The sequence below is a fragment of the Paenarthrobacter nitroguajacolicus genome (assembly GCF_029952445.1).
Lineage (GTDB): Bacteria > Actinomycetota > Actinomycetes > Actinomycetales > Micrococcaceae > Arthrobacter > Arthrobacter nitroguajacolicus_B.
The window spans coordinates 1-107,833 of sequence record NZ_JAQPPK010000018.1; the positions used below are offsets into that span (position 1 = coordinate 1).

The 107,833-nt window shown below is 61.1% G+C and carries 97 protein-coding genes and 1 pseudogene; 62 read left to right on the top strand and 36 right to left on the bottom strand.

Annotated features, from left to right (window positions below; genetic code table 11):
• Positions 1-118: 118 nt before the first annotated feature.
• Together PJL15_RS14080 and PJL15_RS14085 are read right to left on the bottom strand one after the other, a co-directional pair.
• Positions 119-847, bottom strand: coding sequence for a CPBP family intramembrane glutamic endopeptidase (locus PJL15_RS14080; protein WP_281451769.1), 729 nt, complete (start codon positions 845-847; stop codon positions 119-121).
• 76 nt (positions 848-923) lie between these two features.
• Complete coding sequence (locus PJL15_RS14085) at positions 924-2,174, bottom strand: Nramp family divalent metal transporter (RefSeq protein ID WP_281451770.1); 1,251 nt, start codon at positions 2,172-2,174, stop codon at positions 924-926.
• A 244-nt stretch (positions 2,175-2,418) separates the two neighbouring features.
• Here PJL15_RS14085 and PJL15_RS14090 point away from each other — a divergent pair, with 244 nt between their 5' ends.
• Positions 2,419-4,089: an ABC-F family ATP-binding cassette domain-containing protein gene (locus tag PJL15_RS14090; RefSeq protein WP_281451771.1), complete on the top strand. Its 1,671-nt coding sequence runs from the start codon at positions 2,419-2,421 to the stop codon at positions 4,087-4,089.
• Between the two features lie 292 nt (positions 4,090-4,381).
• Positions 4,382-5,845: an amino acid permease gene (locus PJL15_RS14095; RefSeq protein WP_281451772.1), complete on the top strand. Its 1,464-nt coding sequence runs from the start codon at positions 4,382-4,384 to the stop codon at positions 5,843-5,845.
• A 92-nt stretch (positions 5,846-5,937) separates the two neighbouring features.
• Here PJL15_RS14095 and PJL15_RS14100 read toward each other — a convergent pair whose 3' ends face one another.
• Complete coding sequence (locus tag PJL15_RS14100; RefSeq protein ID WP_281451773.1) at positions 5,938-6,663, bottom strand: dienelactone hydrolase family protein; 726 nt, start codon at positions 6,661-6,663, stop codon at positions 5,938-5,940.
• A gap of 69 nt (positions 6,664-6,732) precedes the next feature.
• Here PJL15_RS14100 and PJL15_RS14105 point away from each other — a divergent pair, with 69 nt between their 5' ends.
• The 9 genes from PJL15_RS14105 (at position 6,733) to paaZ (ending at position 15,252) form a co-directional block, all read left to right on the top strand.
• Positions 6,733-6,858, top strand: a complete 126-nt coding sequence (locus PJL15_RS14105) for a hypothetical protein (RefSeq protein ID WP_281451774.1) — start codon at positions 6,733-6,735, stop codon at positions 6,856-6,858.
• Positions 6,858-7,514: a pentapeptide repeat-containing protein gene (locus PJL15_RS14110; protein WP_281451775.1), complete on the top strand. Its 657-nt coding sequence runs from the start codon at positions 6,858-6,860 to the stop codon at positions 7,512-7,514. Before PJL15_RS14105 ends, PJL15_RS14110 begins: the two co-directional genes overlap by 1 nt.
• Before the next feature lie 130 nt (positions 7,515-7,644).
• Entirely contained in the window at positions 7,645-8,871 is a 1,227-nt protein-coding gene (locus tag PJL15_RS14115) for a thiolase family protein (protein WP_281451776.1), read from the top strand.
• Positions 8,871-9,665, top strand: coding sequence for an enoyl-CoA hydratase/isomerase family protein (locus PJL15_RS14120; RefSeq protein WP_281451777.1), 795 nt, complete (start codon positions 8,871-8,873; stop codon positions 9,663-9,665). Before PJL15_RS14115 ends, PJL15_RS14120 begins: the two co-directional genes overlap by 1 nt.
• On the top strand, positions 9,662-10,525 hold the full coding sequence (locus PJL15_RS14125) for a 3-hydroxyacyl-CoA dehydrogenase family protein (protein WP_281451778.1): 864 nt from the start codon (positions 9,662-9,664) through the stop codon (positions 10,523-10,525). The genes PJL15_RS14120 and PJL15_RS14125 overlap by 4 nt, the downstream gene beginning before the upstream one ends.
• A 26-nt stretch (positions 10,526-10,551) precedes the next feature.
• Positions 10,552-11,148: a GNAT family N-acetyltransferase gene (locus PJL15_RS14130; protein ID WP_281451779.1), complete on the top strand. Its 597-nt coding sequence runs from the start codon at positions 10,552-10,554 to the stop codon at positions 11,146-11,148.
• A 110-nt stretch (positions 11,149-11,258) separates the two neighbouring features.
• Positions 11,259-11,999, top strand: a complete 741-nt coding sequence (locus PJL15_RS14135; RefSeq protein ID WP_281451780.1) for a tyrosine-protein phosphatase — start codon at positions 11,259-11,261, stop codon at positions 11,997-11,999.
• Positions 11,996-13,012: a glycosyltransferase family 2 protein gene (locus tag PJL15_RS14140; RefSeq protein ID WP_281451781.1), complete on the top strand. Its 1,017-nt coding sequence runs from the start codon at positions 11,996-11,998 to the stop codon at positions 13,010-13,012. The genes PJL15_RS14135 and PJL15_RS14140 overlap by 4 nt, the downstream gene beginning before the upstream one ends.
• A gap of 140 nt (positions 13,013-13,152) precedes the next feature.
• Positions 13,153-15,252 (top strand): phenylacetic acid degradation bifunctional protein PaaZ, encoded by a 2,100-nt coding sequence (gene paaZ, locus PJL15_RS14145; RefSeq protein ID WP_281451782.1) that lies wholly within the window; start codon positions 13,153-13,155, stop codon positions 15,250-15,252.
• A gap of 579 nt (positions 15,253-15,831) precedes the next feature.
• Here the strand turns inward: paaZ and PJL15_RS14150 are convergent.
• From PJL15_RS14150 to PJL15_RS14160, 3 genes are read right to left on the bottom strand one after another with little or no spacing between them, the layout of a single operon-like run.
• Complete coding sequence (locus tag PJL15_RS14150; protein WP_281451783.1) at positions 15,832-16,434, bottom strand: TetR/AcrR family transcriptional regulator; 603 nt, start codon at positions 16,432-16,434, stop codon at positions 15,832-15,834.
• 36 nt (positions 16,435-16,470) lie between these two features.
• Positions 16,471-17,814: a phenylacetate--CoA ligase PaaK gene (gene paaK / locus PJL15_RS14155; protein WP_281451784.1), complete on the bottom strand. Its 1,344-nt coding sequence runs from the start codon at positions 17,812-17,814 to the stop codon at positions 16,471-16,473.
• Between the two features lie 7 nt (positions 17,815-17,821).
• On the bottom strand, positions 17,822-18,301 hold the full coding sequence (locus PJL15_RS14160) for a hotdog fold thioesterase (protein WP_281451785.1): 480 nt from the start codon (positions 18,299-18,301) through the stop codon (positions 17,822-17,824).
• Between the two features lie 108 nt (positions 18,302-18,409).
• Here PJL15_RS14160 and PJL15_RS14165 point away from each other — a divergent pair, with 108 nt between their 5' ends.
• Positions 18,410-18,988 carry a GNAT family N-acetyltransferase gene (locus tag PJL15_RS14165; RefSeq protein WP_281451786.1) on the top strand — a complete coding sequence of 193 codons (579 nt, stop codon included), beginning with the start codon at positions 18,410-18,412 and terminating at the stop codon, positions 18,986-18,988.
• On the opposite strand, the gene PJL15_RS14170 is transcribed toward PJL15_RS14165, so the two are convergent.
• Together PJL15_RS14170 and PJL15_RS14175 are read right to left on the bottom strand one after the other, a co-directional pair.
• Complete coding sequence (locus tag PJL15_RS14170; RefSeq protein ID WP_432443824.1) at positions 18,981-20,537, bottom strand: putative bifunctional diguanylate cyclase/phosphodiesterase; 1,557 nt, start codon at positions 20,535-20,537, stop codon at positions 18,981-18,983. The two genes, PJL15_RS14165 and PJL15_RS14170, sit on opposite strands and share 8 nt — an antisense overlap.
• Positions 20,537-21,589, bottom strand: coding sequence for a hypothetical protein (locus PJL15_RS14175; protein ID WP_281451787.1), 1,053 nt, complete (start codon positions 21,587-21,589; stop codon positions 20,537-20,539). The genes PJL15_RS14170 and PJL15_RS14175 overlap by 1 nt, the downstream gene beginning before the upstream one ends.
• A gap of 106 nt (positions 21,590-21,695) precedes the next feature.
• On the opposite strand from PJL15_RS14175, the gene PJL15_RS14180 reads away from it, so the two are divergent.
• Positions 21,696-21,866 (top strand): hypothetical protein, encoded by a 171-nt coding sequence (locus PJL15_RS14180; RefSeq protein ID WP_261609183.1) that lies wholly within the window; start codon positions 21,696-21,698, stop codon positions 21,864-21,866.
• Positions 21,867-22,024: 158 nt separating this feature from the next.
• On the opposite strand, the gene PJL15_RS14185 is transcribed toward PJL15_RS14180, so the two are convergent.
• The gene (locus PJL15_RS14185; protein WP_281451788.1) at positions 22,025-23,665 is read right to left on the bottom strand and encodes an ATP-binding protein; all 1,641 of its coding nucleotides are present in this window, start codon (positions 23,663-23,665) and stop codon (positions 22,025-22,027) included.
• 204 nt (positions 23,666-23,869) lie between these two features.
• Between PJL15_RS14185 and PJL15_RS14190 the strand changes: the two genes are divergently transcribed.
• Positions 23,870-24,253, top strand: coding sequence for an STAS/SEC14 domain-containing protein (locus PJL15_RS14190; RefSeq protein ID WP_281451789.1), 384 nt, complete (start codon positions 23,870-23,872; stop codon positions 24,251-24,253).
• A gap of 19 nt (positions 24,254-24,272) precedes the next feature.
• Entirely contained in the window at positions 24,273-25,076 is an 804-nt protein-coding gene (locus tag PJL15_RS14195; RefSeq protein ID WP_281451790.1) for a class I SAM-dependent methyltransferase, read from the top strand.
• Positions 25,077-25,156: 80 nt separating this feature from the next.
• Here PJL15_RS14195 and PJL15_RS14200 read toward each other — a convergent pair whose 3' ends face one another.
• Positions 25,157-27,376, bottom strand: coding sequence for a S9 family peptidase (locus PJL15_RS14200; protein WP_281451791.1), 2,220 nt, complete (start codon positions 27,374-27,376; stop codon positions 25,157-25,159).
• A gap of 197 nt (positions 27,377-27,573) precedes the next feature.
• Here PJL15_RS14200 and PJL15_RS14205 point away from each other — a divergent pair, with 197 nt between their 5' ends.
• The 8 genes and pseudogenes from PJL15_RS14205 (at position 27,574) to PJL15_RS14235 (ending at position 36,410) form a co-directional block, all read left to right on the top strand.
• Positions 27,574-28,365, top strand: a complete 792-nt coding sequence (locus PJL15_RS14205) for a glycosyltransferase (RefSeq protein WP_281451792.1) — start codon at positions 27,574-27,576, stop codon at positions 28,363-28,365.
• Complete coding sequence (locus tag PJL15_RS14210; RefSeq protein WP_281451793.1) at positions 28,362-29,804, top strand: glycosyltransferase family 4 protein; 1,443 nt, start codon at positions 28,362-28,364, stop codon at positions 29,802-29,804. The genes PJL15_RS14205 and PJL15_RS14210 overlap by 4 nt, the downstream gene beginning before the upstream one ends.
• On the top strand, positions 29,794-31,428 hold the full coding sequence (locus PJL15_RS14215; RefSeq protein WP_281451794.1) for a lipopolysaccharide biosynthesis protein: 1,635 nt from the start codon (positions 29,794-29,796) through the stop codon (positions 31,426-31,428). The genes PJL15_RS14210 and PJL15_RS14215 overlap by 11 nt, the downstream gene beginning before the upstream one ends.
• Before the next feature lie 35 nt (positions 31,429-31,463).
• On the top strand, positions 31,464-32,573 hold the full coding sequence (locus PJL15_RS14220; RefSeq protein WP_281451859.1) for a glycosyltransferase family 4 protein: 1,110 nt from the start codon (positions 31,464-31,466) through the stop codon (positions 32,571-32,573).
• A complete protein-coding gene (locus tag PJL15_RS14225; RefSeq protein ID WP_281451795.1) occupies positions 32,574-33,380 on the top strand; it encodes a PIG-L deacetylase family protein in 807 nt (268 codons plus the stop codon).
• Between the two features lie 351 nt (positions 33,381-33,731).
• Positions 33,732-34,997: an ArnT family glycosyltransferase gene (locus PJL15_RS14230; RefSeq protein ID WP_432443825.1), complete on the top strand. Its 1,266-nt coding sequence runs from the start codon at positions 33,732-33,734 to the stop codon at positions 34,995-34,997.
• Between the two features lie 445 nt (positions 34,998-35,442).
• Positions 35,443-35,712: pseudogene (locus tag PJL15_RS22725) on the top strand (glycosyl hydrolase family 28-related protein); the annotation flags it as partial.
• A gap of 377 nt (positions 35,713-36,089) precedes the next feature.
• Positions 36,090-36,410 (top strand): hypothetical protein, encoded by a 321-nt coding sequence (locus PJL15_RS14235; protein WP_281451796.1) that lies wholly within the window; start codon positions 36,090-36,092, stop codon positions 36,408-36,410.
• Between the two features lie 5 nt (positions 36,411-36,415).
• Here PJL15_RS14235 and PJL15_RS14240 read toward each other — a convergent pair whose 3' ends face one another.
• Positions 36,416-37,330, bottom strand: coding sequence for a GGDEF domain-containing response regulator (locus tag PJL15_RS14240; RefSeq protein ID WP_281451797.1), 915 nt, complete (start codon positions 37,328-37,330; stop codon positions 36,416-36,418).
• On the bottom strand, positions 37,327-40,785 hold the full coding sequence (locus tag PJL15_RS14245) for a hybrid sensor histidine kinase/response regulator (RefSeq protein WP_281451798.1): 3,459 nt from the start codon (positions 40,783-40,785) through the stop codon (positions 37,327-37,329). Before PJL15_RS14245 ends, PJL15_RS14240 begins: the two co-directional genes overlap by 4 nt.
• A 435-nt stretch (positions 40,786-41,220) precedes the next feature.
• Here PJL15_RS14245 and PJL15_RS14250 point away from each other — a divergent pair, with 435 nt between their 5' ends.
• Entirely contained in the window at positions 41,221-42,225 is a 1,005-nt protein-coding gene (locus PJL15_RS14250; RefSeq protein WP_281451799.1) for a LysM peptidoglycan-binding domain-containing protein, read from the top strand.
• A 17-nt stretch (positions 42,226-42,242) separates the two neighbouring features.
• On the opposite strand, the gene PJL15_RS14255 is transcribed toward PJL15_RS14250, so the two are convergent.
• Positions 42,243-42,839, bottom strand: coding sequence for a low molecular weight phosphatase family protein (locus tag PJL15_RS14255; protein WP_281451800.1), 597 nt, complete (start codon positions 42,837-42,839; stop codon positions 42,243-42,245).
• Between the two features lie 200 nt (positions 42,840-43,039).
• On the opposite strand from PJL15_RS14255, the gene paaA reads away from it, so the two are divergent.
• The 6 genes from paaA to PJL15_RS14285 are packed head-to-tail and all read left to right on the top strand — an operon-like array spanning position 43,040 to position 47,962.
• Positions 43,040-44,035: a 1,2-phenylacetyl-CoA epoxidase subunit PaaA gene (gene paaA / locus PJL15_RS14260; protein WP_281451801.1), complete on the top strand. Its 996-nt coding sequence runs from the start codon at positions 43,040-43,042 to the stop codon at positions 44,033-44,035.
• Positions 44,035-44,478, top strand: a complete 444-nt coding sequence (gene paaB / locus PJL15_RS14265) for a 1,2-phenylacetyl-CoA epoxidase subunit PaaB (RefSeq protein ID WP_281451802.1) — start codon at positions 44,035-44,037, stop codon at positions 44,476-44,478. Before paaA ends, paaB begins: the two co-directional genes overlap by 1 nt.
• Entirely contained in the window at positions 44,475-45,392 is a 918-nt protein-coding gene (paaC, locus tag PJL15_RS14270) for a 1,2-phenylacetyl-CoA epoxidase subunit PaaC (protein WP_281451803.1), read from the top strand. The genes paaB and paaC overlap by 4 nt, the downstream gene beginning before the upstream one ends.
• Before the next feature lie 5 nt (positions 45,393-45,397).
• Positions 45,398-45,958, top strand: coding sequence for a 1,2-phenylacetyl-CoA epoxidase subunit PaaD (paaD, locus tag PJL15_RS14275; RefSeq protein WP_281451804.1), 561 nt, complete (start codon positions 45,398-45,400; stop codon positions 45,956-45,958).
• Between the two features lie 10 nt (positions 45,959-45,968).
• Positions 45,969-47,174, top strand: a complete 1,206-nt coding sequence (gene paaE, locus PJL15_RS14280) for a 1,2-phenylacetyl-CoA epoxidase subunit PaaE (protein WP_281451805.1) — start codon at positions 45,969-45,971, stop codon at positions 47,172-47,174.
• Positions 47,175-47,182: 8 nt separating this feature from the next.
• Entirely contained in the window at positions 47,183-47,962 is a 780-nt protein-coding gene (locus tag PJL15_RS14285) for an enoyl-CoA hydratase/isomerase family protein (protein WP_281451806.1), read from the top strand.
• Positions 47,963-47,980: 18 nt separating this feature from the next.
• Here the strand turns inward: PJL15_RS14285 and PJL15_RS14290 are convergent, their stop codons facing one another.
• Positions 47,981-49,480: a PQQ-binding-like beta-propeller repeat protein gene (locus tag PJL15_RS14290; protein ID WP_281451807.1), complete on the bottom strand. Its 1,500-nt coding sequence runs from the start codon at positions 49,478-49,480 to the stop codon at positions 47,981-47,983.
• Positions 49,481-49,945: 465 nt separating this feature from the next.
• On the opposite strand from PJL15_RS14290, the gene PJL15_RS14295 reads away from it, so the two are divergent.
• Both PJL15_RS14295 and PJL15_RS14300 read left to right on the top strand, forming a co-directional pair.
• Complete coding sequence (locus PJL15_RS14295; protein WP_281451808.1) at positions 49,946-50,800, top strand: SDR family oxidoreductase; 855 nt, start codon at positions 49,946-49,948, stop codon at positions 50,798-50,800.
• Positions 50,797-51,180, top strand: a complete 384-nt coding sequence (locus PJL15_RS14300; protein WP_281451809.1) for a MerR family transcriptional regulator — start codon at positions 50,797-50,799, stop codon at positions 51,178-51,180. The genes PJL15_RS14295 and PJL15_RS14300 overlap by 4 nt, the downstream gene beginning before the upstream one ends.
• Before the next feature lie 49 nt (positions 51,181-51,229).
• Here the strand turns inward: PJL15_RS14300 and PJL15_RS14305 are convergent, their stop codons facing one another.
• Positions 51,230-51,412, bottom strand: coding sequence for a hypothetical protein (locus tag PJL15_RS14305; RefSeq protein WP_281451810.1), 183 nt, complete (start codon positions 51,410-51,412; stop codon positions 51,230-51,232).
• Between the two features lie 67 nt (positions 51,413-51,479).
• Positions 51,480-51,731, bottom strand: a complete 252-nt coding sequence (locus PJL15_RS14310; protein ID WP_281451811.1) for a hypothetical protein — start codon at positions 51,729-51,731, stop codon at positions 51,480-51,482.
• A gap of 123 nt (positions 51,732-51,854) precedes the next feature.
• Between PJL15_RS14310 and PJL15_RS14315 the strand changes: the two genes are divergently transcribed.
• Entirely contained in the window at positions 51,855-53,318 is a 1,464-nt protein-coding gene (locus PJL15_RS14315) for a protein adenylyltransferase SelO (protein WP_281451812.1), read from the top strand.
• An 83-nt stretch (positions 53,319-53,401) separates the two neighbouring features.
• Here PJL15_RS14315 and PJL15_RS14320 read toward each other — a convergent pair whose 3' ends face one another.
• Together PJL15_RS14320 and PJL15_RS14325 are read right to left on the bottom strand one after the other, a co-directional pair.
• Positions 53,402-53,581, bottom strand: a complete 180-nt coding sequence (locus tag PJL15_RS14320; protein WP_281451813.1) for a hypothetical protein — start codon at positions 53,579-53,581, stop codon at positions 53,402-53,404.
• 151 nt (positions 53,582-53,732) lie between these two features.
• On the bottom strand, positions 53,733-54,140 hold the full coding sequence (locus tag PJL15_RS14325) for a MarR family winged helix-turn-helix transcriptional regulator (protein ID WP_281451814.1): 408 nt from the start codon (positions 54,138-54,140) through the stop codon (positions 53,733-53,735).
• 112 nt (positions 54,141-54,252) lie between these two features.
• On the opposite strand from PJL15_RS14325, the gene PJL15_RS14330 reads away from it, so the two are divergent.
• Together PJL15_RS14330 and PJL15_RS14335 are read left to right on the top strand one after the other, a co-directional pair.
• Positions 54,253-54,879, top strand: a complete 627-nt coding sequence (locus PJL15_RS14330) for a hypothetical protein (RefSeq protein ID WP_281451815.1) — start codon at positions 54,253-54,255, stop codon at positions 54,877-54,879.
• Positions 54,880-55,130: 251 nt separating this feature from the next.
• The gene (locus tag PJL15_RS14335; RefSeq protein WP_281451816.1) at positions 55,131-55,778 is read left to right on the top strand and encodes a hypothetical protein; all 648 of its coding nucleotides are present in this window, start codon (positions 55,131-55,133) and stop codon (positions 55,776-55,778) included.
• 15 nt (positions 55,779-55,793) lie between these two features.
• Here the strand turns inward: PJL15_RS14335 and PJL15_RS14340 are convergent, their stop codons facing one another.
• Together PJL15_RS14340 and PJL15_RS14345 are read right to left on the bottom strand one after the other, a co-directional pair.
• The gene (locus PJL15_RS14340; protein ID WP_281451817.1) at positions 55,794-56,255 is read right to left on the bottom strand and encodes a hypothetical protein; all 462 of its coding nucleotides are present in this window, start codon (positions 56,253-56,255) and stop codon (positions 55,794-55,796) included.
• A gap of 164 nt (positions 56,256-56,419) precedes the next feature.
• Entirely contained in the window at positions 56,420-57,001 is a 582-nt protein-coding gene (locus tag PJL15_RS14345) for a DUF1349 domain-containing protein (protein ID WP_281451818.1), read from the bottom strand.
• Between the two features lie 200 nt (positions 57,002-57,201).
• Between PJL15_RS14345 and PJL15_RS14350 the strand changes: the two genes are divergently transcribed.
• Positions 57,202-57,600, top strand: a complete 399-nt coding sequence (locus tag PJL15_RS14350; RefSeq protein WP_281451819.1) for an STAS/SEC14 domain-containing protein — start codon at positions 57,202-57,204, stop codon at positions 57,598-57,600.
• Between the two features lie 17 nt (positions 57,601-57,617).
• On the opposite strand, the gene PJL15_RS14355 is transcribed toward PJL15_RS14350, so the two are convergent.
• Positions 57,618-58,394 (bottom strand): AraC family transcriptional regulator, encoded by a 777-nt coding sequence (locus PJL15_RS14355; RefSeq protein WP_281451820.1) that lies wholly within the window; start codon positions 58,392-58,394, stop codon positions 57,618-57,620.
• Positions 58,395-58,444: 50 nt separating this feature from the next.
• Between PJL15_RS14355 and PJL15_RS14360 the strand changes: the two genes are divergently transcribed.
• Complete coding sequence (locus tag PJL15_RS14360; protein ID WP_281451821.1) at positions 58,445-58,903, top strand: DUF2000 family protein; 459 nt, start codon at positions 58,445-58,447, stop codon at positions 58,901-58,903.
• Between the two features lie 58 nt (positions 58,904-58,961).
• On the opposite strand, the gene PJL15_RS14365 is transcribed toward PJL15_RS14360, so the two are convergent.
• Positions 58,962-59,699: a GAF and ANTAR domain-containing protein gene (locus tag PJL15_RS14365; protein WP_281451822.1), complete on the bottom strand. Its 738-nt coding sequence runs from the start codon at positions 59,697-59,699 to the stop codon at positions 58,962-58,964.
• Between the two features lie 77 nt (positions 59,700-59,776).
• A complete protein-coding gene (locus PJL15_RS14370; protein WP_281451823.1) occupies positions 59,777-60,976 on the bottom strand; it encodes a glycoside hydrolase family 26 protein in 1,200 nt (399 codons plus the stop codon).
• Positions 60,977-61,049: 73 nt separating this feature from the next.
• Between PJL15_RS14370 and PJL15_RS14375 the strand changes: the two genes are divergently transcribed.
• From PJL15_RS14375 to PJL15_RS14405, 7 genes are all read left to right on the top strand, one after another.
• Positions 61,050-61,505 (top strand): SRPBCC domain-containing protein, encoded by a 456-nt coding sequence (locus PJL15_RS14375; protein ID WP_281451824.1) that lies wholly within the window; start codon positions 61,050-61,052, stop codon positions 61,503-61,505.
• Between the two features lie 142 nt (positions 61,506-61,647).
• On the top strand, positions 61,648-63,045 hold the full coding sequence (locus tag PJL15_RS14380; RefSeq protein ID WP_281451825.1) for a TrkH family potassium uptake protein: 1,398 nt from the start codon (positions 61,648-61,650) through the stop codon (positions 63,043-63,045).
• Positions 63,046-63,232: 187 nt separating this feature from the next.
• On the top strand, positions 63,233-64,141 hold the full coding sequence (locus tag PJL15_RS14385; RefSeq protein ID WP_281451826.1) for an ABC transporter ATP-binding protein: 909 nt from the start codon (positions 63,233-63,235) through the stop codon (positions 64,139-64,141).
• Positions 64,141-65,763, top strand: a complete 1,623-nt coding sequence (locus PJL15_RS14390) for an ABC transporter permease (RefSeq protein WP_281451827.1) — start codon at positions 64,141-64,143, stop codon at positions 65,761-65,763. Before PJL15_RS14385 ends, PJL15_RS14390 begins: the two co-directional genes overlap by 1 nt.
• A gap of 168 nt (positions 65,764-65,931) precedes the next feature.
• A complete protein-coding gene (locus PJL15_RS14395; RefSeq protein WP_281451828.1) occupies positions 65,932-66,867 on the top strand; it encodes an alpha/beta hydrolase in 936 nt (311 codons plus the stop codon).
• A gap of 83 nt (positions 66,868-66,950) precedes the next feature.
• Positions 66,951-67,754, top strand: a complete 804-nt coding sequence (locus PJL15_RS14400) for a hypothetical protein (RefSeq protein WP_281451829.1) — start codon at positions 66,951-66,953, stop codon at positions 67,752-67,754.
• Between the two features lie 89 nt (positions 67,755-67,843).
• A complete protein-coding gene (locus PJL15_RS14405) occupies positions 67,844-68,617 on the top strand; it encodes an alpha/beta fold hydrolase (protein ID WP_281451830.1) in 774 nt (257 codons plus the stop codon).
• Positions 68,618-69,189: 572 nt separating this feature from the next.
• Here the strand turns inward: PJL15_RS14405 and PJL15_RS14410 are convergent.
• From PJL15_RS14410 to gmd, 7 genes are all read right to left on the bottom strand, one after another.
• Entirely contained in the window at positions 69,190-69,621 is a 432-nt protein-coding gene (locus PJL15_RS14410) for a VanZ family protein (protein WP_281451831.1), read from the bottom strand.
• Positions 69,622-69,901: 280 nt separating this feature from the next.
• Positions 69,902-70,522: an LPXTG cell wall anchor domain-containing protein gene (locus PJL15_RS14415; protein WP_281451832.1), complete on the bottom strand. Its 621-nt coding sequence runs from the start codon at positions 70,520-70,522 to the stop codon at positions 69,902-69,904.
• 174 nt (positions 70,523-70,696) lie between these two features.
• Entirely contained in the window at positions 70,697-72,550 is a 1,854-nt protein-coding gene (locus tag PJL15_RS14420) for a DUF4012 domain-containing protein (protein ID WP_281451833.1), read from the bottom strand.
• Positions 72,551-72,553: 3 nt separating this feature from the next.
• Complete coding sequence (locus PJL15_RS14425) at positions 72,554-73,867, bottom strand: UDP-glucose dehydrogenase family protein (protein WP_281451834.1); 1,314 nt, start codon at positions 73,865-73,867, stop codon at positions 72,554-72,556.
• A gap of 39 nt (positions 73,868-73,906) precedes the next feature.
• The gene (locus PJL15_RS14430) at positions 73,907-75,343 is read right to left on the bottom strand and encodes a sugar transferase (protein WP_281451835.1); all 1,437 of its coding nucleotides are present in this window, start codon (positions 75,341-75,343) and stop codon (positions 73,907-73,909) included.
• A gap of 43 nt (positions 75,344-75,386) precedes the next feature.
• The gene (locus PJL15_RS14435) at positions 75,387-76,361 is read right to left on the bottom strand and encodes a GDP-L-fucose synthase family protein (RefSeq protein ID WP_281451836.1); all 975 of its coding nucleotides are present in this window, start codon (positions 76,359-76,361) and stop codon (positions 75,387-75,389) included.
• Positions 76,361-77,389: a GDP-mannose 4,6-dehydratase gene (gmd, locus tag PJL15_RS14440; RefSeq protein ID WP_281451837.1), complete on the bottom strand. Its 1,029-nt coding sequence runs from the start codon at positions 77,387-77,389 to the stop codon at positions 76,361-76,363. The genes PJL15_RS14435 and gmd overlap by 1 nt, the downstream gene beginning before the upstream one ends.
• A gap of 259 nt (positions 77,390-77,648) precedes the next feature.
• Here gmd and PJL15_RS14445 point away from each other — a divergent pair, with 259 nt between their 5' ends.
• The 9 genes from PJL15_RS14445 to PJL15_RS14480 all read left to right on the top strand — a co-directional run bounded on the left by PJL15_RS14445 (position 77,649) and on the right by PJL15_RS14480 (position 86,787).
• Complete coding sequence (locus PJL15_RS14445) at positions 77,649-78,521, top strand: glycosyltransferase family 2 protein (protein WP_281451861.1); 873 nt, start codon at positions 77,649-77,651, stop codon at positions 78,519-78,521.
• Between the two features lie 47 nt (positions 78,522-78,568).
• Complete coding sequence (locus PJL15_RS14450) at positions 78,569-79,903, top strand: flippase (RefSeq protein ID WP_281451838.1); 1,335 nt, start codon at positions 78,569-78,571, stop codon at positions 79,901-79,903.
• 188 nt (positions 79,904-80,091) lie between these two features.
• Positions 80,092-80,952, top strand: a complete 861-nt coding sequence (locus tag PJL15_RS14455) for a nitroreductase family protein (RefSeq protein WP_281451839.1) — start codon at positions 80,092-80,094, stop codon at positions 80,950-80,952.
• Positions 80,949-82,085: a polysaccharide pyruvyl transferase family protein gene (locus PJL15_RS14460; RefSeq protein WP_281451840.1), complete on the top strand. Its 1,137-nt coding sequence runs from the start codon at positions 80,949-80,951 to the stop codon at positions 82,083-82,085. Before PJL15_RS14455 ends, PJL15_RS14460 begins: the two co-directional genes overlap by 4 nt.
• Entirely contained in the window at positions 82,082-82,594 is a 513-nt protein-coding gene (locus PJL15_RS14465) for a serine O-acetyltransferase (RefSeq protein ID WP_281451841.1), read from the top strand. Before PJL15_RS14460 ends, PJL15_RS14465 begins: the two co-directional genes overlap by 4 nt.
• 46 nt (positions 82,595-82,640) lie before the next feature.
• Positions 82,641-83,495 (top strand): glycosyltransferase family 2 protein, encoded by an 855-nt coding sequence (locus PJL15_RS22730; RefSeq protein WP_432443826.1) that lies wholly within the window; start codon positions 82,641-82,643, stop codon positions 83,493-83,495.
• Between the two features lie 64 nt (positions 83,496-83,559).
• Entirely contained in the window at positions 83,560-84,363 is an 804-nt protein-coding gene (locus PJL15_RS14475) for a WecB/TagA/CpsF family glycosyltransferase (protein WP_281451843.1), read from the top strand.
• A gap of 533 nt (positions 84,364-84,896) precedes the next feature.
• Positions 84,897-85,490: a glycosyltransferase gene (locus PJL15_RS22735; protein WP_432443827.1), complete on the top strand. Its 594-nt coding sequence runs from the start codon at positions 84,897-84,899 to the stop codon at positions 85,488-85,490.
• Positions 85,491-85,497: 7 nt separating this feature from the next.
• Positions 85,498-86,787: an O-antigen ligase family protein gene (locus PJL15_RS14480; protein WP_281451844.1), complete on the top strand. Its 1,290-nt coding sequence runs from the start codon at positions 85,498-85,500 to the stop codon at positions 86,785-86,787.
• Between the two features lie 836 nt (positions 86,788-87,623).
• Here PJL15_RS14480 and PJL15_RS14485 read toward each other — a convergent pair.
• From PJL15_RS14485 to PJL15_RS14505, 5 genes are all read right to left on the bottom strand, one after another.
• Positions 87,624-88,334, bottom strand: a complete 711-nt coding sequence (locus tag PJL15_RS14485) for an SGNH/GDSL hydrolase family protein (RefSeq protein WP_281451845.1) — start codon at positions 88,332-88,334, stop codon at positions 87,624-87,626.
• 748 nt (positions 88,335-89,082) lie between these two features.
• Positions 89,083-90,465, bottom strand: coding sequence for a polysaccharide biosynthesis tyrosine autokinase (locus PJL15_RS14490; RefSeq protein WP_281451846.1), 1,383 nt, complete (start codon positions 90,463-90,465; stop codon positions 89,083-89,085).
• Between the two features lie 363 nt (positions 90,466-90,828).
• Positions 90,829-91,971: a non-hydrolyzing UDP-N-acetylglucosamine 2-epimerase gene (wecB, locus tag PJL15_RS14495; protein ID WP_281451847.1), complete on the bottom strand. Its 1,143-nt coding sequence runs from the start codon at positions 91,969-91,971 to the stop codon at positions 90,829-90,831.
• A 97-nt stretch (positions 91,972-92,068) separates the two neighbouring features.
• A complete protein-coding gene (locus PJL15_RS14500; protein ID WP_281451848.1) occupies positions 92,069-92,617 on the bottom strand; it encodes a YdcF family protein in 549 nt (182 codons plus the stop codon).
• Positions 92,614-93,078 (bottom strand): Lrp/AsnC family transcriptional regulator, encoded by a 465-nt coding sequence (locus PJL15_RS14505; protein WP_189013948.1) that lies wholly within the window; start codon positions 93,076-93,078, stop codon positions 92,614-92,616. Before PJL15_RS14505 ends, PJL15_RS14500 begins: the two co-directional genes overlap by 4 nt.
• A 172-nt stretch (positions 93,079-93,250) precedes the next feature.
• On the opposite strand from PJL15_RS14505, the gene pdhA reads away from it, so the two are divergent.
• The 9 genes from pdhA (at position 93,251) to PJL15_RS14550 (ending at position 107,595) form a co-directional block, all read left to right on the top strand.
• A complete protein-coding gene (gene pdhA / locus PJL15_RS14510; RefSeq protein ID WP_281451849.1) occupies positions 93,251-94,444 on the top strand; it encodes a pyruvate dehydrogenase (acetyl-transferring) E1 component subunit alpha in 1,194 nt (397 codons plus the stop codon).
• Positions 94,441-95,526 carry an alpha-ketoacid dehydrogenase subunit beta gene (locus PJL15_RS14515; protein WP_039242626.1) on the top strand — a complete coding sequence of 362 codons (1,086 nt, stop codon included), beginning with the start codon at positions 94,441-94,443 and terminating at the stop codon, positions 95,524-95,526. The genes pdhA and PJL15_RS14515 overlap by 4 nt, the downstream gene beginning before the upstream one ends.
• A 2-nt stretch (positions 95,527-95,528) precedes the next feature.
• Positions 95,529-97,022 carry a dihydrolipoamide acetyltransferase family protein gene (locus PJL15_RS14520; RefSeq protein ID WP_281451850.1) on the top strand — a complete coding sequence of 498 codons (1,494 nt, stop codon included), beginning with the start codon at positions 95,529-95,531 and terminating at the stop codon, positions 97,020-97,022.
• A gap of 233 nt (positions 97,023-97,255) precedes the next feature.
• Positions 97,256-98,785, top strand: a complete 1,530-nt coding sequence (locus tag PJL15_RS14525; RefSeq protein ID WP_281451851.1) for a hypothetical protein — start codon at positions 97,256-97,258, stop codon at positions 98,783-98,785.
• A gap of 360 nt (positions 98,786-99,145) precedes the next feature.
• Positions 99,146-100,930, top strand: a complete 1,785-nt coding sequence (locus PJL15_RS14530) for a hypothetical protein (protein ID WP_281451852.1) — start codon at positions 99,146-99,148, stop codon at positions 100,928-100,930.
• Positions 100,931-101,195: 265 nt separating this feature from the next.
• Positions 101,196-103,367, top strand: coding sequence for a S8 family serine peptidase (locus PJL15_RS14535; RefSeq protein ID WP_281451853.1), 2,172 nt, complete (start codon positions 101,196-101,198; stop codon positions 103,365-103,367).
• Between the two features lie 84 nt (positions 103,368-103,451).
• Positions 103,452-104,342: an MBL fold metallo-hydrolase gene (locus tag PJL15_RS14540; RefSeq protein ID WP_281451854.1), complete on the top strand. Its 891-nt coding sequence runs from the start codon at positions 103,452-103,454 to the stop codon at positions 104,340-104,342.
• 227 nt (positions 104,343-104,569) lie between these two features.
• A complete protein-coding gene (locus tag PJL15_RS14545) occupies positions 104,570-105,553 on the top strand; it encodes a hypothetical protein (protein ID WP_281451855.1) in 984 nt (327 codons plus the stop codon).
• Between the two features lie 98 nt (positions 105,554-105,651).
• Positions 105,652-107,595, top strand: a complete 1,944-nt coding sequence (locus PJL15_RS14550; protein ID WP_281451856.1) for a beta strand repeat-containing protein — start codon at positions 105,652-105,654, stop codon at positions 107,593-107,595.
• A 14-nt stretch (positions 107,596-107,609) separates the two neighbouring features.
• On the opposite strand, the gene PJL15_RS14555 is transcribed toward PJL15_RS14550, so the two are convergent.
• Positions 107,610-107,833, bottom strand: a 224-nt coding sequence (locus PJL15_RS14555; RefSeq protein WP_281451857.1) for a hypothetical protein, incomplete at its 5' end; no start/stop codon positions are given.

The window sequence follows — 107,833 nt, forward strand, 5'->3', positions numbered from 1 at the left end:
TCCTGGGTGTGCAGCGGTTTCTTAGACAGCTCCACTCCACACCGGGAGGCCTTCGTCATCCCGGAAATCTCACGCCGTGTCCTCACACGGCCTCAACCAATCTCCCTGGGCAGTACACCTAGTTGGGGAGGAGTTCAGGGGGAATGGCGTAGATCAGGACAACGGCCATGAGGTTCTTCGCTGCGTGCACAAAGTAGGAGAACATCAGGTTCTTGCCGGTCCAGACGTAGACAGCCACCAGCACCGCGGCCATTCCCAAGTAGGGTGCCAGCGCCGACAGCACCAGGCCTTCGCGGCCCACCACATGGATGGAGGCGAAGACCGCCACGGAAATCACGCAGCAGATCCAGATGTTCACATACTGTGACAGCTTGCCGATCAGGAGATGGCGGAACAGGTACTCCTCAACAAACGGCCCCAGAACCACCAGCAATGGAACCATGAGCCAAGCGGGAACGTGTTGCAGCAGTCCCTGGATGCCCAGTTGGTTTTCGGAGCTCTGGGCCGTGCCGAATGCCGCCACGAGGACTGCGGTGAGGATCAGCATCACCACGATCGCCAGCGGAACCATGCCCAGGGTGAACCACGGCCGGGTTCCCAGGATCCTAAGGTCCCGCCCCGCCACCCGCCAGGCTGATGCCACGGCAAATATTCCGACGCCGGCATAGAAGATTGCGTTGACGGCATAGGAGGCGGTGGCCGGGTCGGGGAACAGTTGAAGCATCAGCCGCTGGACGGTGTCCCCGGCGAGCGTGAAGTACACGGTGAATCCGAGGTAGACGGCGACCGCGAGGGCGTCCAGGGCATTGAATCTGTACAAAGATGCCTTGGTGTGAAGAGTGCCCATGTGTCCAGCCTAGCTTTGCCGGGCCGATCAGCCCGAGTCCCATCGGCCTGGGCAGGCCCGGCCTGGGCGGGCAGTCTCAGGACTGGCCACTCACGGTCAGGACGATAAGGACGCAGTTCAACCCGACAATCAAGGTGGCACTGGCCCAGCCTGCAATTTTCAGGGCCAGTGAGTCCGCGTGGATGCCCATCACCTCACGCTTGCCGGTCAGGCGGATCAGCGGAATCAGCGCGAACGGGATGCCGAAGCTGAGCAATACCTGGCTGAGGACCAGGGCCAGGGTCGGCTCGATGCCCGCGCCCAGAACGATCAGGGCCGGGATGAGGGTGATCACCCGGCGGGTGAGCAGCGGAATGCGTACCTTGAGGAGACCGCCCATGATGGTGGCGCCGGCGTAACAACCCACGGAAGTGGATGCCAGCCCGGATGCCAACAGGCCGATGGCAAAGACCACCCCGATGGCCGGGCCCAAGGCCGAGGTCACCGCTGCGTGGGCGCCGGCGATAGTGTCCGTTCCTTCGATGCCGCGCAGGCTTGAAGCGGCGAGCAGCAGCATCGAGATGTTGACCACTCCGGCCAGCAGGAGGGCGCCGACAACGTCCGTACGGGTTGCGCGGATCAGCTTTGTCCGGATGCCCGGGTCCGGCGAGAATCCATGGCGGTCGCGGGCAAGGGCGGAATGCAGGTAGATCGCATGGGGCATCACTGTTGCCCCGAGCATGCTTGCCGCCAGCAGGATGGTGTCAGTGCCTTCGAAACGCGGAACCAATCCACCCAGGGCGCTCGCGGCGTCCGGGGGATTGACGAAAAGGCCGGAGACGAAGCCCACGGCGATGATGCCCAGCAGAACAAGGATCGCGTATTCGAAGGAGCGTTGGCCCCGGCGCGATTGCAACGCCAGGAGCAGCATTGAAGCGACGCCGACGATCACGCCGCCTGCAAGCAACGGGACCCCGAAAAGGAGGTTCAGGGCTACGGCTCCACCGATTACCTCGGCCATGTCGGTGGCTCCGGCGACAACCTCGGCCTGCAACCAGTACAGGCGCCGCCGCTTGTTTCCCAGTCGCTTGCCCAAGATCTCCGGAAGGCTCATGCCCGTGGCGAGGCCGAGTTTGGCTGACTGGTACTGCACCAGGACGGCCATGGCGTTCGCAACCACCAGGACCCAGACCAGCAGGTAGCCGTAGTTGGCTCCAGCGGTGAGGTTGGCTGCGACGTTTCCCGGGTCCACGTAAGCGATCGCGGCAACGAAGGCCGGTCCCAACAGCAAAAGCCGGGACCATACTTTGCCGGGTGTGGCACGTGTTTCCAAGGTTGGTGCAGCCATCGGGGTTCCTCGTCGTTGGGGGTACTCATTACGAGGATAGCGAAATTTAGGCATACCGAAAAGTATTATTTAGGCCATCCATTTTCCTTATCTCCAGGCACTCGCCACCGGAGCCAAACTTGACGCCCGCCGGGTTCGCTTGTCAGGCTGGGGCCATGAAGTCTTGAGCGCGGCCCACCTTCGGCTGCATCCCCAGTACCCCCATGGCTCTCGGCCATCCACTGCGGACTTGTGAGGATTCCTCTTGACTGATCACCTTTACCTTTCCGGCGTTTCCCACGGCTATGGGGACCGCCAACTTTTGAACGCCGTGGACCTTGTCATCCACCACGGTGAACACGTCGCCATTGTTGGCGAGAACGGCGCTGGCAAGTCCACGCTCCTGCGGCTGCTGTCCGGAGTGGAAATGCCCGACGACGGCGAGGCAGGCCTGGCAGGCAGTCCCACCTACCGTGTGGGTTACCTCGCGCAAACCCATGGGTTCGACGAAGCGGTCACTGTAGGGGATGCGATCGACTCTTCGTTGGCTTCGCTCCGGTCACTCGAGGAGCGGATAGCGGAGCTCGAAGGCGACCTCGCCGATGCCGACCCGGAAGAGCTGGAGCTCTACGGAAGCCTGCACACCGAGTACCAGCTCCGCGAGGGCTACGCCGCCGAATCCCGGGTGGAAGCAGCGCTGGACAAGTTGGGGCTGGGAGGCTTGGACCGGCGTCGAACGCTTGGATCCTTATCCGGCGGCGAGCAGGAGCGGGTAGCGCTCGCCTGCCTGTTGGCCGATCCGGCCGAAGCGCTTTTGCTGGACGAACCCACCAACCATCTGGATGCGGCCGGCACCGCCTGGCTGGAATCTCGGTTGGCTGCGCATCGCGGGACTGTGGTGGTGGTATCGCATGACCGCGTCCTGCTGCGGAAGGTGGCCGCCGGCATCGTCGAGGTGGATGCCGAACGACGGTCCGTAAACCGGTACGGCAGCGGGTACGACGGCTACCTCCGCGAGAAGGCCGCTGAACGTGCGCGGTGGGTCCAGCAGTATGGGCAATGGCTCGATGCGATGGCGGCCGAACGGCTGCAGGCCGCGACCGTGGCTGATGGCATGGGCTACGGACGGAAGCGCGATAACGACAAGATGGCTTTCGGGTTCAAGACGGGCACCTGGCAAAGCGCTGCCGCAAGCAAGGTCCGCAACGCCCAGGAGCGGCTCCGCAGGCTCGAAGAGAATCCGGTGGACCGCCCGCCTGTGCCGCTGACACTGGCCGCTCCCGTGAAGGCCGTGGCACTTGCTTCGTCCGACTTTGCCGTGGAAGCCCGCGACGTCAGTGTTCCGGGGCGGCTTGAACCCACTGATTTCGCGGTGGCGGCGGGCCAGAAGGTGTTGATTACCGGGCCGAACGGTGCGGGGAAGTCAACGCTGCTCTCAGTGTTGGCAGGAAGCCTGGAGTCCGCCACGGGCGCAGTGTCCACCCACGGTCCGGTGGGTTATTTGCAGCAGGAACTCCACGTGCCCAGCAGGCCCGGACTGCGCCTGCTGCCGGCTTTCGCTGCTGGACTGGGCGGAAACATCGACGAACATGCCGAAGGGCTTTTGCGGCTGGGTTTGTTCAGGCCGGCGGAGTTCCATGTTCCCGTTGGCAGCCTGTCTGCGGGGCAACAACGCAGGCTCGCGCTCGCGCGGCTGCTGTTGGGTGGCTTCGAGACCATGATTGTGGACGAGCCAACTAACCATCTGGCCCCTGCTTTGGTGGAGCAGTTGGAGGAGGCGCTCGCAGCCTTCGCCGGAACCGTGGTGATCGTCAGCCACGACCGCGCGTTGGGGGAGTGGTTCGACCGCTGCGCCGCGACCCGTCCGTCACCAGCGACCCCTTCGGCACCCGCGCAATGGGTGCGCTATGCAATGGAGAACGGCCGCCTCCTGTAGGCCGTCGCGAATCCGGCAACGCGGGGTCACATATGGCCCATCCGGAGGCCAAACATGGGCCATATCTGACCCCGCGTTGCCTCCAAGCCGGGGCGCTCTGTTGCCTGCGTCACGGGCTCTGCGTCACATGCCGTAAGATAGACGGGTTGCGCGAAGCTTCGGCATTCTGCGTTCTTTGTCACACTTCGGGATCCTCAAAGCAGGAAAGCTCGAATTATGTGTGCCAAAGCCGCCCGTGTTCCGGCACTGGGCGAAACCACAACAGCAACACCCCAACCCACAAGGAACAGCTGTGCCGCAAAGTACTCCCACAGATCTCAAGAACTCCCCGGCCTCATCCCCGGCCGCAGGTTCCACCCTCAGCGCCGAGGGATACAAGAAGACCCTGAGCCGCCGACACGTCACCATGATCGCCATGGGTGGCGCAATCGGCGTCGGCCTGTTCATGGGTGCCGGTGGCCGCCTGGCTTCCACTGGCCCGGCCCTGATCTTCTCCTACGCCATTGCCGGCGTCATCGCTTACCTGCTGATGCGCGCCCTCGGCGAACTCATCATGTACCGCCAGACCTCCGGCTCCTTCGTGAGCTACGCCGGCGAAATGTTCGGCAAGAAGGGCGCCTACCTTTCCGGGTGGATGTACTTCATCAACTGGGCCATGACAGGCATCGCCGAGCTCATCGCGATCGGCCTCTACTTCCAGTTCTTCTTCCCGAACGTGCCGATCGAACTGTCCGCCATCGCAGCGCTGGTGCTGCTGGTGGCCGTGAACCTGTTCAGCGTCAAGGCGTTCGGCGAGTTCGAATTCTGGGCTTCCTGCCTCAAGGTCGCGGCAATCGTGATCTTCCTGGCCGTTGGCACGTTCATGGTTGTCACCAACGCCAAGGTAGGCCAAGGCCACGCTTCGGTGGCCAACCTCTTCCATGAAGACGGCGGCATGTTCCCCAAGGGCGGCCTGGTGATGATCCTGGTCCTGAACGCCGTGATCTTCGCGTACAACGCCATCGAACTGGTCGGCATCACCGCAGGTGAGATGGAAAACCCGGAGCGTGAAGTTCCCAAGGCGATCCGCGCCGTCGTGATCCGTATTGTGGTCTTCTACGTCGGATCGGTGACGCTTCTGGCGATGCTGTTGCCCTCGGATCAGTACGTGGCCGGTACTTCGCCGTTCGTTACCGTGTTCGGCCAGATGGGCCTGGGTTGGATGGGCGATGTGATGAACATGATCGTCATCACCGCGGCGCTGTCCTCCTGCAATTCGGGCCTCTACTCGATCGGCCGAATTTTCCGCACCATGGCCAACAACGGGCACGCCCCGCAGTGGCTCACCAAGATGTCCTCCCGCCACGTTCCGTACGCGGCCATCCTGGCAATCGGTGGCGTTTACCTGGTGGGCATCCTGCTCAACATCTGGCTGGGCGGCTCGCACGCGTTCGACCTCGCGCTGAACACCGCCTCCATTGGTGTCATCTTCACCTGGGGTTCGATCTTCGCGAGCCAGATTGCCCTGCGGAAGAAGCGCGGCAATGTCTCCAGCCTGCCGATGCCCGGTTCGCCGTGGACCAGCTGGATTGGCTTGGTGGCGCTGTTGGCGATCACTGTGCTGATCGGCTTCGACACCATGACCGACAAGGCAACAGGCGAGGTCTTCCTGTTGGGCCTCTGGACCCTGGCCACCATTCCGTTCTTCGCTTTGGTGCTGTGGCTCGGCTGGCAGAAGGTCAAGAACAACCAGCCCAAGAGCGAGCTTTTCAGCTAGGCTCCTTCGCGAACCACATGCGTTAATGCTCGACGGCGGTCGCCTCCTTTGTGGGGGGCGGCCGCCGTTTGCGTTAGGTGCTTGGGGCCTTGTCAGGTCTTCAAATGCTTCGCGAAGTGCTCCTCGATGCGCCGCCAGGCCTCCGGGGCGGAAGCGGGGTCCGGCCGGATGCCCATCACGCGCATGAGGGGCCGCATGGCCCGGGGCCCTACCGGTTCGTCGTTCATGAAGGCGTGACCCGCCGTCGGAAATTCCTTGACGTCGTGCTCGATCCCCAGCTCGGTCAGCGCTGTTTCCAGTTTCGCCGCAGCTCCCGGCAGGGTCCGGTCTTTGCCGCCATAGTTCGCGACCATGGGACAAGCGCCTTCCAAGGCCTGGTGCAGGTCCTTGGGCAGTTGGCCATAGTTCACGGAGGCGGCGTCAAAGTCGTCATTCGCGGTCAGCAAAGCGAAAGCGCCGCCCATGCAGAAGCCGATGACCCCCACTTTTCCGGTGGTCCGTGGATCCGCCCGCAACCAGGCCCGCGCGGTGGAGATGTCAGAGAAAGCCCGGCCCTCACCGGATAGCATCGAGCGCATGGTCGCTACCAGGCAGCGCCGCATGCCGCCGTCGCTGTAGAGGTCAACGGCCAGGGTCAGGTAGCCCGCGGCGGCCAGCCGGTCTGCCTGCCGACGCATCACCTCGTCCAGTCCAAAGGCTTCGTGGATCATGACCACTCCCGGGAACGGCCCCTCGCCCTGGGGCTCGGCCAGATACCCCTTGAGTGCGGCAGATCCTCCCGCTGCCTGGCTCTTCCCGCTCAAATCGATGGTGACCATTGCTTGGGCCTTTCCACATGGTTTTGCCGGAGGGCAGTCTTTGTCAGTGCCCGGCGATAGGCTCGAAGCATGGAACAACCCACCGCCATGGAACTACCCACCACTTTGACGCAGCATATCAACGCCGCGCGGGGCAAAAACTGCCTTGGCATGCCAGTCCTGCCGAAGGAAACCGGAAAGGCGGCGTCCCTCTGATGGCGGCGGTGAAGGTAGCGGCTCCCAAAATCTCCCCGGTGCGGTTGGAGGAACTGCGCGACGACGACGCCCCGGACTTCCAGCGTGGCGAAAGGTACGACGGCGTCCGGCTGACCCGGGTCTCGGCTGACGGCGAGGAACTCAGCGGCGCGGACTTCATCGAGTGCGAGTTCAATGGAGTCTCTTTCAACGAGGCGCAGCTGCGCGGGGCAACCTTCCGCGAGTGCATCCTTGCCGAACCGTATGCCCCTGTTTTCATGGCTGCGCGTACTTCCTGGCAGGACGTCGAGATCACCAATCCACGCTGGGGTTCGGCCGAACTCTATGAGGGCACGTGGCGTTCTGTCCGAATCGAGGGCGGCAAGCTGGACTATGTGAACCTGCGGGGCTCCAAGCTGATGGATCTCCAGATTTCGGATTGCATCATCAATGAACTCGACCTCGGTGGCTGCACAGGTACGAGGTTGTCCTTGAAGAACTGCACCATCGGCACCCTCGATGTCTCGGGAGCCAAGCTCAAGGACGTGGACTTGCGGACTTCCGAGTTCCGCGGAATAAATGGCCTCGCGGGCCTTGCCGGTGCTGTCATTGACGACTACCAACTGAGCCTGATGGCGCCACTGTTGGCCGGGCACATGGGGATCCGGGTGGTCTGATCCGGCGGGAGGGGCGGTTGGACGGTGAGCTTCATCTGTTGACCGTCCCGCTGGGCCGTGTAATCTTTATAGAACGAACGGTCGGTATATTATTCCTGCCGGCCCTTTCACTTTCGCGAAGGATGTTCTCATGGTCGAGGCTTTTCTTGTTGGCGGCGCACGAACGCCTGTAGGTCGCTACGGCGGGGCGCTGTCCTCTGTCCGCCCCGACGACCTCGCAGCCCTGGTGGTCCGGGAAGCGGTGGCGCGTGCCGGCGTCGATCCTGACTCCATTGACGAGGTGATCCTCGGTAACGCCAACGGCGCAGGCGAGGAAAACCGCAACGTTGCCCGCATGGCAACCCTCCTTGCAGGACTTCCCCTCCACATCCCCGGCATCACGGTCAACAGGCTCTGCGCCTCGGGCCTGAGCGCCATCATCATGGCCAGCCAGATGATCAAATCCGGTGCTGCGGACATCGTGGTGGCCGGTGGTGTCGAGTCCATGAGCCGTGCGCCCTGGGTCCAGGAAAAGCCCGCCACTGCGTTCGCCAAGCCCGGCCAGATCTTCGACACCTCCATCGGCTGGCGCTTCGCCAACCCGCTGTTCACCAAGGGCGAGCTCTCGCGGGACGGCAAGATGACCTACTCCATGCCCGAGACCGCCGAGGAAGTGGGCCGTGTGGATAACATCTCCCGCGAGGACGCGGACGCTTTCGCTGTGCGTTCGCATGAGCGTGCGCTGGCAGCCATTGCCGGTGGCCGGTTCAAGGACGAGATCGTTCCCGTCACCGTCAAGACCCGCAAGTCGGAGACCGTCGTGGACACCGATGAGGGTCCCCGTGAGGGCACCACCATGGATGTCCTTGCCGGGTTGCGTCCCGTGGTCCCGGGCGGATCCGTGGTGACGGCCGGGAACTCCTCCACCCTCAACGACGGCGCGTCGGCCATCATCGTTGCCTCCGAGGCCGCCATCAAGAAGTTCGGCCTGACGCCGCGCGCACGCATCATCGACGGTGCCTCGGCCGGGTGCGAACCGGAAATCATGGGCATTGGCCCCGTTCCGGCAACTCAGAAGGTCCTGGCGCGCACTGGACTCTCCGTCGGTCAGCTCGGTGCCGTGGAACTCAACGAGGCGTTCGCAACGCAGTCCCTGGCCAGCATGCGTCGCCTTGGACTGGACCCGGAGATCGTCAATAACGACGGCGGTGCCATCAGTCTTGGACACCCGCTCGGTTCCAGCGGCTCGAGGATCGCAATCACGCTGTTGGGCCGGATGGAACGGGAGCTGGCCTCGGCCACTGGACCCAAGCTCGGTCTGGCGACCATGTGCATCGGCGTCGGCCAAGGCACCGCAATGCTGCTGGAAGGCGTGTAATGGCACTGAATCCCGAAGACTTCACGGCACTCCTCATTGAGGAACGCGAAGACAGGCTCATCGTCCTGCTGAACCGACCCGAAGTGCGGAATGCGATCGACCAGCAAATGGTGGATGAGCTGCACGCCGTGTGCGCCGAGCTGGAACGCGAGCCGAAGGTCCTCATTATTGCGGGGACGGATGGGGTTTTCGCTTCCGGGGCCGACATAGGTCAGCTGCGTGAACGGCGCCGTGACGATGCCCTGCAGGGAATCAATTCAACGATTTTCGTTCGCATCGCCAAGCTGCCCATGCCTGTCATTGCAGCCCTGGACGGATATTGCCTCGGTGGGGGAGCAGAACTCGCCTATGCCGCTGACTTCCGCATCGGCACGCCGAGTGTCAGGATCGGAAACCCGGAGACGGGCCTGGGCATTCTGGCCGCCGCGGGTGCCACCTGGCGTCTCAAGGAACTTGTCGGTGAGCCGAAGGCCAAGGAAATCCTCCTGGCCGGAGCCGTGCTGCGGGCCGAGGAGGCGCTCAGGATCAACCTCATCACAGGGATCTACGAGGCACCCGAGCTCATGGAGGCAGCGCATGCCCTGGCAGACCGGATCGCGCGCCAGGACCCGATGGCCGTGCGCATCACCAAGTCGGTGTTCCACGCGCCGGCGGAGGCCCATCCACTGATCGACACCTTGGCCCAGGGCATACTCTTCGAATCCCAAGCCAAATTCGACCGCATGCAGGCCTTCCTGGACAGGAAATCGGCCAAAGATTCAGACGCCCCGGCGCAGGACAGGACACAGAAATGACATCAGTACCCGCCATCCCGCACGTTGTCGGAGTCCTGGGCGGTGGCCGGATGGGTGCCGGCATTGCGCACGCCTTCCTCACCAAGGGCGCCACAGTCATCGTCGTGGAACGTGACCACGAGGCAGCAGCGGGTGCGCACACCCGGGTGGCTGACGCAGTGGAAAAATCCGCTGCCCGCGGCACGCTCAACGAATCAGCCGAAGAGGCGATGTCCCGCTTCAGCACCTCTACGGACTACGAATCATTTATCCACTGCGGCCTGGTGGTGGAAGCTGTCCCCGAGGACTTCGATCTCAAGGTCGCTGCGCTCAAAGCCGTGGAGGAGCACCTGTCCGCGGACGCTTTCCTGGCCTCGAACACCTCATCGCTGTCCGTCACGGGACTCGCCAACGAACTCCGCAGGCCCGCCAACTTCGTGGGACTGCACTTTTTCAACCCGGTGCCTGCCTCTACCCTCATTGAGGTGGTGCTGGCCAAAGAAACGTCTCCCGAACTCGCTGCAGCGGCGAAAAGCTGGACGGAGGCACTCGGCAAGACCGCCGTCGTCGTCAATGACGCTCCTGGCTTTGCCTCCTCAAGGCTGGGCGTCGCCATTGCCCTGGAAGCGATGCGCATGGTGGAGGAAGGCGTCGCGTCCGCGGAGGACATCGATGCCGCGATGGTCCTTGGCTACAAGCACCCCACGGGTCCGCTGAAGACCACCGACATCGTGGGCCTGGACGTTCGCCTCGGTATCGCCGAGTACCTGCACTCCACGCTGGGCGACCGCTTTGCTCCCCCGCAGATCCTGCGGGACAAAGTGGCGCGCGGCGAGCTCGGCCGCAAAACGGGCAAGGGCTTCTTCGACTGGACGGACTAATGCCGGGGGCCGGTTAGGCTATCCGGGTGACTTCAATCGAACCCATCACCCTGACCGGAAAATTCGTGACCCTCGAGCCGTTGGCACAGGAACACCACAACGGATTGGTGGACGCGGCACGCGACGGCGACTTGTGGAAGCTCTGGTACACCTCCGTTCCCACGCCGGAAGGGATGGCCGCGGAGATTGATCGTCGCCTGTCGCTCCAGGAAGCCGGCTCGATGCTGCCCTTCGCCACGCGGTCCAACGCCACCGGCAAGATCATCGGAATGACCACCTACATGAACATCGACGCCGCGACCCCTCGCGTGGAGATCGGTTCCACATGGAATGCGGCATCGGTGCACGGCACGGGAACCAACCCGGATTCCAAGTTGTTGCTGCTTCGGCACGCGTTTGAGACCCTGGGCTGCCCGGCGGTGGAATTCCGCACGCACTGGCTCAACCACCAGTCCCGCGAGGCGATTGCCCGGCTCGGCGCCAAGCAGGACGGCGTGCTCCGGAACCACTCGCGCACCAAGGACGGCGTGCTGAGGGACACTGTGGTGTTCTCCATCCTTGAACACGAGTGGCCCGCGGTGCGGAACGGCCTGGAGTACCGGCTGGCCAAGTACGGCGCATGACCTTCGCTGAGGGGTGAGCTTTCGGCTTTATCCAAGCCCCATAACGTTGAAAGCCAACCCCTCGGTGGGCTCCCACGTCCCTCCGCGCTAATGTGCATAGCATGGCTCCTATGGACGGGACTTCTTCGGCGCAGCAAAGCATCCACTGGGATGGCGCTGTCAACGCTTGGAAGATCGCTGGGGACGTGTACCGGATGGGTCGCCACGAGTGGGTCACCGAGGCCGGTTGGCAGCAAATGTACGACGACGGCGTCCGCACCGTGATCGATCTCCGCGCCTCGCGCGAGCGGCGGCAACGCGACACCGATCCCGAGGTGCCCGACGAGGTGAAGGCGCGCATCGACGTCGTACATTGCCCAACGGAAGATCCGGACCACGGCCGATTCGGTGAGCTGTTCGGCCCGTACTTGAGGGACCCGGCCCAGTATGGCGACTACCTGCAGCTGTTCGGCGGGAAGATTGCGGCGGTGTTCAAGGCGATCGCTGCGTCGCCGGGCAAGGTGGTGGTCCATTGTTCGGCCGGCAGGGACCGCAGCGGCATGATTGCGCTGATGCTCCAACGGCTGGCGGGGGTGGAAGACCAGGAAATCCTTGCGGGATACGAGCTCGCTGCCCGCGGAATCAACGAGCGCCACCGTACGCATGGGGCGCCGCACGCGCATGATCCGTACCTTCCGGATGACCAACTCGAGGCTGTGTTGGCCGAGCGCCTGGCAAGCCTGCGGGGCTTCCTGTCATCGGTTGACGTTGCCGGATTCCTGGCGGCCAACGGCGTCTCAGCGCGGGAGATCAGCGCTCTCCGGACCAAGCTGGCGGAGCGGGCCGGCAGCGCTGCTAACATGCAGGATTGATCACTCTTCCCGAATGGAACGGACCAACCATGACTGCCGGTGCCCGCATCACCATCGTGACCCGAACCAAGAACCGCCCGATTTTCCTGGCCCGTGCACTGGATGACATCTTCGCCCAGACCTTCCAGGACTTCGAACTGGTGGTCGTTAACGACGGCGGCGACCCGGCCGACGTCGAACGCCTCACGTCCCAGCGGTCGGACGCGGAGCGGGCCCGGATCACCACGCTCCACCATTCCGAATCCGTGGGTATGGAAGCTGCGTCCAACGCCGGGATCAAGGCCGGCAGTGGAGAGTTCGTGGTGATCCACGATGACGACGATTTCTGGGCGCCGACGTTTTTGGAACGCACCGTGGCGTACCTGGACGAACCCGCCAACGCTGCCCAATCCGGGGTGATGGTGCGGACGGAGATCGTCATCGAGGAGTTGGTGGAGGACAGGATCGAGCCCATCCGCCGCGAGATCTTTTGGGCTGACATGCACCAGATCACCCTTGCGGACATGCTCAGGATCAACCGTGCCGTGCCCATTTCCTTCCTGTACCGCCGCAGCCTGCATGATGCCGTGGGCTACTACAACGAGGACCTGCCAGTGGTGGGCGACTGGGAGTTCCATCTCCGCGTCCTTAGCCACTCGCGCGTAGGTTTCCTTGACGGGGAGCCCCTTGCCTTCTGGTCGCAGCGTCCCGAATCAGAAGGGCACGACGGCAACAGCATCTTTGCCAAGGCCGCAGAGCACGCCCACTACGATGCGTTGGTCCGCGACGAACACCTCCGCGAAGGCGTGGCCCAAAATGGGCTGGGCACCATGCTGTACATGTCCCGCGTCCTTGCGGAGCAGGAGGAGCTGATTCGTGCCCAGCAGCGCCGCCTCGATGAATCCTTGGCCAAGCTCGACCACGTTCTGGAACGCTTGGACGCCCTGAACCAGACGCTGATTACGCGCACCAGCGTGGGGGAGTTCCTGAAGAAGCCACTGCTGTTGGCCAGGAAGCTGGGTGGGAAGGGCTAAGCCTCCCCGGGAAATATCTGCTGTACTCGCCGGGGGATTCATGTACCCTGTATATATTACCGAACGGCCGGTCAGTAATGTTGGTCTCCGACAAAGCATGACCGTGCCGATTTCATGTGCCTTGGAAGGACCCGTCGACGATGACCACTACCGCAGTCGCCCCGGAAACCACAGCCGTTGCCACCGTCCCCAGTTATGTCCAGGATGCCTGGTGGACCCCGGCACCTGACGCGAAGAAAGTCCCGGTTCGCGATGCCAGCACCGGAGAAGTCCTGGCCAACGTGAGCACCGACGGGCTGGACCTGGGCGCCGTCGTCGAATACGGGCGCACCACCGGCCAGGCTGAGCTCGGCAAGCTGACCTTCCACCAGCGCGCGCTCAAGCTCAAAGAGCTTGCCATGTACCTCAACGGTCGGCGCGAGGAACTGTACGCATCTTCGTCGCAGAGCGGCGCCACCAAGATCGACAACATGATCGACATCGACGGCGGCATCGGCGTGCTCTTCACCTTCGGATCGAAGGGCCGCCGCGAACTGCCCAACTCGCAGGTTGTAGTGGACGGTCCCATGGAGATCCTGTCCAAGGACGGTTCGTTCGCCGGTGAGCACATTTACACCCGTATTCCCGGCGTCGCCGTACAGATCAACGCCTTCAACTTCCCGGTCTGGGGCATGCTGGAAAAGTTCGCTCCGGCGTTCCTGGCCGGCGTCCCCACGATCGTGAAGCCTGCGACGCCCACCGGCTACGTTGCTGCTGACGCCGTCAAGGCAATCGTTGAGTCCGGGATCCTGCCCGCGGGCTCGCTGCAACTGATCTCCGGCTCCGCCCGGACCATTTTGGACGAACTCGACTACCGCGACCTCGTCTCCTTCACGGGCTCGGCGTCCACCGCCAACTCGCTGAAGTCGCACCGGAACGTGGTCCAGGGGGGCGTCCGGTTCACCTCCGAAACCGACTCCCTCAACGCCGCCATCCTCGGCCCCGATGCCGTTCCCGGCACCCCCGAGTTCGACGCTTTCGTCAAGGCCGTCGTCACCGAGATGACCGTGAAGGCCGGCCAGAAGTGCACTGCCATCCGTCGCGTAATCGTCCCTGCCGCGCTGACAGCGGAGGTCGCTGCCGCCGTGGGTGCCCGGATCAACGAGCGCGTTGTTCTTGGTGATCCCCGCGCCGAGGGCGTCACCATGGGCGCCCTCGCGTCGCTGGAACAGCTCGCCGACGTCCGCGCCGCTGTTCAGTCAATGCTCGACGCCGGAGGTGAACTTGCGTACGGATCCCTCGATTCGCCGTCGGTCACCTCTGTTGGCGGCACCGTCGGCGTCGTGGAAGACGGCGCGTTCATGTCGCCAGTCCTGCTCAGCTGGGCAGATGCCGAGGCTGAAGAAGTGCACTCCCTGGAGGCTTTTGGCCCCGTTTCTTCCGTTCTTGGCTACAGCGACCTTGCTGACGCGATCCGCCTCGCAGCCCGTGGTTCGGGCTCTTTGGTTGCGTCCGTGTGCACCAACGATCCGTCCGTGGCCCGCGAGCTCGTGACTGGTATTGCCGCCCACCACGGCCGCGTCCACATGCTCAACCGCGAAGACGCACGTTCCTCCACGGGCCACGGCTCGCCTGTTCCGCACCTGGTTCACGGCGGTCCGGGCCGGGCAGGCGGCGGCGAAGAGCTGGGCGGCATCCGATCGGTCCTGCACCACATGCAGCGCACGGCCATCCAGGGCTCGCCCAACATGCTCACCGCTGTCACTGGCCAGTGGCACACGGGCGCGGACCGCAATTTCACGGTGGAAACCGAAGGCGAGCACCCGTTCCGGAAACACCTGTCCACGCTGCGGATCGGTGACGCCGTCCGCTCGGAGTTGCGGCAGGTATCCCTGGACGACATCACGGCCTTTGCGAACTCCACGGGTGACACTTTCTACGCGCACACCAACCAGGAAGCCGCCGAAGCCAACCCGTTCTTCCCTGGCATCGTTGCCCACGGGTACCTCCTGCTGAGCTGGGCCGCCGGTCTGTTCGTGGAGCCCGCGCCGGGTCCCGTACTGGCCAACTACGGGCTGGAGAACCTGCGCTTCATCACGCCCGTCGCGGCCGGTGACTCGATCCGTGTCACGCTGACAGCCAAGAAGATCACCCCACGTGAGACCGACGAATACGGCGAGGTTGCCTGGGACGCCGTCCTGACCAACCAGAACGACGAGATCGTGGCCACTTACGACGTCCTGACCCTCGTGGAAAAGTAGACCATCTCTCACCTATCCGCCCCTTGGGGTGGACGGTCTCTCACCTAACCGCCCCTTGGGGTGGATGGTCTCTCACCTATCCGCCCTTTGGGGTGGATGGTCTCTCACTTAACCGCCCTTTGGGGTGGATGGTCTCTCACTAAACCGCCCTTTGGGGTGGATGGTCTCTCACCTATCCGCCGTTTGGGGTGGACGGTCTCTCACTAAACCGCCGTTTCGAAAGGCTTCCCCACAAGCGGGAAGCCTTTCGGTTTTGAGGTCGGGTTCTTCGCAGTCCTGGAAAGTGACGTGGCTTCGAGGTCCTCGACCAGGCGCTTTATGCCAGTGACCTCGAATCCCAGAGCGGTATCACCGGAGGGCTTGCCGTCCGTAACGGGAGACAGTTGCAGGCCGGGAGGGGTGGGATGTGAGTGAGCGTCGGGCCGGGAGGGGTGGGATGTGAGTGAGCGTCGGGCCGGGAGGGGTGGGATGTGAGTGAGCGTCGGGCCGGGGAGGGGTGGGATGTGAGTGAGCGTCGGGCCGGGAGGGGTGGGATGTGAGTGAGCGTCGGGCCGGAAAGGGGTGGGATGTGAGAGAGCGTCAGGCGGCGGTGTGGAGCCCGTCGAAAGCCATGGTGATGACGTCGTCGGCGAGCTTCTCCGGGGACAGCGAGCCGCCGGGCTTGTACCACTCCACGATCGAGTTGATGGTGCCAAAAAGCAACCGGGTGACGGTGCGCGGATCGATGTCCTGGCGCAGTGAGCCGTCCTCGCGGGCAGCGGAAATCAACGCAGCCACCTTGTGGTCGAACGCGCGTCGACGCTCCAAGGCATCCCGCTCGATCTCGGTGTTACCCCGCAACCGCAGCAACAGCGTCACGAACGGCAGCCTGTCTACCAGCACGGCGATGGTCTGCCGGAGCACGAATTCCAGCCTGGCGTCGGCAGGACCGGAGGTAGCAGCGGGCTCCTCAAGGATGGCTTCCAGGCCGCCCAGCGCGTGGTCCAGGGCGAGCTTCAGCAGATCGCCCTTGGACGGCACGTGGTGGTAGATGGCCGACTTGGAGATCCCGAGATTCTCGGCCAGTATGCCCATGGACGTGGCGTCGTACCCGTGGCGGTTGAAGACGTCGACGGCGATGCGAAGCACCGACTGCTGGTCATAACCGGGCCGTCCGCGCTTGGTGGTGGTCTCAGTAGGCATGCTGGCATTTTCTCACGTTCTGAACGGCAGAAGCCGCTAGCCCTTGGGGCGCATGTCGTAGATCCGGCGGAGTTTGCCGTTGGACCGCTCAAGGGACCCCGGCTCCACCACATCAATTACGCAAGACGACCCAACGTGAATCTTGATCTGCTCACGCAAGGTGTGTGCCGCCGTCGTACTGGCTTCAGAAGAGACCGACTCGCGGCGCTCGATCCGGACCGTCAGCGAATCCATGCGCTTGCCTTCGGGCCGGGTGATTTCGAGCTGGAAGTGCGGGCTGAGCTCGGGGATACGGAGTGCGATTTCCTCAATCTGTGACGGGAAGAGGTTCACGCCGCGCAGGATGATCATGTCGTCGCTGCGACCGGTGATGCGGCCCATGCGGCGGTGGGCCGGGCGGGCGGTGCCGGGGAGCAGGCGGGTGAGGTCCTTGGTTCGGTACCGGATGATCGGCAGCGCTTCCTTGGTCAGGGAGGTGAAGACAAGCTCGCCCGGTTCCCCATCAGAAAGAACCGTGGAGTGATCGAACGGATCGATGATTTCGGGACGGAAGTGGTCCTCCCAGATGTGGCAACCGTCCTGGGTTTCCACTGCCTCGCCGGCAACGCCCGGTCCCATGACTTCGGAGAGGCCGTAGATGTCACAGGCCTTGATGTTCATGGTGACTTCGAGTTCGTGGCGCATTTCTTCGGTCCAGGGCTCGGCGCCCAGCACGGCGTACTTGAGCGAGGTGGACGTGGGATCGATGCCCTGATGCGCCATGGCGTCCGCGATGGTCAGCAGGTACGTGGGCGTGGCCAGGATCGCGTCCGGCTTGAAGTCCTGGATGAGCTGGATCTGGCGCTCGGTCTGGCCGCCGGACATCGGGATGACCGTGCAGCCGAGCGCTTCGGCGCCTGCGTGCGCGCCGAGGCCGCCGGTGAAGAGGCCGTAGCCGTAGGCGTTGTGTACTTTCATGCCCGGGCGGACGCCGGAGGCACGGAAGGATCGGGCCACCAGGGTTGCCCAGTTGGCGAGGTCGTTCTTGGTGTAGCCGACCACGGTGGGGCGGCCGGTGGTGCCGGAGCTGGCGTGGATGCGGGCCACTTGGTCCTGCGGAACGGCGAACATGCCGAACGGGTACTCCAAGCGCAGGTCTTCCTTGGTGGTGTAGGGGAACTTGCCGAGGTCGCTGAGTTCGCGGAGATCGCTGGGGTGGACGCCGGCTTCGTCGAACTTGCGCTTGTACAGCGGCACGCGATCGTAGGCGTACGCCACCGTGTGCTGGAGGCGGCTCAGCTGCAGGGCCTCGAGTTCGTCGCGGGAGATGGTCTCTTCACGGTCCAGCACTGGTGCATCCGAGGTGGGGGATGCTGCTGCGGCCACGGTGTTCTGGGTCATGGTTTTCCTACTTCTTGGAGATGGTTCGGCTGCGGCCACGGAACTCAGCGATGAGCTCCCCGGGCTGGGCGTCGGGGCCGCCGTCGGCGTCGGGGGTTGCCGAGTCCGGGGTGGCCGCGAAAATCTGGATGTCGTACAGCCCGCTCCGGCCGGTACTCGCACGGCGGTTTGCGACGGCGGTAATCACCTGGCCTTGGAAGGCGGGCTTGATGAAGTTGATGTCGACGCCGGAGGCTACCGTGATGGAGGCCGCCTCCTCGGGCGTCGGGCTGGCGGGGTTGCAGGCCAGTGCGAAGGCGGTGTCGCCGAAGGCGAAAATCATTCCGCCGTGTGCCATGCCGAATCCGTTGAGCATCTCCTGCCGGAGGTGCATGCGGATGGTGGCGTGGCCGTCGTCGAGCTTGAGTACCTCGATGCCCATCCATTCGGACGCGTAGTCGTTCGTCAGGATGTGGTGCGATGCACCGGAGAGGGTTGTTTCAACCATGCGTCATTGCCTCCAGCTTTATTTACCGAATGTTCATTAGGTAATCCCAGATCGCGCCACGTGTCAAGACTGGACCACGATGCGTCCGGGCCTAGTAGCCTCGAGTGCATGCCCGAAATTGAGCTCCCGATAGCCACAGACCGCCTGATCCTGCGCCGTTTCGGGGTGGAGGACCTGGAACGATTCCATGAATACCAGTCCCTCCCCGAAACTGCGCGGTTCCTGTTCCGCCACGAACTGAGCAAGACCAAGTCCATGGAAGTCCTGGGACGCTACGCCAACTTCGAGTTCAACCACGAAGGGGATTGGGTGTGTCTGGCCATCGAACGCCAGGACCAGCCCGGCCTGATAGGCGAGGTGGTGCTGAAGTGGCTCGAGGGTACTGGGCAGGCTGAGCTCGGTTGGATTCTCCACCCGGACGCCCGCGGCCATGGCTTCGCTACGGAGGCGGCCGAAGCTGTCCTGCGGCTCGCTTTTGAACATTTGTCCTTCCATCGTGTCGACGCCAAGCTCGATGCCCTCAACGAAGGCTCAGCAGGGATCTGCAAGCGCTTGGGCATGCGCCTGGAAGCTACCTTGGTGGACAACTGGCACTACAAGGGCCAGTGGGCAACGGAGAACATCTACGCCATCCTGGACTCGGAGTGGCGCACGCGGCACCATCCATGGACGCGGAAAATCAGCTGATTGGCCACACCTTGTGATGCTTGAGCTGCTCGGTCAGCTGGGCCGCGCCGAGGGGCCTGCTGAAGTAGTAGCCTTGCCCGCTGGTGCAGCCGATGCCCAACAGGTACTCGGCCTGCTCGGCGGTTTCGACGCCTTCCCATACGGCTTTCAGTCCGCAAGCCCGGATGAGCTGCAGGACGGCCGCCAGGAGGGCCGGCTGTGAGGGGTCGCTGCCCAAGGCAGAGAGCAGTGTCCTGTCCACCTTCACTGTGTCCACCGGCAGCTGCCGGAGGTAGCTGATGGACGAATAGCCGGTGCCGAAGTCGTCGATTTCCAGTCCCACTCCGAGCCGTTGGAGGCTGTTGAGCGTGTACCGGTCCAGGTCGTTTCCCTGGATGACGGCGCTCTCGGTCAGTTCCAGGACCAGCAGCGACGGGTCCAGCCCAGCGGCAGACAGGGCTTCGCGCACATCCTCGACGAATTCCAGCCGCTGCAGGTCCGCCGCCGAAACGTTGATGCGCATGCTGAAGTTGTGACGCGCCGTGAGGGGGTCGCTGCGCCATTGCTTCAACTGCTCGACGGCGGTGCGGAGCACCCAGGCGCCCAGATCGGAAATCATTCCCGTTTCCTCGGCGATGGGGATGAATTCATCGGGCATGATCAGTCCGCGGGTTGGGTGGTTCCAGCGGACCAAAGCCTCCACCCCCTCGATCTCCCGGGAATCCAGCTTGATGATGGGCTGGTAGTGGAGCACCAACTGGGATCCGGCGATTGCTTCCTTGAGTTCGCCCACCAACTGGTTCCGCATCTGCCGGGCATGCAACATGGCGGGTTGGAAGATCTTGAGCTTGCCGCGTCCGTCGGATTTGGACTCATACATGGCGATGTCCGCCTCCATCATGAGTTCCTCCGTACGCTGGCCGGGGTCGGCCATGCGCAGGCCCATGCTGGCACCGCAACGCAGGTGCTGTCCCTCAATGTCCATGGGCTCCACGACGGCGGCCAGGATGCGGTTGGCAATGACGGCTGCCTCACTGGGAGCCACCTGGGGGATCAGGACGGCGAACTCGTCACCTCCCATTCTGGCCACCATGTCCTGTTCCCGGACCGCGCCGCTGATCCTCGCGGCTACGGTTTCAAGGACTTTGTCGCCGATGGTGTGGCCAAGGGAGTCGTTGATTGCCTTGAAGCCGTCCATGTCCAGCAGCAGGATGGCTGACCGCTTCTTTCCGTCCCCATCCGCAGCCTGCACTTCACTGAGGGCCGAGGCGAAGGCCGATCGGTTGTGGAGGCCCGTTAGGGGGTCGGTCATCGCCATCCGCCGCATGGCAAGATGCGCCTCATTGAGCTGCTGGGTCCGGGCCTGCACCCGCTGTTCCAGCTCTTCGTAGACTATCTGGAGGTCTTCGGCCAGAAGGTTGGTACCCATGATCACGGCATCGATCTCGTCCCGGGCAGCGGAGACCTCAACCCTGGTGGTCAGGTCCCCAGCCGCGAGCCGGACGATGCCTTCAAGGAGCAACCCCAAGCGGGGGTCGTTCCCGGAGTACATGCTTGCTTCGGCCACCATCACACCCCGTGGGGTCCGTCCTGCAGCCCGACAACCTGCTGCAGGTACTCGCGAACGGCCGCACTTCGCTCGGGTAGTGCGGCTTGGTCGAACAGCGTGGCTGCAACTTCGCAAGCGGCCAGGCCCTCTTCGGTCCGGTCGGAGTCCAGCAGCGCCCGGGCCAGGAGAAAGTGTGCCTCGGCGGCGGTTTGGGTAGCCAGGACTGCGGAGCGGCCACTCAGTGGCTCAAGGATTGCGATAGCTTCCGGCATATCGCCATGAAGGTAATGCCAGTGGGCACGGACCAGCGACATCTCCAAGTGGTCCCGCTCGGATCCGCCCACGATGTCCGTGGCGAGCTCGGCCCGTTCAATGCAGCGCAGGGTGGCGGCGTCGTCGAGTTTGGCCTGCAGCCGCATTTCCGCCGAGGCGCGGTTGAAGCGTGCCCACAGATCGACATCCTTTGAAGGCGAAAGCCTTTCGGCGGCGAGGTCGTGATACCGGCCTCCATCGGCCACGCGATCTGCAAGGAACGCAACGTTCCCGATCACCCAATAGCCTTTGCCCGCGGTGTCCTCGTCAACGTCTTCGGTGATCAGCGTCTCCAGGACAAGGCATTCCCGCCACGCATCATCAAGGAGCCGGCTTTCAGCCAACGCTGCAATCAGCGCCCGCTGGGCGAGGATCTGCACGTACACCAGATCGGAATCCAACGAGGCGAGCTTCGCGGCGTCGGATGCTGTGGCGGCAGCCTCCGCAAGCCGGCCCAGACCCTGGTAGGCCACTGCCACCATCGTTCCGGCTTTGGCACCCAGCTCGGGCGACGACGCCGTGATGCTGTGGTCCTTCAGCTCAGTGGCCAGACGCAGGAACTCCTCGATCCGTCCTTGATCGCGGAGGCATTCGGCCTGCAAATACCGCATGTTCCACCAGGATTGGTCGTCCCCGGCATCGGCGGCCAGCTCGGCAGCCCCACCTGCAAGTCGAAAAGCCTCGTCGAAGTCCCGTTCCTTCCACTTGGCACGCGCCGTAAGACCGGCCACCAGGTGCGAGGCAAGGTTGGGACTATTCATGTGCCCATTATCCATGTCATTGCTGAAGAAAAGCTCGTATAGTTTGCCCCGTGACTTTATTCAAGTCACAGTCAATAATTCGCATCAGTATGAAAGGGCATAGCGGATGAAAAAATTTGCGGCAACACTGCTCATGGCAGCAGTTCTGGCAGTAACGGGCTTTGCTGCTCCGGCTAATGCCGAGCCTACGCAGGACAGCACGGCAATCGGCTGGTGGCCGAACAGCACCACCACTACCAAGACGAACACCACCAGCATCGGGTGGTGGCCGAACTAAACATTGGGGGAGCCTCTCAAGGCCACTTGACATAAAATTGATGCCTCGGGCCGCTGCCCGGGGCATCAATTTTGTTTCAGATTGTGTCGCGCATTAGTGACGGTCCGGGTGTCCTCCAGCTCAGGCATTGACAGGGCTGTCACAGGGCGGCGAATAACCTAGGGCCCGCCCACGGGAAGCTCAACGGACACTGTGGTCCCCGAGCCGAGCGTGGAGTCGAAGACCATGCGGCCCATGTGGCGGCTGATGATGTCATGTGCGATCGCCAGGCCCAGGCCGCTGCCCGGAACTGCTGCCGACGTGGCATTGGAGGCACGGTAGAACCGCGTCAGGATGTGGGGGAGATCGTGTTCCGGAATGCCCAGGCCGTTGTCCGCGATCTTAACCAGGGCTGCCCGCCCTCCATCCTTGGACGAAGATACCGCGCTGCTGATACCCACACGGCCGCCCTCGGGAGTGAATTTGATGGCGTTGGCCACGATGTTCGTGAACACCTGCTCCAACTTGGCCTCGTCCGCAGTGACTTCGATGTCCTCGGGGCTCTCGGTCACTGATACGGACACATGGCGGGACTCGGCCAGCGGCCGCAGCGTTGCCACCACCACTTGGAGAAGCTTGGCGATGTCCACGGGTTTGAGGTCAAGGTTGCTGCCGTCCTGCATCGAGACGGTGAGCATGTCCTCGATGAGCTTCCGCAGGCGGTTCGAGTTCCTGGCTATGACATCCAGCATCTTGTTGATGCTTTCGGGAACAGGGCCGCCGGAGCCGTCCTGGATCATGTCAAGGTAGGCGGTGATGGAGGTCAGCGGCGTTCGCAGCTCATGATTCACGGTAGCCAGGAAGTCGGTCTTGGCTTTGTCCAATTGCCGCAATTGATGCAGGACGCGCTGCTGTGCGCTGATGAGGTTTCCCTGGATAAGGCCGTGTGCCACGTTCCCGGCCACGTGCTGCAGGAGGGCAATTTCGGGCCGGGTCCATTCGTGACGCTCATGCACGGTGGACAGCAGGATGATGCCCATGGCGGATGCGCTTTCACCCACGGGCAGGAGCACGGTGGAGACAGGATCCAGTTCGTTGGACCAGGCCTTCAGGGCTTTCGCAATAGCCGATTCGGGGTCGTCCCGATGGTCGGTCACGGCCAGTACATCTGCTTCGGCCCATAGTTTTTGGGCTATCGCCGTGATGGTGTTTTCGCTCTCACCCAGCCGTGCCGGAAGCAGGGGGCGGCCCGCGCGGCTCCACTGGGCACGGATGGTGGGCACGCGTTCGTCCTGGAAGGTCGCGAACCACACGTGGTCCACATCCAGTGCCTCGCCGAAACCGCGCACAACCCGGTCTGCAATCAGCTGGGGATCGTTGGTCTCCCGGATCGCCGAAGATACACCTCGAAGGCTTTCGCGGAGGGCCTCCACCTCGCCCCGCGAGCGGGCCCGCTCCTTGGAACGGCTCACCAAAGTTCGCACCCGATGGACAATTTCTTCGCTGCGGACCGGGCTCATCACATAGTCGGCAACACGCCATGACTCCAGGGTTTCCACATCAAGGGAATCATCCTGGCCCAGAAGGAGCAGGACCGGGACTCCCGGGTTATGGAGAACCTTGCTGAGGGCGCCTTGGGCAACCACCACTGCAGGGTCTTCGCGGTGGAGCAGCGAAGCCAGCTCATCGGCTTCCTGTGCCCGGAATACGGCGAAGCCTGCCCCGGTGAGCGCCTCCGACGTTACGGCCAGGCGGTCCGCATCGGAATCTGCAACCACGGCGGAAAGGGAATGCTGTACTTCGGCACCGTCCTGGCTCACTGAGCCCCTTCCCTTCAACGCGTAACCACGGAATTTCCGGATGTGGCAACACCCTATCAGCGGCATGAGGCGGTGCGGACGCCTCACAACAAATGGGCTCCGATGAGTCGCGCGTCACACCTTTACTTTGCCCGCAGGATTAGACAGCCTTGGGGAAGGACTGCAGGGCCGCTTACGCCGGCACTGAATCGCAGGAGGAGCATTGTGGACCACCCAACTACACCCCGGGATCACCAGCAGGTGATGTTTCAGTTGGATCTGGAAGAGTCGGGAATTTTGCGTTTGACGTGGCCCCGCGGCGCCAGGATCAAGGAAGAGGATGCGCAGCGGGCCATGGACCGGGTCAACGAGCTGTGCGGGCAGGAACGGCACCCCATGATTGTGGACATGGCCACCACGGACGACGTCACCCGCGGGGCCAGGTCGGTCTTTGCCAAGCCGTGCCAAGCCAACCGGATCGCGCTATGGGGTTCCTCGCCCGTGGACCGGGTTATTGCCAACTTCTTCCTGGGCATCATGAAGCCGCCGTGCCCCACAAAGTTCTTCACTTCCGAAACAGAAGCGCTGGAGTGGCTGGGCCAGGGCTAGGGCACCCTATATTTGAAGAATGTTCTCTGCGCTGAGGAAGTACCTGCTGATCCCACGCCTCATCAGGCTCTCTTCGTCCGCGCCCAAGGATCCCCTCACCGCCTGGGACCAGTACTGGGGCAACGTGCGCTCCACAGGTGCCACGGGGGATGTCCTGTGGGACTCGGGAAGCGACCACGAATTGAACGGTTACCGCTCCAAGCTGGCGCACCTGGATCCGTCCCTGCCGGTGGTGGACGTGGGTTGCGGCAACGGCAGCTTCACCCGGCTCCTGGCTGGGTTTTTCCCTTTGGCTCTGGGACTCGACTACTCCGCCAACGCTGTGGAACGCGCACGCCTGGAATCGGAGGACACCGCGAATACGGCTTTCGCCGTGTGCGACATGACGGCACCTAATGCCGCGGAGACTGTGGCAAAGGCCTTGGCGGATGCCGGCTGGACCGGCGATGCCAACGTCTTTATCCGCGGCGTTTTGCACGTGCTGGACCGCGGCGGACGTGCCGCCATGGCAGCGAACCTGCTTCCCGTCGTCGGGAGTCGCGGTGGAGTCTTCCTCGCAGAAACCAACTTTCGCGGAACCCCGGTGGACTACGTGACCCATCTGGGCGCGACAAGAAAGTCCATCCCGGCGCCGCTCGAGTGGGCAATCCGCGGCCTGCCCATGCCGGGCCACTTCGGCGTGGCGCAACGCGCCAAGGCGTTTCCGACGGCGGACTGGACCCTGGTGGAGGACGGCGCAGCAAACATCGAGACCCGGCCGTTGAGCAATCCGGCGGCTCCGGACGTGATCCCGGGCTATTACGCCGTCCTCCGCGCCCGCTGACCCCAACTAAGTAACAGCAAACGCTCTGATGAGGCCTCATAGCGACGTTTGCTGTTACTTAGTTGGGTGAGCCGAGGCAGTTACTTGAGGCCGGCTCCGGGAAGCAACTCCGTGGCCCCTACCGAATCGGCCACGAACGCGTAGTCCCAGGCCCGCTCGCGCCACTGGACATAGCGGCCGGACGCGCCACCGTGTCCGCCGTCCATCTCGATCTTCATGACGATCGGCTCCGCTCCCGTGGACACTGAACGCAGCGCCTGGACCCATTTGGCGGGTTCAACGTAGAGCACGCGGGTGTCATTGAAGGACGTCACTGCGGCGATCTTCGGGTAGGCCGTGGCCCCCACATTCTCGTACGGCGTGTAGGACTTCATGTACGCGTAGGCCTCGGGATCGGTGATCGGATTTCCCCATTCTTCCCATTCCAGCGCGGACAACGGCAGCTCCGGATCCAGGATGGTGGTCAAGGCGTCCACGAAGGGCACCTGCGCCACCACGGCAGCGTACTTTTCCGGGGCCATGTTGGCGATTGCACCCATCAGCAGGCCGCCGGCAGAGCCGCCCATCGCGGCGATACGGCTGGGATCGACCAGTCCCGATGCCGCCAGCCAGTCGGTGGCCGCAATGAAATCCGTGAAAGTGTTTTTCTTGTTGAGCTTCTTCCCGTCTTCGTACCAATGGCGTCCGAGCTCGCCGCCGCCACGGATATGCGCAATCACCATGACGATCCCACGGTCCAGGAGGGAGAGCCGGGCCACGCCGAAACCTGGGTCCATGCTGACTTCGTACGAGCCATATCCGTAGACCAGGCCCGCAGCTGTGCCGTCAGGCTGTACCGAGGCGTGACGCAGCACCGACAACGGAACGCGAGTGCCGTCGTCGGCGGTTGCCCACTCGCGTGTCGCCACGTAGTCGGAAGAGGAGTAGCCGCCCAGCACCGGGCTCTCCTTGCGGAGCAGCAGCTCACCGGCGGGCAGCTGGGCCGTCGGCAGCACGAAATCGTAGACCCGGGACGGCGTGAAGTAGGAGGTGTACCCGATCCGGATCACCGGCGCCTCATAGTCCGAGCCGGAAACGCCGGCTGTGTAGAGCTCTTCGTCAAACGCCGGCTCCACCGGTGCGCCCTGGGAGGGAGTCCCAAGGCCCGCCAACGGCAGCACCTGCACCCGCTCAATGGTGTCCTTCCGGATGGACAGCACCAAGTGCGTTGACGTTACGCCTGCGCCGTTGACCCTCACGTCATCGGAATGCCCGACGACGGTCCTCCAGTTTTGCTCCTGGAGCGGCTTGGCCAGTTCTTCCGGATCAACCAGGCTGACCATCGAGTTGATGGCGTCCTTGTTGTGCGTCAGCAGGAGGGTTTCGCGGCCGTCGAGGAGGAAGGGCTCGGCCTCATAGAGGACGTGTTCGTCACGGGAAATGACGGTGGACAGCCCGGCCTCGTAGTCGTCGAAGCGGAGCAGCCGCGTCTCGCTGAATTCCGAGCAGCCGATGCTCAGCACGAGGTGGCGACGGTCCGAGGCGAGGTCGAAGCCCAGCCACATGGCGACGTCGTCCTCCTGGTAAAGAACCTGATCCTCGGTGACGGGCGTGCCAAGGACGTGTGCCTTCACCTGGTACGGACGCCAGGAATCGTCCACCACGGTGTAGAAGAGGCGGGTGCCGTCGGGGGAGAAGGCCACGCCGTAGAAGATGTTCTCGATGACATCCGGCAGGAGCTCGCCCGTTCGGAGGTCCTTGATACGGAGGGTGAACCGCTCGTCGCCTGAGTTGTCCACAGCGTAGGCGTAGAGGTTGCCGTCCACGGTCACGGCTGCGCCGCCAACGCTGAAGAACGGCTGTCCTTCGGCTTCGACATTGCCGTCCAGGAGCACTTCTTCGCCGGGAAGTTCCACGCCTGCCTCCACGGCAGGAGGCGTCCAGTCCGCCACAGGATCACCGGTGTTTTGCGCCAGCACGCGGCACTGGATGCTGTACTCCTTGCCCTCGACCGAGCGGCTGTAGTACCACCAGCCGTCCTTGCGGCTGGGCACAGAGAGATCCGTTTCCTGGGTGCGGCCCTTGATCTCCTGGAACATGGCCTCGCGCAGCGGCTCCTGGTGCGCGGTCACGGCCTCCTGGTAGGCATTCTCTGCCTTGAGGTGCTCCACCACTTCCGCGGATTCCTTGTCCCTGAGCCACTCGTAGTGGTCCACGAAGACATCGCCGTGGTGCTCACGTCGGGTGGGGACCCGCTTTGCGACTGGAGGTTCCAGGACAGTTTCCCGGGCGGCAGGGGATGCAGAAGAAGTGTGGCTCATGGGGCCACTCTATAGACGCGCTCCGACACTGAACCAGCAATTTCGCTCAGAGCGCCCGGGCCGCTTCCGGATGCCGGCCGGTGCCCACAGTTTGGGCAACCTCAAAGTTCGGCGTCATGACTTGGGTGGCGTTAACACTGCTTATAGGCGAGCACGATTTCGTTCGGTGCCCGGGAAAGTTGGAGGTTCAGATGGTCATGTTTCATTCGCAAGGCGTTCACCCCGGCAAGAGGGGGAATCCCCATACGCGGCAGCACTCCGACTCCATGCGCCGGTCCCTGGTGGATCTTGAGGTCATCATTCCGGCCTATAACGAGGCCGCAAGAATTCCTGGCACATTGCATCAAACCATCGAATTCCTGGCGGGCCAGGACTGGTCCTCCCGCATTGTGGTGGTGGACAACGGCAGCGTGGACGAGACCGTGGCCCTGGTGCACCGGATCTCCCGTGAGCACCGCGGCGAAGTTCCAGTCTCCGTAGTGGGATGCGCACGCCGAGGCAAGGGCGCGGCTGTCCGTCGGGGCCTTCTCAGTGGAACGTCAAAATTCACGGGCTTCTTTGATGCCGACCTCGCCACGCCGCTGGAAACCCTCACTGAGGCCATGACCCACCTGTCGGGTGGCGCAGCAGCAGTGATCGCCTCGCGCCATGCCCCTGGATCCACCTTCGTCCGGCCCCAACACCTGGGGCGGAGGGTGGGTGGCACCGCGTTCCGGGCGTTGACCCGTTCCAAGGTAAAAGGGATCCAGGATACCCAGTGCGGCTTCAAATTTTTCGAGCGGGACGCCCTGACCACGGCCATGGTGCAGTGCCGGAGCACGGGGTTCGCGTTCGACGTCGAGCTCCTGCTTCGGCTCCAGGACAACGACGCCAGCATCATTGAACTCCCTGTGGCCTGGACAGACGGTGCGAAGTCAACGTTCCGCCCTTTCCAGGACGGTGTCGCCAGCTTTGCTTCGGTGATCCAACTCCAAAAGGCAGCCCAATGACCTTTGTCCTGCCCGATATAAACCCGCCCGGCAAGCTGGCCGGAAAACACGTTCTGGTGCTCAACTGGCGCGACATCAGACACTCCCTCGCCGGCGGTGCCGAGCAATACATGCACCAGATTTCCAGAAGGTGGGCAGCCAACGGGGTCAAAGTTACGTGGTTTACAGGTCGCGACGCCGGTCAGTCGCCTGAGGAGGTCATCGATGGGATCCGGATATTCCGGGCCGGAGGCCCGTTGTCCCTCTACGGCAGGACCGCACTGAGGCTTCTGCGCAATACCGTGCCCTTTGACGCGGTGGTGGACTGCCAGAACGGGATTCCGTTCTTTTCCCCTCTGTTCCTGCCCAAGGACACTCCCATCATCCAGTTGGTTCACCACGTCCATCAGGAGCAGTTCCGCGGCAGGTTCTCTCCACCCATGGCCGCTGTGGGGCGCTTCCTGGAAAGCACGGGGGCCAAAAGAGTCTACGGGCGACGCTCGATGGTCGCGGTGTCGCCTTCCACCCGGTTGGAACTGCGGGAACTTGGCTTCGGCGGCCCTATCCACGTGGTGCCGAACGGGACCATCGATCCCCCAGGGACAGAGTCCGCACGCGCGCCTGAGCCGACCCTCGCCGTCGTCAGCCGTTTGGTGCCGCACAAGCGGCTGGACCTGTTGCTTGGCCAGTTCGCCGTTGCGGCGCGACGTGTTCCCAAGCTCAAGATGGACATCGTGGGTGATGGGCCGGAAAGGGCACGCCTGCAGCAGCTCGCCATGGATCTGGGCCTGGATCACGCCGTGACTTTCCACGGCTACCAGCCCAACGCGATCCGCGACGAAATACTCGGCAGGGCCTGGCTCACAGCCTCAACGTCGGCGTCGGAAGGCTGGGGTTGCTCGGTGATCGAGGCCGCAGCGTGGGGAGTTCCCTGCCTGGCTCTTCGCGTGCCGGGGATCCGTGACTCGGTAGTGGACGGCAGGACGGGCTGGTTGGTGGATAACCCGCGGGAATTCGGCAATGCCATGGTGGATGCCATCACGGAATTGTCCCAACCGGCCAACGCCAGGGAAATCGCAGCGGAGTGCCGGAATTGGGCCGGCTGTTTCACGTGGGAACGCAGTACGAGGTTGCTCACGGGGGTCCTGCTGGAGGAGGACAGGCTGAGGAAGGACGGGGTGGATCCTGGGGCCAGCCACTCTGACCTTTCCACCTTGGTCCGGTTCGAACTGCCCGACGGCGCTTCGCTCAGGTCAATCCTGCGCCCCACCGATGAAGTGGCCCTGGCGGATGATGGGTACGTGGCGGTCCTGATGAAAGGGCGCGATGAGTTTGAGGCCTTCGCTGCCCTGCGGAACATTGGCGTGGGCACCGCAGAATTGAAGCAGGCGGGTCGCAACGACCTCCTTGCCGGACCCGAAATCGCAGGTGTTCCGGCGGATGCCGTCGATGGCCAGTAGCGGTTCTTCGTTAGTGGATGGACTCCAGGGCACAGAGGGCATTGCGGTGCAGGCCGGTCCGCCCCCGACACCAATACCGACGCCGCCGATCAGGTCGCGGGCCGAACGCAACGTCAAGGGCCTGGAACACGACTCACAAGTTGCCCGGAACAGTGGCTTTCTCGCTGTGTCTGCAGGTGTTGTGGGAGTTGTGAGCTATGCCTGCACGCTGCTCATGGCCACGATGCTCGGGACTGCCGACTACACCCGGTTCGCCGCGGCCGCCATGATCCTGGGCGTCGTTGGAATCGTGGCAAACGCGCTGGTTCCGCTTCCCCTCTCACATGTGGTTGCAGTGCATCCGGAGGGCTCCGAGGAGCGGCGGAACGGCATGGCCTTCTCGGTCTACGTGTCGTGTTTGGCGGGAACTCTCGCAGCGATTATCGCGGGCGGGCTGACTCTGGCACTCGCAACTCCTGGTTTGGCCGCAGCGGTGGCGCTGGCTGCCCTTGCGATCTTCCTGGCCAATGCGCCCGCCGGTTGGTTGCAGGGCGAACTCCGCTTCACGTGGTACGCGGTGTCCACCATCGGCGAGGTTGTACTCAGGTTCATCTTCAGCCTGCTGGTGATCTGGCTGGCGTGGGGCGCCGGGGGAGCAGTTCTTGGTTTCGTCGCCGGGTGTTTGGCTCCCTTGTTTGTCCCGTGGTCGTTCTATCGGGACCTCCGATGGCGGCCGCGGGTCCTGCTGGAGAAGTGGCGGTGGGCGGAGACCAGCGATGTCGCGCTGGTTCTCTGCGTGGTCTCGGTTCTGGTGGGGATCGACGTCGTGCTGGTGGGCTATCTCGACGGCGGTTCCACCGCCGCGGCAGGCTTCCAGGCACTCGCAACGATTGCCAAAGGGCCTGTCTACGTTGCCGCCGGGACGGCACTGGTGGCATTTCCGCTGCTCAGGGTTCCTGGCGTGAAGACAGCTGATGTTCTTGGCGCGTCCTTTGCTTCGTTCGGGCAACTGGTGGTGGTGGCCTTCGCGATCATCGCCACTGCACCGCCTGCGATGGCCGGGTTGGTGATTCCGCAGAAGTACCACGGCTCCCTTGGGCTTTTACCGTGGCTCGCGGCCGCCGGTCTTGGCTACGCGCTCCTTATGGCTCTTTCCACGATTCTCCTTGCTTTGCGGGCCTATCGCCGCTGCCAACTGGGCCTGGCATGCGCCTGCCTTCTGGTGGTTGGTGGGCTCTGGGTGGGCTGGGAGCTGAATGCTGTGGCGGGCATGGCGGTAGGTGTCGCTGCAGGCGCAGTGGCGGCTGGTTTGGTCATGACAGTCTTGGCGCGTCCGGTTCTGGCCGCTGCCACGGCGGAGAAGATGGGCAAGGGAGCGGGCCGTTTCGCCGTCCTGGCCATCGGCCTGATCGTGGTCCTCGCCGTGGCCGCGCAACTGCATCCGCTGATTTGGTTTGCGCTGGCTGTGATCAGCGGCCTTACCGTACTGGCCTACCAGCGGGGGTTGCTGCCGCGCAGGAACGACTTCAAACTTTTCCGTCGACGCCGGCAAGGGGCTTTGCGCGCAGGCCGCAGGTCCAGTACGCGTTCAGAAGCGCCCATCCTTGGGGCGCATTCCAACAATTGCGGAACGGAGGGACTTTGATGCGAGTACTGCATTTGGGTTTTGAAGATCCCCGTATGCCTGGCGCAGGCGGAGGTTCAGTAAGGACCCACGAAATCAACCGCCGGCTGGTGGCGAGGGGCTTCCACGTGACAGTACTGACCACCCGATATCCCGGCTGGCAGGAGCGCGTGCAGGACGGTGTGCACTATGTCCCGATCGGCCTCGGCAGGGGAACAAGCCGGCTGTCCAGGCTCGCGGGCTACGTTATCCGCTTGCCCTTTGAGGTACGCAAGCGCCGGTCCACCGTTGATCTGGTGGTGGAGGACTTCTTCGCTCCGTTCTCCACCATGGCTGCGCCCCTATGGACCAAGTGCCCAACGATCGGAGTCGTTCAATGGCTCCATGCGGCGGAGAAAGCACGGCAGTACAAACTGCCGCTGCACTGGATTGAGCGCATGGGTGTTCGGAAACATCGCAGGCTCATTGCAGTCTCGGAGGGAATCTGCCAGCGATTGAAGGAGCTGAATCCGGCCATCCATGTGGATGTCATCGGCAATGGTGTGGACCCCGGCATATGGGCTACCAATCCACACTTGGGTCAGGATGTCCTCTTCATAGGCCGGTTGGAAGTGGGGCACAAAGGACTGGACCTGCTACTTGAGGCTTGGGCTCAAATCCATGGACGTATTGCTGGCAAGCTCCTGATCGCCGGCACTGGTCCGGACGAAGAGAGGGTTCGTGCGTCAATCCGGAACGCTGGCCTCTCGGAGTCCGTTCGGATGCTCGGGTGGCTGGCCGGTGAAGAAAAATTCCAGGCCCTCAGTGACGCACGGTTGTTAGTGGTGCCTTCCCGGCATGAGACTTTCGGCCTGGTGGCCATCGACGCACTGGCAGGGGGCACTCCAGTGATCGCCTTCGATATCCCCTGTCTTAGGGAGATCGTCCCAGACGGGGCTGGGTGGCTTGTTGATGCATTCGATGTCAACGAGTTTGCAGACCAAATAGTCCGGAGCTATGTCCAGGACGACCTCGATCAGGTGGCTGCCTGTGGGCGGGAGTTTGCTGCCGCCTACGACTGGGATGCGCTCGCAAAGCTGCAGGCAAAGGCCTATGAGACAGCGTTCGTCGAACTAAGGAAGTCCCGTCCCTTGCAGTGGCGGGCCCGACTTTTCGAAAGGGCATGAATGCCGAATCAGTCGAGAGTCGAGCGATCGCTGCTTGGAAACGCGCCGTGGCTGTTCCTCTCCCCGCACCTTGATGATGCAGTGCTGTCCTGCGGGGCACTTATTGAAGCCCAGGCCCAATTCCGGGAGATCGTCGTGGTCACGTTATTCACCGAGGCCGGGCCAGCCCCCCACACACGCGCAGCCCGGTCCTTTCTGCGTCAATGTACGGAAGGCGACGCCGGGAAACTGTTTGGAGCACGGCAGTGGGAGGATCGCGCAGTCCTGGAAGCCATGGGCGTCCAAGTCATTCATCTCGGCGAAGTGGACGCGCTTTTCCGACGTCGAAGCAAACCGGGGCATTGGGGGAGCAGCGCATGGGACAGACTTCCGCCGGAGTTGACCCACCGCTATGCCACTTATCGGTTTGATATCGCCCTCGGCAGGATCGCGAGAGGCGACAAAGAGCTCATTCGCCGACTTAGAGGCGACGTAGCCACCCTCGTGGCACAAACAAAATCGGAATTGCTTTTTTGCCCAGCAGGCGTCGGGAAGCACGTGGACCACCTCATCACCCGTCAGATCGGTGAGGGGCACGATGAAAGCCTGGTGATGTACTCGGATTTTCCCTATGACCTTGTCTCACATGCCGATGGTGCCTATATGAAACGCATGGGTTACGTGCCTTGGACGTGGGACGTCGGTCTCGGGACTAAAGCCCAACGGATCCGGCAGTACGAAACACAGGCGGATGCGCTCTTTCCCTCGGGACATATTGCAGTGAAACCGGAGATCTATTACGTGCCTGGTCCACGACCCGCGTCCTGACAGCAACGTTGTATTGCAGAAATGAAAGGCACTATGAATTCGCTTGACCAAACTGAAGCATCTCCACCTCAGTTTCGAGGACGGAGGCGTGCTACGAGGTCTCCGCGGGTGTTACGGCACCCCTTGTGGCTTGCAGTGTTCGTTGGTTTACTGGCGCTGCTGTTCCGCGTGTTCGGAGTGGAACGCGCCAATGATGTATTTATCGACGAGGTAACTTACGCGGACATAGCCAAGCAGATATCAAATGGTCAGCTGCCATCAATAGTGGGCACCCCATTCTTTTTGCATCCTCCGGGCTCGTTTGTCCTGAACGGACTAGTGATTCGTGTGCTTGGGTTGGAAGGACATTCGATGGACCTGGCCCTGCAGCTTCGATGGGTCAACACCGTCCTGGGATCGTTGACCGTGGTCATCTGTTTTCTGTTGGTAAGCCGCCTCGTGGGAGCTGTGCCGGCCGTCGTGGCCGGTGTCATTCTTGCCAGTGATCCCTTCGTCCTTCGCATGGACGGGCGTTTGATGATGGAGACCCCCGCAGGGTTGGCCGTTCTTTCAGGCTGGTTGCTGGTTTTGCTCGTGTTGGACCGTGAAGAGGGCCGCACACGTCGGTGGTTGGAGGTCGGGGCAGGGCTGGTCTTTGGACTGGCCATCGTCACGAAAGACATGACCGCCGTGTTCACAGTGGCGCCATTGTTAGCGGCCGTGTTTTGGCGGAGAACAGTTCCCATGTCGACGGCCCTTCGCATCCTGGCCGGTTCCATCGTCCCATACGCGATCTACCTGCTTGTGGTCGCCAGCAACGGTTTGCTTCCGCAGTTCGTGGAGCAAAAAACGGTGGGGGTACTAAGAATGATCGGTGCTGTGCAGATGACCGGCTTCAACACAACCCCGAAGGTGGACCTGACAGCCAGGCTCGTGGACATGGCCAGCCGCTTCGGCACGAGTTACGTGCTTTTGGGCCTTTCCATCCTGGCCGGTGCCGTCACCGCTTTTTCTCCGGTTCCGAGCCGGCGGGTGATTGGCCTGTTCTCACTGGTCACGGGTTTCGTAGGTGTCTACTCCGTCTTTTTTGGAGCGGCGGAGGAACAATTTGGCTATTGCGTGGTGCTCGTCGCAGTGGTTTCAACCCCGGTGGCCGCTGCAATGGTGGTTTCGTGGCGTACCCGGCTGCGTGCGGTCGTAACAACTGCCGCGGCGACAATGGCAATTTTCAGCCTGGTCCTGGGTATCCAGGCAAGGCTGGTGGTCGACGATGGCCTCGTCCGTGCACGTGATTTCATGAACGCCGAACTGCCGGATTCCGCGAAGGTAGGTCTAACGTCGGTCACTGGCGAGTTCGCTCTTCTGCCCCATCACGGGTGGGAGGTGTTGCCTTCACTGCAATCCCTTGATGATGGGGACGCCGAGTATGTCCTGACTCAGAGCCGTCCACTCAGAGAAGGATACGGCTTCGCAGCACCCGGGCTCTTGAACTGGTTGGAGAGAAACGCACAGCCCGTTTTCACCTTTACTGGGCCAACGTCGGGCGATACCGTTCTGTGGCAGCTGGACCGGACAAAGCTCCACGCTGCGGTCTCCTTGGGGCAGACAATCCCCCCTGTATCGGGCGGTTACCGGTGAGACGCCGGGTTGTCTCATCTGCTGATTCTGAACCTTAGACCCATTGATGCCCACCCGCGTCATGTTCTCCTGTCCGAAGACACTGGACAGATGACAGCTGCCATAGGCAATGAACCCCTTTGGTGGGCATCCGGGGTGGCAATGAACGCCTTCTCGTCAGGTTGGAATTTCGAATAGGAGACTACTTGCTTATGGCACGTCGCAGAACACCCACTGATTACCCCAGTTCTTCGCACCGTGGTGCTGGCCTACCGGGCACTGAACGCCGGCTTCTCTATCGTGTGGTCGCGGCAGGCGTTGCGTTGCTGATGATAACTGCCATGACGGCAACCGGGGCCATTGCGGCGACACCTATGCCGACGCAACAGCCCTGACTCTTAGCGTCGCCCCGTCTGGATGTGCGGTAAGCAGTGCTACCGGTAGCCAGGCTTCAACCTACTACCCGGTGACTGCCACTCCTGACGACGCAATAGACGATACGGCGAGCATCCAGGACCGCATTAATACGGCTGGCGCAGCGGGAGGGGGCATCGTGAAGTTACCTGCAGGGACGTTCCTTATTGACGGGAAGCTGCGCATGGCGAGCAACGTAAAACTCGAGGGCGCGGGTCCGACAACTATTTTGAAGGCAGGGCCCACATTCCTCAACAACAACGGTCCAGCGGGCGGCTATCCGATCGTCACAACGGCTGGAGCCGACAACACAACCCTGACGAACTTCACTGCGGATCAATCGGGCGACACTCTGAATGGCAATGTCGCGGGCCGTTTGAACGAGTACGTCATCGACGTTCGCGATTCGTATAACTCTCTCGTCCAGGGCATTCACACAAGAAACCCGTTTACATACTCGATCGCATTTGTAGGCGGTTCGAAGTGGTGCGTCAAAGACACCAGCACTCAATCGGCCACCAATGGCAAGTACACGGAACTGGATGGCATCCATGCCATGAATACCAGCTACGCGATATTGTGGGGAACGTCGTTGACCAACGCAAGGGTTCCGATGGTGATGACGGTATCGCCGTCCACACGTACGGCAATGAGGATGTTCACGGCATCAGAATTGCGAATAATACGGTGCGCGGAGGCGTGCACGGAGCCGGTATAGATCTAGCTGGCGGTTCGGGAACCATCTACGACATTGATGTCATCGGCAACGTCGTCTGGGGTTCGCCGCGCGGTTTGGAAGATGCCTACTACGACGGCACCAAGCAGATCCACCACGTCAGCGTGGTAGGAAACACGTTTAAGGACAACGACATCAAAACCATCGGCGGGGCCGTGGATTTCGAGCGCCCGGTGACGTACGTGACGATGACGGACAACGTGGCATGCAACTCAGGTGGTTACCGTCTCCCGATCGGAACCGGGAATGTGAACCTTCGGAATACCCAAACCTCGGTTTGCTGACCAACTCACTCTGACCCGAGCGCCCGCGCGAGGGCCACCCTGTTCCTGCCCGCAGCTTTGGCGGCGTACAGGGCGAGGTCGGCCTCCTTCAGGAGTTGTTCGGTTCCGGTGCGGTGGCCGCCGTCGGTTGCGGCTGCGATCCCGGCGCTGATGGTCAGGACGCCGTCGGGGTCGCCGGAGTGTTCGATCCGCAGGTCGTGGACGGCTGCCCTGACGCGTTCCATGACCGTTTCCGCGGTTGCTGCAGATTGTTCCCGGAGCAGCAACAGGAACTCCTCCCCGCCAAAGCGGTACACGGCATCGGTCGCCCGTATTTCACCTGCCAGGGTGGCCGCAATGGCAACCAGCGCGGCGTCACCGGCTTGATGTCCATAGATGTCGTTGTAGCTCTTGAAGTTGTCGACGTCCACCATGGCCAGGCAGTAGCCGTGGCTGCCGTCGTGCAAAACTCCGAGGTCCTCTGACAGCTTCAGCCGGTTGTGCACCTTGGTGAGCGGGTCCGTACGTGCCTGTTCGGTCAGGGCCGAGCGGTAGCGGGCCAGGTCGGCATGCAACGACGTTATGCGCTGGGCGGCCAGGAGCCTGATGTGCAGGCTGAACGGGTCCAAAGGCTTGGTGACGTAGTCGTCTGCTCCGGCTTCCATCCCGGCCAGCACGTCCTTCCGCGACCCATGGGAGGTCACCAGGATGATGTACGTGTACCGGTCCTCCTCTGCTGCCCGGATGGCACGGCAAAGATCCAGCCCGTTCAGGCCGGGCATCATCAGGTCCGTCACCACGGCTTCCGGGCTGTGCTCTTGGAAGAGCTGCCACGCCGAGTCACCGTCCACGGCCACGATGCATTCATGCCCGGACTGCTCCACCGCCGCCTTGGTGATCATGCGGGAGATTTGGTCATCGTCCGCGATAAGGATCTTCATAGGACTCCCAGTAAAGTGCGTTCAAGGGCGTGGTCCACTCTTGCCAGCTCCGCGGTCAGCTGGCCCAGCAGCCGCATCCCCTCGACCTCCAGGTCCGTGCCGCCGTCGTGCCCAAGCCGTTCCAAATCTTTGCACAGCGCAGCGGCACCCACGGCTCCGATGTTGGCCGCCGCGCCAGCGAGTTTGTGCGCCGCCGTTTCCACCGCCGGCGCGTCGCCGGCGTTGATCGCAGAACGCAGCGCCACCACAATGCCGCTGGCGTCTTGCCGGAAAGCCTCGATGGCTGCCGGGAGCAGGCCCACGCCGTCGTCGGGTCCGAGTTCGCGCAGGATCTGCAGCCGTCCGGTGTCAAGAACAACAGCGTCCGACGGCGGTGCTTCCGCCGGCTGCGGCTCCCCGCCTGCGGTCGGCGTAACATCCAGCTCCCCACCAGGAGCCGGCGCGGCAGCGGCCCCAGCCTCCGCCGTCGTCGTTTCTTGCACCTCCGGGACCCAGCGCGCCAGAACAGCACCGAGCGTTGCGAGGTCCACCGGCTTGCTGATGTAGTCGTCCATCCCGGCGGCGAAGCAGCGCTCGCGGTCTTCGTTCAGGGCCCCGGCTGTCATGGCGATGATCGGGATCCGGGCCGCATGTCCGTTGCGGGCACGGATGGCGCGGGTGGCATCGAATCCGTCCATGACAGGCATATGGCAGTCCATAAGCACCGCGGCGTAGCGTCCCGAGAGGGCAGCCGCGACAGCCTGGGCGCCGTCTTCGACGATGTCCACCCCGTAGCCGAGCCGGTTGGCCATGCCGCGGGCCACGAGTTGGTTGACCTCGTTGTCCTCTGCCACCAGCAACTTCCCCAATCGCGCTACTGGCTCATCGGCCGGCAGTGCAGGTGAAGGTGTGGGCGTTGCCGGGGTGCCCGTGGTCCTGGTGGCCATCAGGCGAAGAAGCCGGTTGTAGAACTCGGAACTTCGGACCGGTTTGGTCAGGTATTCACGGATGCCGGCTTCGGCCAGGTCGACCTTTTCCACCAGCATGGTGGAGGTCAGCAGTATGATCCCGGGCGTTCCCGGAGTGGTGCTTTCGGTGTTGATTTGGCGGGCAAGTTCCAGGCCGTCGGTATCGGGCATGCACATGTCCACCACGGCGATGTCGTAGGGACGGCCCTCCGCAACAGCAGTGCGGAAGGCGGTCATCGCGGAGGACGCATCGGCTACCGCAACTGGCGTCATGCCCCAGCTGTCCAACTGGGTTTCCAACACCAGGCGGTTGGTGGCGTTGTCGTCCACCACCAGCACCCTGCGTCCGGCAAGGGTGGCAGGCAACGTGACTGTCCCGGAATCGGGTGGCCCCACAGGCAACTCCAGTTCAAACCAGAACCGGCTCCCGTGTCCCAACTCGCTGTCCAGTCCGACCTGGCCGCCCATGGCCTCCGTGAGTCGCCGGGAGATGGCCAGTCCCAACCCGGTGCCGCCGTAGCGGCGTGTGGTGGAGGCATCTGCCTGGGCGAAGGATTCAAACAGGCGGTGGTGGTCTTCGGGACTGATGCCGATCCCCGTGTCGCGGACTTCGAAGCGCAGCGAGGCATTCCCGCCGTCCGTTGCCAGCAAGGTGACTTTGATTTCCACTTCTCCGGACGGCGTGAATTTCACGGCGTTGGAGGACAGATTCACCAGGATCTGCCGGATGCGGCCGGAGTCGCCCATAAGCCGGCCTGGCACCTCGGGGTGGCAATAGGAGATGAGTTCCAGGTTCTTGCCTTGTGCGGCTTCGGCAACCAGCCCGGCCACTTCTTCCACCAGTGCCCGGGGATCGAAGGCGTTGACTTCCAGGTCCACTTTCCCGGCTTCGAGTTTGGAAAAGTCAAGGATGTCGTTGATCAGCGTGAGAAGAACCTCGCCGGCGCCTTTCACCCCTTGGGCGTATTGCCGCTGGCCGTCGCTCAGGGGCGTGTCCATCATGAGTGAGGTCAAGCCGATCACGGCGTTGAGGGGCGTCCGGATCTCGTGGCTCATGGTGGCCAGGAATTCCGACTTGAGCCTGCTCGCCTCCAGGGCGGCCTCGCGGGCGGCCAGGAGTTCGGTTTCCGCAGCCTTGCGTTCAGTGATGTCACGCGAAATGAAGGCCACCCCGCGGATCGCGGACCCGCTCCGCACGGGGGACAGCGTGACGGATACAGGAATGGTCGCGCCGTCGCCACGGGTGCGCTGCGTTTCGTAGTTCTGGATCTCACCGGTGCTTGCCGTGGTTCCCAGCGCCTGGCGTTCTTTTCCGCGCATGCCTTCCGGGATGAAGAAATCGCCCTTCCTGCCGATCATTTCCGACGCCGGGTACCCGAAGATCTTTTCCGCGCCGGGGTTCCAACTGGTGATGACGCCGTCGAGCGTTTCACTAACGATGGCATCCCCGGACGAGTTGACGATCGCACCCAAGCCCTCAAGCTCGGCGGTGCGTTCGGCCACTTTCGATTCAAGGTCGCGGGTGAGCGTCACATTCTCGACGACGATCAGCACCTGGCGCACGATGACGAACCCCAGGACCACCAGGCCGGTGACCAACAGGACGCGGTCGGCGCCAATGGGGCCGGTCCTGGAAAAGAACACTGCGCTGAAGACGGGAAGGTAGGGGAGCAGCTCGAGCGCTGCTGCGTAGCCGCGGCCGTCCTTGCGGGTGCTGGGTGCTTCCGGTATCAGTGGGCTCAAGGCCACCAGCAGGAAGGCGAGCACCCACCCCAGTGCCAAGGGCGAGCCGGTAACACCTGAAATGCCCTCCAAAGTGAGCCGCATGTAGGCAAGGTCTGTGAGGGCCAGGATCCAGAAGCCGATGCCAAGGCTGAGCCACGGCAACCGGCGGCCCCTGGCGGCACGCATGGTGAGGACGATGACCACGGAGACCATGAAAACGTCTGCGACGGGGTAGGCCATCTGCGTTATGCGGGCAAACGGGTCGCTGTTGGTGGCGCCGGCCAAGGGACCCAGCACGGAACTCCAGGCGATGAAAAACGTGGAACTTGCCACCACGCCTGCGTCTAGGATGGCGCGGCGCAGAGGCAACCGAAGTCCTTGCCCGCGCAAAAGCAGCACCAAGCCGATGGAGGCCGGAAGCGCGTACCCAACAAAACCGACGTCGGCCAACGACGGAAAAGGGTAGTTGTGATCCAGCGTGATGCCGTTGAAGGTCCACACGGCTTGGCCGGCTGACCAGAGCGCCAGTCCCGCCACCACGAACCAGCGGCCGGCGGTGTTGCCACGCTGTTTGAGGGCCGCGACGGTGTGGGTGGCCAGGGCCGTCAGGACGGCTGTGAGGATCGCCAGGTCGCCTGCGAGTTGGGCGGTGGGCGTACCGTTTCCGCTGAGGAGGCCAACGGCAAGCAGCACTGCGCAAAAGGCGGCAGCAATCAGGAAAAACGGCAATCCGCGTCCCGACCACGAGCGCTTGGACAGAACCTCGTGCTTCACTCCTGCCACCGAACCCCTGCCTTCAAAAGTGGCCCCACCCAAAAGCGATCAACGCCGTCTTAGCTGCGCTGAGGAGAGCATACGCTGAAACCACCCGTCCAGGACATAAAAAGCGGTCTGTGAAGAATGCTTGACAACACGTACTCCCGACAGCCGATGGCTGAGTACCGCAAGTAGTCCGTTGCCCGAATCTGCGTAATACCTGACAGCCCGTCGCTGCCATTTCCGGGAAAGTCGAGTAGCTCCTACTCGTGCAACAAGCAATACCCAATTCCTATATTTGAATTCGCAGGGGTTTTATTGCAATTCCGTTCCTCCGGCTCAGCGGTGGATCGCACCCCGCCCATGTGCGGCGGTGCTCCTCCCAATACATAGCTGCGCTGTCTGCACCAGGGCCACAACGGCTCCCACGCGCGGTCCAAGCCATGGAGTCCCGGGGTTCCCATGAACATGAATGATGTAGATTTCCAAACTTCCCTCAACAAGAACAATGGCGTCGGCCGGCAATCGGCTTTCAGTAAATCCAAGCTCATGATTGCCGGCGCCGTCCTCGCATTACTGGCATTGATCCCCGTGCTCTTTGGGGTTGTCAATTGGGCCACCCACCCGGCCGGCAGCGAGCAACAACCAGTCTCCACCGAACAAGCGGCAGCACCGGAGGCAGTGCCTTCAGTGCCGGCCGCCGATGCTGCCTCAGCCGCCCCATCACAGGATGCCCAGGCGGCTCCGACGGCGGCACCGGCCGCAGCTGCGGACGTACCGGCGGCGGCTCCGGCGGCTGAGCCCGTAGCCCAAGCGGCGCCCGCAACTGAAACAGCTCCGGTGGCCGAACCGGCTGCTCCAGCTGCCCCGGCCGGTGATCCCAACCTCTACACGGTGGCATCCGGCGACACGGTGGGTACCATCGCTGCAAGGTTCGGCGTGGACGTCAATGCGATGTTGGCTGCGAACGGCTTGGGTGCTTATTCAGTGATTGTGCCAGGGCAGGTCCTGAAACTCACCGGGCCACCGGTTGCACCTGTTCCGGCCGCACAAGCCCAAGCTCCGGCTGTCCAGGCCCAAGCACAGGCCGCGGCCGCTCCAGCCGTTGTGGCTGCTCCGGCTCCCGCACCTGCACCCGCCGTCCGGACCATCTATGTGGCCGGTGCCGGTGGCCAGTCGCTGGTGGATGCCTGCATAGGGCCGATCAACTACACGCCAACCAACGCATACGCCGTGTTCATCACCGAGCATGATTTCTGCGGAGGATGGGCCCGGTTCTCCGGAATCAACGTGGGTGAGACCGTATCCATCCCCGGCTACGGAACTTTCACTGCAACGGGGCGTGGCGTAGTACCCAACCCCGGCACCACCAACGATGTCGCGGCAGTGTTCGGCGGATTCCCCGCAGTGGTTCTGCAGACCTGCATCCCCGGTACCAGCCAGATGCTGGTGATCGGCCTCAACTAAAACAAACCCAATAGCCCCTAGGCCCGCGCCGTAAGGCGTGCGAAACGGAGGATGCCCAGGATGGCCGGGGCCAACTCATCCTCCATCTGGTGGTAGACCTCTTCCGCTCGTCGGTAGGGGTCTACCACGTCGTTGTCTGCAGGATCGGAGGGCAGGGCCAGGTGGCGGACAGAGGCAGCCCGGGCGGGAAGAGCCTTCCAGAAGTCAACGATGTCGCCGGTGGCGGGAGCGTCGTCGCGGGTTTCCAGGACGGCAAGCATGCGCGCGAATTCCCGGACTGTGAACGTGCGCTTAAGCAGGGAGGCATCCAATTGGAGAACTTCGCCGCGGTGTTTGGAGGTCATGGCCAGCACCAGGTCTGTTTCGCGGAGGATCTTCTGGTTCAGCTGCCGGGCGGCAAAGTTGTCCGGTGTGCCGCGGAAGGTACTGATGATCTTTGCGGAGAGCGGCTGGATGGGTTCGCCCACCATGGCCCGGGTCCCTGCGCTGCGGACCTCGAATGATCCCGGGCTTACCTGGTTCAGCCCAGCCTGGAGCAACCTCTCGGCCACGGGGGAGCGGCAGATGTTTCCGGTGCAGACGGTGAGGATTCTGAAGGGCTGGGGCGATTGCACGTAGGGCTCTTTTCTTGCGTTGGCTTGGGACGGTTGAAGCCCCACCCCAAGTTAACACGGAGAATCTCAGGAGCCTTGTCAACAACGCCAGGTCGTCGGGCACTGGCACATCACCCGGGCGACCCACCGCCGAACGCTTGACTGCAATCGCTCGCTCCGCATATTCTGAACGAACGGTCGGTAATTTATTAGGAGCAACCATGGCATCGCAGAATCTGCAGTCAGTGCCCGCTGAGCTGTCCCCGGAAGAGCAGGAGCGGGAGGCAGCCGGACAGGCGTATTTTGATCGCATCATTTCGGAGGACTCGCGCATCGAACCGCGCGACTGGATGCCTGCGGCTTACCGCAAGACTTTGCTGCGCCAGATCTCGCAGCACGCACACTCGGAAATCATCGGGATGCAGCCGGAGGCCAACTGGATCACGCGCGCTCCGAGCCTGAAGCGCAAGTCCATCCTCATGGCCAAGGTCCAGGACGAGGCAGGCCACGGCTTGTACCTGTATTCCGCAGCAGAGACGCTGGGGCAGAGCAGGGACCAGATGATGGAAGACCTGATCGCCGGCAAGGCCCGGTACTCGTCCATCTTCAACTACCCCACGATTTCCTGGGCAGACATGGGAGCCATCGGCTGGCTTGTCGATGGTGCTGCCATCTGCAACCAGGTGCCCCTGTGCCGTGCCTCGTATGGTCCTTACGGCCGCGCAATGGTGCGCATTTGCAAGGAAGAATCGTTCCACCAGCGCCAGGGTTTCGAGATCCTGCTGGAACTCTCCAACGGCACGTCCGCGCAGAAGCAGATGGCACAGGACGCCGTGAACCGCTGGTACGCGCCGTCGCTGATGATGTTCGGCCCGCCGGATGACGATTCACCGAACTCCAAGCAGTCCATGGCCTGGAACATCAAGCGCTTCAGCAATGACGAGCTGCGCAGCCGGTTCGTAGGGATGATGGTGGAGCAGGTCAAGGTCCTGGGCCTCACCCTCCCGGACAAGGACGTACGTTTCAACGAAGAAACCAAGAAGTGGGAGCACGGACCCCTGGACTGGAACGAGTTCAAGGAAGTCCTGGCCGGCCGCGGTCCCTGCAACTCGCAGCGCGTTGAGCGCCGCCGTGAGGCACACGAAAACGGTGCCTGGGTTCGGGAAGCAGCAGTGGCCTACGCCCGCAAGCAAGCAGAGAAAGTGAACGCAGCATAATGGCTCCCCACGGTAACCCGGAAGAACCGGCAAGCGCCGCAGGCGAAATCAAGCGCGAGGCCCCCAAGGTCGCGGCCACCACAGCGGACAGCAGCACGGCGGACAGCACGACGGCGGCACCAGCCTCAGCCTCGAAGGTCACCTCGGGCGGCGCCAAGGAAGAGCACCCGTGGTCGCTGTGGGAGGTCTTCGTGCGTTCCAGCCGAGGCCTGTCCCACGTGCACGCGGGCTCCTTGCACGCTCCGGATGCGGCCATGGCCCTCCGGAACGCCCGCGATCTGTACACCCGTCGCAATGAGGGTGTCTCCATCTGGGTTGTCCCCGCTGAGGCGATTTCCTCCAGCGATCCCGATTCAAAGGGTGCCTTCTTTGAGTCGCCGCAGGGCAAGGATTACCGCCACGCCACCTACTACACCAAGAGCGAAGGCGTGAAGCACCTGTGACTACCAAAGATACTGGCTTCGCCATCGACGGCCACGGCGACATCTCCGTGGGCGTCCACGGCGCCGGTGCTTCCGGCGACGGTTCGGCGAGCGCCACCCGCATCACCCCTGGCAATGCGCTGCGTCCTGAGGACATCGCGCTGGAAATCAGCCGGGGCCAGGTCAAGCCCACCGAGGACGTTGCCGAGTTCGCGCTCCGCATTGGCGACGACGGCTTGATCCTCGCCCAGCGCCTGGGCCACTGGATTTCCCGTGCTCCCGAGCTTGAGGAAGACATCGCGCTGGGCAACATTGCCTTGGACCAGTTGGGCCATGCGCGCTCTTTCCTGACCTATGCCGGTGCGGCCTGGGGCAAGTCCGAGGACGACCTCGCCTACTTCCGTCGCGAGCACGAGTTCCGTTCGGCCCACCTGTTTGAGCAGCCCAATGGCGACTTCGCGGTCACCATCGCCAGGCAGTTCATCGTGAGCTTCTACCAGTACGAGCTCTACACCGCCCTGACCGGCTCCACGGATGCCACCATCGCAGCCATTTCCGCCAAGGCAGTGAAGGAAGTGGATTACCACCGCGACCACAGCGCGCAGTGGGTGCTGCGCCTCGCCGGTGGCACGGACGAATCCCGTGCACGGATCATCCAGGGCTTCAAGCTGGTGTGGCCCTATGTGGACGAACTCTTCGAAGACGACGAGCTCACCACCCGCCTGGCAGAAGCCGGCGTCACCGTTCAGCCCTCCACTCTCCGCGAGGCCTTCGACCGCCTCACCGGGGAGATCATGGCCGAAGCCGAACTCGAACTCCCCGGCACCCCGCAGTCCCTGGGCGGCGGCCGCCGAGGCAAGCACTCCGAATTCCTGGGCTACATCCTCGCCGAGATGCAGGTCCTGGCCCGCGAACACCCCGGTGCGAGCTGGTGACCAGCATGACCACCCCGTCACCGACGCAGTCAAAGACCGCCGAGCAGCAGGCCTGGGACATCGCGTCCACGGTCTGCGATCCGGAGATCCCGGTACTCACCATCGAGGACCTGGGCATCCTGCGCGGCGTTCGGGTTGAGCAAGCACCCCAGGCAGACGGCAACCATGACGGCGGCCCGGCGGGTACCGCCGTCGAGGTCACCATCACGCCCACGTACTCGGGCTGCCCGGCGATGGATGCCATTGGTGACGACCTGCGCACGGCCTTCAGGAATCAGGGCTACGCGAGCGTCGAGATCAACCTGGTGCTGTCCCCGGCGTGGACCACTGACTGGATGACCGATTCCGGCAAGGCCAAGCTGGAGGAGTACGGGATCGCCCCGCCCAGCGGCAGGGCAGCAGCCGGGGGCCATTCCGGTCCCGTCCGACTGAGCCTGGCCGTGAAATGCCCACAGTGTTCCTCGCTCAACACCAAAGAGCTCACCCGCTTTGGTTCCACATCCTGCAAGGCACTGTTCGTTTGCCAGGACTGCAAGGAACCGTTCGACTACTTCAAAGTCCTTTAAGGAAGCAGCCATGACCACCGAAACACAGACGGCCAGCCGCCGTCGTGCGTCTTTCCATAACCTGACCGTCGCGGAAGTCCGGCGCCTCACGGACGATGCCATCGAGGTCACGTTCGGTGTCCCGGCTGAGTTGGCTGGCCAGTATGACTACCTTCCGGGCCAGTACGTTGCCTTGCGCACCACCTTGAAGGATGAGAACGGTGAGCCGCACGAAGTCCGCCGCAGCTACTCGATCTGCGCAGAGCCGCGCAGCTTCGAGGACGGCAGCAGCGAGATCCGGGTTGCCATCAAGAAGGACCTCGGCGGCCTCTTTTCCACGTGGGCCAATGCCGAGCTGAAGGCCGGGGATGTCCTGGATGTCATGAACCCGCAGGGTGCGTTCATTTCCCGGCATGGCAAAGACGGCTCGTCGGTCCAGCACAATGTCATGAACTCCATGAACCACCCGGAGGAGCTGGCGGGGGAGCCGGGAAGTTTTGTTGCGATCGCTGCGGGTTCCGGCATCACTCCGGTGATCGCGATTGCGCGGACGCTCCTGGCTGCCAACCCGGAAACCACTTTTGACCTGGTCTACGCGAACAAAGCCGCCATGGATGTCATGTTCCTGGAGGAATTGGCGGACCTGAAGGACAAGTACCCCACCCGCCTGGCCCTGCATCACGTGCTTTCCCGCGAACAGCGGATCGCTCCGCTGATGACCGGCCGTATCGATTCGGAGAAGCTCCAGGCCCTGCTCTCTTCCGCGATCCATGCCGAGGACGTTGACGAGTGGTTCCTGTGCGGGCCGTTCGAGCTTGTCCAGCTGTGCCGCGACACCCTGGCGGCCCGTGGCGTTGAGCCGGAGCACGTCCGTTTCGAGCTCTTCACCACCGGCCGCCCGGACCGTCCGGAGGGCAACGCCGGCCGTCCGGTCGTGGCGGACGAATCGCAGGACACCTACAAGATCACGTTCACTCTGGACGGTCTTACCGGCGACGTCGCCAGCCCCACGCACGCCCGCGAATCCATCCTCAACGCAGCTCTTCGCGTCCGCCCGGATGTTCCCTTCGCATGCGCCGGCGGCGTGTGCGGTACCTGCCGCGCCAAGCTGGTCACCGGTACGGTGACCATGGATGAGAACTACGCCCTGGAGCAGGACGAGCTTGATAAGGGCTACGTCCTCACCTGCCAGTCCCACCCCACCAGCGAAGAAGTTACCGTCGACTTCGACGTCTAAGGAGTCCCATGATCGAGCTCTCCATTGCCAACGGCATTGCCGAAATTGTCCTGAACGCCCCCGGGAAGCTGAACTCGCTCGACGAGGACGCGCTTGCCGAACTTGATAAGGCGTACGACGACGCCGCTGCCGCCGCCTCACGCGGTGAGGTGCGGGCGCTGCTGCTTCGCGGAGAGGGACGCGCCTTTTGCGCCGGCCGCGACATTGCTGCCGTGACTCCTGAAACCGATGATGCCCAGGCCTATCTGGGCGGACTCGTGGAGCCGCTGTTGAAGAAGATGGCTGCCTTCCCGGCGCCGACGTTTGCTGCCGCCCACGGTGCATGCCTGGGAGTTGGGCTTGGGCTGCTGCTGGCCACGGACGTGGTTTATGTCGCCGAGAATGCCAAGTTCGGCTCACCGTTTGCCAAGCTCGGGGCCACCTTGGATTCCGGTGGGCACTGGTACTTCACTGAGCGTCTTGGGATGCACCGCACGCTGGACCTGATCTACACTGCCGACCTCATCTCGGGCACGGAAGCTGTGGAACGGGGCATGTTCAGCCGGGCGATGCCCGCCGATTCGCTGTTGCCCGTAACGCGGGAGATCGTGGCGCGGGTTGCCGTTGGCGCCACCGAGGCGTTCAACGCATCCAAGGACTTGGTGGCGCACATCCGCGATCAGCGCCTGGGCCTTTGGGCTTCCATGGCTGAGGAAAACGCCGAGCAGGCACGGCTCTGCAAGACGGACGACTATGCCGAAGGTTTCCGGGCGTTCCAGGAGAAGCGGGCGCCGGTTTTCAAGGGGTAGCCTGCTGAGCGCGGTTGGCTAGACGAACTCCTTGAGGAGTTTGTATCCGGCCACTTTGCCTTCCAGCGAGATGACGGCCATGTCCTGATCCGTGGTGGTTACGTCAGTGAGGGCGCCGTAAGTGAAGTCGAGAGTGGCTCCGCCTCCCTTCAGGCACGGGAACGCCGTCTGAGCGCCAGCTGCAATTTCGCCTCCCGGCTCATCCTTATAAGGGCCGTTCGGCGGGACGGTATATGTGGCGTTCTTCCAACAGATAAAGCCGTCGTCGAAACCTGCCCCGCGGGGTTTTCCGGTGTGGGTGTCCGTCAGGCTTGAGTCAAAGAAAGTCCCTGCAATCAAGAACTCACCGTGGCTTGCTGACGGAATAATCCCGTACTCGTCCCAGCTGTACACATATGCAGGTTTGCTTTCCCATACGGCGTCGCCGGTCAGGGGATCGTAGCCCACTGCCTTGGATCGGACGCCCCGGTATTTGCCCGCGGGAAACTCGATATAGCCATCCATGTACTCGCACCGCACAGGCAACGCGGTTCCAGCGCCCATCTTGGTGTCCTCCAGGCCCATCGTCCTTGAGCACTCGAGGGTGGAGCCGTCCGCCGTCCACAAAACCCGACCGCTGGAGGCCCTGAACCCGACGGTTTTAGTGGATTCGCGGAGGTTCAGTGACAAAGATTGCCCGGTAAATTTCCCGGGGTCAACACCCGTCGGGTTGATTCCGACCGAGCCCACGTAAAGATCAAGTTTTTCGGAGTACGTGAACTGCCAACCCAGATCGGTGGAGGCACCTTTACCGAAAACCTTTTCCAGCTCTATCTGCCAGAGAACCTCGCCGTAAGAGACGTGGGCCAGCTTTTCGACTCCGTTTTCCTCCACCGCATACAATTCCTTGCCCACCGGCTGGAAAACTCCGGTCAGCTCGTTAATGTCGGCACCCCCGGACTCTTCTCCGGTCTCCAGGTCCACCCAGTGTTCAACTGACTTGGCTTCCTCGTCGAAGGCGATGAAGCACATATCGAAGAGATCGTCGCAGGCAAATGGGCGGGTGCTGACCAACTCCGGCCGTCCGCGGTAGAGCTCCTTGCCCGTGCTCAGATCAAAGGCAACAGGCGAGGTCCACCAAACCACGTCAGTGTCGATGTCAGCCGGAGCTTCAGCGGCCTGCAGGAAAATCGCGGCGCTACTACCTGAAGCGGTCCTGGTTACAGCGGGTTCCAACGAGTTCCCTGGAGCGTCGTATCCCGGATGAACGGGCTGGGTCCATAATTCCTTGCCGGTAGCAACGGAAAGGGCGTGGGCCTCAACCCCCGCACTGCCCTTCGTGTAAACCAAGGCAACCCCGTCGGCTACCACCGGCTGACCGATGGGATCGAGCGTGACTTCCCAGGCCGCCGTCGCGGTTTCCTTGTTGCGTTCCGGTGGCGCCGCGGAAGCGGGCGGTTCTGATGCTTTACTTGCTGCGGGGAGCGGGAGGGGAAGTAATGTGCACGCGGAGAGCGTTGCAGCTGCCGCGATTGCCACGACGCCAAGCCCCCATGCCTTGAGTCGGACAGGCAGCGCAGACTGAGAATGTTGCAAAAGTTCCCCCAGGAAAAATGGCCACCTATGCGTGGCTCAAATAGAGGATACAGCCAGCGGAGTCAAGTCATATCCCCGGGACGTGTGGCCGGACCTGAGGGCGTCTCGATTCAGGCCGGCCACACTGGCTGCTGCTGGGGAAGGGGGAAAGCAGCCAAGGGCCCGGGTGGCCTTCTTTGTCCGATGGCCACGCGGTGCTCGTGATTGGTCGGCAAGGCCTAGCCTTGCGACACGTCTGTCCCACGTCCCCCACTGGACAGTCTCACAACAGGTCAGTAGGCGAAGCTGCCTGAACGTGTCGTGATTCCGGGGCCGGATTTACTTGACTTCGAGCGCGCTCGAAGGTGCATCATTCGATGAACAAGGCGTTCGAAGGTCGACGCCACGCCAAGGAATGAGATCAAAGCATTGACCACCCCAAGCAACCGCACAGTCCTGATCACGGGAACCTCGAGCGGAATCGGCCTTGCCACGGCCATCGAAGCCGCCAAGGCAGGCTGGACCACCATTGCCACCCTGCGGAACCCTGACCGCTCCGAAACCTTACGCGCAGCCGCCGCCGACGCAGGAGTCACACTGGACATCCGGGCTTTGGACGTGACGGATCCCGCCGCTGTTGAGCGTGAAATCGGGCATTGCATTGACACCTACGGGCAGCTTGACGCGTTGGTCAACAACGCAGGCGCCGCAACTGTGGGTACTTCGGAGATGCTGTCGATGGATGACTTTCGCGCCGCAATGGAGGTCAACTACTTCGGTGTTGTGGCCCTTACCCGCGCCGCCTTGCCTCACCTCCGCCGCAGTAGGGGCAGGGTAATCGCCGTGAGTTCGGTCGGGGGCGTAGTCGGCCAGCCTTTCAACGAGGCTTACTGTGCCTCGAAGTTCGCCGTGGAGGGATTTCTGGAGAGCCTGCAACCTGTTGCCATGAGCGTTGGCGTTGGTGTGCACATCATCGAACCAGGCGCGGTAAGCAGCGATTTCGTCGCCAATGCCGGCGTCGACATTGATGCCCTTCGAGCCGACGTCGGCCCGTATCAGTCGGCTTTGTCCGCGTATGTGGACCGGACCATGCGGCAGTACGCGAACAGCACCGCACAGACATCCCGTGAAGTTGCTGAGGTGGTGCTGGCCACAATGATGGACGAGGACCCGGCCTTCAGGATCCAAACCTCGCAAGCGGCCCGCAGCTTCGTCGCCACCAAGTTGGCCGATCTCGATGGAAGCCGGGTCAGTGCCGTGACAACGGCGTGGCTGGGTCTATGACACTCACGGAGAACAGCCCGTTGTCCATCGCCGAAGCCGCCCGGGTAACAGGTGTCAGCGCCCACGCTTTGCGTTACTACGAGGGGCAAGGGCTTCTGGATGTGCCTCGAACGGATGCAGGACGGCGGGCCTACGGTCCCCGGGAACTGTCCGCCGTCCGCTTCATTACGCAGTTGCGCAGGACCGGGATGCCCATAGCGACCATCCGCCAGTACGCCGACATGGTGCGTGCCGGAACCAACAGCACTGGTGCCGGACTCCGGCTTCTTGAAGAACATCGGGACGTTCTTGAGGCAAACCTGCAGGTACAGCAGGAGTTTCTAAGAAGCATCACGGCGAAAATTGATCTTTACCGGGGACAACTCCCAGAGGGCGGTTGAGGCAACAGCGCTCGACGGCGGCGGCGTCGCCGGATGAGTGTGGTTGGGTTCAGACGCGATCAAGTGTGGCGTAAGGGCGGCTCGGCAGGTGTCCGGCAGTCCATGGGCGGATGGGTGGTTCCGGCGGAATTTGTCCCCGGCCGTCGCGGACCACCAGGACCGCTGCTCCTATCGCAGCGGCCACGCAAACCAAGCCCATGAGGACCAACGCAACTACCAATGCCAGAGACATCGCAATACCTCTGGGTCCCATTTTACCGGGGTTTCGCGGTATTACAGGGCTTGGACCCGACAGTCTCCTAAAGGTTCATCGGCCTCAGCACCACCAGAAGCACGATCGCCAGAACGATGTCAAGCACCGCAAGCACTATCCCAGCAGTGCTCTTGACGCCCTGGACCTCCGCCTTGCGGGCAAAAATAAAAGCAGCGATGCCCAAGGGGATTCCCAGGATGAACATGCCAATGATGCCCAGGACGATTGAGGTCTTTTTGTACGAGAGCCCAAGTCTTCTTTGGATCTCAATCTCAGTGGTGTCGGTAGTAGCGGTCACGTTTTCTCCCCATTGTTTTGTGGTCTTCGAGTTGAAGAATAACCGGTTGAAGCCTCCGCTCAGGCATACGCAGCCCCTAAGCGCCCTTACCACCCTCACCAGAAACCGCCCTATCCTTAATTGATGAGTGACATCGCCGCGTCCACCATCGCCTTCAAGGGTCAGTTCGCACGGGAGTTCCCGGAGCTGGCCATTCCGTGGCGCGCGGAGGAGGCCCCCGATCCGCAGCTTCTGGTACTCAACCAGCCGCTCGCCGTCGAACTTGGTTTTGATCCTGGGTTCCTCCGGAGCCCGGAGGGCGTGCGGCTGCTGATCGGCAATGCCATTCCGGAAGATGCCACCCCTGTTGCCCAGGGCTATTCGGGCCACCAGTTCGGTTGGTATTCGCCGCGGTTGGGGGATGGGCGTGCCCTCCTTTTGGGCGAGGTCGCCGGCACGGACGGGAAGCTCCGCGACATCCATCTGAAGGGCTCGGGCCGGACGCCGTTTGCCCGGAATGGTGATGGACAGGCTGCCATTGGACCCATGATGCGCGAGTACATCGTCAGTGAGTCGATGCATGCCTTGGGGGTTCCGACCACCAGGTCTCTCGCGGTTGTGGCAACAGGGCGGTCGGTCCAGCGCGAGACGCTTCTCCCGGGCGCGGTCCTGACCCGGGTGGCCAGCAGCCATGTGCGGGTGGGCAGCTTCCAGTACGCCCGGGCCAGCAACGATATGGAACTGCTGCGGCGCCTCGCTGACCATGCGATCGAACGCCACCACCCGGCGTCGGACGGTGAAGCGAACCGGTACCTCGCGCTCCTCAAGTCCGTCATATCGGTCCAGGCGCAGCTTGTTGCCCAGTGGATGCTGGTGGGTTTCGTCCACGGCGTGATGAACACGGACAACATGACGGTGTCCGGCGAAACCATCGACTACGGTCCGTGCGCGTTCATGGACGGTTTCGATCCCGGGGCCGTGTACAGCTCCATCGATGAGCAGGGCCGCTACGCGTACCGCAACCAGCCGGTGGTGGCCGAGTGGAACCTCGCGCGTTTCGCTGAAGCTTTGGCGCCCCTGATCCACGAGGATGAGGAGCAGGCGGTCGCGCTCGCCGTGGAGGCGCTCGGCGGGTTCCGGCAGCAGTACAGTGATGCGTGGTTCAGCGGGATGGTTGCCAAGCTTGGGCTGCCTGAGGGAATTGACGACGCCGTTTCGTCACCTTTGGTGGATGGCCTCCTTGGGCTGATCCAGGAGGCACGGGCCGACTACACCTCGTTCTTCCGCAACCTGGGAAAGGCCGCCCGCGGAGATGTCGAGCCGACCCGCGGCGCTGTCCTCGACCTTGCCGCGTTCGACGAATGGCTGGACCGCTGGCGGGCTGCCGGACCGGACGCAGATGCCATGGATCGCGTGAACCCTGTCTATATTCCGCGCAACCACTTGGTGGAAGAGGCCCTCGCAGCTGCGAGCAACGGGGACCTCGGCCCGACAGTGCAGCTACTTGAGGCGATCAGCTCCCCGTATGTTGAACGTCCTGGCCTGGAAAAGTTTGCTGCTCCTGCACCGGAGAGCTTCGGCCCATATCGGACATTCTGCGGCACCTGAGTTTATCCGCCAAGGTGAGTTAAATACCAAGGGCAAGCGAGCCGGATGGCGTCGCTTGCCCTTGTCTTTGTGGTCCTTGTTCGTCAGCTCCAGATGGCCCTGACCACCATGTCTGCACCGGCAGCCAAGTGATTGCCGGTGTGTCCTGCGTCCAGAACACATACGTCTTCAGAATCAGGCGAACCTGTTGTGACCAGGCACTCTGCTGCCCTGAAACTGAGGAGGTCTACTGGAAGGTTGTCGCCAATGCGAAGTTCACTCATGATGCCCTCTTGGTTTATCCGGGCATCGCTACTGGTATCGCTAGCCCGGTATTTGTGGAGAGATGTCTCCTGTGGTCGCCGGACTTCATCAGCGCATGACTCCATCCTGCCCTGATATGGGGGCTTACGTCTACGCGGGCGATCTGAGGGCTTAGTTGATCTTGGTGTCCCGCACGATCGCCATGAGTTCGTCACGCAGGCTTTCGGAGTCCAGATTGACGGCTGAAAGCACGGAGTTCTCTTGGCCGTGGGACTGTTCCAGCAGGTCCAGGCCCAGGGCGGTAATCGATATCAATTGGCTGCGGCGGTCGAAGCGGTTGGGTTCGCGAAGGATGAATCCCCTGGATTCGAGCCTGGTGAGGAGTGGTCCGATGGTTTGGGCTTGGACGCGGACGCTCTGGGCAAGTTTTCCCGGGGCAATGGGCCCCAGAGTTGCGACGGCGTCCAACGTCAGCACCGCTGGATAGGTCAGTCCAAGCGGGCGCAGTTTCTCGTTCCATGCCAGCTCCACCAGCCTTGCCGCCGTGGACAGCAACCGGCTGGTTGGCCAACGTTCCATATCCGGCATTCAGGCACCCCCGGCCTTTCAAGAATAGTCAGCTTACTTACTAGGCTACATCAGTCATTGGTTTGTTCATCTTTTGTATTCACGGGTGGGCTAGGGTTTCGCTATGTCGAAGTCCCTTGCTGATGAGGCCGCCGGGCACGTTGTGCATTTCGTTGACCGCTTGGATGCCTCGGGGTCGGCTCCCGAGTCGCTCAAGCTCCCCAAGCATCTGGGTGCACTCGGGCGACTGGTCTTCGCCGCGGTCAACGTGCTGGCCATGGCTGTTGTGGCCGGCGCTCTGTATCTCATATGGACAGGGGAGACCCCAGGGTTGTGGTTCAACCTCTTGTTCACGGTGATCCTCGGCGCAATTCCCGTGGTGTTGTGGGCGATCCTCGTTGGGTCCGTCGCTGAAGCGAGGTCGGATCTACAACTTCAGGCCGTGTGGGAGCAGGCACGGGAACGGGCCCAAGCCGTGCGCGGCACTGTTGCGGCACGGGACATCCGGCTAGCCGAGGAAGGATCGGTGTCCTCTTTTGAGCTCGCGGTTGCGCTTGAGGACGGTTCGACCGTCAGTGGCCGTTGGCGTCCGGCGAAGTCGTCGAGCCGCTTGCCGCTCCAGCCGCAGGTGCCAGGGGTGGGATCTGAGGTCATCGTCTGGAGGGTCGCCGAAGCTGGCGGGGCCAGCCACCCGCTTGTCATCCAGGTAATCGACCCGACGGTTGTGCAGCCGCGGCGTACCGCCAGTTAACGAGGACAATAGGAATCCCATTTATTTGCTGGGCGGACCGGTGGTTCGTAGATAGGCATCGCTGAACTCGCCGCGGCACCCGCAGCAACGTCTGTAGACATAGGCAAGGCAGTGGAGTAATTAGAGCACAAGATGTTTGCGTATTCGGGATTCTTGGCTGTAATGTCCCGACTTAGGCTCTCCTAAGCCCGCGCTTTATCCCCGGGGCGCTACCCGTTCGCATCGCACCCTTTCCCCGAGAGGCTCCACCCGTGTCCTTACTTCCTCCTGCCCATTTCCCGGTGGCCGAACCCCCTGACGCTGGCGTCCTCAGCGAACCAGCGGAAATCGCGGATCCTGCGATGGGCCGACCACATGGTCGCCGGTTGCCTCTGGTGTTGCTTGGAGTGCTCTGCACGGTCGGCTGGACTGGATCGCTGTTGTTCGGGCATTTCGTGGATTGCGGACCGGGCCTCCACAGGATCGGGCTCGCCGTTCATATCCTTGCCCTGGTGATCTCTTTCGGCACCATCCTGGTTGTTGATTGGCTGGGCCTTCTGTGGCTGCTGGGCAAAGTCCAAATGCACGAATCCGGAAAACTCGAAGCGGCAGCCAAGCCTTTGATCTGGGGCGGGCTCGCCTTGCTCCTCATTTCCGGCGCCCTGATAGCCCCTGACCTGGACAACCCCGTTACCGTGGTCAAACTCGTGTGCGTTTTGGTTCTCATGCTCAACGGGTTGGGGATCGCTCCGGCAATGCACCAACTGCTTGCCCTGCCAGCGGGAACGCGATTCGGTGAACTTGGCCGGCGACTCCGCCTTCGACTCATGGTTGCTCTGAGCATTTCCCAGGCATGCTGGTGGACGGCGGTCCTCATAGGTCTCGTCAACAGCACGCTTCGGCGGTGGGCCGGACTGTAGCCGTCAGCCAGTCATTCAGGACAACTCCGACGCCGGGCGTCCACCGTTGCGCTCGGCACTGTGCACGTGCAGGGCGCGGCGCATGGCCTGGCGGTTTTCTTCCGCAGGTTCAGGCTGGTCAGCCACGCGGTAGAGGTCTGCGGCCCATTGGAACTCGTCGGCGGCGGCACGGAAGCGGGCTTCGTCGAACAGGCGCCGGCCGATGTGGTGGCGGACGTAGGCTTCCTCTTCGGGGGTCCGGACGGTTCGGAGTGCTTTTTCGTGAAGCACAGCAGCGTCATGCCAGCGGTACTGCCGTTGGTAAACCTGGGCGAGGATCAGCAGCAGCTCGCGGCGGTCGGGGGAGTCGGGAAGCAGCTTGAAGCCTTCGTCCAAGGCCTGGGAGTCCCTGCGAAGCAAGGCCAGGTACCTGATGCGTTCCACGGGCGGACAGTCACCGGCCAGTGCAGCTTCCAGTGCGGCGCGGTCTATAACCACGTCGCGGAATGTCGAAGGATCAGTACGCCAAGGACTTGCAGTTTCTTCCACCGTGATGTGCCCCCCATAGGACTGTTATGGAGCCAACTGTGCGCGGCCGCCGTCGATGGCAAGCTGCGCAAGACTCCATAATCTCATGAAGTGTCCACCCCGCAAGCCAAGCATCAGTGGAGCTGGTTGTCCGGGGGAGTGGCACGCCAGGAATGGAACGGAACAGTCAGGCCGGCACGTGTGGGTGCGCAGGTAAAAGGACCGGCAGTGGCGGTCAGATCCGGCGCGAAAGGGACCACGCGCACCAATTGCAGCTGACCTGTTCCTGCCGCTGCCCGGATGGTCAGCGCGTCACCCGAACGGCTGACGCGTACGCGGACCCGGCCACCGTTCCACTCCGGAACTGGCGCCAAGGACCAGTCGGAGAAGCGGTCGGTGACCACCGCGCCCAGTTGAGCGGCGCCGTCGGCGAATTCCACGCCCGCCTTGACCCAATGCTCGTCACTGACCCGGACGAAAATCCCGGCCTGATCGAACTGCTCTGAGAACGCGGCGGTGAACTCAACCTCCATGGCACTGTCCTGCGGAAAGGGCGCCAGCAGCGCGTGTTCAGTGTCGTGGACGAACCCGTAGGAGGTGACGCGCCAGGCGTCGCTGCTTTCGGCTGCGGTCACCAGGAGGTCTGTTTCATGCTCGACGACGGCGGCCGGCTGGTTGGTCCACTCGCCGCGGCTCCACGGAATGTCCGTACTCACAGGGCTCCTTGATTTTGGGGAACAATGACTCCACTCTGACACAGAGGTTTCCAGTACTCAGGGAAGGGAAGCCGGGCAGGTAGTGAGTACATTGCCATGGCCAAAAGGTGAGTACCAACTACCCATGCGCTGGGCGGATAATTGCTATTTACTGAGTCCAGCGGCCCCCGAGCCAATGATGAAAACGTGGGAGGTGCAGGATGGAACAGGTTGACTTGGACGACGGCGTCCTCCGTTTGGAAGGTGGACTTCTGCATCTGGTGTGGAATCACGGGGTGCGTATCGAAGCGGGTAACGCCCGCGCGGCCGTCGAGGCCGTCAATAGACTCGCGGGCGGCCGAACGTTTCCGCTGTTGGTGGAGATGGCCGCCACCACGTTCCTGAGCCATGGAGCGCGTTCGGTTTTTGAGGAACCCTGTGCCGCCTCGAGGATCGCGTTACTTGGTGAAAGCCCCGTGGATCGGACCGTGGCCCAGTACCAGCTCCACACCAGCAAGCTTCCGTGCCCCACCGAGTTCTTCACGTCCCGCGTTCAAGCGTTGGCGTGGCTCAGCGAAGATGCCCAGTCGGAAGATGAGTCCGTTCCCGCGGCCATGTGACTAGCCCTTTCCCGGGCTCAGGGTGCGAAGGTCCCAGGCGTTGTTCCGAGGACTCGCCTGAAATGCCTGGTGAGGTGCGATTGGTCGTGGAATCCTGACTCGACGGCAGCTTCGGAAGCTGGGACGCCGTCCAGCAGCAGACGCCGGGCGCGGTCCACCCTGCGTCCTGTGACGTAGCGGTAAGGGGCGATGCCGTAGGCCTTGGAGAAGGCACGCACCAGATGGCCTGGATGGGCACCAAGAATGTTGGCAGCTTCGGCAATGGTGAACGAATCCAAAAGGCGGTCGTCGAGCAGCTCGCGCAGCCGTCGGGCCAAGGGCGCGTCATGGGTGTGGGTGAAGCCTGGACGAAGGTGGGACTGGACCGAGCTCTGGAGAGACAGGACTCCGCATTCGGCGGCCATCGCGTCCGCGGGGGAGGAAAGTGCGGCGTGGATGCCTTTCACGGCAGTCACCATCGCCGGGTCAAGCAGCCTCGGCCGCGATGCCGCCATGTCAGCGGCTTCGGCGGGAAGCCAGTCTTCGCTCAGGTACAGGACCCGCTTGCGGAACGCTTCACCCCCGACGGCGGAACGTCCGTCGTGTGGCACATGCGGCGGCAACAGGGTAATTGAAGCGGGGACGGCTTGATGCTCTGTGTGGTCGAGGTCGTAGGTCACTGCACCCTGGTCGATCAGCAGGACGGTCCAGTCCGCATGAGTGTGTGACGGGTAGCTGTGACGCTCGAAGGTAGCGTGCAGTACTTCCCGGACGTAGGGCACTCCGGGATGCCATGCCCGTACTGAATCGCCCATGTTAGAAATGTACAAGACGCGCGCCAGGGTCACTGGCCATGCTTGTCTTTATGCACGAAAATTCGACTGCCACTATTGATTCCCTGCCCGCAGCCACCGCTCGTTTCGACACCAAGGTGGTGGTGGTCCTCAACGACGACCTGTTGCCCTGGCAAGAGCTTAACGTCACCGCTTTCCTCATGAGTGCCATTGCTACGAGCGCACCGGACCTGACCGGAGAGCCATACCGCGACCGGGACGGCAACCAGTACCTGGCCATGCTTCGGCAGCCCGTCCTGGTTATGTCCGCGGGTTCGGATCTTTTGGCCGCGGTCCGGCAGAAGGCCCTCGGGCGTGGCATTCCCACTGCCGTGTACACGCGAGAGCTGTTCTCCACCAGTCATGATGAAGCAAATCGAGCGGCGGTGGCAGACGTGCCCGCTGACAGCCTGAATTTGGTGGGAATCGCCCTCCGCGGTCCCCGGAACGTGGTTGACCGGATCGTCAAAGGAGCCCGGATGCACGAGTAGGAGTGTTGGGTACGCTTCCGCGCCGGTCCAGGGCTGGACTGCGCAGACCGCGGACGGACTAGTCCTCGAACTTCAGGTTTCCCTCGGCGCTTCCAGCCACCTTCTCCAGGATTTCTTCCGCCACGGCGTGGAGTTTCTGGTTGCGGTGGCTGGACGCTGTGGTCAACAGCCGGAACGCCTCGTCGTGGCTGCAGCGGTTTTGCGCCATGATCACACCGCAGGCCAGGTCAATGGCGGTTCGGCTGGCCATGGCGGCCTTCAGGTCAGTATTGAGCTGCTCCGTGCTTTCGATCCGGATGGCCAAGCGCAGTGTACTTCCGGCGACCTCTGCAAATGCAGCCGCCTCCCGGATGACGCCCTCGGTAAACAGTCCTGGCGCCGGGGCGAAGAAGTTTAGAACTGCTTCCGATGTCTCTCCCAGCACCAAGGGCACGCCCAATGCACTATGGCAGCCTTCTGCGGCCAGAAGTTTGCTGTATTTGGGCCAGTTGGTGTCAGTTTCGACGTCGGCCAGCAGCATCGGCCGACCCTTATCCAATGCCTCCAGGCAAGGCCCTTCTTTAATGGATTGCTCAAGATGGTCCAGGTGCACGGCCTTTTCGCTGCTGCCTGCAACAGTGGCAGTGCGCTTCCGACGGCGGAGGGTCACCGCGCAGTCGATCGGGGCGCCGATGCTTTGGCTGATGGCCGAAGCTGCGAATCTGGTCAGGCCATCGAGGGTCGCCTTGATATCTGCGGAGCCGGCCACCAGCTCGTGCAGCCCGCGGATGTGCTCACCGTGATCAAAGGTCTCCATGCGCCCAATGGTAGGCCACTCCCGCCGTACATGCCTCTGGTTCCGGTGTCCCTGTCACTCCAGGCAGGTGAGCGCTATCAGGAGTCCCCATCTCCGGCAGGAGTACAAGCCGTGGGTTCGGCAGCGAACGTGAACCATTCCGGCAGAGCCGCAGTGTATGCGGCACGCACCGTGGGGTCCTTGGTTGACGTCCAGTCCACAGTGGCTTTGACCTCCACCTCGTTCTTGTCCCATTCGAACCAGTTGATCATTTTCAGTGCCGGGTAGTCCCGTGGGATCGCGGGATCGAACAGCTGTGCCCACCACGCTTCCTTGATGGCCAAAGGGGTGGCGCCCTCACCGGATGCAGTCGTGAGGGCTGCCGTTTCCGGGATAGCGACTGGCTTGTTCCGGGCAGCTCCATACTCCGTATAGAAGTCCGGGACTGCAAGGTCATTTCCTCCGGCACCGTTGTAGTTGCCGGTGAGTTGCTGAAGAAACTTGCCCTGTTCGGGAATGACGTTGGCACCCCATGGGTATGTGTTGCCCCAGTGGTAGAGGGACATGCCTACCCAATCCACTGCTTCGTCTCCGGGGTAGTAGGGCGCATATGGATCGTCGGTCCCTGTGACTTCGCCGTCCTTGTTAGTGTCCAATGCTGCGAACTCCGCGGTACCGGCAACGGCTTGATACTTGCCGCCGCTAAAGGGATATCCGCCTCCGTAGTTCGGCGCCCACATCATGGCGCTGCCCGGGGCCTTCGCATGGATTGCAGTGGCCAGGCGCTGATAAGCAGCCACGTATGCTGTGGGCTGCTGGCCCCAGGCGTACCAGGAGCCGTTCATTTCGTGGGCGAACCTGACGATCACCGGAACGCCTGCATTGTTGAAGCGTGCCAGCCTGGATGATAGGTCGTCGGCGACCTCGGGGGTGACGGCGGCCAGTCCCAGCTTCGGCTCGAGGGTGAGGAGCATCGTCCCGCCGTTGGCACGGATCTGTTCAAACGCTGCATCTACGTTTTCCATGTCCTTGTCGGACATCGGGAAGTCGGTGAAGGTCACCGTCACAGCCGGACGTTCGCCCAAATTCGCTGCGTATTGCTCCAGGGTTTCGTGCTCCCAATCCAGATTCACGCCGGAAAGAATGCCTTCCTTGGGCGCCGACGGCGGGGTGGGCTCGCACGTGGCGACTGGGGGAGTGGTGGCACCTGGCTGGGGTCCAACGCAAGCGGCCAGACAGCTTCCCAGCAGCACGGCAGCAGTGGTCACAGCACCAAACTTCCGGGGTCCCCAAGTCATGGCTTTCAATTTAGCAGTGCACCTGTAGCATCAACCTCATCACCGCATTTCCCGCGCAGAGGAGCCGGAAGCCATGTCTGAAATATCTGATGGAACTGCCACCACCACCAGCAAGACTTTCAGCCGTGAGACGCGGGTAGCCAATACCATCGACGCACCTCCAGCTACCGTGTGGGGACTGCTAACGGATGCCAAGAGCTACCCGGTGTGGAATTCCACCATCGTGTCTTTGGAAGGCGAAATCGCCCCGGGATCGAAGATCAAGCTTGTGTCTACGCTGGATCCCAGCCGGACTTTCAATCTCAAAGTCAAGGAATTCCAGGCACCAACCAAGCTCGCGTGGGGTGATGCCATGGGGACCAGGATCTACACAATTACAGAGACCAACGATGGCCGGTCCCGTTTTGAGATGTACGAGAAAATCGGTGGCCCCATCTTCCCGCTGTTCGCCAACAAGATCCCGTCCTTTGATGACAGCTTCACGCAGTTCGCGGCTGACCTGAAGACTGCAGCCGAAAAGGCCAGCTAGACCCGCAACGGGCGAACGAGCAAAGGGATCGCCAAAGCCCCCAGGGCGTTAAGGATTCGTCAAGAAATCCCTGTTTCCCGCCTGTTCTGTCCCTGGTGGTGTTAGTTTGGCGCACGACGCCAACCCACCAGGAAGATCGGGCATGACTGAACGCTCCCTCATTCGCCGCAGCCCTCTGCAGTTGGCTGTTGCTGACGCAGGAAAGCGTCTGATCCCTATACTGCTGCACCCGGTCCGCCTGGTGCCTCTGGCATTCCTGGCGGTGATCATCCTCGGGGCCTGCATCCTCATGTTGCCGATTTCCCGGACGGGGGAGACCGACGACATCTTCACCACGGCCATGTTCACCGCCGTTTCGTCCGTCTGCGTCACCGGCCTCGTCACTGTTGACACTGCCACGTTCTGGACGCCTTTCGGGCATGCGGTGATCATGGGACTGATTCAAGTGGGCGGCTTTGGGATCATGTCCCTGGCTACGCTGCTGGCCTTGTTTGTGCGCAAGACCATCGGCCTCCGCGGCCAGCTGGTGGCGCAATCAGAGACCCACACCCTGAACTTCGGCGACGTGAAGTCGGTGCTGTTCAGGGTCCTGGGAATCATGGCTTTCTTCGAGGCCGCCACCGCGCTGGTCCTCACCGTGCGCTTCTGGATTGCTTACGACGACGACCTCGGCACAGCGATCTGGCACGGCATTTTCCACGCGGTTTCCGCTTTCAACAATGCCGGCTTCGCCCTGTATAGCGACAACCTCATCGGCTTCGCGGAGGACCCGTGGATCATCGTGCCCATCTGCGCGGCCATCGTTGCTGGTGGCCTGGGTTTCCCGGTGATCATCCAGTTGCTGAGGAACCCTTTCAAGATGAAGGACTGGACGATTCACCTTCGCCTGACTGTCTTCGGCTCGTTGTTGTTGCTGACGGTGGGCATTGGGCTGTTCGCCTTCTTCGAGTGGAACCGCCCCGAGACCCTGGGACCGCTTAGTTTCGGCGGCAAACTCTTGGGTTCCCTGGCGGGCGGGGTGTTCCCGAGGACTGCGGGCTTCAACAGCATTGACTACGGTGCGGCTACGCCGGAGACCTTGATGATCACGAACATCTTGATGTTCATCGGTGGTGGTAGCGCAGGAACCGCAGGCGGTATCAAGATCACCACTTTCCTGGTCCTGGGCTTCGCCATCTGGAACGAAGTCCGCGGGCGCGAGCAAGTCACCATCGCACACCGTTCCGTCAGTTCCTCCACCCAGAGGCAGGCCCTCACGGTGGCCTTGCTGGGTGTTGGCGCGGTCATCATGGGGACGCTGTTGCTCCTCATGTCCACCGACTACAGCCTGGAGAAGGTGCTGTTCGAAACCATCTCCGCGTTCGGAACCGTGGGCTTGAGCACCGGAATCACGTACCACTTGCCGCCTACGGCCGAATGGGTCCTGATGGCCCTGATGTTCACCGGCCGCATTGGCTCCGTCACGGTCGCCTCAGCCATCGCCCTGTCCTCCCGGCCGCGGTTGTTCAATCTCCCTGAGGAACGCCCGATCATCGGTTAAGTGCGGCTAAAGCCTCAACCTAGGTCGGCCAGGGTCGTCAGTTGTTTCAGCCTCTTCCCGGGGGAGGGGCGCGGACGTAGGCTGTGATTTGGAGAGCCGGGAAGCCTGGTCGGCCCGCAGTGCGTTGTGCCCGCGGACCGATCGTGGCATCCGCCTTGGTCGGTTGGACCAAGGGACAGGAACCGCCATGCCGTCAGCATCAGCACCGGTCATCGAAGCCGTGCAGCTCACTAAATCGTTCGGAAAAACGCATGCCTTGGACGGGCTGGATTTGCACGTGGGGGAGGGCGAGGTCCACGGCTTTCTGGGTCCTAACGGGGCGGGTAAATCCACAACGTTGCGCATCCTCCTGGGACTCATTCGTCCGACGTCGGGGACTGTGCGTGTCTTTGGCCTGGATCCTTGGCAGGACCCGGTCCGCGCCCACCAGAACGTGGCCTACGTTCCCGGGGATGTGAGCCTGTGGCCGAACCTCTCCGGTGGCGAAATCATTGATCTTCTCACCGGGCTGCGTGGGGGAGCTGATGAACCGTTGCGCCGTGTCCTGATTGAGGAGTTCGAATTGGACCCGCGGCGGAAGGCCCGGACGTATTCGAAGGGGAATCGCCAGAAGGTGGCGTTGATCGCGGCCTTCGCCCATCCAGCCCGTCTGTATCTTCTTGATGAACCCAGCGCCGGCCTGGATCCCGTGATGGAGTCTGTGTTCCGCCGCCAGGTTCAGCGCGTCACCGCCGAGGGTGCCACGGTGTTGTTATCCAGCCATATCCTCAGCGAGGTGGAGCAGCTCTGCCAACGGGTGACCATTATTCGAGCCGGTCGTGCCGTTGAATCGGGGACGTTGTCGGAGTTGCGGCATCTGCAGCTGACACATTTCCGTGTGGAAGCCGCCGACCCGTCCTTGCTGGCAGTCCTGCCCGGGGTGCAGGACCTGATTGTCGACGGCGGCGTGGTTGAGTTTGATGTGGACCCGGCGGATTTGCTGCGGGTACTGGAGGCGATTTCCTCGAACGGGATCACCGGGTTGACGGTTTCTCCACCTTCCCTGGAGTCGCTTTTCCTCAGCCATTACAGCAATGCGACAAGCCAGGCCCTCTGATGACCGGCGTGATGGGACTTCTGCTGACCCAGACACGACGTGAACGGATTCTATTGCCGGTCTGGATCGTGGGAATCGCTTTTCTGGGCTTCATCATCGCCAACGCTGTCTCCACTGAATTCGGGGACGAGACGGCCCGGGCAGCGATTATTACCGTGGCCAGCGCCAGTCCGGCGTTCCTCTTTGTCCGTGGGTTGACGGACGGGACAGGCATCGGCGCGGTGGTCTTTTTCCAGGGCTACACCTTTACCGCTGTCCTCGCAGGCCTGATGAGCACGTTCCTGGTCATCCGCCACACCCGTACGGATGAGGAGCTTGGACGGGCTGAGCTCATCGGTTCTGTGCCGCTCCGGCGGGCAGCGCCTCTGGCAGCCACGCTCATTCTGGGTGGGGTGGCGAATCTCGTGCTGGCCTTGGCAATTGCCGCTGGTTTCGTTGCTGCCGGATTGCCAAGTGCCGGCGCCCTCACTGCGGGTGCTGCTGTGGGTTCTGTCGGTGCGTTCTTCGTGGCGACAACCGCGGTGCTCGCGCAAATCATGCCGTCAGGGAGGTCCGCGAACGGTGTCGCTGCAGGATTGGTTGGGGCTGCGTATTTTGTGCGCGGAATCGGGGATGCTTTCGGCACTCCTTCAGCTGATCTGACACACGTCACGAGTGGATGGTTCTCCTGGTTCTCGCCCATCGGGTGGGGACAACGTTCCCGGCCCTTCTCGGACGCCGATCCCGTGCCGTTGGTTGGACTGGCAGTTCTCAGCGTGGTGCTGGGCGCTGTCGTAGTGGTGCTCAGGAGCCGAAGGGACCTGGGTGAGAGCCTGCTGCCCGAACGGTCCGGACGTGACCGGGCCGCCGTCGTCGGGGGTTCATCCCTACTGGGTCTGGCATGGCGGCAACAGCGCCTGACGCTCCTGGGCTGGTGCGTGTTTGCGGCGTTGCTCGGCAGCATAGCTGGCGGACTGGGGCCCGTGGTGACCAATGTGATCGGTGGCAATGAGTCGCTGCGTGAGCTGATCCTCCGGCTGGTCCCCGGCGGCAGGGGAGGGCTTATCGACGTCTTTACCACCGCGCTGCTGGGAATCGGAGGGGTGATCGCTGCCGCCGCCGGGATCCAAGCCGTGCTGCGGCTTCGCGCGGAAGAAGCTGAGGGGAGGGCCGAACTGCTTCTGGCGACACCGCGTTCCTCGGCCAGGTGGCTCGGGGCGAGCCTGGTCATCGCCACCGTTTCTGCTTTGGCAATCGCTGTGGTGGCCGGCTGCGCAGCGACCCTAGGGCTTTCCCTCTCCGGGGTTTCGAGCGGAACGCCCGGCCTCTTGGTTGGCGCAGCCTTGGCGCACGTGCCGGCCGCCGTCGTATTCGTTGCCTTTACGGCGCTGGCGTTTGCAACCATCCCGCGCCTGAGTATCGCCGTGGGGTGGGGGTTCCTTGCAGTGGGGCTGGTGCTGGGGCAGTTCGGCGAGCTGATGCATCTGCCGGCTTGGCTTCAGGATTTGAGCCCGTTCCGGCACACGGCGGCGATGCCGGTGGAAGCATTCGACCCGGGAGCTGCCCTGACGATGACTGCAATTGCGCTGGCTGGTGCGGGGATCGCCGGCTATCTGCTCAGGCGCCGGGACCTCACCGCTTAGGAATCGGGGGTGTGTACTTCGGGGCAGGCGACCTCGCTTCTTTCATCCTGAGGACGACTTGCCCTACCCCGAACGGACTACCCAAGTGCGCACCCTGGGGTGACGCGCTCGCGGCGCGGAAACGGGAGGCTGGATAGAGGGCGCACGGCGCGTGCTGGGAAGGGATGTTTGAAGAAGGCAGTTAAGCGATTGCTCGTATCAGTGACGGCCGTTGGAGCGGTGCTGGCCCTAGGCTTGGCGACGACCACCGTGCTGAACGTGGTGGCGAGCGAGTCCGAGAGCAGCAAGATCGAATCCTATGGCCAACGGGTGGACGTGGACGGCAGGAAGATCAACGTCCTGGTGACCGGCAGCGGGCTCAAGGACGTGGTCCTCTTGCCGGGGTTTGGAACGTCATCACCGGTGCTGGACTTCGCACCGCTGGTCCGCGACCTCGCCAAGGATCATCGGGTAATTGTTGTGGAACCTCTGGGCTACGGGTTGAGCGATGGCACCGACCGGGAACGGACAACTGAGAACATCGTTCAGGAAGTCCACGGCGCGCTGCAGGCCCTGCAAGTCAACCGCTACATCTTGATGGGCCACTCGATCGCCGGCCTCTACGGCATTGACTACGCCAACCGCTACCCCGAGGAGGTGAGCGCTTTCGTCGGCATCGATACCTCCGTCCCCGGGCAACCAGGCATGGATACCCAGTTCCCGACAGGACTGATGTCAGCAGCGAAGAATCTTGGATTGCTGCGGGTGCTCACTGCTGCCGGCAACTCCAACCCCGGCACCGCATATACCGACTACGCACGGGATCAGATGCAGATGCTCACCAACCGGAATTCCATGTCGCCCACGTACCTCAACGAGATGGGCCACATTGCCACGAACTTCCAGCGCGCTCTGGGAACCAGTTTCCCGAAGGAGCTGCCACTGCTGCTGTTCGTAGTCGCGGAGAACAAGAAGACCCCGGAGTGGCTCGAGCTGCACCAGCGCCAGGCCGCCAGCGTCACCGACGGAACCGTGGTGCCCCTGCCTGGCGAGCACTATCTCCATCACACGCACGCGGGGGAGATCGCGGACGAAGTTAGAGCGTGGGAGGTTGGGCGGGTTTAGGGCGGACGACGGCGGGGCGAGCGTACGCAGAGGCCTGTCTCTTGGTGGCCTTTCCCCGTGATTGGATGGTCGAAGGAGACCAATTGCGACGCCAGCCGCTCTCCCACCCGCACACTCACGAGAGGATCGCCTTGTCCAAGCACGGCGCAGCCGACCCCTACAGCCTCGAAACGCAGCTGGACAAGCACAACATCCACCCCGAAACCTGGGCATGGAGGAACGCCGACTACAGCCAGTATCAGGCCAGGAACGCGGCATTAGGGCAGCGCGTCTATGGCGACCGCCAAGTCACGTCCCCGTGGGGCAGAGGCAGCGGCGACAGCAGTGTCAGCCACATCTGGATCAGCGCGGCAATGATCAATATGCTCACTGTCATTCCCGGCGTCACTGTCTTCCACCGGCTCAGGGCCCCCGGGACACCACGGAGACCGCTGAACACGAAGTTCCCCATTGAGCACGCCGTCCTGCACGGCTCCACCGTCTACCTGATTGACCCCAACGGCTCTTATTGGCCCAACGAGCCCTTGGGATGGACGCAGAAGCAAAACGGGCGGTACGGCATCGGCCCGAAGGCGTACTTCAGCTACAACCATGAAGGCCTGGCCGACGGGGCCCGACGCTTCATGACCCTCCCCGGGATTCAGCAAGTGGTTCCAATACTTGGCATGAACATCACACCACTACCCGTCAGGGATGCCAGCCAGTACCCGGCGATCACACCCGAGGTCCGGTGGTCTCCCCAAGGCGTGGGAATATTCACGATCAACGAGATGATGGACTTCATCAGCTCCAGCGTGACCGCCGCTTTGCCATCCTGGCATGACAACCCCGAGCTCCGGACCGCCATGATCGACCTGCAGGAACGAACCTTCTTCACCTTCAACTGATCTTCAGCGGCCAGCGAGCGTACGCTGAGGCCATGGAGTCCGAAGTCAGGACCTTATCTCTGAACACCGGGATCAGTGTGCCTTGTTTCGTGCAAGGGAACCTTGAACAGACGGCCGACGACGGCGGCGCGCCACTGTTGCTTCTGCACGCCTGGGGCGAATCCTGGCGGAGTTTCGATCGCCTCATTGAGGCACTGCCTGGGTTTGCGATGATGGCCCCGGACTTGCGAGGCCATGGTGCGGCCGACAAGCCGGAAGACGGCTACTCGCTTTCTGACGTTGTTGAGGACGTCGTAGGCGTGCTGGAGGCACTTGGCGTCAAACAGGCACATGTCCTGGGTTCATCCAGCGGTGGTTACGTTGCCCAGCAACTCGCTGTCTCTCATCCGGAGCTTGTTGCATCCTTGACGTTGGTGGGCGCACCTCTGACGCTCCACGGAAGGCCAGCCTTTGCGGCCGAGGTGGAGCAGCTCACCGACCCGATCCCAGAGAACTGGGTTCGTGAGTCTTTGGCCTGGTACAGAATGCTGCACGCCGTGCCGGCCTCATACATCGAGGACCGGGTACAGGACGGTCTCGCCATGCCAGCCTCAGTTTGGAGGGCTTCACTGCGGGGATTCTGCGAGGCCGTTCCTCCGACAGAGACCGGCGACATTTCCGTCCCCACGCTCATGCTTTGGGGCGCCCACGATCCCCTCGTGCCGCGACAGCATCAGGAAACCCTGGCCAGACGAATCAACGGCGCGCAATTGCAGATCTACGAGGGGACCGGTCATCTGGTGCTCTGGGAGTGTCCGGAAAGAGTGGCCGAGGACTTGACGAGTTTCCTCGGAGGGCTGTTCAATCGCTTCAATCGCTCGTAACTTCGCCGATCGTCCCGACCACCCACACCCTTTGATTAACGAGGCCTAACCTGGGCTACCGCTGCGAAGATGACCGAATACGAGCCGGCTGAACAACCGCCGTCACTTGGTGGGCACTACCTACGTCACACGCATACAGGGGACCGCGAGGAGTTAGCGAGTGGGTGGCGGGTTAGTGGAGGGTAAGGACGTGTGTAACTACGGCGACTGTCGCGATGAGCAGCACTGCAAGGCCGACGTACGCGGGCCATTTCGGCCTCGTCTTGTGAGGGTTGATGTCTACGTACGGCAAGTGGTTTCGTGTCCCTTCAAGGAGCAAAATGTACTGGTGGTGCGGTCAAACGGAAGTCTCTGCCCCGGGCCAGACAAGTGATTAGCGGCAGCGACACGCCCCTGTTTGGGCAACATGTGGCTGGGGCGTGCCGCCTGCAACATCATAAGGCTACTTTTTAAAAAATTTGAATATTTCGGATACCAAATTCACGCATTTCATAATTCCGCGAGTTCCTTGAGCGCGCGGGGGATGAAGAGCGGGGCGGGATCTCTGACCAAGCTCGAATTTCGGATCGCCGTTACGAATTGGCCACTTTCGGTGTCTGCGTCCAAGCAGCGATGAGGCGAACACAACAGATCCCGATGAGGCCGCCGAGAGTGTTTGTGACTACGTCTGTAAGGCTCGCAAACCTGGCGGCAATAAATAGCAGCTGTCCCAGTTCCATGAAGAAAGACGCGAACAAGCCGATTCCGGATAAGAGCCACCAAGGTCGTGTAGGTAGGGCCATCGCCACCAGAATGCCGAGCGGAATGAACATGGCAACATTGGCTGAAGCCTCGATGAACTGATAGTTGACCCATCGTGGCACGCCGACTTCGTGAAGGTAATTCAAGGCAGTGGCTAGCCTTGTTTGAATCGGCTTGTCTACGGGTGCGGGCCAGAAACCGACCAGCGCGAGACCAGCGAGATACGTCGTCAGGGCTATCCGCCAGAGGAGTGACTTTTTCAAGCTCGCTCTCAAGAAACTCGTAAGAGGGCCCAGGTACTGACGCCGAGGGCTGCCGTTGCCAGAAAGCCTAGCAACGCGTAATGAGAAAATTCTCGTGGCAACTTGAGTCTACGAAATCTGGGGACTCGCGTCTCAATGTGCCATTTTCGTCTTCTCCAATGTCGCCCCATAGCTCCTATGGATACCACAGCCGACTTGGTTGGTAAACGAAGCCAAAAAAGAGGGTGGTTTGCCAACGAGTTTCTCGTTGGCAAACCACCCGATTTTGGTTCAGGCCTGGTTAGGCAGAAACCTGGGTGCTCTTGGCGCGACGACGAGCTACAACAACTGAAGTAGTTCCGGCGGCCAATGCGCCCGCGCCCACGAGGGACCACAGGAGCAAGCTGGAGTCAGCACCGGTGTTGGCCAGAGGCACACCACCGGTGTTCGCCAGACCCGTACCTGTGCCGGTGGTGCTGCCCGTGTTCGAGAGGGCGGCACCGCCAACGACCACCGTTACCGGCCCGACGGTAACGCCTGAGGTGTTTCCAACGGCGGTGATGGCATATGCACCGGGCTCGTTGATGACGATTGAGGCGGAGAATGCGCCGTTTCCGTCAGCAACTGCGCCCAAAGTGGAAGGTGCCAGCGGAATGCGACCCGATACGGCGAGGCTGCCTGCGGATACACTGCCACCGCTGGCTGCCGGTGTGCCGGTCGGCGTGATTGTAATGGTGATACCTTCGCCCGGTGTGAATCCCGTACCGCTGAAGACAAAAGCTTCTCCCGGCGCCACGGAAGCATCGGAGACGGCGACACTGGTGTTCGGTGCCGGGTAGTTGGCGTTGTTTGCTACGGCCGGTACTGCGCCGAGAAGTGCAATTGAGCCCGCGAGCGCAAGCGCTGCAAGAGATTTCTTCATGTGTGTCCCCCCTGAGACCTTTGGTGGTGCTACGTGGTGTGTGGAGATTTCCGAGACCCTACGAGACCGTAAGAGAAATCCCATGTGCTGCCCAGATAGAATCTACCATTTTATGGTTGTCCGCGGCAAAGAAAATCCATACCCGTTACAAAGGATTAACGTGCGCGCCTTACCCTATTCACAAGGAGCCGCCAGAGGTGGCAGAAGCACGTCCTTGACAGATTGGACCGTTGGTGTAACAACTATTTCCGGTTGTGAGTGCTGAACGATGTGTCCGAAATTGAACTCCAGCGTTGCACTCTCTCCCGGCGCTAAGCTGATAGTGGATGTTCCAACACTTCGTTGACTGTGGCGCTGGGCAGCAAACGGGATCTTGACTCCGTCCTTTACAACGGTGTCAATATTGGACTGCACAGGTCCATAGCTCACGATGTTTGTTTGCACCGTTCCTTCTGGAACGCCGAACGCCTTACCTCCTGTAACGTAGCCTGGCAGCGAGGTCGCGGCGTCGGCCGGGGCGGTATTGGTTGACGTGACCCTTAGAGTTACTTCACGGTAGCCGTCGCGGGTGCAGTCCTTAGCTACCTCAACGGTACGCTTTACCCAGAAGTCCATTTTGGCCCCTGTTCCGTCATTAAAATAGACGCCGAACTGCGCTGGTGCGACGTTTGGACCCGATATCAAGCCGCCCAGCTTGTACTTGCCGACTGTCGCTTGCTCGCTATGGCTGGCGGACCAAAGCAAGATTCGACGTTCATCTACTCCCTTTGCTATGGCATCGATAAGGCCCTTAGGGTCAGCCTTTCCTGACGAAACCGTGGAAAATATCTCCTTCGCAGCCCCGGAAAAATAGACGTCTTGACGGTCGGGGTCTTCGACGGCTGAATACACATCCGAGAGAAGCGTGCGAACCACGTTCTCTTTCGTGAGCTTCGGCGGCAGGCCCGAGCCAATTTTCCGGATTGCAGGATCTGCAATCTGCACAGGCCCTGTTGCCTCCAACATGAAGCTCAGTGCTACCGGGTCGACAGACAGGACACCATCGAGTCTTTCACCTGTTCGCTTTTCCCACATTGAGTGGGCAGTAGCGGCGGTTGTGGCGAAGTCGGGCGTGAGGTTGACATCTTGCATGAACTTACCGATACGCGCAGAGTAAATGGCCTTTTGCTCTGCATCAATGGGCACCGGCGGATCAAAGGGTCCCAATGCCCCGGCGCTTGTCTGAGACTCAAGAGTCATGTGGCCCTTATCTAGAGTTAGAACCGCGAGAGCGCCAGGAATGCCACCGGTTGCCCTCGACTCTGCATTATTCTGCATGAGCAGCAAGTAGTGCCGGGGTGCATCCGCCCCGAGCATTGTTGGGGCCAAGCTGGCCGCGTCCGCTGCGGAGTCGAGGCCCTGGCTCAATGTAGCGAGCTCTTCTCGTGCGCTGATTAGGGGTTCAGCGATTTGGGGGAGAAGATTGCCGGTTTCGATGTTATGCAGCCGTTTGGAAGATTCACGAACGACGTGAGCCGCAGCTTGTACCTTGGGGGCGGCTGTCCTGAGCGGCGAGAGGTCGATTCCACTGGGCGTTGGAGCCAATGTTTTCCAGTTAAGGGATTGAAACGCCTTTACCAAAGGGGCTGCACCCAAGCGGGCAACGTCGTCAGCTGAGGTAGCGACTTCACTAGCAGCCTGCATATTTGGTCCGATCCAGGGCAGCGCGGAGACGCTTTTCCATAGTGGATCGTTGCCCGCTTCGCGGGCGGCTTGCGTATGCCCAATCAGTTTCTCCACGCTTACTGCTGCCGCCGCCGTGTCGTTGGCTGCAATTTGAGCCTTCATCTCCGGCAGGAGGGTGGTAGCCGCCTGTAATTCAGTCCGCATGATGTTGGCTTTAAAGCCTATCCAAGCGGTACAAGCTACTACGATTATGGCCAGTACCGAAGTCCACAGCGCGGCAAGTATTAGTCGCCTGCGGATGCGGCGTCGGCTGCCCTTTGAATTCTTGCGATTACCCTGGGCTTGTTGCACTTCCGTGCTCATCAGCTAAGGCCGTCCCAGTCCACGGTACTGCCAACCAGCTTCCCGCCATTTGGCGGGATCAAGCACGTTCCTGCCGTCGAGGATGCGCGCACTAGCAACACTTTCCTTCAGTATGTAAGGATCCAATTCGCGGTACTCCTGCCACTCAGTCAGGAGAAGGACGGCGTCTGCATTCTGGACAGCTATGTCAACATTTTGTACGTATTGAAGTTCAGGGAAACGCTGTGCTGCATTGCGCAAGGCTTTAGGGTCGGTGACTGTGACAATAGCACCCTGCAGCTGGAGCTGGGCCGCTATGCTCAAGGCCGGTGAGTCGCGAACATCGTCGCTTTCCGGCTTGAAGGCCGCACCAAGAACCGCGACGCGTTTGCCAAGGAGACCATCTACGCATAATTCTCGGGTGAGTTCGACAACGCGAGTGCGTCGGCGCATGTTGATGGCGTCGACTTCTCGAAGAAACGTTAGGGCTTGGTCTGCACCCAGCTCACCTGCACGCGCCATGAATGCCCTGATGTCCTTCGGTAGGCACCCGCCTCCGAAACCGACTCCTGCGTTAAGAAACTTTCGACCAATTCTGTCATCCATTCCGATCGCGTCAGCCAGATGCGTGACGTCCGCTCCCGCTGCCTCGCAGAGTTCAGCCATAGCATTAATGAACGAAATCTTGGTGGCGAGAAACGAATTTGCTGCCGTCTTGACCAATTCCGCGGTGGGTAAATCCATAACAATGCGCGGCGTCCCTAGTCCCAGTGGAGTTTGATATACCTCGTCCAAGACCGCCACAGCCGCGTGGTCTTCGGAGCCATTCGAGACTCCGTAGACGAATCGGTCTGGTTGAAGGGTGTCTGCTACAGCGTGCCCCTCGCGGAGGAATTCAGGATTCCAGACCAAAAAAGCGCTCGGCTCTTGTTGTGCGATCATGTCGGCAAGTCTCGCTGCTGTTCCAACGGGGACAGTCGATTTCCCAACAACTATGTCTCCAGGGGTCAAATGGGGCAACAACGCTGCCAGTGCGGCGTCAACGTAGGCCATATCAGCACCATTTTCCCCCTTCTTCTGTGGCGTCCCTACGCAAATAAAGTGAACGCCACTCCCTTTAGCAGCAGCCATGTCGGTGGTGAAGGAGAGCCGGCCAGTATCCTGAACTTCCTCAAGCAAAGCTGTGAGTCCTGGCTCGTAGAAAGGTGCTATTGCAGCGGAGAGATCGGCTATCTTTTGCTCATCGACGTCGATACCTACAACTTCATGACCCAGTTTCGCCATGCATGCTGCGTGTACCGCACCAAGGTAGCCGCAACCAATGACAGAAATACGCATTCGTTTTTGTTCCTTCCGCAGTTTTCTGCTGGGAGTCGTCTAGTAAGCACCCGTGCTATGGAAAACAGCACGAGCCGTTCGAAGGATGATCACGAGGTCTCCCGCTAGGGACCAGTTCTCGACGTAATAGAGATCCAGACGCACGGAATCCTGCCAGGAGAGGTTCGAACGACCACTAACTTGCCACAAGCCAGTGAGACCCGGCTTCACCAGCAAGCGCCTCCGGACGTCATGCTCGTATTCGGCCACTTCCTTGGGCAGAGGAGGACGAGGTCCAACCAAGCTCATGGACCCAGCGAATATGTTGAAAAGCTGTGGCAGCTCATCCAAGCTGTACTTTCGCAGGACTCTCCCGATCGGAGTGACTCTAGGATCGTCCCGAATCTTGAAAAGAAGGCCGTTGCCCTCATTGCGATGTTGAAGGTCAACGAGGCGAGCTTCCGCGTCTTCCACCATTGACCTGAACTTCAGCATTTGGAATTGACGCCCCTCCATGCCTACGCGGTCTTGCCGGAATAGTACGGGCCCCTTGCTGCCGAACTTGACCAACGCCGTAATGACCAGCATGACGGGCGCTGCGAGCACGATCAGTACGCCGGAGACTACTATGTCGAAGAGCCTTTTAGCCACGCGTTGACCGCCTTCCAGTGTCGGCGTTGTCACGTGGATCAGTGGAAGACCTGCAACCTGCTGGGTATGGATTCGTGGTCCCGCAATATCAGTGAGGGCAGGAGCCATGATGAGACCCACGTTCCTAGCCGCGAGTTCCCATCCCAGATGGCGGATAGTTTGGGGATGTAGCTGTACTCCGGCGGATACCGCTACGGCATCTGCGCGGCATTGTTCTATCGCGACTAATACCGAACTAGTGTCCACAGCATGTCCTAGAATTGGTAATCCCGACTCTGGCTCAACTGTCAGGTTCTCGGGAGCACCAGGTGTGTAAGCTGCTACCGGCAGGTACCCCGAATGCTTTGCTCTTTGAAGCGAGGATGCGAGATGCGCGACAGCGCTCGGCCCCCCTAGCAAGAGAATGCGGGACATACTGCCTCCCTTTTGTCGAGCAACGCTTAGATGTTGCCGAATCAGCCAGCGTGCAAGAAGCAACCCAAGCAGACCGACCGGTAAAGCGATTCCCACGTACCCACGGGCCGTTTCAATCCGGAATACGTACGAAATGATGGCCACTAGGCCAAAGAGCCATAGCGAAGCGGCCGCCACACGCTTATATTCGTCCGGCCCGGCGCCCAGGATTCGACTCTGACGACTGTTCCATGCGCCGAGCATGAACCACCACACCAGGGCCAAAGCTATGGATACCAAGAAGTAGTTCGGCTCCTGCCCGGATATAACGAAATCCGGCTCAAATCCAAAGCGGATTACATATGCACCTATGACTGCCCACACAATGACGAACGCGTCCGTTATGCGGAGTCTGCGTGACACCTGCAGTTGCCAATCCCTATCGCGACTCAACGGGCCCCCATCTCCAGTTTTCGAACTACAAATTGGATTTCGGCTAGCTTCGAATGTCAGCAAGGTGCGAACGATACCAGGACACCGTTGACTGAATGCCGTCTTCAAGGCTGATGGATGCAGTCCAACCTGCGTTCGAAAGATTGGAAACATCCAATAGCTTCCTTGGTGTTCCATCGGGCTTGGACGAATCCCACACAGTTTGGCCTTCGTACCCCACTGCTTGAGCTACGATGTCAGCCAATTCCTTTATTGTTACATCGGTGCCCGTTCCTACGTTCACCTGCTCTGGCCCGTCATAATTTTCAAGTAGGTGGAGGCAAGCCGATGCCATGTCGTCCACGTGAAGAAACTCCCGGCGCGGCGTCCCGGACCCCCAGTTGACTATCTGGGAAGCACCAGAGGACACCGCCTCGTCATAGCGCCGGATTAGAGCGGGAAGAACGTGTGATCCTGTCGGTGAGAAGTTGTCGCCGGGACCATACAAATTAGTTGGCATGGCCGAGATCCAAGGCAATCCGTATTGCCGTCGAATCGCTTGAACCTGCATGATCCCCGCAATTTTTGCGATGGCGTACGCATCGTTCGTAGGTTCTAGATGACCCGTCAGTAGGGAATCCTCACGAATCGGCTGATCTGCATACTTTGGATAGATGCATGATGAGCCAAGGAATAGTAATCGCTCAACACCATGCGCGAGGGCTGCGTCCAGAACATTGACCTGGATTCTCAAATTATCGCTTAAGAAGTCGACGGGGAAGGAGCTATTCGCCAGAATACCCCCGACCTTTGCAGCGGCTAGGATCACATACTTTGGTTTTTGAGTAGAGAAAAATTCAAAAACAGCCTCACGATTTTTCAGATCTAGTTCGCTAGATGTTCGGCCCACAAGATTGGTGAATCCCTGAGACTCGAGAGCGCGCCAGATGGCAGAACCGACCAGACCCCTGTGACCGGCAATGTAGAAACGTGCGTCACGTTCCAAAGGGCGGGCGAGGAAACTTGTAGCCCCGTGCATCAGTTCTTCCAGCTCTCGAGGTCGACCGCATCAATCCAGTGGGATCCAGCGTTCTTGAGTGCTTGAATATCAGCATCGACCATGATTCGAGCCAGTTCTGGAGTTTGGACGGTTGCCTTCCAGCCCAGTTTCTCATGAGCTTTTGAAGCGTCGCCGACTAGAGCGTCAACCTCCGTGGGGCGCAGATAACGTTCGTCGAAGCGGACGTGCTTTTCCCAGTCGAGTCCGGCATGGTCGAAAGCGATCTGCAGGAAGTCCTTAACGGTGTAGTTACCTCCAGTTGCGAGAACGAAGTCTTCTGGTTCATCCGCCTGCAGCATGCGCCACATTCCTTCTACGTATTCTGCGGCATAGCCCCAGTCACGGACGGCGTCCAGGTTACCCATATACAAAAAATCCTGCCTGCCGGCTTGGATGGCTGCAACGGCGCGGGTGATTTTTCGGGTGACGAAGGTTTCGCCGCGGCGAGGGGACTCATGGTTGAACAGGATCCCGTTGACCGCGAACATCCCGTACGCCTCGCGGTAGTTCTTGGTGACCCAGTAGCTGTATACCTTGGCGGCACCGTAAGGCGACCTCGGATAGAACGGAGTGTTCTCGTCTTGTGGAGGCGGCGTGGCACCGAACATCTCTGATGACGATGCTTGGTAAAAGCGAGTTTCAATGCCGGCCATTCGGACCGCTTCGAGGAGCCGAATTGACCCGATTCCTGTTGTGTCTCCGGTGTGTTCCGGTTCGTCAAAGGAAACACGGACATGCGACTGCGCCGCCAGGTTGTAAACCTCGTCAGGCTTAATCTCGGCGAGGAGAGTCACGAGGCGTGCCCCGTCGCTCAAGTCGCCGTAATGCAGGAACAGGTTCGCCTGAGGATCGTGCGGATCTACGTAGAGATGGTCGATTCGGTGGGTATTGAACGTGGAAGCTCGGCGAATAAGGCCGTGCACTTCGTATCCCTTGTGCAGCAGCAACTCGGCCAGATACGAACCGTCTTGCCCTGTGATGCCAGTTATAAATGCTCGACGCGGCATACTGCCCCCATTTCAATCGTGTGTAGTGTGAAGATCGCCCAAGGCCAAATAATATTTGCAATCGCGATACATGCATAATGGACCAAGCCGTAGTGCCCCATGTTACCGGGGACGTAACGCTTGGCCGTGACGTTCATCACTCTTGCGCTCGGGTGTGCGCACTGGCTAGCCGTTTGGCCAGTTTGAACGGGGCAGTGACACTAAAGTCAATAGCTTTACGAGATATTATGCCCGCTTCACACAAGGAGTCGACTTGGTTTTGTCCGTTGCATGTATAATCCCTACCCACGGTCGGCCTAGTGATCTTCGCCGAGCTCTTGACTCAGTTGCCTCTCAGATACCCTTGCCCAACGAAATCATCGTGGTCGACGACATGAACGACGAGCCGACGAAGCAGGTGGTGGACTCTTTCCAGGGGGTGGGCCCGACGGTGAGGCTGGTACGACCGGGGGACGACACTGTGAGGCGTTCGGCGGGAACGTCTCGGAACCTGGGAGCCAGCGTGGCGACCTCTGAATTCTTGGCATTCCTGGACGATGACGACTACTGGGCGCCCAACTACCTCTCAGCAGTGGCGGGGGTCCTGGAGTCATCTGAAGTCCCTTTGGTTTTTGCCGCACTCTCGGTAGTCAATAACGGGAATGAAGTTGGGCGTCGCCTGCCCGATCTGGGCTTGAAGGATAGTGACGTCGTTTCAATTAACCCCGGTGTTACGGGTAGCAACATCACCATAGCGGCCGACCTATTTCGTCAACTCGGCGGCTATGACGAAGATCTACCTGTATACAATGACCTTGATTTTCTCCTGAGGTGCCTTGAAACCGGTGCTGCTTACGGGGTTGCGCCCACGGCGCTGGCTTACCAAGTCACGTCGGGAGCGGAGCACCTATCGTCGAGAAGTGCACGGAGAGCGGCGGGCATAGCAAAGTACAGGGACAAGTATCGGCATCGCCTACAGGCCGCGGATTCCAGGCGCTTGCGACGTGATATTGCCGTCGCTAACCGCTTCCACGATCAACGGCCGCACCTCAAGGCAGCCTATTTAGTCATTACACTAATAAATTCAGATCTTCTGGACATTTTGCGATTCCTAAAACGTGTTTCAACGAAGCGAACAGCTGACTATGGATAGTACTGCCCCCGTATAGAGCTCTAGTCCACAAATACGAAATAGGTTTGATGAAGTCTTCTTCGGTCATAGGTAATGGTTCGTGGGATGCAGGCCAGCAATTTCTAACCACACTAGCAAATGCTGCTGTAACTCTTTTATTGGTCACTGTTGTCTCAGTGGGCGATTATGGGATGTACTCCTACGCCATAGCTCTTAGCAGTCTGGGTATGGCCGTGATGTCAGCGGGCCTGTCTGGACTGGCCGTGAAGAAATTGGTCGAGGACCGTGAAGCCAATGCCGCTATTATCGCCAGCCTGCTTCTGGCGAGAGAGGCATTTGCTCTTGCTGGGTATGCGTTGGTCCTACTAATCAGCCTTAGCAGTCAAGACTTCCCTACAATCTTAGCCACAGCTCTCGCCGCTGCTTCACTGTTTGGGCGAGGGCTTGAAGCTCCCGACATGTGGTATCTTTCCCAGCTTCGCAGCAGGAGAACTGCGATTGTCCGGGGCGTTGCGACATTAGGCTTTTTAGCTGTGCGTCTTATCGTCATAGCCTATATGCCGAATATATGGGTCTTTTTGGCTCTTTTTGCCGTCGAGCCGATGTTCGTTAGCATATTAATATTGATTCGGTATTGCCGGGAGGTAGATTCGCCTCGATTGGCTTTCGATGGATTCAAGCGGGCCAGGTTGCTGCTTCGCGAGTCTCTACCTCTGATGCTTTCCGGGCTAGCAAATCAAGTAAATTTGAAAGCAGATATCGTTCTGCTTCAGGCCATGCAGGGAAGCGTTTCCGTTGCTGTATACTCGTTGGCAGCACGCCTGAGTGAACTCACGCACTTTTTCCCCGTGATCTTCATGAACTCGCTGCTTCCGGGCGTTTTGACCATGAGGGGACTCCACGGTCCTAACTCAAGACGATATCAAAATCGGTTGTATAGGACTTATTTCCGCGCCTTCTGGGTCGGGGTCCTAATTTCCTCGTGCGTGGCTATCGGAGGATATGTTGCAATTCCTATGTTGTTTGGTGCGCGATATCTTGATTCTGTTGTCATACTTTCGATTCACGTTTGTGCAACACCTTTCGTATTTATGGCTGCGGTCTATTCAAAATGGATCATCGCTGAGGGGCTCCTATGGGTATCGCTTCTCCGTCATGGAGCGGGGGCTGTCTTGAACATTGTGCTTTGCCTGGCCCTGATACCGTTGTATGGGGGAGTGGGGGCCGCTCTTGCGACGGTCGCCTCATACACTGCAGCGTCTTATCTGTCCTGTTTCCTTGGGCGCTCGACTCGTGGACAAGGCATTTTGATGACTCGCGCAATATTTGCGCCTCTGCTCTACGTGTGGGCAAATCTGGTACATCTGCTGGGAATGAAGAAGCGTCAACAGGGGGGACAATGAGCGTAGTGCTGGGAAGACTCCGCCAGAGGGCGGGTAAGCTACGGAACGCATGGTATAGGCGGCCGCGCCTAGCGCTGGTCTCTAGCGCACAACTCCGCGAATACCGTCAGACGGCACGTGGTATCAAGACTTATCGGCAGCATCAGCTAGAGGGCAAGCACACCTTTTTGCTGAGGCGAAACGTGCACATGATCGAAAAAGGGCTAACAATGCGGCCACGTCGCGCAACGTTTGCCGCGGAGTACATCGTCGAGACTGTAGACGCAACGATACGTCTCTTCAGTGACATCGATGCGCCATTAGACGAAGCCGAACGCGAGTGGATCTCTAGCGTCCTCGCGGATTATTTCAATGCGACCGCCGAGTCAGACCACGATAACATCGCATCCGCTAGAACGGCTTATCAGTCGTTCGTTCAGCAGCAGAGTTCCGTCCCCGCATTAGGGCCGCACTTGCACGATCTCTCAACTCCCGCTGTCAAGGTTGACGACCTTCTAGCCTTGGCACAAAATCGACGTTCTGCCCGGTGGTTCAGGGATGAGACAGTGGGCCGCGACCATGTTGACAGGGCGGTAGCTATAGCTCTGGAGAGTCCAACCGCATGCAACCGTCAACCCTACCGTTTTGAAATCTTCGACGACCGGGACGCAATAAAGCGAGTAGCGGAAATTCCAATGGGAACAGCTGGCTATTCAGACCAGCTCGTAGGATTGGTGGTTGTGGTTGGCCGCCTCAGCGCGTTCTTCGATGAGCGAGATCGGCATCTCATATACATTGACTCTTCTCTCGCAACAATGTCGTTAGTTCTAGGACTTGAGGCTCAGGGCATCGCCTCCTGCATCATCAATTGGCCAGACATAGCAGAACGAGATGCAAAAATACGGAAAGTCATCAACATAGATGCTGATGAACGTGTCGTGATGATGGTTGCCTACGGGTACCCAGATAATGAGGCGCTAGTGCCATATTCGCAGAAGGGCAGCGTAGACGCCACTCGCACCTACAATTCTATTCGGGCTCAAAAAGTTAAAAGAGGAAACGGCCGATGACTGGAAAAAAAGTACTAATTATCGGTGCTGAGTTCAATAACCAAGGTGCGTATCTCATGCTTCGTGCAGTGGCGCAGGGTATTCGGCAACATCTAGACGGTACTCCTGTGCTCGAGCATACGGTTGGTAACAAGCGACAGAAGAGGGCGGTCGGCGCCCTGGGACTAGCTCCATACAAGCTGACAAGCCGAATAACGAACCGATGGATACAACAGGCTGCATGCAATATTGCAGGAGTACTCAGCGTTCACGACATCGACGTGGTCCTAGATGCTTCTGGATTCAGGTACGGGGACCAATGGAGGAGCCTCGATCTCGCTTTGACTGCCGAGAGGCTTGAAATGTTCTCCAAGCTCGGCGTTCCGGTCTATATGCTTCCCCAAGCTTTTGGCCCATTTGATGAAACACGGGATATTAGCGGTCGTCTTCTTGAGTCATCCCGTTTAGTTTTCGCTAGGGACCCTCAGTCTGCTCAGTATCTAACTGACTCTGTTCGCGAGAAGTACTTGAAAGAGCGAATTCGTACATCACCGGACTTTACGGGACCCCTTAAGGGATCATTTCCCAGTGGCTATTCGCATCTTAGTGGTGCTGTTCCAATTATTCCCAACTGGAACATTGTTGAGCGCGCCACGTCCCCCGAACAAGTGCGGAATTATAAGCTCGCACTCGCTGGTATAGCTGATGCCATACGCGATACAGGCGCGCGAGCATACGGACTAAGTCACGAGGGGCCAAGGGATTCGGCCCTTCTCGCGGAGATCGCGCAACTTACGAGGGCGCCGTTCGAGGTAGTAAATGGGCTGGACGGCCTGAGTTCAAAGGGGTTGATTGGCAGCGCCCCGCTCGTGATTTCTGGTAGATACCACGCCATATCGAGTGCGTTGTCGCAGGGTATTCCCGTCGTTGCCCACGGATGGAGCCACAAGTACCGTTGGTTGCTTGACGACTACCGAGTCGAAGAACTGTTAGTCGATCCCTACGCACCCCCTACTGACCAGATCGCCCGAGCAGTTAATCTTCTTAGTGATCGGCGTATGAGGGAACGCATAGCCGTTGCGGGAGAGCAAGTTGCTCTTGATGTGGATGCGATGTGGGGATCGATCCGCGAAGAACTGGAGGAGCAGCCTTGAGTGGATTCGATGTTTCTTCGCAGACGGTAAGGGATTCAAATTCACGCCTTATTGCTCTAGCTCTAGCTCTTAAGGCGTGGGCGTTCCGGCTACGTGTCTCACGTAGCTACCCGGCTCGACTTGCTTCGATCCCGGCGGCGGCGTTCTACCGAGCTCTGTCCCTTTATGTCATCGGCTTCGACATTCCCACATCAGTGGTTGTCGGTGAGGGGCTTGTCATTCACCATGGCATAGGACTAGTCGTCAACGACCGCGCAGTCATTGGACGCAATGTGACTCTTCGACACAACACGACCATCGGTGCAGTTAGCGTCCAGGAGGCGGCCCCGCAATTAGGAGACAACGTTGACGTGGGCGCTAACGTAGTCGTTCTGGGTCCTGTTGTCATCGGTCCAGGAGCGGTGCTGGGTGCTGGCAGCGTCGTCGTTCGGGACGTGCCTGCCGGGGCTACCGTGGTTGGGAACCCCGCCAAGGAGATCCGCCCTATAAGTACGGAAGATGCTAACTAACAAGATGATTCTGAGTAGACGCCGGCGGCCTGCCATATCTGTCCTAATGCCTGTTAGGGATGGCGAACGTACCATCACCCCTGCGGTCACCTCAACGCTTTCAGCTATGTCGGCGGATGATGAGCTGTTGGTCTTTGATGATGGAAGCCGGGACGGCACCCTTCAGAAGTTGGACGACATACGCGACAACAGAATCCGAATCGTTATTGGCGGTGGGAGCTCCGGAGTAGCTTCGGCCCTCAATCGCCTGTTGAGCGAAGCCAGCCATGACATAGTCGCGCGCATGGATGCAGATGATATCGTTCCCCCGTGGCGTTTTGCCGTTCAGTTGCAGGCATTGTCTGGCGCGACCGCAGCCGTATTTACAACTCGACTGAACTTTGGAACATCGCTGAAGTCTTGGAGGCAGAGTATCCCGACACCCATTCGCGAGGGATATTCTCCGGCGTTATTCCTACTTGAGAACCCAGTTGCGCACTCATCGATGCTTGGCTCGAAGCAGATAATCGTGAAAGCTGGGGGCTATCGCACGGGGCCGGCGGAGGACTATGATCTTTGGTTGCGTTTGCTCGCTTCTGGGGCCGGTATCAGTCGAACCGCGACGCCTGGTCTCCTGTACAGGATGCACGCCCATCAGGTAACTAAATCTGCCGGTTGGTTTGACAGATTTATTCAGGATGATCTCCTCGCGAATGCACACTTGGATCTCCTACGCCACTTGGGGTGGGAGGGCGGTCAGTGCTGGCCCCTCATACACCGCGCTAAGAACCTTAGCCCTGCCGAAAGGGACATGCTTGCCGGCCTTCATCGTTTCTATGAGGAGCGGCTACTGCCGGGTCTTCCTCTACACCACAGATTGCGACAAAAGTTTCTGTTGAATCGACTACTTGTGTCAAAATAGTGAATCAGCGGCTCACATGTAGTCCGGGAACTGGCAGTGGGTTGAAATCGGGGGGCTTTGAGTGATGCAGGCGCATACTTATCGAGTGGGGGCTGTGCCCTTCCACGGCGTTGAACTTGACCACGCAGTGGATTGGCTACTTCGAGACAGCAGTCGGGTCTCGGAAAGTGCGACGGGCACGTCAGTACGTTTGGCGAACGCATATTGCGTAGCGGTCGCTAACACCGACGAGGCGTATGGCAAGTTGCTCCGGGAATCAGGAGTGAACTTCCCCGATGGCACACCAGTGTGGGCTGTCATGAACATGAAGGCTCGGCTGAAGAGGCCGGACACGGCAGTGGACCGCGTGCGTGGTCCGTCCTTCTTTCGGGAATGCTTGGACAAGGGGCGTTCACACGATGTGAGCCATTACTTCCTTGGGGGGACGTCAGACACAATCAACATCATGGTTGGTGAAGTGGAACGCCAATATCCGGGCATCCATATCGCCGGCTATCACGCTCCGCCTTTCGGCCCTGTTGATGCTGCCTTTATTGCTGCAGAATCCCAGCGTATCCTCGCAGCGAAGCCCGATATTGTCTGGGTGGGCTTAGGTACACCCAAGCAAGACTTTGCGACCACGATGCTTGCCCGCGAAACTGGCGTCAATTGTGTTGGCGTTGGTGCTGCTTTCGACTTTGTAGCGGGTTGCCAGCCCGAGGCGCCGAAGTTCTTTCAAAAGTCCGGCACTGAGTGGATATTCCGCTTTGCCACCGAGCCCAAGCGCTTGTGGAGAAGGTACACCTTCGGAAACTTTCGTTTTGTGCATGCTGTTTTTGTGGACATTTTTCGAGATTCAAACCTTCTCGGACGTTTACGGGAGAAATGATGAGCGAATCAGCAGCGATTACAATTGTTGAGCACTTGGATCCCGAACACATGGTGCCGAGTGGCATCGACACAATAATCCATGACTTCGTACGCTTCTCATCTGCGTCTTTTCGTTTCGTGGGAGTGACCGCAAGGCCTAACCTGGACCTTGGTGTTTGGACTCGGGTACAAGTTGCCTCAACTGAGTGTGAATTTCTACCCGTTGCTAGATTCGATCGTTCTATAAAAGGTAGTAAATTTCGTGTTCCCCATTCTCTTCGCTTTATTCTTGGTCTAATCAGATATCGCAAGAGGGTGGGCGTAGGGCACTTTCATGCCCATAGGGTAGAGACCGGGCTAGCGATCTCCCTTTTTCTCAGGGGCACATTTTCGCAGTATATTCACAATGATTCTAAGGGGTTGTTGGGTCAGCACTCAGATTCAGCTTGGCAGAAGCTAAGCGGCTTTTACAGAGCCATCGAGTCCCGCGTTATTCGTAATGCGCATGATGTCGCGATCTTCAACAAGACCGACGCCCCTCGGCTTCAAATCATGCGAAGTGACGTGCGAGTTGCGCGCACGTGGTACGACCCGGCTGTTTTCTACCCTCCTGATGATCGGCCGACTGACCCGAGGGTCGTAGCATGGGTAGGGCGGTTGGACGACCAGAAGGACCCGTGGTTAGCCCTTGACGTGGCCAGAACCATGAAAGCCAGGGCAAGTACATGGAAGCTTCAAATGATCGGTGACGGACCGCTTCGCTCTTCGTTAGAGGCTGTGGTTTCGAGGGAGGATCTTGGTGAATACGTGACCTTCAGCGGAGCATTGTCGCGAAGCGAGGTTGGGGGTCATTTACGCCGAGCCAGTGCATTTCTCATGACATCGCACTATGAAGGCTCGCCGACGGTACTCGTTGAGGCCCTGGCGTCGGGGCTACCCGCGGTTTGTACAACAGGATCTGATCCGGACATGGTCTTGCAAGAGGGTGTTTGTGGAATCCGTGTCGAAGATAGAACCGGGGACTCCTTGCTGTCCGCCCTTGATAATGTTTCTCATTATGAAATTCAGGATTGCGTCCAAACCGTCGCTGAGCGCTCGGCGCGGAAGTCGGTCGAAAAATTGTTGAATTTCTCGGATCTAACCTGACATTATTATGGGCGACTTTATAACGATTATCATATACGCAATAGTTGCGCTCGTTGCTGTAGGCGCTCTATATTTTATGCGGCTTTTTCCAATCCTGCCGATTGTCACCGTGCTGCTTCTTTTTCGCGTACTTTTTGATGGTGTGAATAAGTTTTCGGTTGCAGGTGTTAGTGTGACTTCGTTGCTGGGTGCAGCCTTGCTGGGGATAGCCATTGGCATGGTTATGACGGGGCTCTCAGGCTTGTTAGCTTTTGCTTCTACACTTGTTCTTATTTATTTCTCCAATCTACAAGCGCAGGCTGGCTTTGGGGTGGAGCTAGGTGATGAGTTTATTAGATTTGCCTCTGTTCTCGGTGTTTTTTTCATAATGCGCAATCTTCGCTCTTTGCCCTCGAGAAATTCTATCTTACTCATCATTCAAATGATGGGCTTGGTATCTGCCTTATTTTCTATGCTCCAATTCCTGTCCGGCACCGGGATGCAGATCCAGGGACTGACCCGAATTGCTGGCGCAATGGCTCATCCGAATTCTGCCGGGCTTCTTTATGCCATGGCCCTTACTGCATCCACTATCTCGCTTCTTGCAGGAATAAGCCGAAAACGCAGCTGGGCTTTCTCATTGCTCTTTGGTGCTGTGCTCCTCCTCACCGGTAGTGTAGGCGGTGTAATAGCGGCGGTCCTCATGCTCACCAGTTACGGCCTACTGGCATATCACGTTCCCAAGCGTGTACGGTCAGTCACAGTGGGAGTAGTCGTGGTGACGGTATTGGGCTTTGTTTTGAGTCCCCTCGGTGGAACTCGCCTTGGGGAATTGAGTTCGTTAGATCTTTCAAGCTCGTCAGAATCGAACTCCTTAGAATGGCGACTAGGTCGTTGGAATGATATTTTGCTTTACTGGCGTGAGTCGCCATTCATTGGTCAAGGCTTCGGGTCTAGCACTAAAGGTGCAATGCTAAATGGCTACCCCCCACATAATGAATATGTGCGTGCCCTCGTTGAGATCGGTATATTGGGCTTCCTCCTGGTCGCGGCGTTCGTTTGGTTGTCTATGCGGCGCATTAAACATGTGGCGCAGTTGCCCTTTAATGATCCTTTAGTTCCGGGCCTGACGCTTGCAGTTCTCATTGGCATGCTTGTTAATGCTCTTTCTGAGAATACCTTCATGTACTCAGTCCCTGCTTACGTGCTAGCAATGCTTTTAGGTTTGTTGTGGAGACGGGCTGACTCCCGTGAAGATAGAGAATGGGAGATTTCAGACTCTGGACGATTTTCTCCTATCAAAAATTCCATTTCATAGATAAATTGTTGCTCATCGAGTACTGGCCATCTCTAGTGAGGGTGAGCTCAGCTGTAGATTTATGCAGGGATTGATACAGTTTTCCGCCCGAAATAGCATGTTTTGTCTTTTATTAATATTGCTTTAATTCGCCTCGGGCTTTGACAAATTTGTGTATTTGATTACAGCCGAGACACAACTATAGTTGTCTTCATTCGTGGTTAAGATCGGCTCGAATTTCGTGGCACCTAGGACGGGGTGCCCTTGCCCGTGCTGGGGGCTTTGTCTGAGCATCCAACTCGGAAATATTCGGGCTTGGTTCATTCGAGGAGTGGCACCGAATGACGATTGTTCGGCCGGCCCGGTTCTCCTGGCAAACCTGCGCCTGGTTGGCCGCCTCTTGACGTAGTGGCTTGCCGCAGCAACGTGCGTGCACTTTCCGTGATTGCTTTCGAAGAATTCGAGGGTCGTCACCAAAGCCCAAGTTAGGATGTCGATGGGTTTCGATTCGGTTCGAGGCAACGTAACCTAAACCTCACGACGAACTATCCGATTTGGAATTCATTGTCGTCTCACGGGGAATCGTTACAGGATCGTTCGACCAATTTGTCAGCCTAAGGCCTATGCCTCTTCTTCGTACCAAACCGCCGCAGCTGAACGCCCCCCTTAGAGCAACAGGCCCCGAGGGGCTCCGAAATGCGACCGCTGTTCCTCGCCGCCGGGATGAGTTGAGGGAAGTCTGCTTTCTTTGCCTCGCTTTTCCACGGTCGCGAGTGCCACCCTCGTATGTGATTTTTCTTGCCGTGCGGACCGCCGTAAGCCCTCTAAACTCAAAGGAGCACCGAATGTCGTGCCCGTTACTTGGTGGCTAGGGTACGGATGTCTTCTTCGAGTCGTTTGGCGAAGTAAGCGTGCCCATCCGTGTCAGGGTGGAAGGCTTCGACGTTGAATACATCGTCGTAGTTCTGGGCGTTGATCCAGACTTCATTGATGGGTGAAATGTAGGGGAGACTGGCATGGTCGGCGGCCATTCGGAGGTTTCCGTCGATCTCGCGCAGGACGGTCTGGATGTTCTTCGTGGATTGTGCGGGTCCGAGGACGACTATCTGAGCGTTTGGGAATCGTTCTTGGGCGGCCGCCCAGGCGGCGGACGCAGCTGTGGCAACGTCGGTGGACTTGCCACCGTAGATGTCATTCAGACCGCCTTGGATCATGACTAGCTGCATTGTCGGGTCTTCTTGGAGTGCGGCGATGCTCTGTGCGTACGTGCCGACGTCTTGAGGGCCTGGATTTGTGTAACCAGTACCGCCGCGGTGGACTACTTCGGCGTCCCAACCGAAAGTCTCGCCTATCAGGTAGGCAAACCCCCGGGAGATTGGCGTTGCAGCGTAGCCCTGTGCCCAGGAGTCACCAAAGATCAGCACCTTCGTGCCCGGCTCAAGCAACGACTTGGAAAACGTCACCTGCGCCATCGTCGGACGCGGCTTCAGAGTCGAGTTCTGCGTAGCGAAGTCCGCCACCTTCTCCGAAACCGGTGGGGGTGTTTGGTTTTTGATGGCATTGGACAATGCTGTGCCGCCAACGCCAAAGGCAAGCAGTGCGGCAACAGCAGCGGCGCAAAAGATTATAGGACGCGGAAGTATAAGGCGCGATCGTGAAGCCAAGGATTCCCCCAAAGACGAAGTGATTTACCCAATTCTAAGGCCACTCCGGGAGTCCGATGTTGCCGATTCGCTCGTGTGCCCGTAGCCGGGTTATGGGGGCCGTTACACAACGAGGCCAAGCGTAACTCCGACTATCTGTGATAGTTCTGGCCCTGTACACGTGGGTACGACGGCCGGTAAGGCAACTGATTGTGCAGGTGCTGCTGTGGAGGAAGGGGACAAGGCCCGATATATAGCCACTGCGATACAGATCAAACCAGCAATGCCGGTAGATCCACCACCCAAGGCAAGCGAACCCCCGATACCGGATTGAGTCGCTGCCGCCATGCCCAGCCAGCCCGCCGCCGGGCCACCCAGACGCCTGTCACAAATATCCCAGCCGAACGATCGAACCGCACTATTACCCCGGATCAGTCAGGACAGCCTTGAGCAGCCGTCCAACTTTCTTGGTTCCGAACATAAACGTGATGGAAGTATTGATTATCCAAATTGATGAACCCAAAGTGCGAACCCACAAGCCCAGCTGTTTCGAGAGGACCATGATGGCCGTTCCAATAAGTGCGGACACCCGCTAAACCCTCAAGTTCAATCACGGTTGGAAAGAGGGCCTCGCTCCGAGGGACAAGTCCGGTTCGAGAGCGTAAGAGGCCGTTTACCTTGCTGACGCCGGTTCCACGGCGGTCTGATCGGTTTGGCCGTAGTACGTGTAGGAATATGAATCGGGCCCTTTAGCAGGGATACGATTTAAGACGATTCCTAGCAGTGAGGAGTCCACTAAAGCGAGAGCTGCCAAGGATTTTTCCAGTTCAGCCATCTTCAGCTTTTGGGAACCCACAACCAAGACGACTCCTCCGACATGTTGCGAGAGAACGGCAGCATCGGTAACGGGCAACAGTGGAGGGGCGTCAATAATTACAATGTCGAATGCCTGTTCGAGGCGGTCGATGAGCTGCTTCATCTCATGCGAGCCGAGGAGCTCGCTGGGATTTGGTGGAATCTGGCCAGAGGTCAGCACATAGAGGTTATCGTCTCCCCAAGCCTGAAGAAGGTCATTTAGATCCGCGGATCCTACCAGTGCAGTGGTTAGGCCGGCGTTTCTCTCCAGCCCGAGATACTCATCTACCATAGGCCGCCGAAGGTCAGCGTCGATTAGGCATACAGTTTGCCCCGCTTGGGCCAAAGCAATCGCCAGGTTGGTCGCTGTAGTGCTTTTTCCTTCCCCGGGGACTGATGACGTCACCAAAACTGACTTAGCATGACCGGAGACATTGGCAAATTGGAGATTAGTTCTGAGCTGTCGAAATGACTCTGCACGGGGGCTTTGCAGAGGAGACTGCGTAAGTAGCGGCTTCCGAACTGCGTCCTGGTCAAATGCAATTCCGCCAAGAAGTGGCGAGTCAGTGACTCGGCGAAGCTCGGACTCACCACGGACCTTAGTGTCCAGGGTGGTGCGGAGGACAGCAGCTAGAAGGCCCAACGCCAGGCCTATGGCCAGGCCCAGTGCAAGGTTCAGGCGCGTATTCGGTGCAGCGGGGGAGGTGGGTGCAGAAGCGGGGGTAATTACCGAGAGACTAACTGGGGAGACGCCTCCGGCCTTGGGCTTCTCCAGAGCATCAACGGCGCTGATGAGGCTGTTTGCTACTGCTTGGGCAATCGCAGCTGCCTGAGTCGGAGATTCGTCACTCACTGCGATATTTACTAGCACGGTGCTCGGCTCGGTGGAAGCTTTGACGCGCCCTGCTAGTACTGCTGGAGACACATTGAGCCCGAGAGAATCGATCGCCGGCTGCAACACAACCGGAGTGGTTACAGTCTTCACATAAGACTGGACGCGTGCCGTGCTGAACGTATTACCCTGTTGGAGTTCCTGGACGGAACCTGTGCCTTGGATGGCGACAAACAGTTCGGTTTCTGCGACATACGTGGGCCTCGTCAAGGTCGAGGCGGTGCCTGCAAGAAGGAGGCCAGCGAGCGTCGAAGCAACGATCAAGATCCAATTGCGGCGCAAGATGCGCAGGTAATCGCCAAGGTCCAAAGAGTCCCCCTGTTGTGAAGTGCTAGACAGCGGCGAAGTTTTCACGCTGCCTGCGCTCAAAATGATGTCCGGTTGGCAGCAATTCTAGCGGCAAGTTGATTGTCCGATGTGCTGTGTCAGAGGATTGCGCGGTTGACTTGCAGCCCCATCGGTGAGGTGGTGCGGACCGCTTGCATCGAAATTGCGGTGCGTGGGTCGTATTTCAGGCTGAGATCATACGACAGTGATCTCCGCGTTAGGGCTGGTTCATGGTTGGCGAAAACTGCACTTCAACGGCAGAAACTCCCCAATGGAACGTTCCGGGCGGGTTTCCGCGTGCAGCTCCGAATGACGCTAGCTGGCAGCAGGCACAAGGTATGGCCGCTAACCCACCCGCTCCATCCCGAACTCCTCCACGCGCCTGCCCACACCCAGCAGCTCAGCAACCGCCGCAATGGTCCGCTCAGCAGCGAGCCCATCCCCGTAAGGGTTCACAGCGTTCGCCATGGCTTCGAAATGCGAAACATCGTGCAGCAGCCGGCTCACCTCGGCCACGATGCGCTCCTCGTCCGTGCCGATCAACGCAACAGTCCCGGCTTCAACGGCCTCGGGGCGTTCGGTGTTATCGCGCATCACCAGCACGGGCTTGCCCAGGCTCGGCGCTTCTTCCTGGACTCCGCCCGAATCGGTCAGAACAACGTGCGCCAGGGAGAGCATCCGGGTGAACTCGCCGTAAGCCAAAGGTTCGGTCACCAAAACGTTCGGTTTGCCCTCTAACGCGGGGAGCACTGCTTCGCGGACCACCGGGTTCTTGTGGGCGGGCAGAACGATCGTCAGCTCGGGCTCGGCGTCTGCAATCTGTGCCAGTGCCCGGCCGACTCCGCGCATGGCATCACCCTGGTTCTCGCGTCGGTGCGTCGTCACCAACAACACGCGGCGCCCACTCTCAGCCAGCGACTCCAACGCAGGATCGGAGAACGGCACCTGCTTATCCACTGTGGTCAGCAGTGCGTCGATCACCGAGTTGCCCGTCACCACGATGTCAGCATCAGCAACACCCTCGGCCAACAGATTCGCACGACTGGTAGTGGTCGGCGCCAAGTGAAGGGACGCGATCTGGCTGGTGATCCTGCGGTTCGCTTCTTCGGGGAAAGGGGAGAGCAGGTTCCCGCTGCGCAGGCCCGCCTCCACGTGGACCACGGGAATGCCGTGATAGAAGGCTGCGATGGCGCCGGCCGTGGAAGTAGTGGTGTCGCCTTGGACAATCACCGCGTCCGGCCGGCCGGAAGCAAACAAGGAGTCCAGCCCACTCATAGTCCGGGTCATGATGTCCGTGAGGGACTGGCCTGGCTGGAGGATGTTGAGGTCGTGGTCCGGGGTGATGCCGAACAATTCGTTGACCTGGTCCAGCATTTCGCGGTGCTGTCCCGTGACGGTCACAACGCACTCGAAGAGCTCCGACTCCATCAACGCACGCACAATAGGTGCCATCTTGATGGCTTCCGGACGCGTCCCGAAAATAGGCATGATGGTGTGCACGTTTTCCCCCAAAAGACCGGCCCAAAGGCGCCCGAAACTATTGCCATCCTAGCCGGTCAAAATCACGCCAAGTTCACCAGAACCCTTAGCATTCCGGCCTCAACCAGACATCGAACAGACCGCCGGTCTCCACCACGAATCGCCACAGCCAACCAGCGGGGGAGAGGTGCGGTTCAGCGCCCACCATCTGCACGTCGGCGCGAATGCATTGCTTCATCAATGTCCCTGCCCGGAGCACGTGATAGTCGGACGTCACCACAGTCACCGACTTCCAGCCGCGCTCCGCAGCGAGATCCCTCAGACGGGACGCCTCGCCCCTGGTGTTCAGCGGATCCGGACGGAAGCAGTCAAGGTGAGCGTCGCCGTCGTGCGCTTCACAAAACTCATCCGAACCGGCGTTGGCGGGCAAGCCTGTAGTGACCACCACCAAGTCTGGGATGTCCAGTTGCTCCCGCAACGACAGTCCTACGGGGAGGCGTTCGTCGCTCACGCCGCCCAACACCACAATCGCGTCAGTGTGATGAGGTGTGGCGTGGGGCGGGTTATGGAAGAGTTGGTAGGCAGCAATCAGCCACAGCAGCCCAGCGAGCACGGCGGCGAACAACGTCCAAACGAGCTTTCGCTGGAACGTCACCGGGTATCAACGTCTTCGAACACCAGGAACGTTTGGGTATCAAGGATTCCCTCCATGGACTGCAGCTGATCAAAGATCACGCGGCGGAGGTGGATGTTGTCGGTGGCGCGGACCAGAAGGATGACGTCGAAGTCTCCGCCCACCAACGCGATGTGGTGGATCTCGGGGATGGCCCTGAGCTGTTCCTTAAGCTCACGCCAAGAATGCTGCTGGACCTTCAACGTCACGTACGCGGACGATCGCAGGCCGGCTTTGATGGGATCCACGAGAGCCGTGAACTTGGTCAGCACGCCCTCGCCAGTGAGCCGGGCAATCCGGGAATACGCGTGCGCGCGGCTGATGTGCACGTTCTCAGCCACCTGGGTGATGGACATGCGACCGTCGGTGGTGAGCTCGCGGATGATGTCCCGGTCAACGCTGTCCAGAGGTACGGCGGTTTGTTCGGCCTCTGTCTCACTCAAAGCAGCCTCCAATTCGTCTACGGCACAGGCGGGTAACCCAGCTCACAATTGCAATTCGTCTTTCAGAATAGCCACTTTAGGCAAGTGCTTCCATGATTTGGTCGAAAGCTGGATACGAAACTTCGCCAGGGAACATACTGGAAGCACATAGTGGCTAGAGAAGGACGGACCAATGACGATCCACGCAGACCACTCTGCGCCGGAAACGGCTGTAGAGGACCAGGCTGCTGACGTTCGGACAAAATTCGGCATCAGCGTTGAGGACTACATGCTCCCCGCCCGGCACCAGATCCAGATGGTGAACCCGGACGGCACCCTGCGCGCCCATGACGAGCAAGGCACCGAACCCGGCCACGAGTACCCCACACCCAGCGACACTGAACTGATGGCCGCCTACGAGCAGCTCGTCGTCGGCCGTCGCGTCAACGACCAGAACTCGGCGCTTGTCCGGCAGGGCCGCATGGCCGTCTACCCCTCAAGCCACGGCCAGGAAGCCTGCCAGGTTGCAGCTGCCATGTGCCTCAAGGAAGGTGACTGGCTGTTCCCCACCTACCGTGACGCCGTCGCCGTCATGACCCGCGGGGTGGACCCCGTTGAGGTGATGACCATCTTCCGCGGTGACTGGCACGGCGGGTACGACCCCAAAGAGCACAACGTCGGCATCCAGTGCACGCCGCTGACCACCCAGCTGCTGCACGCCGTCGGCGTTGCGCACGCGGCCAAGCTGCGCGGTGAAGACACGGTAGTGCTGGCCATGTGCGGGGACGGCGCCACCAGCGAAGGCGACTTCCATGAGGCACTGAACTTCGCCGCCGTCTTCCACCTGCCCGTCATCTTCTTCGTGCAGAACAACAAGTACGCCATCTCGGTTCCGCTCAGCCACCAGTCCGTGGCGCCGTCGCTGGCCCACAAGGCTGTTGGCTACGGCATGGCAGGTGAGCGCGTTGACGGCAACGACCTCGTCGCGCTGCTCGCCGTGATGGACCGGGCCGTGAAGCTGGCCCGCGACGGCTCGGGACCGCTGCTGATCGAGGCCCACACCTATCGCATGCAGGCCCACACCAACGCCGACGACGCCACCCGCTACCGTCCGGACAGCGAAGTCGCCGAATGGCAGGCCAAGGACCCGCTGACGCGCATGAAGTCCTACCTCACGGACAAGGGGCTGCTGGACGATGCCGCCTCGGAGCGCATCGCCTCGCATGCCGAGGACGTCGCCACCCAGCTCCGCGAAGGCCTGGGCGAGGACGTGCCGGTTCAGCCGCTGGACCTGTTCAAGTACGTCTTCGACAAGCAAACCCCGCAGTTGAAAGAGCAGTCAGACATGCTCGCCGACGAACTCGCCCGCGAGGAGAGCGCAAAATGACCGTCACCACAGCCACCGCCAACGTCAGCGCCGCTACCGCCAGCGCCGCCGCTTCCGCCGCAGCCACCGCCGAGGCAACCGGCCCGCAGAGCCTCACCATGGCCAAGGCACTGAACACAGCCATGGCCGATGCCATGCGCGCAGACTCCTCCGTCCTGGTCTTCGGCGAGGACGTCGGCATGCTCGGCGGCGTCTTCCGCATCACCGACGGCCTCATGGCCGAATTCGGCGAACAGCGCTGCTTCGACACTCCGCTGGCAGAATCCGGCATCGTCGGCATGGCAGTGGGCATGGCCATCAACGGCATGCGCCCCGTCATCGAAATGCAGTTCGACGCCTTCGCCTACCCCGCCTTCGAACAAATCGTCAGCCACGTAGCCAAGATGCACAACCGCACCAAGGGCAAGCTCAAAATGCCCATGGTCATCCGCGTTCCCTACGCCGGCGGCATCGGGGGAGTGGAGCACCACTGCGATTCCTCCGAGTCCTACTACGCCCACACCGCCGGCCTGAAGGTCTACACCCCGGCCACCGTGGCCGACGGCTACCGGATGCTCCGCGAAGCCATCGACTCCGATGACCCCGTGATGTTCATGGAACCCAAGAAGCTCTACTGGTCCAAGGACCAGGTGGACTTGGGTGCGTTGCGCGCAGAGCACGACGCCGGCACCTCCACCGAGGGCCGCGCGGCTGTTGCCCGTCCCGGCACGGACGCCACACTCATCGCCTACGGTCCGTCCGTTCCCACCGCGCTCGCCGCCGCCGCAGCAGCAGCCGAAGAGGGCCGCTCACTCGAAGTCATCGACGTCCGCACCCTCGTCCCCTTCGACGACGAGACCGTGTGCGCGTCCGTGCGCAAGACGGGACGCGCCGTCGTAATTGCAGAAGCACACGGCTTCGCCTCCGTCTCCTCCGAGATCGTGGCCCGCGTCCAGGAACGCGCGTTCCATTACCTGGCCGCACCGATTCTCCGCGTGACCGGCTTCGACGTCCCGTTCCCGTCTCCCAAGCTGGAGCACTACTACCTGCCAAGCGTCGACCGCATCCTCGACGCCGTCGACGACCTTCAGTGGGAGGACTAACCATGAGTTCAGATATGCAGGTCTTCAAGCTGCCCGACCTCGGAGAAGGGCTCACCGAAGCCGAACTGGTGAACTGGCTCGTTGCCGTCGGCGACGAAATCGTGGTTGACCAGCCCATCGCCGAGGTCGAGACCGCAAAGTCCATGGTTGAGGTGCCCTCGCCTTACGCAGGCACCGTTGCCGAACTGCACGGGGAAGCAGGCCAAACGCTCGACGTCGGCAAGCCGCTGATCTCGATCGCCCGCGTGGGTGCCTCCGTAGGTTCGTCCGCTGCCGCGGCTCCTGCTGCTTCTGTTCCGGCTGGGTCTGTTGACCCTTCGCCGGTGTCTTCGGGGGTTGACGCTTCGCCGGCCGTGCAGGCTGCAGCCGAGACGTACCGGACCGAGGAGAAGGCCGGCTCGGGCAACGTGCTGATTGGCTATGGCACGCCCGGGGGAGCGACCGGCGGCAGGACCCGTCCGCGGAAGGCGAGTCTCGCCGTCGTCGAGCCTGTTGTTTCCGAACCTCGTTCCGTTCCTGAGCCGGTTGCTACTCCTGAGCCGGTTCTGGAACCCGCTGTTGCCGGGACGCGTATCCCTGGCAAGCTCAGTGCTGTCATCTCGCCGCTGGTGCGGAAGATGGCTCGCGACCACGGGGTTTCGCTGGATGCGATTGAGGGTTCGGGTGCCAGTGGTTTGATCATGCGAAAGGACGTGGAGGCTGCCATTTCTTCTCCGGAGGCTCCTGCTGCTGCTCCTGCTCCTGTTTCTTCCCCTGCGGCCGAGGGTGCCGTCGACGCCCGCACCGGCTTGGCTGTCTCCGAACGCAAGCCTGTGCGTGGCGTCCGCAAGGCGGTGGCTGCCAACATGGCGCGCAGCCGTACCGAGATCCCCGAAGCCACCGTGTGGGTGGACGTGGACGCCACCGCGCTGCTGGATATGCGCGCCGAACTGAAGAAGCGTGCACCGCACGATACACCTGGCTTGTTGGCCTTCATCGCTCGTTTTGTCACGGCTGGGTTAAAAAAGTATCCCGCCCTGAACACGCGCTTTGAAACCACCTCCGATGGGTCCCAGGAGATCGTGGGCTTCGACGGAATCAACCTCGGATTCGCCGCCCAGACCGACCGCGGACTCGTGGTCCCCTCCGTACGGAACGCGCATGGGATGAGTGCCCGCGAACTGGACGCAGAGATCCGGCGACTGACCGCCGTCGCGCGTGAAGGAAAGGCGACCCCCACCGAACTGGGCTCCGGCACCTTCACGCTGAACAACTATGGCGTGTTTGGCGTGGACGGCTCGGCCGCGATCATCAACTACCCCGAGGTTGCGATGCTCGGGGTGGGCCGCATCATCGACAAGCCATGGGTGGTCAACGGTGAACTCGCCGTCCGCAAGGTCACCGAGCTGACCCTGGCATTCGACCACCGCGTCTGCGACGGCGAAACCGCTGCGGGTTTCCTCCGCTACGTGGCCGACGCGATCGAGAACCCAGGCGGCGCGCTCGTGGATATGTGATTCGACGCCTAGGACGGCTGAAGAGACCACGACCATTCGGTCGTGGTCTCTTTTGTGTTCAGTGTGAGCTTCGTCACCTTTTTTGAATTTCACGACAGGAATTCCTCGTTGCCCTTACTCCTTCTGTGATCGATGTATAGCCGTGGCGGTCCCGCTCCCCGGACAGGGCAACCGGGCCGTCAATGCGTGCCTTGCCCTGGGGTTGCGCAATTGACCCAAACTGAAGGAAATCCATGATTAAGAAGTTAGCCGCGGCCTTTGCCGCGACCACACTATTGGCGGCGGGGGTGTTTGCTGCACAATTGGCGTCGCCATCGCCCGCATTGGCAGAAGCGCCGCCGGTTGCTGCATCCGCCTTCGAAGCGCCGCTTTGTCCGGGTGCCACTGAAGATGTGCCCAACGCAACGATGGATGGCGCAAACCTCGACAATTACAATCAGGGACTAGTTGTTCCCCTGTATAACGTCTTCGGCGACGCCGGCGGTGCTCAGCTGCCTCCCCTGTGCGGTGTTCGGTACGCCACCGAGGCCGAAGGTGGCCCTGCGGGCGGTGGCCCGCTCAGCACCTGGATGTTCTGCACTGACCGAGATTTGCATGCATGCCACGACGGTCGTCCGCTTGACGAAGACCTTGAGAAGAACGCCGACATGACGGACACGCAGCGCCGCGAGTTTGCCTACATCGTGCAGCAAGGCTTCCAATACGTAGCGGGCAATGGCACGGTAGACGAACTCGTCACGGCCGGCCCCGACTCGAGGACAATTGACCGTCTTCGAGTGCAGGCACTGGCGTGGTGCGTGGCTGATTATTCCAAACTGAATGCGGACCAGCAGGCCACCTGTGTGGCCAGCAAGCTCGGTCCCGATGACATCGATGAAACGCTCGGCTTCCTGGCCCAGCCCTACACGCCGCAGCTGACCATCGATCCTGCTTCCTCGGGTCCGTACGTTCCGGGAGCGGAAGCCAAGCTGACGTTGAGCACCAACGTCGTTAAAACCCCGATCACGCTAAGCAGCAGCAACGGTACCGTTCAGCTGTGCGAAGGCGAGGCTGACGCCACGTTGAACGGCTCTACCTTGACGGTCAACGAACCGGCGACTGTCGGCGACATCGTCACAGTTGATCTCTGCGCCACCGCAACGGCCGCTGGCACGGTCACCGTGAAAGCCTCGGCGACACCCATCACCGATGACACGCTCAACTGGTTCCACAACGGCGACGCCACCTGCCAGGTCTACGCGGTGTTCACCCCCAACGAATCGCACGTAATTTCCGATTCCGCGGAGATTGCCTACGTCGCGCCTGCCCCGACGGAAACCCCGACGCCGAGCCCGTCGCCGTCGACCGCTACGCCGACGCCGACCCCGTCGCCGTCGACCGCTACGCCGACGCCGACCCCGTCGCCTTCGACCGCTACGCCGACGCCGACCCCGACGACGACGGATACGCCGACCGTGACACCGACGCCGAGCCCGTCTGAGAGCACGGCTACGCCGAGCCCGTCTGAGAGCACGGCTACGCCGAGCCCTTCTGCGAGCATGGCTACGCCGACCGAAACTGCGGCTCCGACAACGGCTCCGGCGATCACGCCGGGCCAGGATGTACCTTCTGATTCTTCGTCGTCGAATGTTGAGGAAGGCAGCGATTTGGCCTACACCGGAACCCAGCTGGTTCCCTACGTGTCAGCCGCGGCGGCGCTTCTCGCCTTCGGTATCGTCTTGATGATCCTCGCTCGCCGCAGGGCAGCAGGACGTCACAGCTAACGACGTCGCAGCTGGCCTCCGACGGATAGTCTGCTCCAACAAGTGTGCCCCGGAAGTTCGCCTGCTTCCGGGCCACACTTGTGCCGACTCAATCGAGAACCCAGGTGGCGTGCTCGCGGACATGTGATTCCACGCTTCGAAGGGCTGAAGAGACCACGACCATTCGGTCGTGGTCTCTTTTGCATTCAGTGTGAGCTTCATCACCTTTTTTGAATCTCGCGACAGGAATTCCGCGTTGCCCTTACTCCTTCTGTGATCGATGTATAGCCGTGGCGGTCCCGCTCCCCGGACAGGGCAACCGGACCGTCAATGCGTGCCTTGCCCTGGGGTTGCGCAATTGACCCAAACTGAAGGAAATCCATGATTAAGAAGTTAGCCGCGGCCTTTGCCGCGACCACCCTATTGGCGGCGGGGGTGTTTGCGACGCAGTTTGCACTGCCTCCATCTGCGGCGGCATCCACGCCTCCTTCGGCAGCAACCACCTTTGAGGCCCCGCTGTGTCCGGGCACCACGTATGGAGACCCCACGCCCGACACCACGGTCAGCGGAACGAATCTCGACAATTACAACGCAGGGCTTGTAGTTCCGCTTTACAGCCACCAGGGCACGGGCACCACTGGTATTACTACTCTCCCGCCGTTGTGCGGCGTCCGCTACGAATCCGAAGCGGACGGCGGCCCTCTAGGCGGCGGTCCCGTTAGCGCTTGGATGTTCTGTACGGAACTTACCAAGCACTCTTGCTTCGACGGACGCCCCCTGGATGATGATCCTGACAAGAACGCGACGATGACCGATTTTCAGCGTCGAGTCTTCGCCTACGTTGTTCAGAACGGCTACCAGTACAACGATGGCGTTACCAACAAATTTGTAACGGCGGACGCCGGCACGGATGAACGGTACAAGTTGCAGGAACTGGCATGGTGCATCAACGACTACGCCAACATGACAGGGAGCAACCGGACAGCCTGTGAGAACGGTGGGTTGACCCCCGACAAGATTAACGAGCAGTTTGCGTTCCTTTCCCAGCCGTTCGTACCGCAAATGACCGTTTCGCCGGCCTCCCAGTCGCAAGTGGTGGGTCAGGAATCACGCGTCACGGTATCCACGAATATTGCCGAAACGCCCATCAATCTGACGTCCACCAACGGAACCTTCGCGCTCTGCTCCGGAGAATCCGATGGCACCCTGAACGGCAATGTCCTGACGGTCAATACTCCGGCGACTGCTGGATCTTCTGTGGACGTGGACCTCTGCGTCACCAGCCTGACTACGGGGACAGTGTCCATCGATGCGTCGGTTCTTCCTGTAACCGAGGAAAGTTTGAACTGGTACAGCAATGGCGATGAGGGCTGCCAGATCTATGCGGTATTTGCTCGAGCCGATGCTCAGACGATCACGGCATCAGCCCAGATCAATTACGGCCTAACGCCGACGCCGACCCCGACGCCTACGGATACTCCGACGGTTACGCCGACGCCGACTGATACTCCGACGGTTACGCCGACGCCGACCCCGACGCCGACGGATACTCCGACGCCGACTGATACTCCGACGGTTACGCCGACGCCGACTGATACTCCGACGGTTACGCCGACGCCGACTGATACTCCGACGGTTACGCCGACGCCGACTGATACTCCGACGGTTACGCCGACGCCGACCCCGACGCCGACGGATACTCCGACGGTTACGCCGGCGCCGACCCCGACGCCGACTGATACTCCGACGGTTACGCCGACGCCGACGCCGACGGATACTCCGACGGTTACGCCGACGCCGACGCCGACGGATACTCCGACGGTTACGCCGACCCCGACGCCGACGGATACTCCGACGGTTACGCCGACCCCGACCCCGTCTGAGAGCACGGCTACGCCGAGCCCGTCGCCGTCGACCGCTACGCCGAGCCCTTCTGAGAGCACGGCTACGCCGACCGAAACTGCGGCTCCGACAACGGCTCCGGCGATCACGCCGGGCCAGGATGTACCTTCTGATTCTTCGTCGTCGGATGTTGAGGAAGGTAGCGATTTGGCCTACACCGGAACCCAGCTGGTTCCCTACGTGGCAGCCGCGGCGGCACTTCTCGCCTTCGGTATCGTCTTGATGATCCTGGCTCGCCGCAGGGCAGCAGGACGTCACAGCTAACGACGTCGCAGCTGGCCCCTGGTGGCTAGCCTGCTTCAACACGTGTGGCCCGGAAGCTCGACTGCTTCCGGGCCACACGTGTACCAAAACCTGTCACAAAAGGGACTGTGTACACCGGAGAGCCGATAGTCCGCTTACAATTTCCTGGGGGTCAGCTGGTGGTCTCCAGTTGCCCGCGATCAGCCGTTCAAGGCTGCGCGCGATTTCCTTAGGAAGCCCAGTGAAAAAACCCGCACTTCGTCCCTTGAGGACCATTGGCTTAGCCATGACCACTCTGTTGATCAGCGGAGGGCTGGCCGTGCAGCCAGCCGTTGCCGATCAGATCAACATCATCCCGAGCACCCCCAAGGTTCTCCAGGCGACCCCCGACACTCCCACGGACCAATTCATCGTGGGAATTCGGGACAGCGCAGCCCAGACGGCTGCAGTGAAAGCCGAGAACGCGGCGGACCACGCAGCCACCAAACTCGGTGTTGAGGCTGAGAGCTCCCGCGAGAATGCGACCGGCGGGCACGTTATCAAGCTCAATGAGGCACTCTCGCCCGCCGAGGCACAGGCATTCGTTGAGACGCTTAAGGCGGATCCGAACGTGGCTTACGCCGAGGCCGATGACATCATGCGTCCCACCTCGCACTCGCAGGACTACGGCTACCTGGAGCAGTGGAACCTGTGGGACAACCGGTCGGGCATCCGCACCCCCGGAGCTTGGGACTACAACCACGGTGAAGGCGTAGTGGTTGCGGTGGTCGACACTGGAATCACCAGCCATCCCGAGCTCGACGCAAACGTGCTGCCCGGCTACGACATGATCTCCAGCGCCGCCGATGCGCGCGATGGTGACGGACGCGATCCCAACCCCACAGACCAAGGTGACTGGGTTCCCGCGGAAGAGTGTGAGGCCGGTAGCCCCGCCGAGAACTCTTCCTGGCACGGAACCCATGTGGCCGGCATACTGGCGGCCCTTGGCAACAACAAGATCGGCATCTCCGGCGTAGCGCCGAACGCCAAGATCCTTCCGGTCCGTGCCCTCGGTGTCTGTGGTGGTTACAGCTCGGATATCGCCGACTCAATCGTGTGGGCAGCAGGTGGCGTGGTGGCAGATGCACCCGTCAACCCGAACCCGGCAAAGGTGATCAACCTTAGCCTCGGTGGCATCAAGGAGTGCTCCACCACGTACCAGAACGCCATCAACTTCGCCTACAACTCCGGCGCAGTGGTTGTTGCTTCCGCCGGAAACTCCAACCGCCCCGCTGCCGACGCGAGCCCCGCGAACTGCCAGAACGTCATTGCCGTGGCAGCAAGCGACAAGGCCGGAGCCCGGGCCGCGTACTCCAACTACGGCCCAACCGTGGACGTCACCGCACCCGGTGGCAACATGAGCACCGACGTCAGCGGTGGCATTCTGTCCACCCTTAATTACGGAGAAACCACCCCGGGCGAGCCCGCCTTCGCCTGGATGGAAGGTACATCCATGGCAGCCCCTCACGTTGCAGGTGTTGCAGCACTTCTCATGTCCGCGGAAGGTGGCACTGTCACTCCCGCACAGGTGGAGCAGCAGCTCAAAGAGTCGGCCAGGCCGCTGCCGGGCGGTTGCTCGGCCGGTTGTGGCGCGGGCCTGGTGGACGCAGCTGCAGCACTGAAGAAGTTCGGTGGGACCGCACCCGCCGCGGCTCCGAACAAGAAGCTCACCGACTTCAATGGCGATGGCACAAGCGACGTCATTGCCCGCGATGGCAGCGGTGCGCTGTGGCTTTACCGGGGTAACGGCTACAGGGGCTGGCAGGGCAGCCGCACCCAGATCGGTGTGGGCTGGAACGGGATGACCTCCATCGAGGCACCCGGTGATTTTAACGGCGACGGCTACGCAGACGTCATTGCCCGCGACGGTAACGGCGTGCTGTGGCTCTACCCGGGCAACGGATGGGGTGGCCTCCTGAACGGGCTTCAGATCGGCGCCGGTTGGAACGTGATGACCTCCATCAAGGCCTCTGGCGACTTCAACGGCGACGCCAAGGCTGACATCATCGCCCGCGATGGCAACGGCGTGCTGTGGCTCTACCCCGGAAACGGCGCCGGCGGCTGGCTGCAAGCCCGTCAGATCGGCTCCGGTTGGAACGTCATGACAGCCATCGACGGCGTGGGCGACTTCAACGGCGACGGCAAAGCTGACGTCATTGCCCGCAATGGTTCAGGCGCGCTGCTGCTCTACCCCGGCAACGGCTCAGGCGGATGGCTTGCCTCCAGCCAAATCGGTTCTGGCTGGAACATGTTCAACGTCATTGAAGCTCCGGGCGATTTCGACGGCGACGGCAAGGTGGACGTCCTCGGGCGCACCAGCGGCGGCGACCTCGTGGTGTACACAGGCGATGGCTTCGGCTGGTGGCTGTACTCCGCCCAGGTAGGCGCCGGCTGGAACGTCATGACGGCCATTCTCTAAATCACTGCCCCTGCGGCTCGGTTCATTCCGCTCGCTCCCAGCTTTCCGTGGGTAGAGTAGAGGCCTGAACATCGCCGGATTGCAGTGGATACGGAGAACGCATTGTCAGCTTGGCTGGAACTTGGACCGGACAACTACGTCTTGGAAACCGAGGGATCGTTACTCAACACCGGGCTGGTGGTGGGCTCTGAGCTCGCCATGGTCATCGATACCGGCTGCGGCCCTCGCCAGGGCCGGGAGATCCTTGCCGCGGTTCGTGAAAAGACCCAGTTGCCGCTGGTAGTGGTGAACACCCACGCGCATTACGACCACTTCTTCGGTAACGCCGTTTTCGCAGACGACGGCGTTACCGAATTTTGGGCGCACGCCAACTGTGCGGCAACCATCGAACGCGACGCCGACAACCAGCGACGCTTCGTGGCGACCAACGAACCTGAGATGGCCGCGGGGGAGGGCGACGCCGTCGAGATTGTTGTCCCGAACGCGCTGGTCCACGACCAGCCGGTGCTTGTAGACCTCGGCGGAATCACGGCCACCCTGTTCTACCTCGGCCGTGCCCACACGGACGGTGACCTGCTGGTTGGGACCAGCTCCACACTGTACGTTGGCGATCTGGTTGAGCAGGGAGCGCACCCGTCGTTCGAGGATTCGTACCCCGAAGAGTGGGCGGATGCCCTGCGGCACATCTCCGCGCTGCGGCACCGCTACGAATTCCTGGTTCCGGGCCACGGAAAACATGTCAGTGACGAGTTCGTCAAAACCATGGCCCACACCATGGGCACCGCGGTCCGGCAGGCAACCCAGTCCATTCGCGACATGCCCTCCGACGCCACCAAGGCCATTCCCGTGCTGCCTTACGGCCCGGAACAGTCGCGCTGGTTCATCAAGAGGCTCCAGGAAACCCAGGCCCAGGGACGTTCATCCCTGGGTACCGCGGACTTCGGTCCGAGTGAAACGGGCTCGTACCCCTCATAAATCGGGTTCTTTGCTGGGAATGGGTCCTGAATCAACAAGGATCCTTACAAATTTGTCATCTTGTTTACTCCCAACCATGGACTATTTGAATAGTCCCTCCTAGGATGAAGGCGACCATTGGTTCGCGACTACCTGGGGGTGTCGAGATGAGGGGTTCACGCGTATTACCGCGTGCTGCCAGCATTCTCCGCTCTGTCATGGTCGCGGGCGCAGGCACCGCAATCTGGATGGCACTCTCAGCCACCGCCGCAAATGCGGACACGGGCGCTCTGGAGAAGAACCTTCCGGACAGCCCGACATCTTCGAGTTCCATCAGCATTCCGTTGCCCAACGTCGCCCTGCCGGCTGCCGTCAAAGGACTGCTCCCGGCCGATCAGGTCAACGTGCCCGTGCCTGCGGTAACGCCTGTGGTGCAGCACGTGGGGGGAACCCTCGATCACGTAGTTGGCACCGTGCCCGTGGTGAACCAAGTGGTTCCCGCAGACACGGCCGGAACCATCGTGAACACCGTTCTGGCACCTGCCACCGACACCGTGGACCACACAGTGAACGTGGTTGTTCCTCCCGTGAACGCAGCCGTGGAACCAATCCGGCTGGATCCGGTAACGGATGCGGTCAATCCGGTGGTGGAGCCCATTGTGGGCGCGGTCGACACCGTCCTGCCGCCCCTCGATTCCGTGGTCCCTCCAGTCACGATTCCGCCGGTGGTTGTTCCGCCGGTCAGCTTGCCTGGAACTGAACTTCCAGCGGTACCGGGCACCGACAATTCAGTAGCCCCGGCAGTGCCCGACGTTGGCACTTCGCCAGCCGCCGCCGTCGTGGGTTCACCTGAACCGGGCGTCAGTGCCCCGGCGTCGCAATCCAATCTTTCCGCACCGTCCACGGTCAGTGGGCCCTCATTCGAGGCTTCGTCGTGGGTGATGTCCACCCGCCACTTTGGCCCCACCGGAATTACCGCGGTGCTCGGCGGGTCCTCCTCGCCCGCCGATCCTGCAACGCCGACCGGGCTGCCCGGCGACCGGGACGCTGTCCCGTCGGGGCTCGCAGGCAGTGGTTCCGGCGCGTCGTCCAACGGCCCACCAAGCCCGGCTGCAGCATTCCTCGACGCCGCCGTGATTATGCCCGCCGATGCACTTCCTGGCCTCACAACGGCCAGCGATGAACAACATCCGAAGCCGGTTTCATTCGATCCCGGCTCCTCTCCTGACTAGGTCCCCGGCCATGCTGCATCAACTTTCGCGGCAGACGGCACTACAGACGATCCGTGATCGGACGTCTCCGGGAACAAGACCTTCAGGAGAAAAACACCATGAACACGACCATTCGCAAGTGCCTGATCGGCACCTGCTTTGCCGGGGGCATGATTGTCCTCAGCGCCACCGCAGCCAACGCGGCGGATACCACCAGCGGCAAAGACGGACTTCTGTCCGGCACGCAGGTGGTGGCGCCAATAACAGCGCCCGTCAATCCCGGCGCAACTTCTTTGGGCCTGGTGGGGGACTCGGCGGCAACCAGTTCGGCAGCTCCTGCTGCCGGTTCGGGTTCAGCACCCGCCACCACCAACGGTTCCAACGGCATCGGCTCCGGAACGCAAGTAGTAGCTCCGGTAACGGTGCCCGTAAACCTGGGCTCGTCGTCAGTGGGTCTGCTGGGGGGCTCCACTGCGGCGAGCTCAGCCACACCTGCCGCCCCGGCTGGGGCAACGAGTTCGACGCCGGCAGCGACCACCGGGGGAGCCGACGGCATCGCCTCGGGAACCCAGGTTGTGGCACCGGTGACGATCCCCATCACGGTGGGTTCGACGTCGGCCGGCGTGCTGGGTGACTCGGCAGCAACCTCAGGATCAACAGCTCCTGCGCAGGCCCAGGCGCCTGCGCAGGCAACGACGTCGGGGGGAGAGGGTATCGCGTCCGGCGCTCAGGTAGTGGCTCCGATTTCGGTCCCTGTTAACATCGGAGCCACTGCCGTGGGTGTGGCCGGGGATTCTTCGGCTACCTCCGGTTCCAACGGCTCGACGGCTGGCAGTGCTCCTGCTACTTCGGGTGCCACCACTTCCGGCTCTGACGGCATCGGTTCGGGTACGCAGGTCGTTGCTCCGATTACGGCTCCGGTAGGCGTTGGGTCCACCTCCGCTGGTGTGCTTGGTGATTCTTCCGCGACCCCCGGTGGCAGCGGTTCGACAAGTGCTCCTGTTGGCTCGACGTCGGGTGCTTCCACTTCCGGCTCTGACGGCATTGGTTCGGGAACCCAGATCGTTGCTCCTATTACGGCTCCGGTAGGCCTGGGTTCCACCTCGGCCGGTGTGCTTGGCGACTCCTCAGCCACCACGGGTTCCAACGGCGGTACGACCGGCACGGCACCTGCCGGCTCGACGTCGGGCGCCACCACCTCCGGCTCTGACGGCATCGGTTCGGGAACCCAGATCGTTGCTCCGATTACGGCTCCGGTAGGCCTTGGGTCCACCTCGGCCGGTGTCCTGGGTGATTCTTCCACGACCAACAGCGGCAGCGGTTCGACAAGTGCCCCTGCTGGCTCGACGTCGGGTGCCACGACTTCCGGCTCTGACGGCATCGGTTCGGGGACCCAGATTGTTGCTCCGATTACGGCTCCGGTAGGCGTTGGTTCTACGTCGGCTGGTGTCCTGGGTGATTCTTCCGCGACCACGGGTTCCAACGGCGGCACGACAGGCGCGGGCACCACGCCTGGTTCCAGCACGTCAGGCAACGATGGACTCCTTTCAGGTACGCAGCTGATCATCCCGATCACGGCTCCTGTGACCGTTGGGTCAACTTCAGTGGGCATTGGCGGCGGTTCTGTCGGTGCAGTGACTCCGCCGGTTGTTACCCCGCCGGTTGTTACTCCCCCTGTAGTGACCCCGCCGGTTGTCACCCCGCCCGTAGTAACTCCTCCCGTAGTAACCCCGCCGACCGAGACCCCCATTACCGGAGGCCCCTCCACCGGCGGAGAACCTGGTGTTGACGAGCCCGTCGGTGGCGCTGTAACTGGCGGAGCTGACGGTGCTGACAATGGAAACCTTGTCGGCGGAAGCATCCACACTGCGGGCAGTGTCCACACGGTGGTTGGCACCAACGGGTCAGTGACGGCGGCGGCCTCCACCGCCGTCGGAAGCGCCAACACCCTGGCTGCCACGGGACTGGACAGCAGCTTTGCACTCTGGGCGGGAGCGCTGCTCGTCATGGGCCTGGTCTTGACCGCCCTTGGTCGTCGGACGGCAGCAGCCAGCCGCAGCTAAGGTTCCAGTACGAATCACGCTCGCATGTAGCGGTTGCGGCTCCGGTCCTCGGAGCCGCAACCACTGCGCGCCAGCCCCGTGCACCCGTAGCCGCCGATCGCGCCCGTAACCCCTGGTGCGTCGAGCGTGTACGGGTGCGAACCAGCCCACGAAAGGGCGCGCCGGGTGCGTACGGGTGCGAACCTGACCACGAAAGGGGTGCGAACCAGACCACGAAGGGGTGCGCCGGGCGCGTAGG

What these genes read in the sequence shown, in the direction of transcription:
- PJL15_RS14080 (WP_281451769.1), bottom strand. Translation starts at nt 847, where the DNA reads ATGGGCACTCTTCACACCAAGGCATCTTTGTACAGATTCAATGCCCTG.
- PJL15_RS14085 (WP_281451770.1), bottom strand. Translation starts at nt 2,174, where the DNA reads ATGGCTGCACCAACCTTGGAAACACGTGCCACACCCGGCAAAGTATGG.
- PJL15_RS14100 (WP_281451773.1), bottom strand. Translation starts at nt 6,663, where the DNA reads ATGGTCACCATCGATTTGAGCGGGAAGAGCCAGGCAGCGGGAGGATCT.
- PJL15_RS14105 (WP_281451774.1), top strand. Translation starts at nt 6,733, where the DNA reads ATGGAACAACCCACCGCCATGGAACTACCCACCACTTTGACGCAGCAT.
- PJL15_RS14110 (WP_281451775.1), top strand. Translation starts at nt 6,858, where the DNA reads ATGGCGGCGGTGAAGGTAGCGGCTCCCAAAATCTCCCCGGTGCGGTTG.
- PJL15_RS14115 (WP_281451776.1), top strand. Translation starts at nt 7,645, where the DNA reads ATGGTCGAGGCTTTTCTTGTTGGCGGCGCACGAACGCCTGTAGGTCGC.
- PJL15_RS14120 (WP_281451777.1), top strand. Translation starts at nt 8,871, where the DNA reads ATGGCACTGAATCCCGAAGACTTCACGGCACTCCTCATTGAGGAACGC.
- PJL15_RS14125 (WP_281451778.1), top strand. Translation starts at nt 9,662, where the DNA reads ATGACATCAGTACCCGCCATCCCGCACGTTGTCGGAGTCCTGGGCGGT.
- PJL15_RS14135 (WP_281451780.1), top strand. Translation starts at nt 11,259, where the DNA reads ATGGACGGGACTTCTTCGGCGCAGCAAAGCATCCACTGGGATGGCGCT.
- paaZ (WP_281451782.1), top strand. Translation starts at nt 13,153, where the DNA reads ATGACCACTACCGCAGTCGCCCCGGAAACCACAGCCGTTGCCACCGTC.
- PJL15_RS14150 (WP_281451783.1), bottom strand. Translation starts at nt 16,434, where the DNA reads ATGCCTACTGAGACCACCACCAAGCGCGGACGGCCCGGTTATGACCAG.
- paaK (WP_281451784.1), bottom strand. Translation starts at nt 17,814, where the DNA reads ATGACCCAGAACACCGTGGCCGCAGCAGCATCCCCCACCTCGGATGCA.
- PJL15_RS14160 (WP_281451785.1), bottom strand. Translation starts at nt 18,301, where the DNA reads ATGGTTGAAACAACCCTCTCCGGTGCATCGCACCACATCCTGACGAAC.
- PJL15_RS14165 (WP_281451786.1), top strand. Translation starts at nt 18,410, where the DNA reads ATGCCCGAAATTGAGCTCCCGATAGCCACAGACCGCCTGATCCTGCGC.
- PJL15_RS14170 (WP_432443824.1), bottom strand. Translation starts at nt 20,537, where the DNA reads ATGGTGGCCGAAGCAAGCATGTACTCCGGGAACGACCCCCGCTTGGGG.
- PJL15_RS14175 (WP_281451787.1), bottom strand. Translation starts at nt 21,589, where the DNA reads ATGAATAGTCCCAACCTTGCCTCGCACCTGGTGGCCGGTCTTACGGCG.
- PJL15_RS14180 (WP_261609183.1), top strand. Translation starts at nt 21,696, where the DNA reads ATGAAAAAATTTGCGGCAACACTGCTCATGGCAGCAGTTCTGGCAGTA.
- PJL15_RS14195 (WP_281451790.1), top strand. Translation starts at nt 24,273, where the DNA reads ATGTTCTCTGCGCTGAGGAAGTACCTGCTGATCCCACGCCTCATCAGG.
- PJL15_RS14200 (WP_281451791.1), bottom strand. Translation starts at nt 27,376, where the DNA reads ATGAGCCACACTTCTTCTGCATCCCCTGCCGCCCGGGAAACTGTCCTG.
- PJL15_RS14205 (WP_281451792.1), top strand. Translation starts at nt 27,574, where the DNA reads ATGTTTCATTCGCAAGGCGTTCACCCCGGCAAGAGGGGGAATCCCCAT.
- PJL15_RS14210 (WP_281451793.1), top strand. Translation starts at nt 28,362, where the DNA reads ATGACCTTTGTCCTGCCCGATATAAACCCGCCCGGCAAGCTGGCCGGA.
- PJL15_RS14215 (WP_281451794.1), top strand. Translation starts at nt 29,794, where the DNA reads ATGGCCAGTAGCGGTTCTTCGTTAGTGGATGGACTCCAGGGCACAGAG.
- PJL15_RS14220 (WP_281451859.1), top strand. Translation starts at nt 31,464, where the DNA reads ATGCCTGGCGCAGGCGGAGGTTCAGTAAGGACCCACGAAATCAACCGC.
- PJL15_RS14225 (WP_281451795.1), top strand. Translation starts at nt 32,574, where the DNA reads ATGCCGAATCAGTCGAGAGTCGAGCGATCGCTGCTTGGAAACGCGCCG.
- PJL15_RS14230 (WP_432443825.1), top strand. Translation starts at nt 33,732, where the DNA reads ATGGACCTGGCCCTGCAGCTTCGATGGGTCAACACCGTCCTGGGATCG.
- PJL15_RS14240 (WP_281451797.1), bottom strand. Translation starts at nt 37,330, where the DNA reads ATGAAGATCCTTATCGCGGACGATGACCAAATCTCCCGCATGATCACC.
- PJL15_RS14250 (WP_281451799.1), top strand. Translation starts at nt 41,221, where the DNA reads ATGAACATGAATGATGTAGATTTCCAAACTTCCCTCAACAAGAACAAT.
- paaA (WP_281451801.1), top strand. Translation starts at nt 43,040, where the DNA reads ATGGCATCGCAGAATCTGCAGTCAGTGCCCGCTGAGCTGTCCCCGGAA.
- paaB (WP_281451802.1), top strand. Translation starts at nt 44,035, where the DNA reads ATGGCTCCCCACGGTAACCCGGAAGAACCGGCAAGCGCCGCAGGCGAA.
- paaD (WP_281451804.1), top strand. Translation starts at nt 45,398, where the DNA reads ATGACCACCCCGTCACCGACGCAGTCAAAGACCGCCGAGCAGCAGGCC.
- paaE (WP_281451805.1), top strand. Translation starts at nt 45,969, where the DNA reads ATGACCACCGAAACACAGACGGCCAGCCGCCGTCGTGCGTCTTTCCAT.
- PJL15_RS14285 (WP_281451806.1), top strand. Translation starts at nt 47,183, where the DNA reads ATGATCGAGCTCTCCATTGCCAACGGCATTGCCGAAATTGTCCTGAAC.
- PJL15_RS14300 (WP_281451809.1), top strand. Translation starts at nt 50,797, where the DNA reads ATGACACTCACGGAGAACAGCCCGTTGTCCATCGCCGAAGCCGCCCGG.
- PJL15_RS14305 (WP_281451810.1), bottom strand. Translation starts at nt 51,412, where the DNA reads ATGTCTCTGGCATTGGTAGTTGCGTTGGTCCTCATGGGCTTGGTTTGC.
- PJL15_RS14315 (WP_281451812.1), top strand. Translation starts at nt 51,855, where the DNA reads ATGAGTGACATCGCCGCGTCCACCATCGCCTTCAAGGGTCAGTTCGCA.
- PJL15_RS14320 (WP_281451813.1), bottom strand. Translation starts at nt 53,581, where the DNA reads ATGAGTGAACTTCGCATTGGCGACAACCTTCCAGTAGACCTCCTCAGT.
- PJL15_RS14325 (WP_281451814.1), bottom strand. Translation starts at nt 54,140, where the DNA reads ATGGAACGTTGGCCAACCAGCCGGTTGCTGTCCACGGCGGCAAGGCTG.
- PJL15_RS14330 (WP_281451815.1), top strand. Translation starts at nt 54,253, where the DNA reads ATGTCGAAGTCCCTTGCTGATGAGGCCGCCGGGCACGTTGTGCATTTC.
- PJL15_RS14350 (WP_281451819.1), top strand. Translation starts at nt 57,202, where the DNA reads ATGGAACAGGTTGACTTGGACGACGGCGTCCTCCGTTTGGAAGGTGGA.
- PJL15_RS14355 (WP_281451820.1), bottom strand. Translation starts at nt 58,394, where the DNA reads ATGGGCGATTCAGTACGGGCATGGCATCCCGGAGTGCCCTACGTCCGG.
- PJL15_RS14360 (WP_281451821.1), top strand. Translation starts at nt 58,445, where the DNA reads ATGCACGAAAATTCGACTGCCACTATTGATTCCCTGCCCGCAGCCACC.
- PJL15_RS14365 (WP_281451822.1), bottom strand. Translation starts at nt 59,699, where the DNA reads ATGGAGACCTTTGATCACGGTGAGCACATCCGCGGGCTGCACGAGCTG.
- PJL15_RS14370 (WP_281451823.1), bottom strand. Translation starts at nt 60,976, where the DNA reads ATGACTTGGGGACCCCGGAAGTTTGGTGCTGTGACCACTGCTGCCGTG.
- PJL15_RS14375 (WP_281451824.1), top strand. Translation starts at nt 61,050, where the DNA reads ATGTCTGAAATATCTGATGGAACTGCCACCACCACCAGCAAGACTTTC.
- PJL15_RS14380 (WP_281451825.1), top strand. Translation starts at nt 61,648, where the DNA reads ATGACTGAACGCTCCCTCATTCGCCGCAGCCCTCTGCAGTTGGCTGTT.
- PJL15_RS14385 (WP_281451826.1), top strand. Translation starts at nt 63,233, where the DNA reads ATGCCGTCAGCATCAGCACCGGTCATCGAAGCCGTGCAGCTCACTAAA.
- PJL15_RS14390 (WP_281451827.1), top strand. Translation starts at nt 64,141, where the DNA reads ATGACCGGCGTGATGGGACTTCTGCTGACCCAGACACGACGTGAACGG.
- PJL15_RS14415 (WP_281451832.1), bottom strand. Translation starts at nt 70,522, where the DNA reads ATGAAGAAATCTCTTGCAGCGCTTGCGCTCGCGGGCTCAATTGCACTT.
- PJL15_RS14420 (WP_281451833.1), bottom strand. Translation starts at nt 72,550, where the DNA reads ATGAGCACGGAAGTGCAACAAGCCCAGGGTAATCGCAAGAATTCAAAG.
- PJL15_RS14425 (WP_281451834.1), bottom strand. Translation starts at nt 73,867, where the DNA reads ATGCGTATTTCTGTCATTGGTTGCGGCTACCTTGGTGCGGTACACGCA.
- PJL15_RS14435 (WP_281451836.1), bottom strand. Translation starts at nt 76,361, where the DNA reads ATGCACGGGGCTACAAGTTTCCTCGCCCGCCCTTTGGAACGTGACGCA.
- gmd (WP_281451837.1), bottom strand. Translation starts at nt 77,389, where the DNA reads ATGCCGCGTCGAGCATTTATAACTGGCATCACAGGGCAAGACGGTTCG.
- PJL15_RS14450 (WP_281451838.1), top strand. Translation starts at nt 78,569, where the DNA reads ATGAAGTCTTCTTCGGTCATAGGTAATGGTTCGTGGGATGCAGGCCAG.
- PJL15_RS14455 (WP_281451839.1), top strand. Translation starts at nt 80,092, where the DNA reads ATGATCGAAAAAGGGCTAACAATGCGGCCACGTCGCGCAACGTTTGCC.
- PJL15_RS14460 (WP_281451840.1), top strand. Translation starts at nt 80,949, where the DNA reads ATGACTGGAAAAAAAGTACTAATTATCGGTGCTGAGTTCAATAACCAA.
- PJL15_RS22730 (WP_432443826.1), top strand. Translation starts at nt 82,641, where the DNA reads ATGCCTGTTAGGGATGGCGAACGTACCATCACCCCTGCGGTCACCTCA.
- PJL15_RS14475 (WP_281451843.1), top strand. Translation starts at nt 83,560, where the DNA reads ATGCAGGCGCATACTTATCGAGTGGGGGCTGTGCCCTTCCACGGCGTT.
- PJL15_RS22735 (WP_432443827.1), top strand. Translation starts at nt 84,897, where the DNA reads ATGCGAAGTGACGTGCGAGTTGCGCGCACGTGGTACGACCCGGCTGTT.
- PJL15_RS14480 (WP_281451844.1), top strand. Translation starts at nt 85,498, where the DNA reads ATGGGCGACTTTATAACGATTATCATATACGCAATAGTTGCGCTCGTT.
- wecB (WP_281451847.1), bottom strand. Translation starts at nt 91,971, where the DNA reads ATGCCTATTTTCGGGACGCGTCCGGAAGCCATCAAGATGGCACCTATT.
- pdhA (WP_281451849.1), top strand. Translation starts at nt 93,251, where the DNA reads ATGACGATCCACGCAGACCACTCTGCGCCGGAAACGGCTGTAGAGGAC.
- PJL15_RS14515 (WP_039242626.1), top strand. Translation starts at nt 94,441, where the DNA reads ATGACCGTCACCACAGCCACCGCCAACGTCAGCGCCGCTACCGCCAGC.
- PJL15_RS14520 (WP_281451850.1), top strand. Translation starts at nt 95,529, where the DNA reads ATGAGTTCAGATATGCAGGTCTTCAAGCTGCCCGACCTCGGAGAAGGG.
- PJL15_RS14525 (WP_281451851.1), top strand. Translation starts at nt 97,256, where the DNA reads ATGATTAAGAAGTTAGCCGCGGCCTTTGCCGCGACCACACTATTGGCG.
- PJL15_RS14530 (WP_281451852.1), top strand. Translation starts at nt 99,146, where the DNA reads ATGATTAAGAAGTTAGCCGCGGCCTTTGCCGCGACCACCCTATTGGCG.
- PJL15_RS14535 (WP_281451853.1), top strand. Translation starts at nt 101,196, where the DNA reads ATGACCACTCTGTTGATCAGCGGAGGGCTGGCCGTGCAGCCAGCCGTT.
- PJL15_RS14545 (WP_281451855.1), top strand. Translation starts at nt 104,570, where the DNA reads ATGGCACTCTCAGCCACCGCCGCAAATGCGGACACGGGCGCTCTGGAG.
- PJL15_RS14550 (WP_281451856.1), top strand. Translation starts at nt 105,652, where the DNA reads ATGAACACGACCATTCGCAAGTGCCTGATCGGCACCTGCTTTGCCGGG.